Source organism: Kribbella soli, assembly GCF_004331345.1.
Classification (GTDB): Bacteria; Actinomycetota; Actinomycetes; order Propionibacteriales; family Kribbellaceae; genus Kribbella; species Kribbella soli.
Map to the genome: position 1 here is coordinate 572522 of NZ_SJJZ01000005.1, position 112412 is coordinate 684933.

Sequence of the window (112412 nt, forward strand, 5' to 3'; positions counted from 1 at the left end):
TGTGCTGGAACCTCTGCCGGATCTCGTCAACCTTCGAGTTGAGCGCCTGCCCGATCTCCTCCGCCACCTGCCGCCCAGCCTCAGGCGACCGCCGCGCCAACTCCTCCCACCGCGGATGCAGCATCGCCCCGATCAACTCCCCGCGAACCGCCCGCCGATCCGCACCCTCCGCAGGCACCACATCCTCGAGCCGATTCCGCACCACCCCCTCAGCCAACCGATCGAAGTGCAGAGCCGCCGGCCCTTGGCTCAGACGGTTGATCAGATCGCGCCTGTCGACACGTGGACCGGCGGCCTGCGCGATCAGGTTGGTCGTCGCCGCGCGCGAACCGGTGTGCTGCTGCTCGTCGAAGACCAGCCCCTCGTAGCCCGCCAGCTCGCTGAAAGTGGTGAAGTCGTTGGCGGCGCGGACTGCCGCAAACCCGTCGGCGATGCCCAGGGAATGATTGGTCCGAACTGCGTTCGCCTCGTGAGGTGCGTCCAGGTCCATCCCGGCCTGTGTAGCGCGGTGCAGGACCGTCGCCAGCGCGTGGGCCTGCCGCCGGTGATCCGGCGTCTGGGACAGGCCCTCACGCAGGATCGGCTCGTGGACTCCGATCGCACCGGTCCGTTGATCGAAGCCACCGAGCCCGCTCGTCGCATACAGCTCACCGTTCCAGCGGTCGATCCCCGTCGGGCGGAGACGCCGCGCGACGTCGTACAACCGGGCGAACTCCCGGTACGTCGCCGAGTCCTGGGGGACTCGTTGGGCGGACTCAGCCATCGGTCGACGGGAACGGCTCGTCGGTCAGCGGGAACGGTGGGTCGCGGAGGAAGCCCTCGAGCGACTCGAGGTCTTGGGTCATGGCCCGGATGTCGTCCTGCTCGTCCCGGGGTGCGCGCTCGGCGATCTCCCAGATCTGCCGGCGTGCGTCCGCCAGCATCGTGATCTGCTCCTCGGTGGTACCGGTGGGCGGGTACGCGACGGCGTGGATGCGGTCAGCCTCGTGGTACAGCTCGCTCCACTCACGGGGCGGCGCCGGAGGTTCACCGAGGCGTGCGATGACGCGAGCGGTCCAGTTGCGGTCCTCCTCCGAGGCGTCGGCGGGTACGAGCGCCCGCAACTTCTCCTGCTCCGCCGCGACGTCCGTCGGGTGTACGTCGTCGCGCACCCGATCGCGGGCACGCCCGAACGCGTCGTTGAAAGCGGGGATGTCGAGGGGCATCTCTCGGCTCCTTGGGGGACGGTGGGGATGGGAGCACGGTAGCGAGAAAGAGGACTGTGCCGGTGGAGTTATCCACAGGTTGGGGGGCCGGTAGACTCGGGGAGTTCATCGCTTCGAGGAAACGGACTGTTTCTCGTGTTCGACACGCTTTCCGATCGGCTCTCCACCGCGTTCAAGACTCTGCGGGGCAAGGGCAAGCTGACCGACGCCGACATCGACGCGACCGCCCGGGAGATCCGGGTCGCGTTGCTGGAGGCCGATGTCGCGCTGCCCGTCGTGCGGGAGTTCATCGCGGCGGTCAAGGAACGTGCCGCCGGGGCAGACGTGCGCGGCGGGCTGAACCCGGCGCAGCAGGTCATCAAGATCGTCAACGAGGAACTGGTCAACATCCTCGGCGGTGAGACCCGCGAGCTGCGGATGTCGAAGCGGCCGCCGACGGTGATCATGCTCGCCGGTCTGCAGGGTGCCGGTAAGACCACCCTGGCCGGCAAGCTCGCCAAGTGGCTGAAGGAGACCCAGCACCAGACCCCGATGCTGGTCGCCGCCGACCTCCAGCGCCCGAACGCGGTCACCCAGCTGCAGGTGGTCGGTGAGCGCGCCGGCGTACCGGTGTTCGCGCCCGAGCCGGGTAACGGCGTCGGCGACCCGGTCGAGGTCGCCCGGAAGGCGATGGACGAGGCGCGCACCAAGCAGCACAGCGTGGTCATCGTCGACACCGCCGGCCGGTTGGGTGTCGACGAAGTGCTGATGAAGCAGGCCGCCGACATCCGCGACGCGGTCAGCCCGGACGAGATCCTGTTCGTCGTCGACGCGATGATCGGCCAGGACGCGGTCACCACCGCGCAGGCCTTCCTGGACGGCGTCGGGTTCGACGGTGTCGTGCTGTCGAAGCTGGACGGTGACGCCCGTGGTGGTGCCGCGCTGTCGATCGCGCAGGTCACCGGCCGCCAGGTGATGTTCGCCAGCAACGGCGAGAAGCTCGAGGACTTCGACGTCTTCCACCCCGACCGGATGGCGTCGCGCATCCTCGGCATGGGCGACGTGATGAGCCTGATCGAGCAGGCCGAGCGCTCCTTCGACGCGGAGGAGGCCGCCAAGACCGCGGCCAAGCTGCAGAAGAAGGGTGGCAAGGACTTCACCCTGGACGACTTCCTCGCCCAGATGCAGTCGGTCCGGAAGATGGGCCCGCTGACCAAGATCTTCGGCATGCTGCCGGGCGCGAACCAGTTCAAGGACCAGCTGGAGAACTTCGACGAGCGCGAGATCGACCGGATCGAGGCGGTCATCCACTCGATGACGCCGGCCGAGCGGAACGACCCGAACATCATCAACGGCTCCCGCCGGGCCCGGATCGCGAAGGGTTCCGGGACCGAGGTGGCGACCGTCAGCGGCCTGGTCGAGCGGTTCTTCGAGGCCCGCAAAATGATGTCCGCGATGGCGTCCGGCAAGGGGATGCCGGGAATGCCCGGGATGCCGGGGATGCCGGGCATGGGGGCCGGCGGCCGGAAGGCCAAGCAGCAGCAGAAGAAGGGCAAGAAACGCGGCTCCGGCAACCCCGCCAAGCGGGCGAACCAGGGCAACCAGCAGCCGCAGGCCCCACAGCCGGGTCAGCTGCCGGCCGCGTTCGGCGGGCAGGACGGCGGCGACTTCGAGCTGCCGGACGACCTGAAGAAGATGCTCGGCGGCAACTGAACCTTTCCCGAAAGGGCAGACCCGTGTCGGCCGAACGGATGGCGAAATTGTCATCCGTTCACCCGGCGCGCCCGGTGCTGCCTGCGGCCTACCGTGGTCAGGCGTGGGGGAGTGAATATCCGGGGGCGAATACCTGAACTTGCCTGTTCGGTACTCGGTCACGGCGCACCGGCTCCGGTTGTAGCCGACCTTCCGGGGGCTAAGATCATCCCTACGCCCGAGTGACACACCAATTGCGGAATGCGTCGAGGACGGTTCGGATGAGGCAGCAGTTCAAGAACCTGGACACTTGGCGGGGAAAACTGACCGCTACCTGGGTCTGCCTGGCTCCGCCCACCGCCATGGTCGCCGTGTTCGTGGTCGGCGGAGTCACCTCGAACACGTTCATCGTCGACGCGCATGCGCTGGCCGCCCCGCGGCAGGACGCGGTGTTCGACGACCTGGCTGACGACGTACCGAACCAGCCGGGTGTCGACGGCAGCCTGCCGACGCAGGAGAAGTCCACGGTCCAGGTCCCGATCACCGGTACGACGGACGGCACCGTGAAGCCGATCCCCGGCGTGTTCGGGGACACTTCGGGGATCCCGGGCACCGTGCTGGCGGCGTACCAGAAGGCTGCGCGCGACCTCGCGATGTCGATGCCGGGCTGTCACATCACGTGGCCGCTGCTGGCCGGGATCGGCAAGGTCGAGTCCGGGCACGCGAGCGGCGGCAAGGTCGACGCGAACGGCAACACCCGCGGCAAGATCCTCGGCCCGGTCCTCGACGGCGGCCCCGGGATGGCGGCGATCGCCGACACCGACCAGGGCGTGTACGACGGGAACACGACGTGGGACCGTGCCGTCGGGCCGATGCAGTTCGTGCCGGGCACCTGGAACGCGTTCGGTGCCGACGGGAACGGTGACGGGCTCAAGGACCCGCACAACGTGTTCGACGCGTCGCGGGCGGCCGGCGACTACCTCTGCTCCGGCGGCGCGAACCTGGCGGATCCGCAGGGTCTGGTCCAGGCGGTGCTGCGCTACAACCACTCGATGGACTACGTGTCAACCGTGCTGCGGTGGATGCAGACCTACAGCAAGGACACCGTGACGATCCCGGACAAGCCGGGAATCATCGACACACCGGACGACGACGGCAACAACGACGAGCGGGATTCGACCCGTACGACGACGTCGCCGTCGACCACCGCGCCGACAACGGCGCCCACGACGGTCCCGACCACCGTGCCCACCACGGCGCCGGCGACCACGCGGCCGACGACCGTCCCGACGTCACCTCGCCCGAGCGCGACCGGTTCGACGACGGCGACCCCGTCCGTGACCAACAGCCCCGGCACGACGAACCCGACGACGAAGCCGACCAGGCCGCCGCTGAGCCCGCCGCCGTCGACACCGACCACGACACCGACGACGACCACGCCGACGACCACGCCGACGCCGACGCCGACTCCGACCGACCCGACCTGCACGCCGACGGCGACCCCGACCGGGACGCCGACGACCACGCCGACGGTGACGCCCACGCCGACCCCGAGCCCGTGCAGCTCCACCGCCCCGGAATCGAACCCGAGCGAGCCGGCCTCCAGCCCGAGCGACGCCCCGGCCGCCGGCTGAACCCCGCCTGCCGGCTAAGGCCCGACTGGGATCGGCCCGAGCGATTGGTGTCCGGTCGTTGACGTTCGGTAGTGTGAGGTAGCGGCGATCGTTACCTCGGTGCCGGTTTTCCGAGGGGTTTCTGGGCGGCGTAACTTTGCGTCGTCTTGATGTAACTTTCTGGCGCGTGGTTCGTTGAAGGGGCTATGCGCCTAACCCGTAGTGGTAACCGTCGGGTCAAAATCATCATCGCTTCATTGTGTACGGCCCCGCTCCTGGTCGGGGCCATCGTGACCGTCGCCTCGGGCGGAGCCGGTGCCTCCGGACCGCTCACGGCAGGCAACCCGGTCGCCCCATCGCCTGGGGCCGGGCTGAACAGCGGTGAGTTCGACGAGCTGACGATGATCGTGCCGCAGCGTCCCGGAGTGGACGGCCGGCTCGGGTCCGACAAACCTGCCCGTGACGACGTCCCCGTGCAGGGGGCCACCGACGGCCGGTCGGTCGTCCGTCCCGGGCGTCCGGGTGCCGTGAACGGCATCCCGCGCGGGGTGTTCCCCGCGTATCGCCGCGCCACCGCGAATCTCGCGGTCGTGCGGCCGAACTGTGGGCTGACCTGGCCGCTGCTGGCCGGTGTCGGCAAGGTCGAGTCCGACCACGCGAGCGGCGGTCGCGTCGACGTGGCCGGCACCACCCGCGGCCGGATCCTCGGCCCGGTGCTGAACGGCCGGCACGGCAACGGCCGGATCACCGACTCCGACAAGGGTAAGTACGACGCGGATTCGACCTGGGACCGCGCGGTCGGCCCGATGCAGATCATCCCGCAGGTCTGGGACGAGTACGGGGCCGACGGCAACGGCGACGGCTACCGCAACCCGAACAACGTGTACGACGCGGTCACCACGGTCGCCGTGGTGCTCTGCGCCGAGGGTGACGACCTCCGCAGCCCGCGCGACCTGGTCGCCGCCCTGCTCCGCTACCAGCACTCCAAGGACTTCGTCGCCACCGTGCTGAAGTGGATGCGCGTCTACAGCAAGAACGCGGTCCTGGTGCCGAACGCGAAGGGCAACATCGCGAGCGCCAAGACGAACGGCAACGCCGACCGCCGGGTCGACCCACGGGACGTCCCGGACGTGCCGGACGACACCAAGACGCCGACGCCGACCCCGACCGCGGTGCCGACGACCACGCTGCCGACCGCGGTCCCGCCGTCCACGCCGTGGGCGACGCCGACGCTGCCGAAGCCGGTCGACACGCCGACCAGGACGCCCACCAGGACGCCGACGACGACGCCGACCAAGACCCCCACCAAGACGCCGACGAAGACGCCGACCAAGACGCCGACGCCGACCCCGACTCCGACCCCCACGCCGACTCCGACCCCGACGCCCACACCGACCCCGACGGACACCCCGTCCGGATCACCGTGCGCCGGCAACGAGACCACCACCCCGACCTGCACGCCGGGCGGCGGCTCGCACGGATAAAGGTTCGCCGGATACGGTCGCTCCATGAGTGATTCCGGCGTACTCAGGCTGGTCGGCACGGTTCTGCCGGCCGGTGAGCAGCAGGAGCTTCACCTCAGCGGTGGGCTGGTCGTCGACCGGCCCACCGCTGCTGATGTGACGACCGTGCACACCGGGGGCTGGATCGTGCCCGGTCTGGTCGACGCGCACTGCCACATCGGCCTCGACCAGCACGGCGGTGTCGGCGAGGAGATCCAGGAGCAGCAGGCGATCGCCGACCGCGAGGCCGGTGCGCTGCTGGTCCGCGACGCCGGTTCGCCGGTCGACACCCGCTGGATCGACGACCGCGCGGACCTGCCGAAGATCATCCGCGCCGGCCGGCACATCGCCCGCTCGAAGCGGTACATCCGGAACTACGGCTGGGAGATCGAGCCCGACGAACTGGTCGCCTACGTCGAGCAGGAAGCTCGCCGTGGTGATGGCTGGGTGAAGCTCGTCGGCGACTGGATCGACCGCGACGCCGGCGACCTGACCCCGTGCTGGCCGGCCGAGGCGCTGAACGCCGCGATCGCCCGCGCCCATGAGCTCGGCGCCCGCGTGACCGCGCACGTCTTCGGTGAGCACGCACTCCCGGATCTGCTGGCCGCGGGCATCGACTGCCTCGAGCACGGCACCGGCATCGAGCCCGGCCTGCTCAGCGAGATGGCCGAGCGTCAGGTGGCCGTCGTACCCACCCTGATCCAGCTCGAGAACTTCCCGCAGTACGCCGAGCAGGCCGAGGCCAAGTTCCCGGTCTACTCGGCCCACATGCGCGACCTGTACGAGCGCCGCCTGCACCGGCTGCGGGACGCCTTCGAGGCCGGCGTGCCCGTGTATGCCGGGACCGACGCGGGCGGTGTCCTCGGACATGGTCTGGTCGCGCAGGAGGTCCAGGCCCTCACCGAGATCGGTATGTCGGGGGAGCAGGCGCTCGCCGCCGGATCGTGGGCGGCCCGCGCCTGGCTCGGCGCGCCCAGCGAGCTGCGCCCCGGCGATCCGGCCGACCTGGTCGTGTACGACGAGGACCCGCGCGCGAACCCCGCCGTACTGACGCACCCGCGGCTGATCGCACTGCGTGGAAACGTGGTCTTCTCCCGGTGACGGGAAGAAATTCACTCAAACACTGGATGTAACGGAAGATCTTCCCTTAGCGTGGCTTCCGGGACCGCCGACGCCCCTCGGCGGACCAGATACGGGAAGGAACCGCCCCATGTCCCGAGTACCCAAACTGGCCGCAGTCCTGGCCGTCGGCGCACTCGCGCTCACCGCGCTTCCGAGCAACGCCGCCGAGCCGGCACAACCCACTGGTGAACCCGACCTCGCGGCCGCGTTCAAGACCGCGTCCGCGAAGTACGACGTACCGCGGGAAGTGCTGGTCGGTGTCGGCTTCGCCGAGACGCATCTCGACGGCCACAACGGCACGCCGAGCCAGGCGAACGGCTACGGCGTGATGCACCTGGCCGGCAACAACGTGAACAAGACGATGTCCGAGGCAAGCAAACTGACCGGACTGCCGGTCGCCGAGCTGTCCAAGGACGACACGTCGAACATCCTCGGCGCCGCCGCTGTTCTGGACTCCTACGCCGACCAGGCCGGCCTGACGGATCGATCCGATCTCGGCAAGTGGTACGGCGTGATTGCGAAGTACTCGCACTCCGCCGACGCGCCGACCGCGCGGCTGTACACCGACGAGGTCTACCGCGTGATCGCCCGCGGCGTCCGTACCGCAGGCGTCTCGACCGACCCGAAGAAGGTCACGCCGGCGCTCGGCGCCTACGCGAAGGTCGCCCCGATCGGGTCCAAGGCGTCGGTCCAGGCCGTCGACTACCCGGGCGCGATCTGGAACCCGGCCAGCACCAGCAACTACCGCGTCGGCCGGACCGCGGCGATCACCACGATCGTGATCCACGTGACCCAGGGCTCGTACGCCGGCACCATCAGCTGGTTCAAGAACCCGTCCGCACAGGTCAGCGCGCACTACGTGGTCCGCTCCAGCGACGGCGAGGTCACCCAGATGGTGGCCGAGAAGGACACCGCCTGGCACGTCCGGACCGAGAACCCGTACACGATCGGCATCGAGCACGAAGGGTTCGTCGACGAGCCGTCCTGGTTCACCGACGCGATGTACCGCTCGTCGGCGGCGCTGACCCGCAACATCGCCGACCGGCGGGGCATCCCGAAGGACAGGGCCCACATCAAGGGCCACAGCGAGATGCCGAACAACGACCACACCGACCCGGGACCGAACTGGAACTGGGACTACTACATGCAGCTGGTGAACGGCGGCGACCCGAACCCGCCGGAGTACAACTTCACCACCTGGGGTGCCGGTGTGAACGTCCGCTCGGCGCCGAAGCTGTCCGCGTCGGTCGTGACCACGCTGCCCGGCCCGACCCGCGTGTTCGTCGAGTGCCAGGTCCAGGGCGACACGGTGACCGCCGGCGGCTACACCAACAACTGGTGGGCCAAGCTGCGTGACCAGAACGGCTACATGACCAACATCTACATCGACGACCCGAACGCGAAGCTGCCCGGCGTACCGGACTGCTAGAAGGCGAAAGGTAGAGCCTGCTGTACCGACTGCGGCGCCGCGGGTGCCGCAGGATGGGTACATGCTCTCGAAGATCATTTCCCGGGGTGGCCCGGCCGCTGGGTATCTGGTGATCCGGTACCTGAAGTCGGTCACGTTGCTGGCCGCGATACCGATCAGCCTGCTTCTCGGCTGGGTCATCCCCGGTGCCACCGCAGGTCTGGTGCGGCTCGCGAACAGCGAGCGGTACCGCGCAGCGAAGTACCTCGGCCTGCCGCAGGCCGAGGAGCTGCCGCCGGCACTGCCGCGCCAGCCCGGAGACGTGGTGACGCTGTTCCGGGACAAGTCGTTCAAGCGGAGCCTGCGCTGCCTGCTGATGCCGGTGGTGATGATCCCGGAGCTGCTCGTCGCAGTGATCGCTGTGGTCGGTGCGCCCTCCGCAGTGCTCGGCATGCTGCTGTGGAAGCTTGACCCGGGCAACTTCAGCCTGATGGGTCTTGGCGTCGACAGCTGGCTGGAGGCACTCACCCTCGGTCCGCTGCAGATCGGCGCCAGCCTGTGGTTTCTGGGACGAGTGGCGCCCGCTCTGGCCCGTGGCCACGCCCGGACGGTGTTGAGGGCACTCGCACCGAGCGAGGAGCAGCTGGAGACAGCGAAGCTGGAGCAGCGTGTGGAGGAGCTCACCAAGAGCAGGGCCGGTGCTGTCGACTCACACGGCGCAGAGCTGCGCCGTATCGAGCGAGACCTGCACGACGGCACGCAGGCGCAGCTGGTGTCGTTGGCGATGCGGATCGGGATTGCCAAGCAGACGATGGCTGACGACCCCGAGAAGGCGGCCAAACTGCTGGACGACGCCCGTGACGGCGCAGAGCAGGCCATGACCGAGCTGCGCGGCGTACTGCGGACCATGTACCCACCGATCCTTGCGGACCGCGGTCTGGCCGGGGCGGTCTCCGCACTGGCCGCCCGCTGCCCACTACCGGTGGAGCTCCGCATCGGTGAGCTGGGCGAGGTCCCAGCAGCAGTAGAGGCCGCTGCGTACTTCGTGGTCGCGGAGTCCCTGACCAACATCACCAAGCACAGTGCCGCTGGACATGTCGACATACAGCTCGAGCGGCGCGGTTCTGAGCTCTACCTGGCTGTGACGGACGACGGCATCGGTGGAGCGCGAGTCAGCGAGCAGTCCGATCTGCTGGGCCGGGGGAGTGGCCTGCATGGCATGCTCCATCGCGTGCAGGCGATCGACGGTCACATGGAGCTGAACAGTCCGATCGGCGGGCCGACCACCGTCGAGGTGATCCTTCCGTGCAGGTGATCATCCTCGAGGACAACCCGATCCTCGCCGAGGGCCTGAGCCTGCTGCTCGACAACTCCGGCTTCCAGGTCGCCGCCGTCGCCACCGACGCGGACGAGTTCGCCAAGGCGATCGACGAGCACCAGGTGGACATCGCGATCGTCGACGTACGGCTGCCACCGACCTTCACCGACGAGGGCCTGCGCGCCGCGATCGAGGCCCGCCGCGTCCGGCCGGGGCTGCCGGTGCTGGTGTTCTCGCAGTACGTCGAGGAGGTGTACGCCGCCGAACTCCTGGCAGCCGGCAGCGAAGGCGTCGGCTACCTCCTGAAGGACCGGGTGTCCCGCGTCGACGAGTTCTTGGAAGCGGTACGCCGGGTTGCGGGCGGAGGGACTGTGCTGGACCCGGAGGTGGTCAGCCAGCTCATGGTGAAGCGGAGCAGCCCGCTGGACCGGCTCACGCCGCGCGAACGCGAAGTACTCGCACTGATGGCCGAAGGCCTCGGCAACACGGCGATTGGGGAGAAGCTGGTCATCTCCGACGGTGCCGTGCACAAGCATGTCGGCAACGTGTTCCTGAAGCTCGACCTGCCGCCGACCGACTCCGGCCACCGCCGCGTCCTGGCCGTTCTCGCCTACCTCGGTCTGTGAGCTCTTGACGCGCCTGACAACGTAGGCCACTCTCATCCAGAGAGCGCTCTCACGCACCGAACCGCCCCTAGGTGAGGAGAGTTCCGATGAAGGTCCTACTGGTCGCCGTACTCACGGCGGCTGTCCTGACTGTGCCCGCGCAAGCGTTGGCAGCACCAGAGCCGCTGGCTGTGCCCGGCCAATCTGCCGCCATGCAACGTGACTTCGGGCTGACCGAGCAGCAGATGCAGCAGCGCCTGGCCGCCGAGACCTCGGCAGCCAAGCTGTTGCCCGCGGCCCAGAAAGCGGCCGGCGTCGCGTTCGGCGGAGCCTGGTACGACGCGGCCACCCAGAAGCTGGTCGTCGGTGTGGTCGGCTCTGCGCGCGCAGCCGCAGTACGTGCCACAGGTGCGCAAGTGGCCGCCGTACCGGTGCCGGCAAAGGCGTTGGACCAGCAGAAGGCAGTAGTCGACAAGCTGGCCGGCAAAGCGGTGCCGGCTGCGGTCAGCGGCTGGGCTGCTGACCCGCGGACCGGCAGCGTGGTGATCAACGTCCAAGCAGGCAAGCGTTCCCAGGCCGTCGACGCGTTCGTCGCCAAGGTCGCCAAGGCCGGCGCGGTCACGGTCAAGGAGGTCGCTGCGCAAGCGCCACGCACCTTCGCGGCCGGCACCGTCGGCGGTGACCCGTACTACGTCAGCAACATCCGCTGCTCGATCGGCTTCTCGGTGTACGGCGGGTACGTGACAGCCGGCCACTGCGGCCGGAGCGGCATCGTGCGCGGCTGGGACGGCACGGACCAGGGCTCGTTCCAGGGCTGGTCGTTCCCCGGCAACGACTACGCCTGGGTCGCCACGGGTTATGGCTGGTGGACCGTACCGGTCGTGCTGGGCTGGGGACAGGTGAGCGACCAGCTGGTCCGCGGGTCGTGGGAGGCGCCGATCGGTTCGTCGGTCTGCCGCAGCGGTTCGACGACGCACTGGCACTGCGGGGCGATCCTGGCCAAGAACGAGACGGTGAACTACGGCAACGGTCAACTGTTCTACGGAGCGACCAAGACCAGCGTCTGTGCCGAGGGTGGCGATTCTGGCGGGTCGTTCATCACCGGTGACCAGGCGCAGGGCGTCACGTCCGGCGGCTGGGGCAACTGCAGCAGCGGCGGCGAGACGTGGTTCCAGCCGGTCAACGAGATCCTGCAGGCGTACGGGCTGACGTTGCACACCGCTTGACGGCTTGTGGGATCCCCTTGCGCGCAAGGGGATCCCACAGGTTCAGCAGATCGGTACGCCGGGTAGCTGGGCGTTCGGATCGTCGATGTAGATGTTGCTGATGAAGCCGTTCTGGTCACGTAGCTTCGACCACCAGTTGTTGGTGTAGCCCTCGGCGTTCACGGTGTCGCCCTGCTTCTGGCAGAGCACCCACACCGAGGTCGGTCCGGCCAGCGTGGTCACGACCGGCGAGCTCAGGTGCGCGTCGGAGCGGACGTTCACGCCGGAGCCCCAGGTCATGTAGTTCTTGCCCGGGCCGGAGCAGCCGTTGTCGCTGGTGAGGAAGTAGGAGCCGTACGAGCCCGGGTAGGCCAGTCCGGACCCGTTGATCACGATGTTCTGACCGACGCCGTTGAGCAGCTGCTCGTAGTGGATGTGCGGACCGGTGGAGTTGCCGGTACTGCCGGTGACACCGATCTGCTGGCCCTGCGAGACCTGCTGGCCGTTGGCGACGGAGTAGGCGGACAGGTGGAAGTAGTAGGTCTTCCAGCCGCCGCCGTGCTCGATGGCGATGTAGTTGCCGGCGCCGCTCGGTTGCGAGAAGCGGTACGCCGTACCACCGGCGGATGCGAGCACCGGCGTACCGTTCGTCGTCCCGCCGTCGGCGCGGATGAAGTCGAGTGCGCGGCGGACCTCACCGGAGTGGTGGCTGTAGGTCCAGCGTTGGCCACACGGGAACGGGGCCTTGAAGTTCGGCGCGGCCTGCGCCTGCGTCGGCACCGCCACCAGGGTGGCGGCGCCGAGCAGGAGCGCGGCGAGTACTGCGAGAATCCTTCCGGGCGGCATGCTGCTCAGTGTCAGACGTCAAGCAGCAACCTTCAACGGTTTGCGCCTGTAGTTAATTGTCAGGCGGTTTCGTCCGGAACCGACTCCAGTTTCGGGGTCTCGTCCTTCTTCGTGGCCAGCGAGTCGATCAGCTGCTTGGCCAGCGCGAAACCGGAACCGCCCATCGTGATGGTCTTCACCAGGGTGTCCTCGATGCCCTGGGCACCGTTCAGCACGACCATGTTGCCGACCTTGTCGAACGAGCTCGCCGCGGCGGTGACGATCTCCGGGTAGGCCTCGGCCAGCTGCTGCGCGACGACCGCCTCGGTGTTGGTGGCCAGCGCCTCGGCGCGCGCCTTGATACCGGCCGCTTCCGCCATCGCCTTGGCCTGTACGGCGGACGCCTCGGCCTTACCGTTCAGCTCGGTGGCCTTCGCCTGCGCCTCACCGCGCAGCTGGACCTCCCGGGCGTTCGCCTCGGCGGCCGCGATCTGCGAGTCACGGGCGGCCTGGGCCAGCGTGCGCTGCCGGTACGCCTCGGCGTCGGCCGGCTTCAGCACCGTCGACTCCAGCTGCTTCTCGGCCAGCGACGCGTTCAGCTTGGCGGTCTCCGTCTCGGCGACCACGACCTCCTGGCGGGCCAGTGCCTCGGCCAGTGGACCGGACTGCGACGCCTTCGAGTTCGCCTGGTCGACCTCGGCCTGGTAGCCGGCCTGGGCGATCGAGCTCTCCCGGACCGCCGCGGCCTTCTGGGCGGCGGCGGCCTGCTCGCGCTCGGTCGCCTCCCGGTCCCGCTCGGCCTGCGCGATCCGCGCCGCGGCCTCGACCGCCGCGGCCTGCGGACGGCCGAGGTTCTTGATGTAGCCGGACTCGTCGTCGATCTCCTGGATCTGGAGCGAGTCCACGACCAGGCCGAGCTTCTCCATGTCCCCGGCCAGCGAGCCGCGGATGTTGGTGGTCAACGTCTCCCGGTCGTGCAGCATCTCCTCGACCGTGGTGGAGCCGACGATCGCCCGCAGGTGACCCGCGAACAGCTCGTGGATGGTGCCCATCACCTGCTCGTCGCTCTGCTCCAGGAACCGCCGGGCGGCGTTCGCGATCGAGCCGTAGTCGTCACCGACCTTGTACGCCGTGACGCCCTTGATGTGCAGCGGGATGCCCTGGCTGGACACGCACGTCACGGTCAGCGGCGTCGCGCGGATGTCCAGCGGCAACCGCCGGACAGTCTGAAAACCTGGGAGAACCGCGGTGCCGCGGCCGACGACGATCTTGAAACCGAGGGTCTCGTTGACCTGCTCGGTGCTCGAGTGTGCGCCGAGGCCCGAGATGATCAGCGCCTCGTTCGGCTCCGCCACCCGCCAGACCATCCGGAACAGGATCAGAAGGACGACCACCGCGACTGCCGCGGTGATCAGGTACGTCCAGAGCATTTCCCCTCCAAGGGAACGTCAGTTAGATGGCGCGAGCGACGTACACGGTGCGGGGTGGGTCGAAGTCGACGACGACAACCTGCGTCCCCACCTCGAGCACCTCGTCGGTCGCCGGGTAAGCGTAGAAGGCCTCGGTGGCACCCCGGACCGGCAACATCACTTCGCCGACGATCCCGGGTGCGATCCGGCCGATCACCCGCCCCCGCTTGCCTACCATGTTGCCCCTCCGACGCACTTCCGCCTGCTCCAGTTCCCCGAAGCCTAGACCACGGCCGGTGGCGTGATCGCGCCTTGTGATCGGCGGCTCGCGGGCGCATGGTTGTGATGTCCGCACGCACGGCCTGGGGGGATGGGGAGGGGCCATGGCCGAAGACGTTCGGCTCGAGGTCGTCGAAGCGGAGGCTGACGAGGACCAGCTCGAAGTCCTGGCGCTGCTGCTGCGACAGGAGCTGTTGATGCTCGACGTGGACTCGGTCGAGCCGTATCAGGAGGGCACCGCGCCGGAAGGCTCGAAGGGCGGTCCGGCGGCAGTCGCCGGGCTGCTGAGTGTTTCGGTGGCGCCGGGACTGCAGGCCCTCGGCTCGATCATCGTGGTGATCCGGGAATGGCTGCGCCGATCGGGATCCGTACGGACCGTGAAGGTCACCATCGACGGCGACGTGATCGAGTTGAGCGGCGCCACCGGCGAGCTGCAGCAGCAACTGGTCGACGCGTTCGTACGACGGCACGCCGGGGCGGACGTGTGAGATGGACGGCGCCCGGGTCGCGCTCGTCGTCGCGAACGATCAGTACGACGACCCCGGCCTGAGACAACTCGTCGCCCCGGCGCAGGACGCGGCGACCGCGTTCGTCGGCAACGCGCTCGTGATCGCCGCTGTGCTCAGCCGCGCACTGCGCCTTCCGTCGCGCCCTTGATGAACTGGCGGGCGAAGATCGCGAACACGATCACCAGCGGGATCATCGCCAGCAACGCGCCGGTCATCACCATGCTGTAGTCCACACCGTGCGAGCGGTTCAGTGTCGACAGAGCGACCTGCAGCGTCACGTGGTCCGGGTTGGTCAGCACGATCAGCGGCCACATGTAGTCGTTCCAGGAACCGACGAACGTGAAGATGCCGAGGAACGCCAGCGCGGGCCGCGCCGACGGCAGCGCGACGTGCCAGTACGTTCCGAAGAAGCCGCAGCCGTCCAGCGTCGCGGCCTCGATCAGCTCGTCGTGGATCGAGTTCTGGAAGTACTGCCGCATCCAGAAGATGCCGAACGCGTTCGCCGCGCCTGGGATGATCAGCGCCTTCAGTGAGCCGACCCAGCCGAGGATCGCCATCGTCTGGAACTGCGGTACGGCGGCCAGTTGCGCCGGCAGCAGCATCGTCGCCAGCAGGATCACGAACAACGCGTTCCGCCCCGGGAACCGGAACTTGGCGAACGTGAACGCCGCCAGCGAGTCGAAGAACAGCACCAGCAACGTGGTCGAGATCGCCACGACCGCGGTGTTCGCCATCGACTGGAAGAACGCGACGTTCTCCAGCACGTGCCGGACGTTGTCGCCGAAATGACCGCCGAAGCTGAACTTCGGCGGGAACCGGTAGATGTCCGCGGTCGTGTTGGACGCCATCACGATCGTCCAGAAGAACGGGAACATGAACACCAGCAGCGCCAGCCCGAGCGCCGCGTGCAGCGCGAGGCCGCGCAGCCGGTACCGCGTCATCGGTCCTCACTCCGTCCACGGAAGATCCGCCAGTTGATTGCCGTGAACAACAACACGAGCGCGAAGATGCTCAGCGCGATCGCCGCGGCGTACCCGTAGTCGTTGTCCAGGAACGCGGCCCGGTAGAAGAACAGCACCACGGTCATCCCGCTCTGCCCGGTGCCGCCGCTGTTGCCGACCATCACCTGCGGCTCGGTGAACGTCTGCAGTCCGCCGATCGTCGACATGATGACGGTGAACAGTACGACGGGACGCAGCTGCGGCAACGTGATCGAGAAGAACGTCCGTACCACTCCCGCCCCGTCCACCTTCGCGGCCTCGTACTGGTCCTTCGGGATCGCCTGCAGACCGGCCAGGTAGATCAGCGTGTTGTACCCGACCCACTGCCACACGATCATCGTGGAGATCGCGATCTTGATGCCCCACGGCTGCCCGAGCCAGTCCTGCTGCGGGATGCCGAGCGAGCGCAGCGCGGCGTTCACCAGACCGAAGTTCGTGCTGAAGATCGAGCTGAAGAAGATCGCCATCGCGACCAGCGACGTGACGTTCGGGATGAAGTACGCGATCCGGTAGACGTTCGTGAACCGGACCGCCGACTGCAGCATCACCGCCAGAATCAGCGCGAGCACCAGCGTCGGGACCGTCGACATCAGGAACAGTACGACGGTGTTCTCCAGCGACTGCCAGAACGTCGGGTCCTTGACCAGGAACGCGAAGTTGTCCAGCCCGGTGAACCGGCGCGCGCTCAGGCCGTCCCAGCGCTGGAACGCCAGCACGATCGTGGACAGCATCGGGTACAGCCCGAACACCGCGAACAGGACGTAGAACGGCGACAGCGCCAGGTAGAACCGCCAGTACGACCAGATCTGCCGCTTGACGGGTGTTTTCGTCAACGTGGGCGTGGACACAGTCGCCGTAGCTGTCACTGCACCCCCTGCCGCTTGGCGATCGCCTTCGCCTTCGAGACGGCGGCGGACCACGCCGCGTCCGAGGTCTTGGCGCCGGTCTGCACGGTCTTCAGCTCGTCGTGGAACGGCGCGGCGACCGCGTCGTCGAACGGGCTCTGGTACGCGACCGGGATCGCCTTCGCGGCCGGGCCGAAGACGTCGATCGGGACCTGGCCGCCGAAGAACGTGTCGGCCGCCTTGAGCTGCGGCTTGTCGTACGCCGCCGGCGTCGACGGGAAGATCTGGGCGTCGGCGAACGCCTTGGCCTCGTTGTCGGCGCTGAGCATGTACTTGATCACGTCGAACGCCTTCTGCGGATCGGCGGCGTTCTTGGTGATCGCGAGGAACGAGCCGCCGAAGTTCGCCGCACCGCTCGGTGTCGGTGCGAGCCGCCACTTGCCCGCGGTCTTCTTCACCGCGGACTTGATGTCCAGCGCGACCCAGGCCGCCCCGATATGCGCGGGCACCGTGCCCTGGTCAAGGCCGGCGTTCCAGTCCGGCGAGCCGCTCGGCGTCTTGCCGTCGATCTTCATTGTCATCGCCTTGACCGAGGTGTCCCAGGCCTTGCGGATGTGGTCCTGGTCGCCGATGAACTTGTTGTCCTTGGAGATGTACCGCTCGGTGCCCTGGCCGATGACCATGTCGTAGAGGTCGGTGGCGTCCCAGACCAGCAGCGCCTTCGGGTTCTTCGCCTTCAGCTGGACACCGGCGGCGAAGAAGTCGTCCCAGGTCTTGAGCTGCTCGGCCACCTTCGCAGGGTCGCTCGGCAGCCCGGCCGCCGCGAAGACGTCCTCGCGGTAGTACAGCGCGGTCGGGCCGACGTCGATCGGCAGACCGATGACCTTGCCGTCCAGCGTGGTGGCCTGCTTGACCTTCCACTCCAGGTAGTCGCCGAGGATCGAGTCGGCTCCGACGGTCTTCAGGTCCACGAACCGCTCGGCCTGGGGCAGGAGCGACGCGATGTCCTCACCCTTCAGGCCGGTGATGTCCGGGATCGACGTACCGCCGTTGAAGGTGGTGATCAGCTTCTGCTTGAAGTCGCCGCCGATCTCGGAGTACTTGATCTTCGGGTCCGGGAAGTGCGCGATCGTGTCGTCCAGCACCGACTTGCCGAGACCGCCCGGCCAGCACCACATGGTGAGCTCGGTGGCGACGTTCTTCTTGGCCGGCGTACCGGTGCTGTTCATTCCTGACGAGCAGCCGACCAGCGACCCGCCCGCTACGGCTGCGAAGCCCCCGAGCAATGTCCGACGTGAGAGCTCCATGGTTCTACCTTCCTGAGTGTGCACTGATCAGTGCCTGGAGGTGGTGGTCTTCGGGATGGGCTGCCTGCCAGGCCACGAGGTCGGCCCAGCGCGGTGCGGCGTCCGCACCGCCCAGCCGAGTGACGGAAAGCGCCGCGGTGAGTGCGGCGAACCGCACCCGCAGCGCCAGCGGCAGGTCCCAGAGCGTGGCGGCGATGAAGCCGGCGGCGAACACATCACCCGCCCCGGTGGTGTCCGCCGCCGGGACCGCATACGCAGGTACGGCGACTTGCTCGCCAGTACTCGCGTCGAGTGCAGTGGCGCCCGCAGCACCGTTGGACACGACCACCAGCGGCACCTGCTCCGCCAACCGGCGCATGGCCTGCTCTGGTGAGTCCGTCCGCGTGTAGTGCATGGCCTCGTCGGCGTTCGGCAGGAAAACGTCGCAGTGCTGGAGCTGGTCGAGCACTGCCGGGTCCCACTGCTCGGTCGGGTCCCAGCCGACGTCTGCGAACACCACGCTGCCGGCCGCCTTCGCCTTCGCCAGCCACTCGTTCGGCCAGGATCCGATGTGGGCGGCGACGGCTCGAGCAGCCGGCGGCGTGGTGATCAGCTCGTCGGCCGACAGCAGGGGAGGGGTACCCCGGGTGACCAGTGCCCTGTCGTTGTCGTAGGCAAGGGCCACGGTGAGGGGCGTCTGCCAGCCGGCGAGTCTGCGGGAGAGTGTCAGATCGATGCCCTCGGCGGTCAGGTACGTCCAGACCCGGTCACCGTCGGCGTCCGCCCCGAAGGCCGCGGCCATGCCGGTCCGCAGCCCGAGCCGGGCGAGGGCGACCGCGAAGTTCGCGATGCCGCCCGGGCTCTCGTGGGACTCGGTGGCCCAGACCTCGGTGCCGGGACGCGGCGCAGAAGGCAGGCCAAGCACCAGGTCCTGGAAGACCAGACCGGACACCACTACGTCCAGCTCATGCATGCTGCGCCACACTCCTGCACGCTCGATCAAACTCGTGCACGAATCTAAAGTCGAGTGCGCAAGATGCGCAATACCTGATCAGAAGATTGACTGAGAATGACGGAGTTTGCGTGATACGGTCTCTCTGTGTTGCCAAAGCAGCGTCAGGATCAGATCGTCCGCGCGCTCCGGGTCGACGGGGCCGGGGGCGTCAAGGTGCTCGCCGGGAAGCTCGGCGTCAGCGAGGCCACCATCCGGCGCGACCTCGAGCAGCTGCACGCCGAGGGTCGCCTGACCCGCGTGTACGGCGGTGCGCTCGCGGTCGACGGCGGTGACGAACCGTTCGCCGACGTGAACGCCGTCCATGCCGAGCAGAAGGACCGGATCGCGCGTCGTGCTGCCGAGCTGGTCGCCGACGGCGAGTCGGTGCTGCTGGACATCGGTACGACGGCACTCCGGGTCGCACAGCACCTGCACGGCCGGTCGTTGACCGTGGTGACCAGCAACCTCGCCGTACTGGAGGAGCTGCAGAACGACGAGCAGATCGAGCTGATCGTGCTGGGCGGGTTCGTGCGGCGCAGCTACCGGTCGCTGGTCGGCTACCTGACCGAGGAGAGTCTGCGGCAGATCCATGTCGACTGGCTGTTCCTGGGGACCAGTGGGGTCCGCCCGGACGGCCGTGTCATGGACAGCACGATGATCGAGGTGCCGGTCAAGCGGGCGATGATCAACGCCGCCGACCGGGTGGTCCTGCTCGCCGACCGGACGAAGTTCCCGGGCCACGGCGTCGCTCGGGTGTGCGAGCCGGGGGAGCTCTCCATGGTCGTCACCGAATCTGACTCCGACAAGGCAACCTGTGCCCAACTGACCGAAGCGGGAGTAGAGGTGGTTCTGGCGTGAAGCTGACGATCCTGGGTGGGGGCGGTTTCCGGGTTCCGCTCGTGTACCACGCGCTGCTCGGCGACCGTGGAGCTGGACGGATCACCGACGTTGTCCTCTATGACACCGACCGCACGCGGCTTGCGGCGATCGGAGCCGTGCTCCGCCAGCAGGCAGCCGGCCCCGAGCGGCCCCCGGTCGTGACCGAGACGACCGACCTCGATGCGGCGTTGCGCGGTGCCGACTTCATCTTCTCGGCCATCCGGGTGGGCGGCCTCGAGGGGCGCACCATCGACGAGCGGGTCGCCCTCGGCCTCGGCGTCCTGGGGCAGGAGACCGTCGGCGCCGGTGGGATCGCCTATGGGCTGCGGACGCTGCCGGTCGCCGTGCAGATCGCTCAGCGGATCGCGGCGGTCGCTCCGGAAGCGTGGACCATCAACTTCACGAACCCGGCCGGCATGGTGACGGAGGCGATGATTCCGTACCTGGGCGACCGGGTGATCGGCATCTGCGACTCCCCGTCGGGTCTGGGGCGGCGGGCGGCGCTGGCACTCGGTGTGGACCCGTCTACTGCGTTCTACGACTACGCCGGCCTGAACCACCTCGGCTGGCTGCGCGGGCTGCGGTCCGGCGGAGTGGACCGGTTGCCGGACCTGCTGCAGTCGGCCGATGCGTTGGCCTCCTTCGAGGAGGGCCGGCTGTTCGGTGTGGACTGGCTGCGGTCGCTGGGGTCGATTCCGAACGAGTACCTGCACTACTACTACTTCGCTCGCGAGACGCTGGCCGCCGTACAAGGGGTGCGGCAGACGCGGGGCACGTTCCTGCTGGAGCAGCAGTCCGCGTTCTACGCCGAGACCGGGGAGCATCCCGAGCAGGCGTTCGAGCTGTGGCAGAAGACCCGGGCCGAGCGCGAGTCGACGTACATGGTGGAGAGCCGTGAGGTCGCGGACGCGGGGGAGCGGGACGAGCGCGACATGGCGGCCGGTGGGTACGAGCAGGTCGCGCTGTCGCTGATGCGGGCGATCGCTCACAACGAGCGGGCCTCGCTGATCCTGAACGTCCGCAACCGCGGCGTACTGCGTCACCTCGACGACGACGCCGTGGTGGAGATCCCCTGCACCGTGGACGCCAACGGGGCACTGCCGGTGACCGTGTCACAACTGACCGACCACCAGGCCGGTCTGGTGAGCGCTGTGAAAGCCGTCGAGCGCGCGACCATCGAGGCCGCGACCACTGCCTCCCGGGACACGGCTGTGAAGGCGTTCGCCTACCATCCGCTCGTGGACTCGGTGACGGTCGCCCGCAGCCTCCTGGATACGTACGTCGACCATCTCCCGAACCTGGCGTACCTACGCCCCTGAGGCCAATTGGTTGGGCAGCCCTGTTTCTGGCACAATGGCCTGCTGAGTCCGTCCAGGTTCTGTGCAGCCCTCTAACTCCACTGCCCGGCCGGCCCATCGAGCTGTCACTGTGTTGTCCCCACGACGCGTCGTGCAGTTCATCAAGACAGTAATTTCCAAGGGAGACCCCACAAACGTGGCAGTCAAGATCCGTTTGAAGCGCATCGGCAAGAAGCGCACCCCGCACTACCGCATCGTCGTCATGGACGCCCGCACCAAGCGGGACGGCCGGGCGATCGAGGAGATCGGGATCTACAACCCGAAGACCGAGCCATCGTTCATCCGCGTTTCGTCGGAGCGGGCGCAGTACTGGCTGGGCGTCGGCGCGCAGCCGAGCGAGGCCGTCGAGGCGATCTTCAAGGCCTCCGGCGACTGGCAGAAGTTCAAGGGCCTGGACGCCCCGGCGCCGCTGCGGGTGGCCGAGCCGAAGCGGGACAAGCAGGAGATCTTCAACGAGGCGCTGGCCGAGGCCCACGGCTCGCTGAAGACCGAGGCGGTCACCGCCAAGAAGGCGGCGAAGAAGGCCCCGAAGTCCGACGACACCGCGAAGGACGAGGCTGCCGCCGAGGCGCCGAAGGCCGACGAGGCCAAGGCTGACAAGGCCGACGACGCGAAGGCTGAGGCCAAGGCCGACGAGCCGAAGGCCGAGGCTGCGGCCGAGACCACCGAGGCCTGACGATGATGGAGACCGAGGCGCTCGAGCACCTGGTCCGAGGCATCGTGGACAACCCCGACGACGTCAGCGTCCGGGCCCGGAACCTGCGGCGTGGCCGCACCCTCGAGGTGCACGTCCACCCCGACGACATCGGCAAGGTGATCGGCCGCAACGGCCGCACCGCCACCGCGATCCGCACCGTCGTCGGCGCCCTCAGTTCCGAGTCCTCGCTGCGCATCGACTTCGTCGACGAGTTCAACCGGCGCCCGCGCCGCTGACTCGGTAGTCCACAGCAGTCCTGTGAGGGGCCGCACCCGGTCTGGGGTGCGGCCCTTCATCTAAGAGGTCACGCGGACAGGTGGCGCCTGCTGCGCACCGCCCCGCGGGCACTGGGCGGCGTTGTCGTCGGTCGCCGGGACTCCGTCCCGTCTCCCTCCTCCGCCTTGCCCAGCACTCCGCGGGACGGCGCTCGCGACGGCGCCACCTGACCGCGTGACCTCTAGTACAAAGGAGTAATGCAGGTGTTGGTGACCGTCGGGCGGATCGGCCGCGCACACGGGATCAAGGGCGAGGTCGGCATCGAGGTGCGCACCGACGAGCCGGACCGCCGGTTCGCCGACGGCGCGACCGTCGTGACCGATGCCAAGGTGTCCCGGACCCTGACCATCGCCTCGAGCCGCTGGCACAGCGGGAAGCTGCTGGTGAAGTTCGCCGACGTGCCGGACCGGACCGCGGCGGAGCAGCTGCGCAACCTGTTCGTGCAGTGTGAGGTCCCCGAGGACGAACGCCCGGAGGACCCGGAGGAGTACTACGACCGCGACCTGGTCGGCCTCGCGGTCCGCACCACCGACGGCGCCGACGTGGGCGAGGTGACCGACGTCGTGCACCTGCCGTCGCAGGACCTCCTGGAGATCCGGCGTACCGCGGGCAACCTCGTGCTGGTCCCGATGGTCGAGGAACTCGTCCCGGAGATCGACATCGACAAGCGGTACGTCGTCGTGGCGGACCGCCCCGGCCTGCTCGACCCCGAGGGCGCAGAGGTGGTCCAGACCGAGCCGGGAGACTGACATGCGCCTGGACGTCGTCACGATCTTCCCGGAGTACCTGGCCGCCCTCGACGTCTCCCTGGTCGGGAAGGCGGCCAAGAGCGGCCTGCTGGACATCCACCTGCACGACCTGCGCGAGTGGACCCACGACCGCCACCGGACCGTCGACGACACCCCGTACGGCGGCGGAGCGGGCATGGTGATGAAGCCGGAGCCGTGGGGACAGGCGCTGGACGCGGTCGCCCCCGTGGACGGTCCCTCGCAGCCGCGGCTGATCGTGCCGACCCCGGCCGGGCGGCCCTTCACGCAGGAGCTCGCGTACGAGCTCGCCGCTGAGCCCTGGCTCGCGTTCGCGTGCGGCCGGTACGAAGGCATTGACGCGCGCGTCGCGTCGTACGCCGGCGAGCGGATGCGCGTCGACGAGGTGTCCATCGGCGACTACGTGCTGAACGGCGGTGAGGTCGCCGTACTCGTGATGGTCGAGGCAGTGGCTCGCCTGCTGCCCGGCGTGATCGGCAACCCGGAGTCCCTGGCGGAGGAGTCCCACTCGGGCGACGGCCTGCTCGAGTACCCGGTCTACACGAAGCCGCCGAGCTGGCGCGGGTACGACGTACCTGAGGTCCTGCTGTCCGGAAACCACGGCCTGATCGCCGACTGGCGCCACGACGAGTCGGTACGGCGTACTGCGGAACGTCGGCCGGACCTCCTGGCAGCGTGGGGCGATGTGGTCGCTCAGAAGGACGACGCCACCTCAGCGGTCCGCCTGCTGCCCGCTACGGCTGCTGACGCGGGCGAGATCCACGTACTGCAGCTGGCCGCCTTCCTGTCCGAAGCGCAGCTGTACGACGACTACACGATCCCGCCGCTGACCGACGACCCTGCCGCGACTGCCGCCCGCCTGGAGCGGGGGACCGTCCTGAAGGCCGTGGCCGGCACCCGCATCGTCGGATCGGTCCAGCTCCTCGTAGACGACACGGTCGGACAGATCGAACGGCTCATCGTCGCCCCGGACTGGCAGGGCCGCGGGCTCGGCGCTCGCCTGCTGCGTGCGGCCGAGCAGGTGGCTCCCGCCGAGGTCACGTCGTACGCGCTGAACACGGGCGCGCTGAGCGACCGGAACCTCGCCCTGTACCGGAAAGCGGGCTACCGGGAGCTCAGCCGGGAGCCCCAGACGCCCAAGGTCGACCTGGTTCGGCTGGGCAAACGCAGACGCCGTAAGTGATCACCCTGCGCGGTCGACGGCACCGGATTTCGTCGCCGTGCGGGGCGTGTGGCAAGATTGTCTGTTGCTGCCCTTCGGTGCTCCTGCCACAGGGGGTGACCACCGACCGGCAGCCTTTTGATGACTCTCACCATCGACATTTTCGTGGGTGACCTGTGGCACGCGCGAGGAAGAGACACCTGATGAGCAACATCCTGAACGAGCTCGACAACTCGAGCAAGCGCGACGACATCCCGGCCTTCCGCGCCGGTGACACCGTGAACGTGCACGTGAAGGTCGTCGAAGGAAACCGGTCCCGCGTCCAGGTGTTCAAGGGTGTCGTGATCCGCCGCCAGGGCGGTGGCCTGCAGGAGACCTTCACGGTCCGCAAGGTCAGCTTCGGCGTCGGCGTCGAGCGGACCTTCCCGCTGCACACCCCGATCGTCGACAAGATCGAGGTCGTGACCCGCGGCGATGTCCGCCGCGCCAAGCTGTACTACCTGCGCGAGCTGCGCGGTAAGGCGGCGAAGATCAAGGAGAAGCGCGAAGTTCCGGCCTCCTGACGCCGCGTAGCGACGACGGTCACCTATGGCGCCGAGCACTGCGACTCGCGCTCGCCCTCGACCGGTATCCAAGAGGGCACGTCGCAGCAAGGGACGTCACCGCAGGCTGAAGCAGCGGAATCCGCTGCTCAGCCTGCTCGTCGAGATGAGCACCGTCACGGTGCTCGCGCTCGTCATCACGGTGGTCCTGCGGCTGTTCGTCGCCGAGGCGTTCTACGTCCCGTCGGAGTCGATGTACGACACCCTGACGAAGGACGACCGGATCCTCGCCGAGAAGATCAGCTACCTGCACCGCGACGTCGACCGCGGTGACATCATCGTCTTCAAGGACCCGGACAACTGGCTGAACGAGGAAGAGGTCCAGCCGGGCACGGTGCGCCGGATCGGTGAGTTCGTCGGCATTCTGCCGCGCAGCGGCGAGGGTCACCTGGTGAAGCGGGTGATCGGCATCGGCGGCGACCGGGTGATCTGCTGCAACAAGCAGGGCCAGATCACCGTCAACGGCATCCCGCTCGACGAGCGGGAGTACCTTCTGAAGGACGCCAAGCCGTCCGAGCTGCCCTTCAACGTGCTGGTTCCGGCCGGTCATCTGTGGGTGATGGGTGACAACCGGGCCGAGTCCGCCGATTCCCGCGCCCACATGGGCGGCCCCGGCGGCGGATTCGTGCCGGTCGAGAACGTGGTTGGCCGGGCCTGTTGCGTAATCTGGCCGTCTGACCGGATGACGATGCTGCGTCCTCCGGAAACCTTCAAGAAGCCGGGGCTGAAGAAGTGACCGATATACCGACCAAGACGGACAGCAAACCTGCCCACCGCTCGGGCTTCGCGGCGGCCGCCCGCGAGTTCGTGCTGATCGTGGTCGGTGCCCTGATCGTTTCCTCGATCCTGCGGGCGTTCGTCGGGCAGATGTTCATCATCCCGAGCGAGTCGATGGAGAACACCCTGCTGGTCGGTGACCGGGTCGTGGTGGAGAAGCTCACCGACGTCAAGCGCGGTGACGTGGTCGTGTTCGAGGACCCGGGCGGCTGGCTCGGCGCCGAGGAGAGCGGCCAGAAGCGCGGCTCGATCGGCAGGTTCTTCGAGATCGTCGGTCTGCTGCCGGACTCCAGCCACGGCCACCTGATCAAGCGCCTCGTCGGTATGCCCGGCGACAAGGTCGCCTGCTGCGACGCGAAGGGCCGGCTGCTCGTGAACGGCCAGCCGCTCGACGAGACCAGCTACCTGTATCCGGGCGACGCGCCGTCCCAGATGGACTTCCAGGTCACCGTCCCGGCCGGCCGGATCTTCGTGATGGGCGACCACCGGTCCGCCTCGGGGGACTCCCGCGTGCACCTGCAGGACCTCGACGCGAACGGCGGCAACCAGGGCGACGCGGCATTCGTTCCGCTCGACAAGGTCACCGGGCGGGCGATCATGATCGTCTGGCCGGCGGGTCGCTGGGGCAAACTCGGCGTACCGGACACGTTCAAGGCGGTCCCGGCGGCCGGTCCGGCGCCGGACAAACCCTCGATATCCCTCACGCCACCACCCAAGTAACCGTTCTGTCGCCTCGGACGCCTAGGGTGAGTTGTGTGATGCGGAGGGCTGGATGAGCGCGTTGCCGCGCGGGAGCACGGTACGGCGGGACGCCGGGCTGTACGGGTACGAGCGAGCCCTGCGCCGCGTCGGCCTGGACCCGATCGCCGGTGTCGACGAGGCCGGTCGCGGACCGTGCGCGGGGCCGCTGGTGGCTGCCGCGGTGATCCTGCCGGAGGGCAAGCGCGGTCAGATCCCGGGACTGGCCGACTCGAAGCTGCTCACCGCGAAGGCGCGGGAGCGCTGCTACGAAGAGGTCCGCAAGCGTGCCCTGGCCTGGTCGGTGGTGTCCATCGAGGCGGACGAGTGCGACCGGCTCGGCATGCACGTCGCGAACGTGCAGGCGCTCCGCCGGGCGCTGTTCCGGCTCGACGTGCGGCCGTCGTACGTGCTGACCGACGGCTTCGGTGTCGACGGTCTCGGCGTACCGGGCCTGGCGATGTGGAAGGGCGACCGGGTGGCCGCCTGCATCTCTGCCGCGTCAGTGATCGCAAAGGTGACCCGGGATCGGGTGATGGAGCACTGGGACAAGGTGTACCCGCAGTACGGGTTCGGGATCCACAAGGGGTACTGCACCCCTGAACACCAGGCGGCACTGGACGAATACGGCCCGTGCCCACAACATCGACGGCGGTTTGAGAATGTCCGCCGCAGTCTGCGGCCCGTTATGGGACAGAATGTGACCAGTCCCACCGGAGTGGAGAGCCAGGCATGAGCGCTGACGACCTCGAGAAGTACGAGACCGATATGGAGCTGCAGCTCTATCGGGAGTACAAGGACGTCGTCGGGATCTTCAAGTACGTCGTGGAGACCGAGCGGCGCTTCTACCTGTGCAACGCGGTCGACCTCAAGGTCCGCACCGAGGGCGGCGACGTGTACTTCGAGGTGACGATGGCGGACGCCTGGGTCTGGGACGTGTACCGATCCGCCCGCTTCGTCAAGAACGCCAAGGTCGTCACCTTCCGCGACGTCAACATCGAGGAACTCGCCAAGTCCGACCTGGAAGTCCCGAAGGACTCCGACTTCGGCCGCTGACGCTGTCCACAGGCGGGCGGTTTTCCACATTCTGAAGGCGAGGTCCGTTTCCGAGGCCTGATCCCGGCATCTTCTCTGCCGGAGGTGGTCATCGATGCGGACCAGGAACACCGTCGGACGGTACGGCGAGGATCTCGCCGCGAGGTATCTCAGCACCCACGGTTTCGCCGTGCTCGAGCGCAACTGGCGCTGCGAGTTCGGCGAGATCGACATCGTCGCGCGCGAAGGCGACACACTCGTCGTCTGTGAGGTGAAGACCCGGCGCGGGCTGAACTACGGCACCCCGCTGGAGTCGATCACCTACCGGAAGCTCGCCACGCTCCGGAGGCTGGCCGGCCGCTGGCTGCAGACCCATCAGCTCAGACCGGCCGAGATCCGGATCGACGTCATCTCGATCCTGTTCGACCACAACACGCCACCGACCGTGGACCACGTGCGAGGTGCGATCTGATGGCCCTCGCACACACCTGGTCCGTTGCCCTGGTCGGTCTGGAGGGCCACCTCGTCGAGATCGAGGCCGACATCGCCCAGGGCCTGCCGAAGACGACCCTGATCGGCCTTCCCGACACGTCCCTGTCCGAAGCCCGCGACCGCGTCCGTGCCGCTGTCGTGAACAGCGGCGAGCGATTCCCCGATCGCAAGGTCACGATCGGCCTGTCACCCGCCACCCTGCCCAAGACCGGCTCGCACTACGACGTCGCCATCGCCCTCAGCCTGCTCACCGCGGCCGGCGCGGTCGATCCCGGCGCACTCCGCCGTACGGCGATCATCGGCGAACTGGGCCTCGACGGCCGCATCCGCGAGGTCCGCGGCGCACTCGCGATGACATTGGCCGCGTCCCGAGCCGGCTTCGACCGCATCGTCGTCCCCGACCTCAACGTCGGCGAGGCCCGCCTGGTCCCCGGCATCGAGGTGTACGGCGCTCGCTCGCTGCGCCAGGTTCTCGCCCTGCTTCGCGGCACCGAGATCCCCGACGAAGCACCACCGCGCGCCGAGCCGCGCCTGGTGTCCGAATCGCTGATCCGGGTGCCGGGGGTCGATCTCGACGACATCATCGGCCAGCACGAGGGCCGACGCGCGATCGAGGCCGCAGCCGCCGGCGGCCACCACCTGTTCCTGCACGGCCCACCGGGCTCCGGCAAGACCATGCTCGCCGAGCGCCTCGCGGGACTGATGCCGGACCTCGGCACGGATGACTCGCTGGAAGTCTCAGCCGTGCACTCACTCGCCGGATTGCTCACCAACGACGCCGAGCTGGTCCGCCGGCCGCCATTCATCGCTCCGCACCACACGGCGTCACTGGCCAGCCTGGTCGGCGGTGGCAGTGGCGTGCCGAGACCTGGCGCTATCAGCTGCGCGCACCGCGGCGTCCTCTTCATCGACGAGGCGCCCGAAATGCATCCGCTGACCCTCGACACCCTCCGGCAGCCGCTCGAGTCGGGATTCGTCGAGCTCCACCGGGCCGCAGCCGTTGCCAAGTTCCCCGCCCGCTTCATGCTCGTCCTCGCCGCCAACCCTTGTCCCTGCGGCCTGTCCGGCACGAACCAAGGCATCTGCAGCTGCACACCCCAGCACCTGGCGCGGTACCGCCAGCGGATCAGCGGCCCGATCAAGGACCGCCTGGACATCCAGCGCCAGATCCTGCCGGCCGCCCGTACCGTCACCGACGGCCAACCTGTGGAGTCGACCGCCGTCGTCGCCACTCGTGTCCGGGCCGCCCGCGATCGCCAGACGCACCGCTACCGCGAGACCGCCTGGACTCTTAACAGCCAGATCCCCGGCCCGGTGCTGCGCCGCGAACACCCGCTGGACGACGCCAGCCAACAACTCCTGGAAGACCACTACGCCGCCGGCCGCCTCACCGCCCGAGGTTTCGACCGCGTAGTCCGCCTCGCCTGGACCTTGACTGACCTAGCCGGCGCCACCATCCCCACAGTCGACCAAACCCACGAAGCCTTCCAGCTCCGCTCAGGCGAGCCCCTAACCCAACTAGCCGACCTCCGCCCCCTCAAAGGACCCACCCAATGACCCCCACCTACGCACTAACGACCGAAGGTTCTGGCTCCGGGAGAGGAACGGACGATTGCGAGTCGGTTGCTGGTGGCAACGGAGATGAGGAGCGTCTGGCTCGCGCGGGTCTGTCCCGGGTGGTCGAGCCGGGTGACCTCGCCGCGCTCAAGACGTTCGACGGCCTGCCCCCGTTGGAGATCTGGGACCGTCTCCAGCACAACGCCCCTGGCCTGGAGCGTTGGTCCACCCGACTCGCCACGGCCGACCCCCACCGAGATCTGGAGCGAGCCGCGGCCGCCGGCGCACGGTTCGTGATCCCCGGCGACGACGAATGGCCGGCCGAGGTCGAAGTCCTCGAAGAAGCCGGTCAGTTGACCCGCCGCGCCGGCGTACCGTTCGGCCTCTGGGTCCGCGGCCGCGCGAACCTCCGCGACGCCGTGACCCGAGCCGTCGCGATCGTCGGCGCCCGCGCCTGCTCGTCGTACGGCGAACACGTATCCGCCGAACTGTCCTCCGGCCTCTCCGACAACGGCCTGACCATCGTCTCCGGTGGCGCCTACGGCATCGACGCGGCCGCCCACCGCGGAGCCCTCGCAGCCGCCGGCGTAACGATCGCGGTCCTCGCCTGCGGCGTGGACGTCAGCTACCCGAAACGCAACTCCGCCTTGCTCAGCCGCATCGCCGAGGACGGCCTCGTCGTCGCCGAACTCCCGCCTAGCTGCGCCCCGACCAAGCTCCGGTTCCTCGCCCGCAACCGACTGATAGCCGCCATCACCCAAGGCACCGTCGTCATCGAAGCCGCAGTACGCAGCGGCGCCCTCAACACCGCCGGCTGGGCCGAACAATGCGGCCGCCCCGTCCTCGCCGTCCCCGGCCCGATCACCTCGCGCATGTCCGCCGGCAGCCACCTACTGGTCCGCGAACGCAACGCCGTCCTGGCCACCAACGTCGCCGACATCATCGAAGCAATCTCGCCCTTCGGCACGAACCTCACCCAGCCCCCGAGAGCCGCCCCAACCCTCACCGACACCCTCGACCCCGACCTCCAACGAACCCTGGACGCCGTCCCGGTCCACAACCCAGCCCCCGCCGACCGCATCGCCGGCACCGCAGGCCTGGACCTCCCCACCACCCAACAATGCCTACAAACCCTCGCCACCCTGACCCTCATAACCCAAACCCCCACCGGCTGGCGCCTACCACCCACCCCACCGCCGCGGTCCCCGTGACAACCACGGGCCCAACACAACGAAACCACCTTCAGCCGTTCGGATCTGGTCAGGAATCGAGAAGCAAGCCGCAGCCTGGCTCCCTAGGTTGGAGACATGACAACTCTTCACAGTGTGGTTCTGGAAGTCGCTGACCGTGCGTCGGCAGAGCGGTTTCTCACGGATGCCTTCGGGCTGAGTGGGCAGGTGCGGGTGCGTGAGTCGAGCGCGGAAACGACTGGTTTTCGTGACTTCACGTTGTCGTTGACGGTGGCTCAGCCGAGTACGGTGAGCAGCCTCTTCGAGACGGCGGTGGATGCCGGTGCGACGGTGGTGAAGCCGGTGACCAAGTCGCTGTGGGGGTACGGCGGTGTTGTCCAGGCGCCCGACGGCACGATCTGGAAGGTGGCGACCTCGGCGAAGAAGGACACCGGTCCGGCGACCCGCGCGATCGACTCCGTCGTGCTGCTGCTCGGATGCGCTGATGTTGCCGTGAGCAAGAAATTCTACGTGGACCACGGGGTGGCCGTGGCGAGGAGCTTCGGGCGCAAGTACGTCGAGTTCGCCACCACAGGCCCGATCAAACTGGGACTGTACGGGCGGAAGGCCCTGGCGAAGGACGCCGGCGTACCGATCGACGGCAGCGGGTCGCACCGGATCGCCCTGAGCGGGGACGCGGGCAACTTCGTCGACCCGGACGGATTCGTCTGGGAGCCCATGCCGGCAACGGTTGACGGAGATCTGACGAGCCGATGAGTCGGCGGTCCGGCTATGGGCGCAGGATCTTGGCCATTGGTTTGCCCTTGGCCAGTTCGTCGACGAGTTTGTCGAGGTAGCGGATCTTCTGCATCAGTGGGTCTTCGATGTCTTCGACGCGTACGCCGCAGATGACTCCGGTGATCGACGACGCCTGCGGGTTGATTTGTGCCTCGGCGAAGAAGTCCTCGAAGGTCGTACCCGCCGCCAGGTGATCCTTCAACGCCGCCGGGCCGAAACCGGTCAGCCATTCGATCACCAGATCGAGTTCGGCCTTCGTGCGTCCCTTCTTTTTCGACCTTGGTCACATACAGGGGATACACAGACGCGAAAGTGACGGTAAAGATTCGGCTCATCTGACAAACGTAAGCCTCGCCGGACCACGGCGCGTCAGAGGCCCGCTGGCTCCTGGCGGGTGCTGACGGCCGCGGCGGCAGCTGCGAACCAGCCCACCCGACTTGCCTTGACGATCGGTTCGCCGAGTGTTGAGCGGGTGGCCCGCCCGGTGTGAGACTGCGGAGATGCCTCGGGATCTCGTCGAAGTCGCATGCCGGTGGGTCGACGCGTTGGAACGGGCGGACGTACGGGCGGCGAACGCGGTCAGCGGTCTCGTCGGATGGGATCCAGGTCCGTGGATCGCCGAGGCGTGGCGGCCAAGAGTGGATGAGCTCGCGGGTTCGGACCGGACGGTGAGCAGTGCGCGGCAGGTCAACGACCAGATGGTCCACGTCGTCCTGGTCGGCAACCGTGGACAGGCGTTCGTGAGCGTGGTGCTCGACGAGGCCGCCAAGGTCGTCGGTACGTCGGTCGACGCCGACGAGCAGGACGGACGATTCTGGGTCGTCGTGGGCTGCCCCGAGGAGCGAGAGGACGAGTTGCGCGCGTTCTACTCGATGCTCACCGATGGACGGATCGGGACAGGCGAGGGCCGGATGCGCCCTCCACGCTGGCGCGACCCGGCAAACCCGACGCAGATCCACCTCGACGTGCACGTCGCCGACCTGGAGGCCGCCGAGCACGCGGTGCTGGAGCACGGGGCGACGAAGTTGGAGGACTTCCCCGGCTGGCGCGTGTACGCCGACCCGGTCGGTCATCCGTTCTGCCTGTACCCCGGCCTCACCAAACCCACGGACCGATTCGGCACACTCGCCCGTGTGGTGATCGACTGCGCCGATCCGCTACCGCTGGCCCGGTTCTGGGGCGGCGTGCTGGACATGCCCCGTACGGTCGAAGACTCACCCGACCGGATCGTGATCGCCCGCGACGACGACCGGCTACCGATGCTCGCCCTGCAGCGCGTCCCCGACTACCAACCACCACGCTGGCCCGACCCCGAATACCCGCCCCAGATGCACTTCGACATCGGCGTCGACGACCGGATCGAGAAGGAACGCCTCGCCCTCGGGCTCGGAGGAACACGGCTACCGCCGCAGGGCGGCAGCTGCCCCGTGTACGCCGACCCGGCCGGCCACCCGTTCTGCCTTTGTTACAAGGGCGAATGAGCCGAGCGACGGTCTTCGGCGTCGGCGGGGGTGTTAGTTGCGCATGTGTTTGCCGCGGGTGGGTTTTTGGGGTTGTTGCTGTTCGGGTGGGGTGCGGATGGCGCGGAGTTCGGTGGGGCGGTCGTGGTCGGGGCGGATGGCCTGGAGGCCGCCCGTGCCCGGGTCGGTGTCGCCGAGGTCGAAGTCCCAGCTGTCCTCGTTGGCGAGGCGGCTGTGCCAGCGGCCGTAGAGGCCGTAGATCGCGATGCCGATGACCATCCAGATGCCGAACTTCGTCCACGTGCTGGTCTTCAGGTTCAGCATCAGCCAAACCGTGGCGGCGAGCGACAGCAGCGGGATCAACGGGACCATCGGCACCCGGAAGCCGCGCTCCAGGTTGGGCTCCGAGCGACGCAGCGTGAGGACGCCGACCGCGCAGAACGCGAAGCAGAACAGGGCGCCGATCACCAGCAGCTCCTCGAGCTCGAGGACCTTTGGATAGAGCGTGAGCGCCACCGCGGCGAGGCCTGCGAAGCCGGCGGCGCGGGCGGGGGAGGAGTACACGCGGCTGACCCGACCGAGGCTCTTCGGGAGCAGGCCGTCACGGCCCATGTTGAACAGCACCCGGCTCTGCGCGATGAGGACCACCATGATCACCGTCATCAACGCGAGCAACGCACCCAGGTTGACCACCTTCGCGGCCCACCCGACCCCGACCGCGGCCATTGCTTCGGAGACCGGTGCGCCGCCGCCCAGCTTGCCGTACGGGCGCATGCCGACCAGGACGACCGCCATCGCGATGTAGAGGATCGTCACCGCGCCCACGCCGAGCAGCATGCCCTGCGGGACGGTCTTGCGCGGGCTGCGGGCGTCCTCGGACGCGGTCGCGATCAGGTCGAAGCCGATGTAGGCGAACACGATCGTGCTCGCGGCGGTGAAGATGCCCATGGTCCCGAACGAGCCGAACGACGAGTCCAGGATCCAGCCCAGCAACGTCGGGCTCGCGGTCGCGGGCGCGGCGCGGGCCGGCGGCACGAACGGGTGGTAGTTGTCCATGTTGATGTGGGCGGCACCGACGATCACCACCAGCAGGATCACCGCGACCTTCGCGATCACGACGACGGTCAGCACGCGGGAGGAGAGTTTGGTGCCGGTCACGATCAGCGCGGTCAGGATCAGCAGCAGCAGCGGGGCCACGAGGTTCAATTTGGCCGAGGGACCGAAGAACTGCGCCACTCCGTCAGGCAGTGTCACTCCGAAGCCGTCCAGCGTGGCCAGGAAGTACGCCGACCAGACCCGGGCGACGATCGCCGCCGCGGTGACGAGTTCGAGCACGAGCGCCCAGCCGACCAGCCACGCCCACGCTTCGCCGAAGGTGACGTAGCTGAACGTGTACGCGCTACCGGAAACCGGGATGGTGGACGACAGTTCGGCGTAACAGGCCGCGGCCAGCAGACAGACGATCGCGGCGATGACGAACGACAGGATCACTGCCGGTCCGGCGACATTTGCCGCCTGCACGCCGCTGATGCTGAAAATGCCGGAGCCGATCATCACGCCCAGGCCAAGTACAACCAGGTCGCGACGACCGAACAAACGCGGCAGACGGTGCCGCGCGTCCTCGACTCGAGTGAACGCCGACTCGACCGGCAGGCGCCGGCCTACGGTCTGTCCGTTCGCTGAGGGGGCCATGGTCAGGGGTGCCTCCGTTGCTACTAGGGCAATCGGGCCGAACAGTAGTCGACCGTTGGGCTATCGACCAGCCCTCCTCTCCTCGGTCTCCGCGCGGTGGCTTGCGATGCAGGGCCACCTCACGCATCGTCGAGGTATGACGCCGGACGAAGTCAGCGGAAACCGTTCCTGGCCGGAAGGTTTCGCTGTGTTACTGGCTGACTACGAAAGGCATCTGACGGCGGAAAGAGACCTCAGCACTCACTCGGTGAGAGCCTACATCGGAGATGTCGCGGATTTACTCGAACATTTGATTCGGCTTGGTCACGATGATCTCGGGCAGTTGGATATCCGGAGCCTGCGGTCATGGTTGGCCAAACAGCAAAGTCTCGGGAAATCCCGCAGCACGATGGCCCGCCGGGCGACGGCCGCAAGGGTGTTCACCGCCTGGGCGCAGCGGACCGGGCGGATCAGTACGGATCCCGGGGCGTTGCTGGCCAGTCCGAAGGCGCACAAGAGCCTCCCGGGCGTACTCGGTCAGGCCGATACCCGCGCGGTGCTCGACGCCGCAGCGGTCGCGGCGGACGACGGCAGTCCGGTCGGGCTGCGTGACCTCGCGATCATGGAACTGCTCTACGCGACCGGGATCCGGGTCGGCGAGCTGTGCGCTCTCGACGTCGACGACATCGACGACTCGCGCCGCGTCGTACGGGTCTTCGGCAAAGGGCGGAAGGAGCGGTCGGTCCCGTACGGAGTACCGGCTGGGCAGGCGGTCGAGCGGTGGCTGGTCGAGGCGCGGCCGAAGTTGGCGCGTGAAGGGAGTGGGCCTGCGGCCTTTCTCGGGGCGCGTGGCGGCCGGATCGATCAGCGGGCGGTACGGCGGATGGTGCATGAGCGGATCGCTGTCGTCGACGCACCGGATCTCGCGCCGCACGGTCTGCGCCACACGGCGGCCACGCATCTGCTGGAAGGTGGAGCGGACCTGAGGAGCGTGCAGGAGCTCCTGGGGCACGCGTCGCTCGCGACCACCCAGGTCTACACCCATGTCTCCACGGATCGTCTCCGTCAGGCCTACCAGCAGGCCCACCCCAGGGCATGACACTGGCAGGGGATGCGGCGCGTGGGTGCCAGGATGCGGCAGACTGCGGGACATGCGGGTTTCGGCGAAGTCTGACTATGCGTTGCGAGCTCTGATCGAGATCACCCAGCGGTGGGTGGCCGGCGATGCTGCTGTGGTGTCGGCCGAGGAGCTGAGCCGGGCGCAGGGCATTCCGCACGGCTTCCTGCAGGGCATCCTGGCCGATCTGCGGCGCGCCGGCGTCCTGTCCAGCCAGCGTGGACAGTCGGGTGGCTGGCGGCTGGCCGTCGACCCCAACGAGATCTCCGTCGCCGACGTGATGCGCGCGGTCGACGGCCCGATCGTGAGCATCTCGGGCGTCCGGCCGGAGAGCGTCTCGTACAACGAGCACGCGGTCGTCCTGCAGCGGGTCTGGATCGCCGCCCGCGCGAGCCTCCGGGACGTACTCGAGAACACCACGCTGATCGACCTCGCCAAGAACAAGCTCCCGGCCGGCGTCGAGCGCCGCTCGCGGGACGAGGACGCCTGGCAGGCCCGGGTTCCGGGCAGCTGAGCCCGTGTTACAGTCGTGACTTATATAAGTCGCGACTGTAGGAGATGAGTGATGCAGCAGATCAAGACGTTCCTCATGTTCGAGGGCGGCGCGGAGCAGGCGATGACCTTCTACCTGTCGCTGTTCAAGGACGCCGAGGTCGTGTCGATGGTCAAGTACGGCGCCGACGGGCCGGGTCCCGAGGGGTCTGTGACGGTGGCCGTGTTCCGGCTGGCCGGGCAGCAGTTCATGTGCAGCGACAGCTATCAGCACCATGGCTTCACCTTCACTCCTTCGATGTCGCTGTTCGTGGACTGTGCGGACGAGGCGGAACTCGACCGGCTGTACGGCGCGCTGGTCGAGGGCGGGGGCGCGTTGATGCCGCTGGGTGACTACGGGTTCAGCAAGAAGTTCGGGTGGGTCAACGACCGGTACGGGGTGTCGTGGCAGTTGAACCTGCCGCACGAGTAAGGCTCATTCGCGTCTGATCAGCAGGCCGGCGGTGAGTGTCAGGGCTGCGGTGGCGGCGATGACGAGCTTGGCCGCGCGCCGGTTGCTGTCCGGCGGGACCTCGGATGCCGGGTCAGGCGACAGATCAGGCGACGTGCCGCGTGGTGCTTGCCCGGCTGATCGGGTCCGTTCTTCGGTGAGTGGGAGCAGGCGGACGGGGCGGTTGGGGAGCAGGGTCAGGGGGTTGAGGTACTGCTTGCCCTGGAGCAGGCCCCAGTGCAGGCAGGATCTGGGCAGGCAGTGCGAGCCCGCGGCGGACAGGCGGCCGATGACGGTGCCGGTCTTGACGGTGGCTCCGACCGAGACCTCGGGGATGACCGGTTCATACGTCGTACGGAGGGGGCCGGTGGTGATCGTGATGACGCCACGGCCGGCGAGTGCACCGGCGTACGTGATCGTGCCTGGGGTGGCTGCGAGGACGGGTTGGCCGGGGTGGCCGGCGAGGTCGACGCCGCGATGGCCGGGCAGCCAGGGTTTCGCGGGCAGCTCGAAGCCGCGCACGACGTCCGGGCGGGGTTGGAGCGGCCAGGCCGCGATGGCCTGCAGCGGTGGGCTGGGTGTGGGTGGCGGGGGCGGGGCGGCGAGGGGGAGCAGGGCGAGGTTCATGCCAGGGAAGATGCCGGTTTCGGGGTGGCTGTGGACCGGCGATCGCGGAATTGTGGACAACCGGGGCCGGTTCGCGTCGGGTGCTGGTGGTCCCGTACACTTCCGGTGGCGCCCCATGTGAATGGGGCGACTACGCATGCCCGCACAAGTGCGGCGTTCCAGCGGTCCCGGAGCTGTCCGGGCGGACCGGCGCGACGGGCATCAGGAGCTGCGGATCACCCGATCCGACGCGAGACAACCGAGTAGACCCGGACGCATCAGCCGGGTCGCCAAAGGAGACCACCTCATGGCCGTCGTGACCATGAAGCAGCTGCTCGAGAGCGGCGTGCACTTCGGGCACCAGACCCGGCGCTGGAACCCCAAGATGAAGCGCTACATCCTCACCGAGCGCAACGGCATCTACATCATCGACCTGCAGCAGTCGCTGTCCTACATCGACCGCGCGTACGAGTTCGTGCGTAGCACCGTGGCGTCCGGCGGGGCGATCCTGTTCGTCGGCACCAAGAAGCAGGCCCAGGAAGCGATCGCCGAGCAGGCGACGCGCGTCGGGATGCCGTACGTGAACCAGCGCTGGCTGGGCGGCATGCTGACGAACTTCCAGACGGTGAACAAGCGGCTGCAGCGGCTCAAGGAGCTCGAGCTCATCGACTTCGACGACGTCGCCGCCTCCGGTGTCACCAAGAAGGAGCTGCTGCAGAAGCGTCGCGAGCACGACAAGCTGCTCAAGACCCTCGGCGGTATCCGCGACATGGCCCGGGTTCCGGCCGCCGTGTGGATCGTGGACACCAAGAAGGAGCACCTCGCCGTCGACGAGGCGCGCAAGCTGAAGCTGCCGATCATCGGCATCCTGGACACCAACTGCGACCCGGACGAGGTCGACTACCCGATTCCGGGGAACGACGACGCGATCCGCTCGGTCGGCCTGCTCACGCGGGTCGTCGCCGACGCCGTCGCCGACGGCCTGATGGGCCGCTCCGGCCAGGGCGCCGCCGCCGCCGGCGAGGAGCTGGGCCAGGAAGAGCCGATGGCCGCCTGGGAGCGCGAGCTGCTGGAGAGCCAGAACGGCACCGCCAAGGCCACCGAGACCGCCAAGGCCGCTGAGGCTGCCCCGGTGGCTGAGGCTGCCCCGGCTGCTGAGGTCACCGAGGCCGCTCCGGCCGCTGAGGTCACCGAGGCCGCTCCGGCCGCTGAGGTCACCGAGGCCGCTCCGGCTGCCGAGGAGGTCCTGACCGAGCCGGTCGCGACCGACGCCGAGGTCACCGAGGCGAAGAAGGACGACGACGCCCCGAAGGCCGACGAGGCCTGACAGCCCGCTGATGCCGCCCGGGTCGATCCCGGGCGGCACCAGCTGCCGCGGCCCGACCGCCGGCGCTGCCCGCCCACCCAGCCGCATCAGAACAAGACGAGAGATCGAGGAATGGCGAACTACACCGCCGCTGACGTGAAGAAGCTCCGCGACGCTACCGGCGCGGGCATGATGGACGCGAAGAAGGCGCTCGAGAGCACCGACGGCGACTTCGAGAAGGCGATCGAGGAGCTGCGCATCCACGGCGCGGCCAAGGCGGCCAAGCGCGGCGCCGAGCGGTCCGCCACCAACGGCCTGGTGGCCGCGGCGGAGAACGCTCTGGTCCAGCTGAACTGCGAGACTGACTTCGTCGCCAAGAACGAGCAGTTCCAGCAGCTGGCCGCCGACATCGTCGCGCACGCTTCGGCGAGCAAGGTCGGCGACGTCGAGGGTCTGCTCAGCGAGAAGCTGACCGACGGCAAGTCGGTCGCCGAGAACATCGAGGCGCTGGCCGCGGTCATCGGCGAGAAGCTGGAGCTCGGCAAGGTGGCCGTCTTCGACGGCAAGGTCACGGCGTACATGCACAAGCGCGCCGCGGACCTGCCGGCCCAGGTCGGCGTACTGGTCGAGTTCGAGGGCGACAACGTGGAGGCCGCCCGTGGCGCCGCCATGCAGGCCGCCGCGATGCGCCCGCTGTACACCACGCGCGACGAGGTCCCGGCCGAAACGGTCGAGAACGAGAAGCGGATCGCCGAGGCGACCGCGCGCGAGGAGGGCAAGCCGGAAGGCGCCCTGCCGAAGATCGTCGAGGGCCGGGTGAACGGCTTCTTCAAGGACGTCGTGCTGCTCGAGCAGCCGTCGGTCACGGAGAACAAGAAGAGCGTGAAGGCTGTGCTCGACGCCGCCGGTGTCACCGTGAAGCGGTTCGCCCGCTTCGAGGTCGGCGCCTGATCCCGCGAAGGATCTGAGCGCACGGGCATCGAAGCACAGGCAACGAACGAGGAGGCCGGAATCGTGACGGAAACCCTGGGTACCGAGACGAGTCCGGCCTCTTCGCCGTCCTCGCCCGCCTACCACCGCGTGCTGCTGAAGCTGTCGGGGGAGGTGTTCGGCGGCGGCAAGCTCGGCGTCGACCCCGATGTGGTGAACTCGATCGCCAAGCAGATCGCGGACGTGGCGCGGTCGGGCGTGCAGGTCGCCGTCGTGGTCGGCGGCGGCAACTTCTTCCGCGGCGCCGAGCTCCAGCAGCGCGGCATGGAGCGGAACCGCGCCGACTACATGGGCATGCTCGGCACCGTGATGAACTGCCTGGCGCTGCAGGACTTCCTGGAGAAGCTCGGTATCGAGACGCGGGTGCAGACCGCGATCACGATGGGCCAGGTCGCCGAGCCGTACATCCCGCGCAAGGCTGAGCGGCACCTGGAGAAGGGCCGCGTGGTCATCTTCGGCGCCGGCTCCGGTATGCCGTACTTCTCCACCGACACGGTCGCCGCCCAGCGCGCGCTGGAGGTCGGCGCCGAGGCGCTGCTGATGGGCAAGCAGGGCGTGGACGGTGTCTACGACTCCGACCCGAAGAAGAACCCGGACGCGGTGAAGTTCGACCAGTTGTCGTACGACGACTTCCTGGCCCGCGGGCTCCGGGTCGCCGACGCGACCGCGATCAGCCTGGCCCGCGACAACGCGCTGCCGATCGTGATCTTCGGTCTCGAGGAGGGCAACATCGCCCGGGTGATCCACGGCGAGAAGATCGGCACGGTCGTCTCCCAGGGGCAGTAACCCGGCGTACCCGGCGTATTCGGTACCGGCGTGTACGACTAGGATCGTCGAACACGGGTGGATGTCCGTTATCTGGTAGACCCGCGTTCGTAGGGTAGGAGTGTGGCCGCGCCGAGGTGGCCCAGAGGAAGCGAGGAATGTCGTGATCGACGAAGCTCTCCGCGATGCCGAGCAGAAGATGTCGAAGGCCGTGGAGGTTGCGAAGGACGACTTCGCCGCGATCCGCACCGGCCGGGCGCACCCGCAGATGTTCGCCGGCATTCTGGCCGACTACTACGGCAGCCCGACCCCGCTGCAGCAGCTGGCCGGTTTCCAGGTGCCGGAGCCCCGGACCGTGCTGATCTCGCCGTACGACAAGGGTGCGATGACGGCGATCGAGAAGGCGATCCGCGACTCGGACCTGGGTGTGAACCCGGGCAACGACGGCGCGGTGATCCGGGTCGTGATGCCGGCGCTGACCGAGGAGCGCCGCAAGGAGTACATCAAGGTCGCGAAGACCAAGGCCGAGGAGGCCAAGGTCTCGGTCCGCAACATCCGCCGGCACGCCATGGACCAGGTGCACAAGACCGTCAAGGACGGTGACGCCGGCGAGGACGAGGGCAAGAGTGCTGAGAAGCGGCTCGACGGGTTGACGAAGAAGTTCGTCGACTCCATCGACGACCTGCTCAAGCACAAGGAAGCCGAACTGCTCGAGGTGTGATGGGCGTCGACAGCACGCCCGCGCCGAGTCCCAGCCCGAGCCGTGCCGGGCGTAATTTGCCCGCGGCGATCGCGGTGGGAGTCGGGCTCGGCGCACTGATCCTCGGATCGCTGTACTGGCAGAAGGTCCTGTTCACCGTTCTGGTGCTGGCCGTCGTCCTGATTGCCGTCGACGAGATGATCAAGGCGCTGCGCACCGGCGGGGCGATGATCCCGCGGGTCCCGCTGTTCGTCGGTACGACGGCGATGCTGGTGGCGGCGTACTTCGGTGGACCGATGGCGCTGCTCGTCGCGCTCGGGATCACTGTGCTCGGGACGATCTTCTGGCGGATGCCGGGCGGGTCGATCGGGTTCGTCCGGGACGTGAGCGCCGGGGTGTTCCTGATCGGCTACGTGCCGCTGCTGGCCGGGTTCGCGATCCTGCTGGTCCAGCCGGATGCGGACGGCCCCGGGCGCGTGGTCACGTTCTTCGTGGTCGTAGTCGCCAGTGACGTCGGCGGTTACGCGGCCGGTGTGCTGTTCGGCAAGCACCCGATGGCGCCGACGATCAGCCCGAAGAAGTCCTGGGAGGGCTTCGCCGGTTCGACGCTCGCGTGCATCGGCGCCGGTATCGCCTCGGTCGTCTTCCTGCTGGACGGCGACTGGTGGGTCGGAGCGATCGTGGGCGCTGTCGCCGTCCTGACGGCGACGGTCGGTGACCTCGGCGAGTCGATGATCAAGCGCGACCTGGGGATCAAGGACATGTCGAACCTGCTGCCCGGTCACGGCGGCGTGATGGACCGGCTGGACTCGCTCCTCGCGACCGCGCCGGTCGTCTGGCTCCTCCTGCACCTGCTGGTGAAGGCATGACGGTCGCACCGGACGGACGCTCCCTGGTCGGCGACGTCGTACGCCTGGACCGGTTGCAGGAGTCCGACATCGACGAGTTGTACGCCGCGATCGCCAACGAGCAGGTGTACGTGGGCGGCTTCGGCGGCGGTCTCGCCGCGATGCCGGCCAGCGCTGAGGACATGCGCGCGAAGTGGATCCCGGCCGCGGCCAAGCGGTTCGCGTACATCGTCCGCTTGGTTGCCGATGGCACCGTCGTCGGTACGTCGAGCCTCGCCGACGTCGACGTGGCGAACGAGCGGATCCACCTCGGCTACACCGGCTACGCGCCGGCCGTCTGGGGGACCGCAGTCAACCCGGCGGCCAAGCTGCTGCTGCTCGAGCACGCCTTCGAGGACTGTGGATTCGGGCGCGTGAAGATCCAGACCGGCTCGAAGAACACTCGGTCGCAGGCGGCGATCGCGAAGCTCGGAGCGACCCGCGAGGGCGTGCTGCGGCGGCACATGCGCACGGCCGACGGCTCGTTCCGGGACACGGTGGTGTTCTCGATCCTGGCCGACGAGTGGCCGGATGTGCGGAAGCGGCTCGAGGACCGGATCAACCGGTGAGCTTCGCCAGCGCCGCGTAGGTCGCCAGCAGCGCGGCGCGGTCGTAGGTGTTCGTGGTGATCAGCAGTTCGTCGGCAGCGGTACGGCGTACCAGATCGTTCAGCGCCTCGTCGACGTCGGCGGGCGTGCCGTAGATCTGACCGCGGAGCGCGTTCTCGAAGAATTCCTGCTCGCGCGCGGTCATTTCGTCCGGTACGTCGGGCTGCAGCGGAGGGAACACGCCACGGGTACGTGAGTACGCGCTGGCCCATGCCTCCGGCAACAAGAGCTCTCGCGCTGCCTCGGTGGAGTCGGCTACCGCAGCGGTGACCGCGAGGATGACGTACGGCTCCGACGCCCAGGCGGACGGCCGGAAGGTCCTCCGGTAATCCTCGAGCAGGTCGGCCGAGTCCGAGCGAGCGGCCAGCACCACGGGGAGTCCCAGCGACGCCGCGATCGTCGCACCTTCGCCGACGGCGAGAACGAACGGCGGGATGCGCAGTCCCTCACCCGGTCGCGCATGAACCTGGTCATTCGACGTACCGGCGAGGTACCCGAGGAGCTCGCGGACCTGCGCGGTGAAGTCGTCCGCCGCGTCCTTCTCGACACCAAGAGCCCGCCGTACGCCGTTGGTGAAGCCGACCGAGCGGCCGAGGCCCATGTCGATCCGGCCCGGGTACAGCGACTCCAGTACGCCGAACTGCTCCGCCACGACCAGGGGCTTGTGGTTCGGCAGCATCACTCCGCCCGTGCCGACGCGGATCCGATCCGTGCGAGCGGCAACAGCCGCAGCGAGCACTGTCGGCGCAGAGCCGACCACCCCTGGCACGCTGTGGTGCTCCGACACCCAGAAACGCTTGTAGCCAAGCTCTTCCACCTGCTGCGCCATCTCCACGGTCGCGCGCAGTGTCTCCGCCTCTGACTCGCCTACTCGAGTCCGGGAGCGGTCCAGGACTGACAGCGGGACGGAAAGCATGCAGAGTCCAACCTGTCCGCCGGAGCGCTCATTCCCCGAGCAGCAACCTCAGGTCGTCGCGGAAACGGTCCGCGGAGGACAGGGGAGCGAGGAACTCCCGCTCCACCTCCAACCGGATCCGCTCCGCGGTCTCGAATGTGGACTCGCCCAGCGACGTCAGTACGACGACGTTCCGCCGCCGATCCTCCGGGCTGCGCCGGCGTTCGACGAAGCCGCGTTCCTCGAGCCCGTCCAGCAGATCGCCGATCGACGTCCGGTCCACCCGCAGCCGCGCGGCGACCTCGAGCTGCGACAGCGGCTCACCGGACACGATCGCCGCCAGCACCGCCAGGTCACGCCCGTTCAGGCCGTGCGGCGCCAACGCTGACGTCTGCGCTTCGGTGAGCTGCGCGAGGACGTGTTTGAGCAGGTACCCCAGCCGGTCGGACGCCATACCGTCAAATCTACCGGGCAACTGATCGTCAGGAATGCTGATCATCAGTTACCCTGACGATTATGGAACCGACCTTCGGTCTGAAGACCACCCCGATGCACGTCCCGTACGCCGATATCCGCCGTGTCTGGCTCGAGGCCGACGAGGTGCCGCAGATCCGCGACGCCTGGCTCTGGGACCACTTCCTCCCGCTCGCCGGTCCGAAGGTCGGCGACGTACTCGAGGGCTGGACCCTGCTGACCGCGCTCGCCGCGCAAACCACGAGGCTTCGTCTCGGCCTGCTCGTCACCAGCAACCGGATCCGCCCGCCGGCCGTGCTCGGCAAGATCGCCAGCACGCTGGACGTGATCTCCGGCGGCCGGCTGATCATGGGCCTCGGCGCCGGAGGCACCCACCAACCGGCCGGTCTGAGCGGCATCCCGGGCCCGAATCCGGCGATCGAGGAGTACGCCGCCTATGGGCTGACGCTCGTGCCGCCGGGTGAAGGGGTCGACCGCCTGCGCGAAACGATCGAGATCCTGCGCCGGATGTGGACGGAGGACGAGTTCGACTTCCACGGCCGGTACAACACGCTCGAGCGGACCCGCAATGCGCCGAAACCGGTTCAAAAAGGTGGCCCGCCGCTGCTGATCGGCGGCTGGGGCAACCGCATGCTGCGGCTCGTCGCGGAGCACGCCGACACCTGGAACATCAGCGGCCCGCCGCACGTCGACTTCGACACCCTCGCCGATCGGGTACGCCGCTTGGACGCGGAATGCGAGCGGCTCGGACGCGATCCGTCGACGCTCAGCCGCTCGCTGCAGCAGATCGTCTCGTACGACGACCCGGCCGAGACCCGGGCGATCGTACGAAAAGCCGTTGAACTCGGCTTCGACCACATCGTGCTCTCGCTGCCTCGCCCGTACCCGGAGCGGGCTGTGCGCTGGCTGGTCCGCGAAATCATCGACCCTTTCCACTGAGATGGAAACGAGTGGTGATTTTTTCACCGCAGAGCAACGCGTTGTGTCAGGATCAAACACAGGACGATCCGCCCCGGTCGTCCAGTGAGGAGCTGACATGACCCCCACGACGAAGTTCAAGGCCGCCCTCGGCGGTCTCGCCCTGATCGCTGCCGCGGCCGTGCCTCTGGCTGCCGCACCGACTGCCACCGGCGCCGCCGCGCCGGCCACACACACCGTCTCGGCTGAAGCGGTAGCGGCGGCCAAGCCGGTCCCGAAGCTCGGCTACTCGACGCAGACCGTCAAGACGCTGAACATCGACTTCCAGTACCAGCAGACCGGCTACTGGTGTGGCCCGGCCGCGACCCGGATCGCGCTCTCGGCCCGGATCTCGCCGCCGAGCCAGCAGCAACTGGCCAACGAGTTGCCGACCACAACCAACGGCACCGATTGGATCGGCCAGGTCACCCCGGTGCTCAACAACCACCTCGGCACCGGCTGGTACGAGACCAAGGAGATGCCGAACGACCCGCCCACCCAGGCGCAGCGCGATCTGCTCTGGCGGGACGTCGTCCTCGACATCGACAACAACTACCCGATCGTCGCCAACATCGTCGCCCCGGCCAGCAACCACCCGCCGGGCTACCCGAACTACACGATCTACCACTACTTCACGGTGATCGGGTACGACGACAGCGACCAGACCGTCCTGATCGCCGACCCGGCCGGCTTCGCCCCGACCGCGACGTACTGGCTGACCTTCAACCAACTAGCCACCCTCATCCCGCCGAAGGGCTACTCGGCCTGACCGCAGGACCTAGGAGGGTTTCTGGCGCGTATATGCAGCAAAAGCCTCCTAGGGCGGCTGGAGAACTCTCCCTGAACCGGTTCGGGGAGAGTTCTGCCGGACCGGGATACTGTGCACGTGGCCAGAGAACCGCGGTTGGAGATCGAGTACTGCACGCAGTGCCGGTGGTTGATGCGGGCGGCGTGGACCGCCCAGGAGCTGCTGACCACCTTCCCGAAGGAGCTGGGGGAGGTGGCACTCGTTCCCGGGACCGGGGGAGTGTTCGACGTCAGCCTGGACGGAGAGCTGTTGTGGTCACGGAAGGTGGAGGGCGGATTCGCCGAGATCCCGGTGCTGAAGCAGATGGTCCGCGACCGGATCGCGCCGGACCGCAAGCTCGGCCACTCGGACCGCAAGGAGAGTGATCCGCAGCACGCCGGGGATGTGAATTTGTGAACCGCCGTACCGGCGGGCGACAATAGGTCGGTTATGTCTACTTCCCTTCCCCTTGTGTTCGATGAGCCGCGCCGTGCCAAGAAGCCGCCGCGGCACCTGGCCGATCTCACCGGGGAGGAACGGCGTACGGCGGTCGAGGCGCTGGGCGAGCCCGCGTTCCGGGCCAAGCAGCTGTCCAACCACTACTTCTCCCGGCTGGTGTCCGACCCGGCCGAGATGACCGACCTGCCGGCCGCGACCCGCGACAAGCTCGTCGCGGACCTGATGCCGCCGCTGCTGACGCGCGTCCGCGACCTGGAGTGCGACAACGGCGAGACCCGCAAGACGCTGTGGAAGCTGCTCGACGGCTCGCTCGTCGAGTCGGTCCTGATGCGGTACCCGGGCCGCGTGACGATGTGCGTGTCCTCCCAGGCCGGCTGTGGGATGGCGTGCCCGTTCTGCGCGACCGGACAGGGCGGCCTGACGCGGAACATGACGACCGCGGAGATCGTCGAGCAGGTCGTCGACGGTGCGCGGGCGCTCGCGCGCGGCGAGGTCGCCGGCGGACCGGGCCGCGTCTCGAACATCGTGTTCATGGGCATGGGCGAGCCGATGGCGAACTACAAGGCCGTCATGGGCGCCGTCCGGCGGTTCACGGATCCGTCGCCGGAAGGTCTCGGGATCTCGGCGCGTGGTGTGACCGTGTCGACGGTCGGTCTCGTGCCGCGGATCAACCAGCTGGCGACCGAGGGGATCCCGGTCACGCTCGCGCTGTCGCTGCACGCACCGGACGACGAGCTGCGGGACGAACTGGTCCCGATCAACAACCGCTGGAAGGTCGACGAGGTACTGGACGCGGCCTGGGGCTACGCGCAGCAGACCAAGCGGCGGGTCTCGATCGAGTACGCGATGATCCGCGACATCAACGACCACGCGTGGCGGGCCGACCTGCTCGCCGAGAAGCTGAACGCGCGCGGCGACTGGGGCTGGGTGCACGTCAACCTGATCCCGCTGAACCCGACGCCGGGCTCGAAGTGGACGGCGTCCGACCCGGCCGACGAGCGCGAGTTCGTCCGCCGTCTCGAAGCCGGCGGGATCCCGGTCACGGTCCGCGACACCCGCGGTCAGGAGATCGACGGCGCCTGCGGGCAGCTGGCCGCCGCGAGCAAGTCCTGATGCTGAAGCCCGCGTTCAGCGTGCGCCGGCTTGGGCAGCGCTACGACCGTGGCGAGGTCGACGCGTTGGTCGACCGCATCATCGCCGCGGCCGAACACCGGCCGGTCGGTCCGGACGTCACCGTCGACGACCTCCGCAACGCCGCGTTCCGTACGCCGCTACTCGGCCCGGGGTACTCGGCCGAGGAGGTCGACAACTTCCTCGCGGAGGCAGAACGCTGGCTGCCCGGCGGTCAGGCCGCCCAAGGCGCCGGTACGTCGGCTGCCACGCCGGCTCCGGGAGTCCAGCCCGCGCCCCTGTTCAACACGGTCCGGCTGCGTGAGGGATACGCGACCGCGGAGGTGGACGAGTTCGTCGAACGGGTGATGGCGACGGTGAACGGGCTTCCCGTGAGTCGCCCGGTGACCGCCAAGGAGATCCGCGGCATCCAGTTCAGCTCCGTCCGCCTCACCGAGGGCTACGACATCGAAGACGTAGACCTGTTCCTCGACACCGCCGAGGGTTGGCTCAGCTAGCGAATGGGATGATCGGGTGGTGAAGATCCTCTCGATTCAGTCGGCGGTTGCGTTCGGGCATGTGGGTAACTCGGCAGCTGTGTTTCCGCTCCAGCGCATCGGTGTGGAGGTGCTGCCGGTGTACACGGTGAACTTCTCGAACCACACCGGCTACGGGGCGTGGCGTGGGCCCATGATCAGCCCGGACGACGTACGAGAGGTTCTGCTGGGGATCGAGGACCGCGGAGTCCTGCCGCAGATCGACGTGGTGCTCTCGGGCTACCAGGGCGGCGAGGGGATCGCTGACGTCATCCTGGAGACGGTGGAGCGGGTGAAGGCAGCCAATCCTGAGGCGGTCTACTCCTGCGACCCGGTGATGGGCAACGCGAAGTCCGGGTGCTTCGTCGCTCCCGCCATCCCGGTGCTGCTGCGCGATCGGGTGGTTCCGGCAGCCGACATCATCACGCCCAACCAGTTCGAGCTGGGCTTCCTGACCGGCACCGAGCCGGACACGCTCGAGTCCACGCTGGCTTCGGTGGAGCTGGTCCGCGTGACCGGACCGCGCACGGTGCTCGTCACCAGCGTCGAGCGCCCCGATCGCGAGGACGGCACGATCGAGATGCTGGCCGTCGACGACAGCGGCGCGTGGCTCGTGCAGACGCCGTACATCCCGATGAAGGCGAACGGCTCGGGTGACGTGACGGCCGCGCTCTTCACGGCGCACTACCGCCGTACGGGTGATCTCGCGGAGGCGCTCGCGCGCACGACCTCGAGCGTCTTCGATCTGCTCACGCGCACCCACGAGTCGGGAGAGCGCGAGTTGCAGCTCGTCGAATCACAGGACGCCTACGCCAACCCGTCGATGCAGTTCAAGCCACACCAGGTCGCCTGACGCTCACCCAGCAGCAGCGCTCAGGAGCTGCGCGAGTGCTGCGGGTTGGGAGAACATCGGCCAGTGGCCCGTCTTGAGCTCTACCAGCTCCCACGACGGGGACTTGAGCTGCTCGAGCACGTCGGTCGATGGCGTCGTACCGTCCATCAGGCATTTGAGGTACGTCGTGGGTAGTTCGCCGATCGGCTTGACCAGCTCGGCCGGCTCCGAGATCGAGCGCCCCGGATGCGGCGTACCGCGGGAGACGATCAGCTCGATCGCCTCGTCGGTGAGGTCCTGGTCGGCGTAGTCCTCGGCCGTCAGCGGCGGCCAGTACCCGTCGGACGTCGCCATCTGCTCCCGCACCCACGCCTGCCCTTCCTCGGACCAGCCGTCCACGAACGACTTCCCGTCGGTCGGGATGTTCGAGTCGACGTACACCACCCGCCGTAACCGGTCCCCGATCCGCCCCGCCGCCTGCCCGACCGGGATCCCGGAGTAGCTGTGCCCCACGAGTACGACGTCCTGCAGGTCCTGGGACTCGACCACAGCCACGATGTCGGCGACATGCTGCTGCTGACCCGCATCCACACCCCGCCGCTCAGCCAGCCCACTCAACGTGACCGGGTGAACGCCATGCCCCGCACCCCGCAGCGCCCCCGCGACCTCATCCCAGGCCCACGCCCCCAACCAAGCCCCCGGCACCAACACAAAATCCACCATGCCCCGCACCGTAAACCACCCCACCGACAAACTGAGGACCATGCACATTCGCCAGTACGAAGAGGCAGACCGCTCAGCCGTCCTCGCCCTCGCCCCACGCCTGACCGAAGGTGTCGCGCCCTGGCGCCCACCCAGCGGCGTGCTCGCAGCCGTCACCGGATGGGTCGCGGACGCGCTCCACCACGCCGGCGAACCCGACCGTTTCGTGTTTGTCGCCGAGGACGGCGGCGACATCGCAGGCTTCGTCTCTGGCGAGCAACGCGCCCACTGGTCCGGCGACCGGGAGCTGTACGTCGGTGAACTGGTGGTCTCCCCACAGCACGAGGGCCGTGGCGTCGGCCGCGCGCTGATGGATGCAGTCACCGACCACGCCAGGCAGCAGGGCCTGGTGACGATCACCCTCGACACCGGCGCCGCCAACACCAACGCCCGTACGTTCTACAGCCACCTCGGCTTCGCGGAGGAGGACGTCAAGCTGACGAAGACGCTCAGCTGACCAACGAAGCTGCTTCGTCGATGGTGTCTACCAGGTGGATGGAGTGGGTCATGGGGCGGTTGGTGGCCAGGGACTGGAGGAGGGGCCAGACCGGGAGCTGCGTCGTCCAGTGCGCTACGCCGACGAGGATGAGGGGGATCTGGGTGGCTGCGTCGCCGTAGTAGTTGGGGGTGACGGCCTGGAAGACCTCCTGGACGGTGCCGGCGGCGCCGGGGAGGTAGATGATGCCACCGCGGGCGCGACCGAGGAGGACGTCCTCGCGCTGGGCGTTCGAGAAGTACTTCGCGATCGAGCCGGCGAACACGTTGGGCGGCTCGTGACCGTAGAACCAGGTCGGAATCGACACCCCGCCGTTCCCGGGGAACCGGGCGCGCACGCTCAGCCCGGCGGCCGCCCACGCGCCGATCGACGGGCGGAACGACGGTACGGCGGCCAGCTCGGCCAGCGCGGCGTCGACCTCAGCCTCGTCGTACGACGCCAGGGACGCGCCGAGGTTGGCGGCCTCCATCGCGCCCGGACCGCCGCCGGTGACGACCAGGTGGTTGCGCCGCGCAAGCGTACGGCCGAGCAGTACGGCGGCGCGGTAGTTGCCGTCGCCACGCAGTACGCCGTGACCGCCCATCACCCCGACCCACGGCTCGTCGTCGGGCAGTTCCCCCAGCGCATCCGCGATCGCGTGGTCGTGGAGCGCGGCGGCGAGCGTACGGCTCGTGTCGCCCTTCTCGTCGTGCTGACGGGACCACGCGTAGATCCGGGCGTCCGGCGTGGCCTCGTACCCGTGCTCGAGGCCCGCGTACAGCTCGTCGGCGTCGTACAGCCGCCCGCGGTACGCGTCGAACGGCAGCTCCGGGATCGCCGGGAACACCAGCCCGCCGCCGTCCCGGATCCACCCGTCGACCTTGTCCTCCAGCGAGCAGCCGAGGAACACCGAGCCGGTCGGCTGCAGCCCGAGGAGTTCCGCCGTACGTCCGGTCAGATCCACCGACTGCACCCGCCACCCGGCCATCGCGGTGGCGCCCGCGGCCAGCAGCCGGTCGAACTGCTCCAACGACTCGATGTCCACATGCGGAATGCTCGGCAACGTCACGCAGAGCACATTAATAGACGGCTGCTGTCAGCTGAGGTAATGCTTAGGCATGACACATGCGGAGCTCTGGGAGCGTCACAAGGCCGTTATGCCGGCTTGGCTCGCGTTGTACTACGAGGAGCCGATCGAGATCGTGCGGGGGTCCGGGCGCCGGGTCACCGACGGTGAGGGGAACACGTACCTCGACTTCTTCGCCGGCATCCTGACCAACGCGATCGGGTACGACATCGCGGAGATCTCCGACGCGGTGCGCGAGCAGCTCGGGTCCGGGATCGCGCACACCTCGACGGTGTACCTGATCCGCAAGCAGATCGAGCTGGCCGAGCAGATCGCCGAGCTGTCCGGGATCCCGGACGCGAAGGTGTTCTTCGCGAACTCGGGCACCGAGGCGAACGAGACGGCCCTCCTGCTCGCCACCCAGAACCGCCGCTCCAACCAGGTGCTGGCGATGCGCAACTCGTACCACGGCCGCGCGTTCGGCACCGTCGCGATCACCGGCAACCGCGGCTGGTCCGCGAGCAGCCTGTCGCCGGTGAACGTGCAGTACGTGCAGGGCGCGTACCGGTACCGCAGCCCGTTCCGCGACCTGCCCGACGCGGAGTACATCAAGGTCTGCGTCGACGACCTGCGCAACGTCATCGAGACCACGACCGCGGGCGACGTCGCGTGCATGATCGCGGAGCCGATCCAGGGCGTCGGCGGGTTCTCGTCGCCGCCGGACGGTCTGTACGCCGCGTTCAAGGAGGTCCTGGACGAGTACGGGATCCTCTTCGTCTCCGACGAGGTGCAGACCGGATGGGGCCGCACCGGCGACCACTTCTGGGGGATCCAGGCGCACGGCGTCGTACCGGACGCGATGACGTTCGCGAAGGGTCTCGGGAACGGGTTCGCGATCGGCGGGGTTGTCGCAAAAGCTGAGTTGATGGACAGCGTCAAGGCGAACTCGCTGTCGACGTTCGGCGGCAACCCGATCTCGACCAGCGCGGCGAAGGCCACGATCGACTACCTGCTCGACAAGGACCTGCAGGCGAACGCGGCCAAGCGCGGCGCGCAGCTCGTCGACGGCCTGCGCGGCATCTCCGACGAGTTCCCCGAACTCGGCGACGTCCGCGGCAAGGGCCTGATGCTCGCCGCCGAGCTGGTCAAACCGGACGACAACAGCCCGGACGCGGCCGCGACCGCCAAGCTCCAGCAGGAAACCAAGAACCGCGGCCTGCTGGTCGGCAAGGGCGGCCTCTACGGCAACGTCCTGCGGATGGCGCCCCCGATGACTCTCACCGAAGCCGAAACCACCGAAGCCCTGGAGATCATCCGCGACGCCTTCAACACCCTGCGCTGACGCCGTTCCTCGTCTCGATCACCGGCGACCTGACGCCGTACGGCTTGCTGAGCCTCGACGGCTGCCTCTACGCCTTCTGGTGCGACGACTGCTGCGTCTCGAGCGTCACGTACCAGGAGGAGCAGCGACCGGCTCGGCCTCGCGGAGCGGAGACCAGTGTGACCGGTAGTGCTTGGCGAGGTAGCCGACGCCCCAGAGCGAGAGGAAGAGCCAGCCGATGAAGCCGAAGATCACCCACATGAGACCGATGCTGTCGGCGAGTTGGTCGGCGTGGCCGAGCCAGAGCGCGATCGGCCCCAGAACGATGCCGGGGGCAACGATCCAGTTGGCGAGGTAGGTCAGCAGGACTTCACCGCCCCGCAGCCGGGACCGGCCGGCGATCTGGTATTGGGTGACCGTCTTCTGGCTGACGCCGCGGTTCTGGAAGTCGCTCGACACCTCCGCCAGGTAGAACCGGTCCAGCGGAACGATCGGCAGATAGAGCACGGTGAAGTACCGCGTCCCGAAGTACCTGCCGTGTGCGTCCTTGCGGGTGAAGCCCTTGAGCCCGAATCCGATTCCGTTGAACGACGACAGTGGTACCTGCTCGTCCGGCTTCAACGGCCACACCTCGTCAGCCATGCGCGCAAGATTAAGTGGCAACACCTCGACGCGCCAGCAACTGACCGAAACGTGACAGTGCCCCCGGGATCGACATCCCAGGGGCACTGCGTCGGCCCTCGATCAGATCGGCGGTGCCGAGCCGGGATCGGTGGTCAGCGGGAGCGGCGGCGGGGCGCCGGTGATCTTGCGGCGACGCCTCGAGCGGCCCTCCAAGTAGCGGGCCAGCAGGGACAGCAGCGAGCACAGGCCGATGTAGATGACCGCGGTCACCATGTACGTCGGGATGTACGGGAAGCCGTACGTCAACCTGCCGCCCATCTGCTTCGCGACGTACAGCAACTCGCCGTACGTGATGATGAAGCCCAGCGCGGTGTCCTTCAGCAGGACGACCAGCTGGCTCACGATCGCCGGGAGCATCGCACTGATGGCCTGCGGCAACAGCACCAGGCGGACGACCTGGTTCTTCCGCAGACCGAGCGCGTACGCCGCCTCGCGCTGACCCTTCGGTACGGCCGCGATGCCGGCCCGGAAGATCTCCGCGAGGACCGACCCGTTGTACAGGGTCAGACCGAAGACGACCGCCCAGAACGGGCCGAGTCCGAGGCCGAACTGGATGTTGCCGAAGTAGAAGTAGAACATCAGGATCAGCAGCGGGACGGCGCGGAACAGTTCGACGATCAGCGTCGCCGGGGTCCGCAGCCACTTGTGGTCGCTGATCCGCGCCGCGGCGAACACCGCACCGAACAACAGCGCGAGAACAGCCGCCAGCCCTGCGGCCTTCAGCGTGTTGAGCAGACCGTCCAGCATCTGCCGTTGGATCGACGAGTACTGGAACTGCCGCCAGAGCCGGCCTTCGAACTGGCCGTAGTCGTACATCCGGAGGATCAGCCACGTGATCGCGCCGAGCAGCACCACCAGGACCACGATGTTGGAGATCCGGTTCCGGCGCTTCGCGCGCGGCCCGGGCGCCTCGTACAGAACTGCGCTCATCAGGCTACCGCCGTCCGTCGTTCGGCCCACCGTTGCAGGAAGATCAGCGGCACGATGAGGATCAGGAATCCGATCGTGATCCAAAACAGCGTGACCAGCTGGTTCTCACCGCGCTCGGACATCGCTGCCGGGATCGAGCCCGCCTCCACCACCGAGAAGCCGGCCGCGATCGTGGTGTTCTTCAGCAAGGCGATCAGCACACTCATCAACGGCGGGATGATCGCCCGGAAGGCCTGCGGCAGCACCACGATCGTGAGCACCTGCACGAACGACATGCCGACCGCGCGCGCCGCCTCGGCCTGGCCTGGGGCAATGGTGTTGACGCCCGACCGGACCACCTCGCAGATAAACGCCGACGTGTAGATCGTCAGCGCGCCGACCGCGGTCCAGAACGGGTTGGGCAGGGCGAGGTCCATCTTGGCGGCGCCGAAGAACAGGAACGCGAAAACCAGCGTGAGCGGCGTGTTCCGCAGGATGTTGACGTAGCCGGTGCCGAAGCCGCGCAGCGCGGGCACCGGGGAGACGCGGAACGCTCCGAGTGCGGTGCCGAAGACCAGGCTGAGTACGCCGGACACCAGGAACAGCCTGATGGTCAGCCAGAAGCCGTCCCGGAACAACGGCCAGTTGTCGGTGAGGACCGAGAACATCGCGACCTTCCTCTTACCTACCTGTGCCTACATGTACAAAGCCGAGCCGCGGCGCCCAGTCGAGGACACCGCGGCCGGCTGATGGATCAGTACTTCTCGAGCGGCGGCGGGGTCGAGTCCGAACCCGACTTGCCGAGCGTCTCGCCGTAGATTGCCTTCCAGGTGCCGTCGGAGGCCGACGTCTCCAGGATGGTGTTCACCTTGTCGCGCAGCGCCTTGTCGGCCAGCGGCAGGCCGATGCCGTACTTCTCGGTGCTGAACGGCTTGCCGACCACGCGCAGCTCGTCGGGCGCCGTGGCGGCGTACCCCTTGAGGATCGCGTCGTCGGTGGTGACCGTGTCGACCTTCTTGTCCAGCAGCTGGGAGACGCACTCCGAGTAGGTCTTGAACTCGGAGATGTTGCTGGCCTCGGTCAGCTGCTCGTCCTTGACCCGCTGGATCGGGGTCGAGCCGGTCGCCGAGCAGACCTTCTTGCCCTTCAGGGCGGTCTTTCCGGCGTCCATCGAGGTGTCGTCCTTGCGGACCAGCAGGTCCTGACCGGCGATGAAGTACGGGCCGGCGAACGAGACCTGCTTCTTGCGCTTGTCGGTGATCGAGTAGGTGCCGACGTAGTAGTCGATCTCACCACCGGCGATCGCGGTCTCGCGGTTCGCGGACGGGATCTCCTTGTACTCGATCTTGTCCGGGTCGATGCCGAGGCCGGCCGACACCATCCGGGCGACCTCGATGTCGAAGCCGCAGCGCTTGCCGTCGGCATCCTTGTAGCCGAGGTTCGGCTGGTCGGCCTTGACGCCGACGGTCACCTTGCCGGCGGACTTGATCTTGGTGAACGCCGTGCTGCCGGCCACGTCCACGCCGGTCGCGGTGGTGAACTTGTGCAGCTCGCCGCAGGAGTCGGTCGCGTTGCCGCCGCTGTTGCCGCCGCCGGCGCTCGGCTCGTCCTTGCCACAGGCGGCAGCGGTCAGCGCGAGCGCTGCGACGCCGCAGGCGGCGACGAGGGTGCGCATTCTCATGATCAGGTTCCCCTTCGTTTCGTTGCTGGGTACGGCTGCGGGCGGACGTCAGTGCTTGAGGATCTTGCCGAGGAAGTCCTGGGCCCGCCTCGAGGTCGGGTTGGTGAAGAAGGTCTCCGGGGTGGCCTCCTCGACGATCTCGCCGTCGGCCATGAACACCACCCGGTTCGCCGCGGTCCGGGCGAAGCCCATCTCGTGCGTGACCACGACCATCGTCATGCCCTGCTTGGCCAGGTCGATCATCACCTCGAGGACCTCCTGGATCATCTCCGGGTCGAGCGCCGACGTCGGCTCGTCGAACAGGATGACCTTCGGATCCATGGCCAGGGCCCGCGCGATCGCGACGCGCTGCTGCTGGCCACCGGACAGCTGAGCCGGGTACTTCGAGGCCTGGTTGGCCACCCCCACCCGTTCCAGCAGCTCCATCGCCCGCTGCTCGGCCTGCTTGGGGTCGGTCTTGCGGACCTTCAAGGGGCCGAGTGTGACGTTCTGCAGGATCGTCTTGTGCGCGAACAGGTTGAACGACTGGAAGACCATGCCGACGTCGGCACGCAGCTTGGCGAGGGCCTTGCCCTCGCTGGGCAGCGGCTGGCCGTCCAGCAGGATGTTGCCGGAGTCGATCGTCTCCAGCCGGTTGATCGCGCGGCAGAGCGTCGACTTACCGGACCCGGAGGGGCCGATCACCACGACGACCTCGCCCTGATCGATGGACAGGTTGATGTCCTTCAGGACGTGCAGTTCGCCGAAATGCTTGTTGACCCCGGTCAGCGCCACCAGACCAGTTTTCGTCAGCGTGTCGGAATCGCTCATGGCCAGAACCTAGCGGAGCCGGGGGTGCGGTCGCAGGCCCGGGTGGTTCCACGGTGGTAACGATCTGCAATGAACAACGCGGATCGTGATGCTCCGGTCACAGACTGCTCGGGTTTGCTCGTTTCTGATCGGGGCGCCGCGTCAGGTGACGATTCCGTACTCCCGGATCTTGCGGTAGATGGTTGCCCGGGACATCCCGAGCGCGGTGGCCGAGGCTTTCTTGTCCCCGTCGTACGTCGACAACGCGTCGACGATCGCGTCCCGCTCGAGCGCTTCGATCGCGGTCAGCTGCCGCCGGGTCGTGGCGCGGCACTCGGGCGGCAGGTCGGCCAGCTCGACCACGCCGGACCGGCGTCGCCTGGCCACGGCTGCGAGGACCGAGCGCAGATGAGTGATGTTGCCTGCCCATGGCAACCGCATCAGCTGGTTCATCGTGGCGGTAGAGAACGTCAGACCGTTGATGCCGGCCTTCGCGAGCAGCGACCGGACCAGTGCCGGAACGTCCTCGACGTGATGCCGTAGCGGCGGCACCTCGACGGTCCGCGGAAAGAAGGCCAGCAGCTGGTCGGCGATCTCGGCGCGGTCCGCCGGCAGCGTGAGCGCGACCCAGGCTTCCCCGGCCGTCGCGCCGTCCCGGACGCTCTGCAGGAGCTCGGTGAAGCCGTCAAGGGCCTCGCCGGTCAGCAGATGCGCCCGCCGGATGATCAGGTCGGCGCCGGACTCCAGCTCCGCGCGGGCCTCGGCCACCAGGTCTTCACCCGTCACCGCCGGATCGAGGACCGCAAGCCGTCGGTCAGGTGCCACGTGCCTGCGGACCGCGCGCAGCAGCGACAGCTTGCCCGCACCCGGCTCACCGTCGGCGATCAGCCACTCGGACCGGCTGCACGCATCCAGCATCTCCTGGATGATGTGCTGCCAGACCGCGCTGGTTCCGGTCGTCCCCGGAACCACCGGGAACCGCGTGACCTGGTGTCCGCGGGCCGGGAGACGTTGCTCCTTGATCTGGATCACCCCGCCGGCCAGGGTGTCGCCGACGAAGGTCGGGCGATAGGCCATCCGGGCGGTCGTCCCGCTGGGCAGATCGGTGAGGAAGATCTGTGGCTTCGTGCCGCCGCGGGCGTCGCGGGTGCGGTCGATCAGGGCCGCCTGGTCGATGGCGTCGAATCGTGCCTGCGCGTAGGCGTTCATCATGAAGACTTCGTCGCCGAGCGCGAGCACCGGTCCGCCGCTGTGCCGGCAGGCGGCGTAGTAGTCACTCAGCAAGGCGTGGTCGAGCGCGTTCGCCTCCTCGACGACCCGCTCGTGGATCCGCCGCGCCGCGAGTTTGGCGAACGACAACAGGATCGAGTTCGAGTTCCTGGCCTGGGTGGTGATGTCCAGTACGCCGAGCAGACCGCCGGTGACCGGATGCGTGATCGGTGCGCCGGCGCAGGAGAACATCCGCAGCTTGCCGTTGTAGTGCTCGGCGCCGTCGACCAGGATCGGCCCGCACACCTCGAGCGCCGTACCGATCCCGTTGGTCCCGACCGCGGACTCGGCGTACTGGAAGCCGGGCGCGAGGTCGACCGAGTCCAGCCGCCGGAGCAGGGCGGGGTCGCCGCCGCGACGGTCGAGGACGACGCCCTTCGCATCGGTCAGGATGATGCAGACCGGCTCGTTGTGGAGCTCCGCCGACAGTGCGTCGATGACCGGCCGGGCCGCCCGCATCAGCGTGGTCTCCCGGTCGATCCGGTCGAAGTACACCGGCGCCGGGCGGTCGACATCCACCTGGGAGGCGTGTGAACGCTCCCATGAGACCCGGATCGGATCCCGGACCGGATGTGCAGCGCCCATGGCCGTCTCCTTCACGTCCGTCACCAGCGGAACTGCTCCCACGGTAGCCGCCTGGCGCGGGACCGCCATCTCACATTGAGACACAGACACGTCCACTGGGCGGCTTTCATCACTGTTCAACCCCGATGATGGAGGCCCACATTGAGCAGGCAGAGTCTCACCAAGGCGCACGCCAAGATCACCGAGCTGTCGTGGGAACCGACCTTCGCGACCCCGGCGACCCGGTTCGGCACCGACTACACGTTCGAGAAGGCGCCGAAGAAGGACCCGCTGAAGCAGATCATGCGGTCCTACTTCCCGATGGAGGAGGAGAAGGACAACCGCGTGTACGGCGCCATGGACGGCGCCATCCGCGGCAACATGTTCCGCCAGGTGCAGCAGCGCTGGCTGGAGTGGCAGAAGCTGTTCTTGTCGATCATCCCGTTCCCGGAGATCTCCGCGGCCCGGGCGATGCCGATGGCGATCGACGCCGTGCCGAACCCGGAGATCCACAACGGGCTCGCCGTCCAGATGATCGACGAGGTCAGGCACTCGACGATCCAGATGAACCTCAAGCGCCTGTACATGAACAACTACATCGACCCGGCCGGGTTCGACATGACCGAGAAGGCGTTCGCGAACAACTACGCGGGCACCATCGGCCGGCAGTTCGGCGAAGGGTTCATCACCGGTGACGCGATCACCGCCGCGAACATCTACCTGACCGTGGTCGCCGAGACCGCGTTCACCAACACGCTCTTCGTCGCGATGCCCGACGAGGCGGCCGCGAACGGCGACTACCTGCTGCCGACGGTCTTCCACTCGGTGCAGTCCGACGAGTCGCGCCACATCAGCAACGGCTACTCGATCCTGCTGATGGCACTGGCCGACGAGCGCAACCGGCCGCTGCTGGAGCGCGACCTGCGCTACGCCTGGTGGAACAACCACTGCGTCGTGGACGCGGCGATCGGCACGTTCATCGAGTACGGCACCAAGGACCGCCGTAAGGACCGTGAGAGCTATGCGGAGATGTGGCGGCGGTGGATCTACGACGACTACTACCGCAGCTACCTGCTGCCGCTGGAGAAGTACGGGCTCACGATTCCGCACGACCTGGTCGAGGAGGCGTGGAACCGGATCACCAACAAGGGCTACGTGCACGAGGTGGCGCGGTTCTTCGCGACCGGCTGGCCGGTGAACTACTGGCGGATCGACGCGATGACCGACAAGGACTTCGAGTGGTTCGAGGGCAAGTACCCCGGCTGGTACTCGAAGTACGGCAAGTGGTGGGAGAACTACAACCGGCTCGCCTACCCGGGCCGGAACAAGCCGATCGCCTTCGAGGAGGTCGGGTACCAGTACCCGCACCGCTGCTGGACCTGCATGGTGCCCTGCCTGATCCGCGAGGACATGGTCACCGAGAAGGTCGACGACCAGTGGCGCACGTACTGCTCGGAGACCTGCTACTGGACGGACGCGGTCGCGTTCCGGGGCGAGTACGACGGCCGGCCGACGCCGAACATGGGCCGCCTGACCGGGTTCCGCGAGTGGGAGACCCTGCACCACAACAAGGACCTGGCCGACATCGTGCAGGACCTCGGGTACGTGCGTGACGACGGCAAGACGCTGATCGGCCAGCCGCACCTGGACCTGGACGACCCGAAGAAGCTGTGGACCCTCGACGACGTCCGCGGCAACACGTTCATGAGCCCGAACGTGCTGTTGAACGAGATGTCCGACGCCGAGCGCGAGGCCCACGTGGCGGCCTACCGCGCGAACGGCACGACGGCGGCCTGAATCCCACCGAGTATCAGGAGGAGGCTGACATGGCCGACACCCACCGGATCCGCTTCGAACCGGTCGACATCGAGATGGACGTCACCGAGGACGACAAGATCCTCGACGCGGCGTTCCGGCAGGGCATCCACCTGATGCACGGTTGCCGGGAGGGGCAGTGCTCCGCCTGCAAGTCGTACGTCCTGGACGGTGACCTGCAGATGGAGCGCTACTCCACCTTCGCGTGCAACGACGCCGAGGTCGCCGAGGGGTACGTGCTGCTGTGCCGGGCGCATGCCTTCAGCGACTGCACGATCGAGCTGCTCAACTTCGACGAGGACGAGCTGCTCGGCGGCATCCCGATCCAGACCGTCGGCGCCCGCGTCGAGGCGATCGATCCCGTCACCCGGGACATCGTCTCGCTCCGGCTGCGAACCGAGCGATCCTTCGAGTTCCGGCCGGGGCAGTACGCCGACATCACCATCCCCGGCACCGACGAGCACCGCTCGTTCTCGATGGCGACCACCCAGTCGACGCCGGACGAGATCGAGTTCCTGATCAAGAAGTACCCGGGCGGCAAGTTCTCCGCCCTGCTCGACGGCGAGCTCGCGGTCGGCGACGAGTTGTCGCTGACCGGGCCGTACGGCTCGTCGACGCTGAAGGACGGCCATGTGCTGCCGGTGATCTGCGTCGCCGGCGGGGCCGGGATGGCCCCGATCCTGTCGATCCTGCGACACCTGCGGGAGACCGGCAGCACCCGTCCGGTCCGGTTCTACTACGGCGCCCGGACCGCGGCCGACCTGTTCTACCTCGACGCGATCCAGGAGCTCGGTGCGGACCTGACCGGCTTCGAGTTCGTCGCCTGCCTGTCCGAGTCGGCTCAGGACGCGGACGGCCTGCGGTTCGAGGAAGGCAACGTCACCGACATCGTCCGGCGGCGCGAGCCCGAGCTGCACCGCAGCGAGGTCTACCTGTGCGGCCCGCCGCCGATGGTGGACGCCGCCTTGGCGTTGCTGGAGGCAAGCAACGTGCCGAACGACCAGGTCTTCTACGACAAGTTCACCAGCCCAGCGACTACCGATGGAGCCTGAGATGACAGAAACCAAGCAGCGCAGCTTCCCGACGATCGAGTTCACCGACTCCGAGGCCGGTGCGCTGGAGTTCCCGAGCTCGACCAGCCGCGCGTACAACTACTACAAGCCGGCCAAGCTGCGCGCGACGATGTACGAGGACGTCACCGTCGACGTACAGCCGGACCCGGAGCGGCACCTGAGCCAGGGCTGGATCTACGGCTTCGGCGACGGTCCCGGCGGCTATCCGAAGGAGTGGACGGCCGCGGAGTCGTCGAACTGGCACGCCTTCCTCGACCCGAACGAGGAGTGGGACCAGACGATCTACCGCAACAACTCGGCTGTCGTCCACCAAGTCGACCTGTGCCTGCAGAACGCGAAGCGGGCCCGTGCGTACGACAGCTGGAACCCGGCCTGGCTGAAGTTCATCGAGCGCAACCTGGGTGCCTGGATGCACGCCGAGAACGGCCTCGCCCTGCATGTCTTCACCAGCATCCAGCGATCCGGCCCGACGAACATGATCAACACCGCGGTCGCGGTCAACGCCGCCCACAAGATGCGGTTCGCCCAGGACCTCGCTCTGTTCAACCTGGATCTGTCGGAGGCCGACGTACCGTTCGACGGCGCCGCCCACAAGGAGGTCTGGCACAGCGCACCGGAGTGGCAGCCGACCCGTGAGGTGGTCGAGCGGCTGACGGCGGTGGGCGACTGGTGCGAGCTGTTGTTCGCCACCAACATCGTGTTCGAGCAGCTGGTCGGGTCACTGTTCCGGACCGAGCTGGTGATGCAGATCGCCGCTCGTAACGGCGACTACATCACGCCGACCATCGTCGGCACCGGCGAGTACGACTACGACCGCGACCTCGGCTACACCCGCAACCTGTTCCGGCTGCTGACCCGGGATGCCGAGTACGGCGAGAGCAACAAGGCGCTGTTCGGCGAGTGGCTCACGACCTGGGTGCCGCGCTGCCTGGACGCCGCGCACGCGTTGCAGCCGATCTGGTCGCAGCCGGCCGAGAAGTCCGTCACGTTCGCGTCCAGCCTGGACGCGGCCAAGCAGAAGTTCCGTTCGCTGCTCGAAGATCTCGGGCTCGACTCTCCGAAGGAGCTGGACCAGTGAGCATGCAGTTCGGATCGGCCACCGAGTTCTCCAACAAGTGCGGCGTGACCCTGATGAACACGCCGATCGGCCGGGTCGTGGCGGAGGTGATGGGCGCCAAGGACGGCGTCGAGCTCACCGAGTACCCCTCGATGATCCGGGTCGACGGCGTGGGCCTGCTGAACTTCGACTACGCCGAGCTGACCGACGCGCTCGGGTCGGAGTTCGACGGCTCCGTCTTCGAGGAGATCAGCTCGACCCACTACGGCCGGATGGTCCACCTGGACGACAAGACCATCCTGTTCGCCAGCCCCGAGGACGCCGCCGAGTACATCGGCTTCGACCTCACCACGAAGTGAGGCCGGGATGTACGAGAAGAACGGCGAGAAGTACTTCATCGTCGACGCGCACATCGCCCTGTGGGACGCCCGCGCGGCCAACCAGAAGAACATCCACGGCAAGCAGTTCATCGACTGCTTCTACGACTACCACCGCAACCTCAGCCCCGAAGAGGTCGTCTGGGACTACGACACCTACACCTACTACGGCGGGCAGCGGTTGCTGAAGGACCTCTTCGAGGACGGGTACGTCGACCACGCGATCTTCCAGCCGGCGATCTTGAGCGACTTCTACGTCAACGGTTTCGGTCAGACCGAGGACGCCCTCGCGCTGACCCGGGCCAACCCCGGCAAACTCACGTACAACCACGCCTGGGACCCGCGGCACGCGGAGGCCGGGCTCGAGCAGTTGCGCAAGGACGCCGCGCGGATGAACCTGCAGGGCGTCAAGCTCTACACCGCCGAGTGGTACGGCGACTCGCGCGGCTGGAAGCTGGACGACCCGTGGTCGCGGCGCTATCTCGAGGAGTGCCTCGAGCTCGGGATCAAGAACATCCACGTGCACAAGGGCCCGACGATCAGGCCGCTGGACCGGGACTCGTTCGACGTCGCCGACATCGACAAGGTGGCGACCGACTACACCGAGCTCAACTTCATCGTCGAGCACGTCGGCCTGCCCCGGCTCGAGGACTTCTGCTGGATCGCGACCCAGGAACCCAATGTGTACGGCGGTCTCGCGGTGGCGATGCCGTTCATCCACACCCGGCCGGGCTACTTCGCGCAGATCATCGGCGAGCTGCTCTACTGGATCGGCGAGGACCGGATCCTGTTCTCCAGCGACTACGCGCTGTGGACGCCGAAGTGGCTGGTCGAGGCGTTCGTCGACTTCCAGATCCCGGGGGAGCTGACCGAGTACGCGCCGATCACCGTTGCGCAGAAGAAGAAGATCCTCGGCCTGAACGCGGCAGCGCTGTACGGCCTCGACGTACCCGAGGAGCTCAGGCTGCCCGCGGGTGCCGGGTCCCGGGAAGAAGCCGTGGCGTCATGATCGCGGTCGCCACGTCGCTGCAGTCCGAGGTCGTCGCGGCCCTGGCGACCGTTGTCGACCCGGAGCTGGACCAGCCCATCACCGACCTCGGCTTCGTCCGGTCGATCCGGATCGACCGGACCGGTGTGACGGTCCACCTCCGGCTGCCGACCTCGTTCTGCGCACCGAACTTCGCCTACCTGATGGCATCCGACGCGGTCGACGCCCTTCGTCGGGTGCCTCAGGTAGGGAAGGTGACCGTCCTGCTCGACGATCACCACGACTCGGACAAGATCAACGCCGGACTGGCCGCGGACGCGGGCTACGTCGGCACCTTCGGATCCGAGGCCGAGCAGGACCTCGATGAGTTGCGCCGGATCTTCCAGCGCAAGGCGCACACGGCCGCGATGGAGCGCAGCGTGATGGCGCTGCTCAGATCCACCGGTACGACCGTCGAGCAGTTGCCCGGGCTCACGCTCGGGCAACTGCCCGGCGGGCCTCACAAGGAGGCTCTGCTGCGTCGCCGCGCTGCGATCGGGCTCGGCATCCGGCCGGACGACCTGGTGCTGGTCGACGACGACGGCGTACCGGTGCCGCCCGATGCCGTGCCGGCGCGGTTGCGCTTCGCCAAGGCAGTGCGGATCTCGGTCGAAGGCAACGCGCACTTCTGCCGCGGCCTGCTGGCCACCAGGTACGACAACGAGCCGGGCGCCCTCATCACCGATACGAGGAGGACCACATGAGAGCGGTGCAGGTGATCGGGTATCACACCAAGCTTCAGCTCACGGAGATCCCGGAACCGAAGATCACCGGACCGCTGGACGTCATCGTGCGGGTCGGTGGCGCGGGCGTCTGCCGGACCGATCTGCACATCCTCGAAGGCCAGTGGGCCGAGAAGAGCGGCGTACGGCTCCCGTACACGATCGGGCACGAGAACGCGGGTTGGGTGCACGCGGTCGGCGACGCCGTCACGCATGTCTCGGTCGGCGACAAGGTGATCCTGCACCCGCTGATCACCTGTGGTCTGTGCCGGGCCTGCCGCTCCGGCGACGACGTGCACTGTGAGGCGAGCAGCTTCCCGGGCATCGACACCGACGGCGGGTACGCCGACTATCTGCGGACCACCGCCCGTAGCGTCGTCCGGATCGACGACCGTCTGGAGCCGGCCGACGTGGCGGCGCTGGCCGATGCCGGGCTCACGGCGTACCATGCCGCGGCCAAGGCGGCGCGAACACTCCGGCCCGGCGCGGTCTGTGTACTGATCGGCGCCGGCGGGCTCGGGCACATCGGGATCCAGGTGCTGAAGGCGATCTCGGCGGCGACGCTGATCGTCGTCGACCGCAACCAGGCGGCGGTCGACCTGGCGGTGCAGATCGGCGCCGATCACGGAATCGTTGCCGATGGCACCCAGATCGAACAGGTCCGGGCGCTGACCGGCGGCGCCGGTGCGGAGGCGGTGATCGACTTCGTCGGTGAGGGCGGCGCGACCGCGGACGGCGTGGCGATGCTGCGGCGGGCCGGCAACTACTACGTCGTCGGGTACGGCGAGAACCTCGACGTACCGACCATCGACATCATCTCGACCGAGATCAACTTCATCGGGAACCTGGTCGGCTCCTACAACGACCTGCAGGACCTGATGGAGCTCGCGGCGCAGGGAAAGGTCGCGCTGCACACCACGAAGTACCCGCTGGAGGACTTCCAGCAGGCTCTCGACGATCTCGACCACGGCCGGGTCCGCGGCCGGGCGATCCTCATCCCGTGACAGCGAAGGTGGTCTGACCATGGCGAAGGAACTGCGATTCAACACGGACGCGCGACGGTTGCTCGAATCCGGGGTGAACGCGCTCGCGGACGCGATCAAGGTGACGCTCGGGCCGAAAGGCCGCAACGCGGTGCTGGAGAAGCTCACCGGCCCGCCGACCATCACCAACGACGGTGTCACGATCGCGCGGGAGATCCAGCTGCGCGAGCCGTTCGCCAACATGGGCGCCCAGTTGGTGAAGGAAGTCGCGATGAAGACCAACGGTGTGGTCGGCGACGGCACCACCACCGCGACCGTGCTCGCCCAGGCGATGGTCCGCGAAGGACTGCGCGAGGTCGACGCCGGCGCGAACCCGATGCGGGTACGGCGCGGCATCGAGCAGACCGTGCCGGTCGTGATCGAGACGCTGCGGAGCTGGGCCGTCGAGGTCGGCGGCCGGGACGAGCTGCGGCACATCGCGACCTTGGCGGCCAGCGACGACGAGACCATCGGCGCGGTGATCGCGGACGCGGTCGACTGGGTCGGGCGCAACGGCGTCGTCACCACCGAGGAGTCCGACACGCTCGGGATGTCGGTGGAGGTTGTCGACGGCATCGAGTTCGACCACGGGTACGTGTCGGCGTACATGGTCACCGACCGGGAGCGGATGGAGACCGTTTACGACAACCCGGTGATCCTGCTGACGAACAAGAAGATCACCCAGGTGCAGGACATCATGCCGACCGTCGAGCTCGCCAAGCGCGCGGATCGTCCGCTCGTCGTACTGGCCGAGGACGTCGACGGGCCGGCCTTGCAGTTGCTGGTCGGCGGCAACATGCACAACACGATGCGGTCCGTCGTCGTGCACGCTCCCGGCTTCGGGCACCGCCGGATCGCGGAGCTGGAGGACCTCGCCACCGCGCTGGGCGGCACCGTGATCGCGAAGGACACCGGCCTCGACCTGCACGAGGTCAGCAGGGACCACCTGGGCTCCTGCGACCGGATCACGATCACCGAGAACAGCACCACGATCGTCGGCGGTCACGGCGACGCGTCCCTGGTGGAGGCGCGGATCGCCCAGCTGGAGACGCAGTTCGAGCGGGCCAAGATCGACGCCGACCAGGACAGTCTGCAACTGCGGATGGCGCGGCTGGCCGGCAAGGTCGCGGTGATCCGGGTCGGCGGCGCGACGAGCGTCGAGCTGAAGGAACGGATGCTGCGGGTCGACGACTCGCTGGCCGCGACCCGCGCCGCACTCGAGGAGGGTGTCCTCGCCGGCGGCGGAACCGCCCTGGTCCAGGCACAGGCAGCGTTGTCGGAGCCGGAGCTGACCGGCGACGAGGCGATCGGCCGGGAGATCGTCCGGCGGGCGCTGCCGGAACCGCTGCGGTGGATCGCGATCAACGCCGGCTACGACGGCGACGAAGTGGTCGCCCAGGTCGCCGGACTACCGCGCGGCCACGGCTTCAACGCGCTCACCGGCCGGTACGGCGACATGGTCGCCGAGGCGGTCATCGACCCGCTGAAGGTCACCCGGGCAGCGCTCGAGAGCGCGGCCTCGATCGCGGCGCTGCTGATCACCACCGAGACCGCGGTCGTCGAGGAGATCCTCGGCAACCCCGGCGCGATCATGGCGCCCGGCTTCGGCGATCTCGCCGAGGGCATGGTCCGGCCGTCCAACATCTACTGAGCGGAGCGCACCATGGACGAGCGACGGCACCAGTTGCTGGAAACCTTTCTGCACCGGGTTCTCGGTGTCGGCCTCGACGAGGTGCACGACGAGGCCGTCGTACTCGCGCAGGGTCTGAGCGACCGGCTCGAGGACCTCATCGATGCCGCGCTCGGGTACCCGACCCGGGACCCGCACGGGACGCCGATCGAACCCAGGGCCCACGTGGACGCATGATCGAGCCGACCTCGCCACAGCTCGCCACCGCGGCCAGGACGTTCGGCCTGTTGCTGGCGCCGGTCCGACTGCACCTGGTCGCGTTGGCGAGTTGTGGCGAGTACGACGTCGGCACGCTGGCTGCCCGGGTGGGCGTCAGCGTGCCGACGGCGAGTCAGCACCTGGCCAAACTCCGCCTCGCCGGCCTGGTCACCGCCCGACGAGAGGGCCGCCGGCAGTTCTACACCGTCCAGGACCCCCACGTGATCGCACTGGTCGAGCAGATCTTTGCTCACGTGGCTCCCGACGGCTCCCTCGCGCCGGACCCGCCCAGGCTGGGAGCTGCAGGTTTTCCCTTGCCTGTTGCGGAGCGCGACCAATTACTTCCGTGGCCGATGCAACGGACGTATGGTCTCCGCGGCTCTGTGCGTTGACCCAGGGCTACGGGAGCGCCGCCTAGGGACGGCGACCCGCCAAGAAACATCCGGAGTACGTCATGCGAATCTCGCTGGCCACACGCACCCGCAAAGTTATAGCCGGCGGCCTGGGGGCCGTCCTGATCGCAGCCGGGATCGGCGGCTACGCCGGCCGCTATGAGCTGAAGGAAGAGTGGCTCAAGCACCAATGGGCCGGCCGGCACTACAACGCCGCCGTGATGGAGAAGGCCTTGATGATCGCCGGCGGCAACCCGTCGGAGATGCAGAGCGAGTCCAAGGAAGCCTTCACGATCGCCGACGAGTTCGAGCAGGCCAGGACCGCACCGGGCGGCATCGTCGCCCCGGGCGCGTACTCGGCCGCGTTCGCCCAGCTCACGGCGCTCCCGCACACCGCAGGGACCTGGCACGACGTCACCAGAGTCCCGTACGACGCCGATGACGCCCGCTACCGTGACTGGTACTCCAACTCCAGTGGCGGCGCCGGCTACGTCACCGGCCGCATCACCGGCCTGGCGGCCGACAACGCCGACCACGTGTACGCGGCCGGCGCGAACGGGGGTGTGTGGCGCTCCACCTCGGGCGGTGGCAACTGGACTCCGCTCAGCGATTCGCTGCCGTCTCTCAGCGGCGGCGACCTGCAGCTCGCAGGTGACGGCTCGCTCTGGTACGCGACGGGCGAGGCGAACACCGGCGGTACGTCGTATGTCGGATCAGGTGTCTACCGTCTCGCGAACCCGGTGACCGGCACCTATTCGCCGTCCGACCGGGTCGGCGGCAAGGAACTGGAGTCGACCACCGTCGGCCGGCTGCGGTGGGGTGGCGGGCAGGTGTTCGCTGCGACGAACCGCGGCGTCTGGTACCACGACGCGTCGACCACCGCGGGCGCCTGGAAGGTCGCCTACTACCCGAACCCGGACTTCATGCCGGAGATCAAGGACGACGCCGGCAACGTGCTGGTGCCGGCCGGCAGTCAGACCGGTGGCGCGACGAACGCGGCGTACAAGAACATCGTCAACGACATCGCGATCGATCCGAAGAACCCCAAGCACCTGATCGCTGCCATCGGCTGGCGCTCGGGCGACACCTACAACGGGTTCTACGAGACCAACGACTACACCGCCGGGCCGTCGAGCTGGAAGCGGCTGAGCGTGGTGCTGGGCGGCATCAAGAACAGCACCGATGTCGGCTACACGACGTTCGCGTTCAGCAAGACCGGTGACCGCCTGTACGCGCTCGTGCAGCAGCCGAGCAAGATCAACGGCAGCACGAGCCTGGCCGGCATCTTCGTCTCCAAGACCGGCAGCCCGTCCGGTCCGTGGAACAAGATCGCCGATCCGCAGATCCTGCACAACAGCGGCTCGGCACTGGACCGCAAGGGGTACGCCGTCGGCGTGCAGGCCTGGTACAACCAGTTCCTGACCGTTGATCCGGCCAACGCCGACCACGTGTGGGCGGGCCTGGAAGAAGTGTTCGAGACGACCGACGCGGGATCGCACTGGGCGACCGTCGGGCCGTACTGGAACTTCGGCTTCTCGTGCTGGAACATCGACGACACCAAGAACACCTGTCCGATGGCGCCGCACTCCGACCAGCACTCGGTCGCCGTGGGTACGTCGGGCGGCAAGCCGGTCGTCTTCGTCGGCAACGACGGCGGCATCTACAAGCGTCCGGTGAACGGGCAGGTCAACGCCAACCACAACGGCACCGACTGGTCCTCGCTGACGGCGGACGGCACCATGGACGCCCTGCAGTACTACTCGGTGTCGGTCGGCAAGGACACCAAGAACGGTGGCGTGGTGGTGTCCGGCGGCCTGCAGGACAACGGCGTCTCGAACCTGTTCGGAGTGCAGCCGAACGGCGGCGACACCGACACCAAGATGGGCTCGAACTTCGGCGGTGACGGCGGCGACGGCGCGGCCGATCCACAGAACGGCTGCAACCAGCTGCAGGAGTACGTCGCCCTGGCCGTCAAGATCACCAACAACTGCGCGCTGAACAAGGGCGCGTTGAGTGCGGCCGAGGCGAGCTCGTGGAGCCTGGACCCGGGTGACCCGAGCCCGCGGTTCATCGCCCCGATCGCGATCGACTCCGCGAACTCCAACGGCTTCATCGCGGGTGGGCAGTACGTCTACACGTCCACCAAGGGCTGGGGCATGCGGAGCGCCTCCGAGTGGACCAAGGCCTTCGACCTCGGCGCCGGACACTCGGCAACGGCGGTCGCGATGCGCGGCGGCGTCGGCTGGGTCAGCTGGTGCGGACCGTGCAACAACGACGGCTTCGCCCGCGGTCTGGCCACCAACTCGGGCGGCACCTGGCACCAGGTGAGCCTGCCGGCCGGCTTCCCGAACCGCTACCTCGCCGGCGTCGGGATCGATCCGGCCAACGGGCAGCACGCGTACGTCGCCGTGAACGGCTTCTCGCGCCGCTTCACCGAAGGCCCGGGTGCGGGCGTCGGCCACGTCTACGAGACCAAGGACGGCGGCACGACCTGGTCGGACATCTCGGCGAACCTGCCGGACATCCCGACCAGCGCGGTCAAGCAACTGGCCAACGGCGCGCTGGTGGTCGGGTCCGACCTAGCCACCTTCTACCGCGCGCCCGGCGCGACCAACTGGCAGGTCCTGGGCACCGGCCTGCCCACCACAACGGTCATGGACATCGAGTCCGGCCCCGACGGCAACATCTACGCGGCAACCCACGGCCGCGGCATCTGGAGCATCACCCCGCCCGCCTGATCACTTTGAGCACCCACCAACCATTGTTCGGCCAGGATTTTGGTTGGTGGGTGCACAAAGTGCGGTTCAGGTCGTGCGGTGGGTTCCGCAGCATCCGCCCGCCGCGAGGGTCGCGGTGGTTGGCGGCTCCTTCACTGCCGCCTCGACGTCGGAGAGGAGTTGCTCGCGCTGAGCGGGGCCGATCACGCGGCCTCGCGTGACGACGGTGTGGATGCGCCGGGTGTTGCGGATGTCGGTCAGCGGATCGGCGTCGAGTACGACGAGATCCGCGATCTTGCGTGGCTGCACTGCACCTGTCTCTGATCCGAGGAACTTGGCCGGCTCCACGGTCGCGGCGTACAGGGCCTGACGCGGCGTGGCCCCGGCGTCGACGAGGTGCGCGAGTTCTTCGTGCAGAGCGAATCCCGGCACCGAGTACGGCGTACCTGTATCGGTCCCGGCCAGGATCGGTACGTCGTGCGCGAGCAACTCACGGACGAACCGCTGCCGCCACGCCCACATCTGGCGCTGGTGCGAGATCTCCTCCGCGGTGCGGTTGGCCGCGTACAGGTTCTGGATCACGTAGTCGTAGGTGCCGATCGACTCCTCGCTCAGGTACTTCGCCAGCGACGGGTCGAGCTGGGTGTAGTCGATCTGGTCGAGCACGTTGTGCATGGTCAACGTCGGCGTGACCCGGGTCAGGTTGCGGCGGAGCGTCCCGAACACGTCGGCGGCCCGCGACGGGCTGTAGGTGTTGGCAGCGATCCACTCGATCGGGTGCAGTTGGCGGAACCACGAGTTGTAGTCGCCGGTCGGCACCGTGATCTCGAGCAGCATCCGCCGTACCTCGGCCTCTCGGGTCGATACCGCGAGCCCGAGCGAGTGGATGTGCTCGATGCTGCGCTGGCCCGCGTTGCTGACCTCCTTCGAGGAGACCTGGTCCGGGCCGTGGCCGTGCACGGTCAGACCCACCTTGCGGGCCTCGTCGATGATCGCGCGCCAGGACTCGCGGCTGAGGCGTGAGTACACCTTGACGAAGTCGGCACCCTCGGACTTCACCCGGCGTACGGCGGCCCGCGCGGAGTCGGCGTCGTCGACGACGATGACCTGGATCAGGTTCGGGTCCCACAGCGTCGGGTCGCCGTCGATGATGTTGCTCGCGACCACCATGCGCGGACCGAGCAAGGTGCCGGCCGCGATCCGGTCGCGCCAGTCGTACAGCATCGGGTTCTGGCCGGACATCTCGCGGACGGTGGTCAGGCCGTTCGCCAGATAGAGAGGTGGCGACACGCGTTCGTCACCGAGGCTGTGGACGTGCATGTCGGCGAGCCCGGGGATGACGTACTTCCCGGGCAGGTTGAGTTCGACTGCGCCGCGGGGGACCGGGATCCGGCCGACGCCAATGATCCGGTCGCCGCTGATCAGTACGGTCTGGTGCCGGTCCCGGTGGCCGGTGGCGACGTCGATGACGGTGACGTCGGTGAGCGCGGTGATCCGGGTGGGTTTCAGCGCGGCCACCGACAGGGACGTCGAGGCGAAGGTGCCGCCGCCGAGCACGGCGGCTCCGGCGGCGGTACGGGCGAGGAACTGACGGCGAGAACTGTTCATGCCCTCCACTGTTGTCGAGCCGGGGCATCGGCGCAGGGGCTGCAGGCAGCCGGTCCCAGGTAGGGAAATGTCTACCGCGGCACGTACTCTTGGTGGCTGTTATGCGTACTTATGAGGTCCGCACCTACGGGTGTCAGATGAATGTCCACGACTCCGAGCGCCTGCGCGGGCTGCTGGAGGACGCGGGCTATGTCCGCGCGCCCGAGGGTGACGAGGCCGATGTGGTCGTCTTCAACACGTGCGCGGTCCGGGAGAACGCCGACAACAAGCTGTACGGCAACCTCGGTCACCTGGCGCCGGTGAAGGCGCGCAAACCCGGCATGCAGATCGCCGTGGGCGGCTGCCTGGCGCAGAAGGACAAGGCGTCCATCACGAAGAAGGCGCCGTGGGTCGACGTCGTCTTCGGGACCCACAACATCGGCGCGCTGCCGGTGCTGCTGGAGCGGGCCCGGATCGAGCAGGAGTCGCAGGTCGAGATCCTCGAGTCGCTCGACGTGTTCCCGTCGACGCTGCCGACCCGCCGCGAATCGCCGTACTCCGCCTGGGTGTCGGTGAGCGTCGGCTGCAACAACACCTGCACGTTCTGCATCGTGCCGGCGCTGCGCGGCCGCGAGAAGGACCGCCGGCCGGGCGAGATCCTCGCCGAGGTCGAGGCGCTGGTCGGCGAGGGCGTGCTCGAGGTGACGCTGCTCGGCCAGAACGTGAACTCGTACGGCGTGGAGTTCGGCGACCGGTATGCGTTCTCGAAGCTGCTCCGCGCGTGCGGGGAGATCGACGGGCTGGAGCGGGTCCGGTTCACGTCGCCGCACCCTCGGGACTTCACCGCCGACGTGATCGAGGCGATGGCCGAGACGCCGAACGTGATGCCTTCGCTGCACATGCCGCTGCAGTCGGGTTCGGACGCCGTTCTGAAGGCGATGCGGCGGTCGTACCGTCGGGATCGCTATTTGAAGATCATCGAGGATGTTCGGGCGGCGATGCCCGATGCGGCGATCACCACCGACATCATCGTCGGGTTCCCGGGCGAGAGCGAGGAGGACTTCCAGGGCACGCTCGACGTGGTCCGGCAGGCGCGGTTCGCGGGGGCGTTCACCTTCCAGTACTCGAAGCGTCCCGGGACGCCGGCCGAGTCGATGGAGGACCAGATCCCGCGCGACGTCGTCCAGGATCGGTACGAGCGGCTGGTCGCGCTGCAGGACGACATGGCGTGGGCGGAGAACAAGCTGGTCGTCGGCCGGTCGGTCGAGGTGCTCGTGGCCGAGGGGGAGGGGCGGAAGGACGCCGCCACCCATCGGCTCAGCGGTCGTGCAGCGGACAACCGGCTCGTCCACTTCGCCGTACCGGAGGGTGTCGAGACGCCGCGACCGGGTGACGTGGCAACGGTCGAGGTCACGTACGCCGCTCCGCATCACCTGGTCGCGGACGTGTTCGGCGCCGTACGCCGGACGCGCGCCGGGGACGCGTGGCAGCGCACGCAGGATGCACCGGCCGGCCCGTCGGGCGTGATGCTCGGCATGCCGACCGTCGGCGCCACGCCCCTCGAGCCGGCAGTCGGCGGCTGCCAGGTCGGATGACGGACGAGTCCGCCGGATCGGATCGCGCGGCCCGCGGGGCAGCCTTCCTGCCGCCGGACGCCGAGCCGTTCGCGTTCGGCAGAGACGCGGACATCTACTCGATCGACGACGAGTGGGTGCTGCGGCGGTACCGCAACGGCCATCCGGTCCGTGACGAGGCCGACTTCATGCGGCACGTGAGGCAGTACGGCTACCCGGTGCCTGCGGTACGCGACGTCGAGGGTGCGGACATGGTCCTGCAGCGGCTCGACGGGCCGACGCTCGGCGACGCCGCGATCGCGGGCGATCTCAGCGCGACCGAGATCGGCCTCATCCACGCCGACCTGCACCGCCGGCTGCAGGCGATCCCGGCCCCGAGCGGTACGCCGGATCTCGTCGTCGTGCACGGCGACCTGCATCCGCTGAACGTGATGGCCACCGCCGACGGCCCGGTCGTCATCGACTGGCGGAACGCGGAGGAGGGCACCGCGGAGTTCGACGTCGCGATGACCGCGATCATCTTCGCCCAGGTCGCCCTCGACCCCGCCTACGAGAACCTCACCGACCTGTTGCGCGACGCGCTCGCGACGTACCTGGCCAACTCGATCGACCCGACACCAGGGCTTCCCGACGCACTGGAGCGGCGCGGCAACAACCGGACGCTGACGCCCGCCGAGCTCGCACTCCTCCCCGCCCAGGAAGCCCTGATCCGGTCCCACCTCTAAGCGTTCAGGAACTGCGACGGCTTCAGTGCGCGGGTGACGATGCGGAGTTCGCCGATGTTCCCCGCGAAGCCCTGGTCGATCGTGTTCGCGTAGTGCCCGGCGCCGACCAGCCAAGGCTTGCCGGCAGTCGACAGCCCGTTGGACGGGGTCGCCGGGTTGCGGAGCAGTTCGGACGAGTCGACGTACACCGTGCTGTGCCGGCCGTCGTTCACGATCGCCAGGTGGAACCAGCGGCCGGCGACCATCTCGTGGCCCCAGTTGGTGAACGTGTCGTTCTTGTCGACCGGGTACACGGCCCACTGCAGCTCGAGTCCACCGGAGAAGCCGAGCTTGACCGTCGGCTCGTCCGGGTCGCTGCCGGTCTTGCCCGCGTCGCGGCCCGTGCCGAGCCGGGAGAGCAGCCCCTCCCAGGAGTGGTCCTGCCCGTCGTCGGCCAGCTTCACGAACGCCTCGATCGTGTAGCCACTCTTGAACGTCATGGCGTTGAGCGGCGCATCGTCGGCCGTCTTCAGGTACCCGCCGCGGGCCGGGTTCTTGCCGCCCGGGAACAGCCAGCTCGCGTGCCCCGGCTGGTCCGGATGGAACTCGGCGCTCGCCGACGGCGCATCACCGGCGAGCAGCACGCGGGTCAGGTCGTTGCCCTTGCCCGACTGGTCGGCAACCTGGTCGGCGGCCGGCCCATCGAAACGCCAGTACGCCGCTGTGCCGGGAATCACCAGCTGCTTGGCCGGCCGGGCCGGACGAACCGGGACGGGCGCGAACTTGGCGAACCGCTCGGCGAAGTCGATCGGGATGCTGAACCGGTTGGTGTCGTCGGTCAGCTCGATCTCGGCCTCGGCCAGCTCGTTCCGCTTGGCCGGGTCCTGGTCCATGATCCACGGCGAGACGGTCTCCACGTCGATCGTGTTCCGGGCCAGATCGAAGTGGTAGAGCCGGACCATGCCCGATCCGCCGTAGAACCGGTCCTGGTAGTTGGTGATGTGCAGGTGCACGTCGTTGCCGGCGGCATTCTTCCGGGTCACCCGGCCGGGCGGCCAGTAGTGGCCGTTCAGCGTGAGGAAGATCTGGTCGCTGTCGTTCACCAGCTGCTCCCAGACCCGGCCGCCGTGGTCGCTGAAGTACGCGACCGGGTTGCCGTGGTCGGCGTTCACCAGCTCGTGGATGGTGAGGATGACGGGCAGCTTCGGGTGCTTGGCGATCACGTCCCGGGCCCAGGCGAAGCTCGCGTCCGACGGCCGCCAGTCCATTGCCAGCAGCAACCACTGCTGCCCGGCGGCGCGGAACACGTGGTAGGAGTTGTAGCCGTTCGACGTCGATCCGCCGTACGTCGCCATCCGGCGGAACCGCTGCGGCCCGAACGTGTGCAGGTACGGCGAGTCGCCGCGCGTGTCGTCCTTCGACCCGTCGATGTCGTGGTTGCCGGCCAGCACGGAGTACGGGAAGCGGGCCCGGTCCAGGATCTTGAAGACGGGGTCGGCCTGGGCGAACTCCATCGCCAGCGCGTTCTGCACCACGTCACCGAGGTGCGCGACGAAGACGATGTTCTCGGCCGACCGCTGCTCGATCAGCCACTCGAAGCTCGCGGTCAGCGGCGCCGGGTCGCCCCGGTCCTCGTCGTACTGGTACTGCGTATCCGGTACGACGGCCAGCGTGAAGCGCGCGTGCTCGGTATCGATCCGCCCCGCGTTCGCCGTGCTCACCGTGCCGCTCGTCGTCGACCCGGTGCTCGCCGACCCGCCGGTGCCGGTCGCTGCGGCCTCGCCGGCGCTGAGCACGCCCGGCATGACCACCGCACCGGCGCCGAGTGCGCCCGCCTGCAGGAGCCGCCGCCGGCTCGTCACGTCGTTCTGCTGATCCATTGCCGCCTCCACAAGGTCACTGACACCGCAGCGAACACTAGAGTGAGGCGACCCACGGAAGTGTGAACTCAGGCGAAACCCTGGGCGATCACCGCAGGAAGCGCATCACCGTCCGCCACCGCACCGAGCACCCGCGCCTCGTGCGGCACCAGCGGCTCGGGGAGCTTGTCCAGCGGATACCAGTCGAGGCCGGCTGCCTTCTCCGGCTCCCTCAACCTCGGCTCGCCGGTCCACTTCGATGCCATGAAGAAGAAGTCGACCCGCTCGTCGATCGGATCGCCGTTCCCGCCCGTCCGATGCATCGCCGTCACCGGCACGAGATCCGCCGCGTCGACGTCGAGCCCGACCTCCTCCTTGAGCTCCCGCACCGCCGCCGCAACCGCCGACTCACCCCGCTCCACATGCCCGGCCGGAACCGCCCAATGCCCGTCCATGTAACCGGTGTTGGCCCGCAGCAACAACAACACCTCGTCCCCGCGCCGAACAATCACATAAGCCGCCGGCACCACCCGAAACCGATCCATACCCGCACCCTAAACACCCCCACCGACACCCCTCCACGTCGGCGGCCTCATCGACGAGACGGCGGTCCCTAGTCGGCCGGTTTCCAGGGCTGTCTTGGGGCGTAGCCTTCGCGGCGGAGCCAGTGTTCTGTGTAGACGATTCGGTCGGGGGTGACGACTACCAGGGGTCCGAGTGGGGGTTCGGCGAGCGAGTTTCCGCGTTCGACGTGGTCTGACTGCCAGCGGAATGCTTCCCAGTAGTCAGCGAACGCATCGTCGTCAGGGGTCAGGACCTGCGCTTGACCGAAGAGTTGGGCGCCGCGACTGCTCGCCTGACCGACCAGGGGCGCGAAGATCCCGACCGAGACCCGCGGGTCCGCAGCCAGGTTCCGCATCTTCGGTGATCGCGCCGAAGCCGTGAACATCAGCGCGAAATCCAGGTGGTAGTACCGGACCGGCGTCGCCAACGGACCGTCCGGACCGACCGTCGCGAGCACGCACATGTTCTGGCTCGACAGCAGGTTCAGGATCCGTTCGGACAGCTGGTCATGCGGAAGCTTCGTCGTCGGAGCCGGACCGGACAACCACGGATTCGTCAGCGCCATGCCAGATCTTCGCACGGCGCGATCCGGCCGGGCCGGATATCCCCGGGAACTGGGGATGGGCCCCAGGGACTGGGAACAAGCAATAGCGTGTTCCCAGTCCCCGCCGCCTGTCCCGCATGCCCGGCCGGGCATGACGAAGGGCCGCAAGAACCTAAGTTCTCGCGGCCCTTCGGGGGTACGTCAGGCGGGCTTGGTCGGCCCGTCGGGGATGTCGTCGTTCTGGCCGTCCAGGTTGTCCAACCCGTCCTTGGCCTTGGCGACGCCCCCGTCGATCTTGTCGCCGTACTTGCCGCCCGTCTTCTCGTCGACGAAGTCGCCGGCCTTGTCCAGACCTTCACCGACCTTGTCGCCGTGGCCGTCGACCAGGTCGGTGGCCTTGTCCTTCAGATCCTCGGCCTTGCCCTTGAACTTGTCGAAGATGCCCATCTCGGGGCTCCCATTCCTGCGTAGTTAAGTGCTTACAGACAGCTAGCGGCGATCTTCGCACCTACAACGCCTGAACTGTGGGATCTCCGCGAGCGCCGTACCCAAAACGATGCCGGACGGGACTTACTCTACGTCGCCACCACTGTCCGAGCTGCCACCGCCGGATTCGACGTCGCCGCCGGACTCCACATCGCCACCCGACTCGACATCGCCACCCGACTCCACGTCGCCGCCGGAGTCTCCGCCCGGCTCCACGTCGCCGGCGTTGTCCCCCAGGCCGAGCGCGTCCTTGGTCGCGTCCTTGGCCGCGTCAGCCTCTTCCTCGAACGGATTCGTCACTTGCGTTCCTCCCGTAGAAATGTCTCGAACTCCAGAGTTCCTATCGCTCATCCCGGGTCATCCACAAGGCTGGTACAGACCTCTTGGCCAAGTCTTGAGCGGTGAGCTGCCAGACTGGAGCGATGCCTGCTGCACTCGTCGTCGCGGTCGTCGGCCCCACCGCGGCCGGGAAGTCCGACCTTGCCGTCGCCCTCTCGCAACGTCTGGGCGGCGAAGTGGTGAACGCGGACGCCATGCAGGTGTACCGCGGCATGGACATCGGTACGGCGAAGGTCAGTACGACGGAGCGCGCCGACGTACCGCACCATCTGCTGGACATCCTCGACGTCACCGAGACCGCGACCGTGGCCGAGTTCCAGGAGCTCGCCCGGCACGCGATCGACGACTGCATCGAGCGGACCAAGGTGCCGGTGCTCGCCGGCGGCTCGGCACTCTACGTGCGCGCGATCCTCGACGACTTCGTGTTCCCCGGCACCGACCCGGCCGTCCGCGCACGACTGGAGGCCGAGCTCGAGGCGAAGGGCTCCGGAGCACTCCATCAAGAGCTGGCCGCGAGCGACCCGAAGGCCGCCGAACAGATCCTCCCGAGCAACGGTCGGCGGATCGTCCGCGCGCTCGAGGTCATCGAGATCACCGGCGGCCCGTACGTCGCCACGCTGCCGGAGCACCGCTACGTCTATCCGGGCGCGATCCAGCTCGGTCTGGACGTACCGCGGCCGGTCCTCGACGAGCGGATCGACCGCCGGGTGGACCGGATGTTCGACGCCGGATTCGTCGCCGAGGTGCGAGGTCTGCTGAACAAGGGTTTGATTGAAGGGAGGACTGCCAACCGCGCACTCGGGTATTCGCAGGTGATCGCGTTGCTGAACGGTGAGATCGACGAAGAACAGGCCCGGGAGCGGACCGCCCAGGCCACCCGCAGGTTCGCGCGCCGGCAGGACTCGTGGTTCCGTAAGGACCAACGCATCACGTGGCTCCCGTACGACGCCCCCGATCTCGTGGAGAAGGCACTTCAAGTGATAGCCCAAGGCAACCGCGAAGGCGCCCCCGGCGTAGTCGAGGTGAACAGCGGCCCGGACACCAAAGCAGGGGCCGGAGATGCGAGGGGGTGACCGTGAGGCCGAGTTCCGTGAGTACCTGCTCGCGGACCGCACGCGGCTGATGCGCACGGCGTTGCTGCTCACCGCGGGGGATGTGTACACCGCCGAAGATCTGGTCCAGACCGCGTGCACCCGGGTGTACGTGCACTGGCACCGGATCAAGCACGAAGGCGCCGGACCGTACGCGCACCGCATCCTGGTCAACGCCTTCCTCGACGAACGCCGCCGGGCCGGCCGCCACCCGGAGGTGATGACCGCGGACGCGGTCGAGCCGCGGTTGACCGACGTACCGGACCAGGCGGACACGCTCGCCATCCGGGACGCGTTGCTGGATCTCGCGCCGCGGCAGCGCGCGGTCCTGGTACTGCGGTACTTCCAGGATCTCGATGTCGCCAGCTGCGCGCGGATCCTGGAATGCACTGAAGGCACGGTGAAGAGCCAGACAGCCAAGGCGCTCAAGCGCCTCAAGGAACTGATGACGGAAGAGACGGGGAGTAGCTGAGACCGCCGATGGACGAGGTCAAGAGGTTGTTGGAGGGGTTCGCGGACCAGGCCGCCGAAGGGCTGCCGGACGCGGATATCGACGCGGACGTCACGCGCGGACGGCTCGCCCTGCGCAGGATCAAGCGCCGGCGCCGGGTCACCGGGGTGCTGTGCGTCGCCGCCGCGTCGACGCTCGTGCTCGCGATCGGCAACCAGGTGAAGTGGTGGGGGAACGGCAACGAGGTGGCCGGCGGCCCTCCCGAGCAGAAGACGACCGCCGCGTCCGCGACCCCCACGACGGTGCCGCGCGCCGCGCCGTCGAGCGGTCAGACGATGTCGATGTTCGGCGCGTCCGTCGTCGAGCTGGTCGCGAACAAGCAGGCGTGGAGCGCGTTCGACTGCACCCTGGCGCCGAAGGGGTGGAGTCCCGAGACCCCGATGACGGCCAACCGCGTCGTGCTGTCCCAGCCGGAGATGCGGACCGCGGACAGCGCCGCCAAGGTGGTTCTGCAAGCCGCGCCGCAGGCCCGCAGCCTGTCGCAGGTCCGCGTCACCGACGCGAGCGGCAAGACCTTCCACATCGGCACCCTCGAAGGCCGCCTGACCGGCCAGGTGAAGCTGTCCGACCAGTGGTTGCTGGTCGAGCTCCCGACCGGCACGGTCGAGTGGCCCGACGACGTACTCCGCCGCTTCCTGGACTCCTGCACGGTCAGCTAGACGCGCTGCGACTAGCGCACAACCTCCAGGTGAGATAGGCAGGGGCTTGTCCCTGTCCCCGAGCCCGTCTGGGGGGAACTCGTGAAAAAGCTCGTCGCATCTCTATCTGCAGGCACCCTCGTTCTCACTGCCTTTACCGCCTCAACCACCGCAGAAGCGCAAGCTCCAACGCGGCAGCCGACCTCTGTCGGGTACGGCGGCGCGGTGTCCTCGGTCGACCCCGACGCGACGAACGTCGGCCTCGACGTACTGCGTCGTGGTGGTAACGCCGTCGATGCCGCGGTTGCAACGGCCGCGGCGCTCGGTGTCACCGAGCCGTACTCGGCCGGGATCGGCGGCGGCGGGTACTTCGTCTACTACAACGCCAGGTCCCGCAAGGTGTACACGATCGACGGCCGCGAGACCGCGCCCGCGACCATGCCGTCCGACGCGTTCGTGGATCCGGCCACCCATGCGGCGTACCCGTTCGCGCAGCTCGTGACGTCGGGGGTGTCGATCGGTGTACCGGGAACGCTCGCGACCTGGGACAAGGCCCTGAAGCAGTGGGGTTCACTGTCACTCGGAAAGGCGCTGAAGCCGGCCGCGGATCTGGCCGACCGCGGGTTCGTGGTGGACCCGACGTTCCGCCTGCAGACGCTGGAGAACAAGGACCGGTTCGCGCAGGTCGTGCCGACCGCGAAGCTGTTCCTGCCGAACGGCGACGCGCCGCAGGTCGGCACGCTGTTCAAGAACCCCGAGCTTGCCGCCACCTACAAGCTGCTCGGGCAGCAGGGCCCGTCGGCGTTCTACAGCGGCGCACTGGCCGGCGAGATGGCGGCCGTCGCCAAGAACCCGCCGAAGACCCCGGACGCGACGTTGCCGTTCTTCCCCGGCTACCTGGAGACCAGCGATCTCGCGTCGTACAAGGCGATCGACCGCACCCCGACGAAGGTCAGGTACGACGGCCTGGACGTCTACGGCATGCCGCCGTCGTCCTCGGGCGGCACCACCGTCGGCGAGGCGTTGAACATCCTGCAACCGCAGCACCTGCGGCAGCAGTCGACGACGCAGGCGCTGCACACCTACCTCGAGGCGACCGCACTGGCGTTCGCGGATCGCGGCGCGTACGTCGGTGACCCGGCGTACGTCGACGTACCGCTGAAGGAACTGCTGTCGCGAGGATTCGGGGCCGAGCGGTCCTGCCTGATCGACCCGCAGCACGCGGCGACCAAGCCGGTGGCCGCGGGCTCGCCGGACGGCCGATACTCGCGGTGTGCCAAGGGCAGCGCGGTCGAGCAGCGCCCCGACACCGAGGGACGGTCGACGACGCACATGGTCGCGGCCGACAAGTGGGGCAACGTGGTCTCGTACACGCTGACCATCGAGCAGACCGGCGGCAGCGGGATCACCGTGCCGGGTCGCGGGTTCCTGCTGAACAACGAGCTGACCGACTTCTCCGCCGTACCCGACCCCAAGGACCCGAACCGGGTCGAGGCCGGGAAGCGGCCGCGGTCGTCGATGTCGCCGACGATCGTGCTGCGCGGCGGCAAGCCGTATCTCGCGCTCGGTTCGCCGGGCGGCTCGACGATCATCACGACCGTCCTGCAGACCCTGACCAACCGGCTCGATCGCCGCATGACGCTGCCGGAGGCGATCGCGGCGCCGCGGGCGTCGCAGCGCAACACAGCGTCAGTGACAGCTGAGCAGGCGTTCATCGATCGGTACGGCGCATCGCTGGCGCCATACGGGCACACGTTCACGCCCGCGGGTGTGCCAGGGAGCTCGGCCGCCGAGATCGGAGCGGTCGCGGCGCTCGAATTCCTGCCGGGTGGTGCGATCCTCGCGGCGGCTGAGCCGAGCCGACGCGGCGGGGGAGCAGCTGGAACGGCCTGGCCCCTAAAGTGAAACGATGATCGCGGCGACCAGGTCGGCTCGTTCGGTCAGGGTCGCCGCGATCACCTGCTCGTGGACGGCGTGGGCGCCCTTGCCGATCGGGCCCAGGCCGTCCAGCGTTGGGATGCCCAACCATCCGGTCAGATTGGTGTCGGCCGCGCCTGTCGCGGCCGCACCGCCGACCTCCTGGCCGACGGACCGCCCGGCCGCAGCCACCTTCGCCAGCAACTCGTCAGTCGCAGCCGACGGTTGCCAGGCCGGTCGGTTCGACAACACGCGAACCGTCAACTGGGCGTCCCGCACCGGCTGCAATTCGCCAACGGCCTGCAGCACGGCCTCTTCGGTCGCCGGATCGACGAAGCGGAACCCGATGTCGGCCACCGCCGATCCCGGTACGACGTTGGTGCGCCCGCCACCCGTGATCGTGCCGACGTTGCACAGCACCTCGTCGTACTCGGCGACGATCCGCCGTACGGCGATCAACTGGTCGACGAGCTCGTCGATCGCGGAAACCCCGCTGGCCGGGTCGAGAGCGGCGTGCGCCTCGCGGCCGGTGACCTCGATACGGACCCTGGTGCTGCCCCAGCGCGACGTCTTCAGGTCGCCGTTCGGATGCGGCGGTTCGAACCCGAACGCGGCGTACGCACCCTTCACCTCGGCCGTCACCAGCGAACGTGCCGACGGGGAACCGACCTCCTCGTCGGCGACCACGATGATCTTCAGCGGTCGGTGATCACGATCGGCGATCTGCTCCAGGGCGGTCTCGAGGACGACGAGGCCGCCCTTCATGTCGAAGACGCCGGGTCCGTGGATCACGCCGTCCTGCTCGCACCAAGGCATCGCGCCGTTCAGTTGCCCGATCGGCCAGACGGTGTCGTGATGCGTGAGGAAGAGCAGAGGCGCATCCGTTGCCCTCGGGCCGCGACCGGGGAAGTCGGCCACCAGGTGGTCGCCGGTCGGCGTCGGCACTCGGCGGACGGTCGCGCCGAGCTCGGCGTACCGCGTCCCCAGCCGGTCGGCGAAGGCGTTCAGCGCGGCCGCGTCGCCGGTCGGGGTCTCCGCGCCGACGTACTCCTTGAGTCGCTCGATCATCATAGATAGCCAACGTATCATCATCCGATCAGCAATTGACCAGCATCGACTACGCGGGGCTAGGATGAAGATATGAATCGTATCTCTGAGGTGAGCTTCCGTGCGGTCTCGCTCACCACGGCGTCCCGGTTCGCCGAGGCCTCGGCGCTGTACCGCGAGGTCTTCGGCTACCTCGACCCGGCGTACGGGCTGAACCCGCGACTGCTCGGCGCGCTGGCGAGCAACGGCGGCTCGGTGGTCGGCATCCTCGACGAGAGCGACCGGCTGGTTGCGTTCGCGTACGGCTTCTGTGGGACCGACCGGCGCGGTTTCTACCACTACTCGCAGTCGGCCGTGGTGGCCGCCGGGCAGCAGGGCCGCGGTCTCGGCCGGATGCTCAAGCACGCCCAGCGAGAAGTTGCCCTCAGCCACGGTATGTCGCGGATGCGCTGGACCTACGACCCGGCGCAGATCCGCAACGCGCACTTCAACCTCGACGTGCTCGGCGCCCGCGGCCGCTGGTTCGCGCCGGACATGTACGGTCCGGGCACCGACCGCGTGGTCATCGAGTGGGATCTGACCCGCGACGAACCGGCCGCCCTGGATGAGGCCGAGCTCACCGAGCTGGTCGTGCCGACCGATCCCAAAGAGCTGCGCAAGGCGTTCGAGGGCCTGCTCGGCAAGGGACTCGTCGCCGTCTCGTGCCGGCGGCTCCCGGACGGCACCGACGCCTACTACTTCGGGCCGGCCGACCATGCCTGACGATCCCCTCAACCGCGAGCTCGCGAGCCCCCACGAGCGGTACGACGCTCGGCTGCAACGCCGCTCGTCGACGCTCCTGCAGCGCCGCGTGGTCGAGCAGGAACGCGCCTCGATCGACGAGGCCCTGGACCAGATCCTCACCGACGAGTCGATCGCGCAGGCAGCGGCCCGGATCGTCGCCGCCCGCCGGCGCTTCATCATCGGCTCCGCGAAGTCGTACTCGTACGCGTCGTTGCTCGCGTTCGACCTCGGCGTCGGCCTCTCGCAGGTGACGCTGATCGACGGCACCGTCGTCCGCGGTGTCGACGTCCTGTCCGACGTCCGGTCCAACGACCTGATGGTCGCGTTCTCGTTCCGCCGGTACCGCCGCGACACCGTCGACATCGCCCGCCGGTTCGTCGAGGCCGGTGGTGAGCTCGTCGCGGTCACGGACTTCGAGGACGCCCCGCTGGCGAAGCTCGCCGACCAAAGTATCTACGTCGCGACCGGGAGTGCGTCGTACGTCGACTCGCCGACCGTCGTCGCGTCGGTGCTGCACGTGCTCGCGACGCTGACCACGGCGAGCTCGAAGGGCGCGCGACGCCGACTGATGGAGCGGGATCGGTTGAACACGGAGCTGGGCTTGTATGTCAACTGAGCTGAAGATCGTCGCCGCCCGGCTGCATCGGGTGCGGATGCCGCTGGTGCACGAGTTCCAGACCAGCTCGCACCGCAAGACGTTCCTCGACCACATCCTGGTCGAACTGGAGGACGCGTCGGGAGCGGTCGGGTGGGGCGAGATCGCGTCGTCCTCCGACCCGTACTACGCGCCTGAAACGGTCGAGTCCTGCTGGCATGTCGCCTCGCAGTACCTGCTGCCCGCGGTGCTCGGCCAGTCGTGGCAGCACCCCGACCAGCTGGCCAAGGTGTGGTCCAAGGTCCGCGGCAACAACTTCGCCAAGGCCGGCGTGGACATGGCCGCCTGGGTCCTGTGGGCCGAGACGCAATCGGTGCCGCTGGCAACCGTCCTGGGCGGTACGCGGACCGAGGTGGTCGCGGGTGTCTCGCTGGGCATCGAGCCGACGATCGACGACCTGCTGACCGAGGTCGAGCGCCAGGTCGCCGCCGGGTATCCACGGGTCAAGCTGAAGATCGCTCCGGGCTGGGACGTAGAGCCGGTCCGTGCTGCGCGTACGGCGTACCCCGAGCTTGATCTACATGTGGATGCGAACGGGATCTACACGGCCGACGACCTGACGCAGGTGCGGAAGCTGGACGAGTTCGGGTTGACGATGATCGAGCAGCCGTTCGCGCCGCGAGACCTGCTGACCCACGCCGCGCTGCAACGCACGATCGGTACGCCGGTGTGTCTCGACGAGAGCATCGAGACCGTCGACGACCTGGAGACGGCCCTTGCGTTAGAGGCGCTGCAGGTCCTCAACATCAAGGTGTCGCGGATGGGCGGTCTCGGCGCGGCGCGCGCGGCGCACGATCGGGCGCAGCAGGCCGGGATCGGCGTCTGGTGCGGCGGCATGCACGAGTTCGGCATCGGCCGGCTCGCGAACGTCGCCCTGTCCAGTCTCCCCGGGTTCACCCTCCCATCGGATGTGTCCGCCTCGGAGAAGTACTACGCCCGGGACATCGTCGTACCCGCCGTGGTCGCGGTCCAGGGCGTCGTACAGGTGCCCGAGGCAACTGGTCTCGGCCATACCGTGGACCGCGAGCTGATCGCCGCCAACACGGTCTCCCAGCAGTCCTTCGGACCAGAATTCGCCTAGCTGTCCCTCGGGCCAGAACAGGAGTGACTCGATGCGCGTGGCACTGACCGGCGGTCTGATCGCGGATGGCACCGGCACCGACCTGGCACCCGGGACGGTGCTGGTCGAGGGGGAGCGCATCACCGCGGTGCTGCCACCCGGTGAGCCGGTCGCCGAAGCCGACGTCATCGATGCCACGGGCAACATTGTGGCACCGGGGTTCGTCGATCTGCACTCACACGCGGATTTCAGTCTCGGCTCGAGTCCGGCCGCCGAGTCGCAACTCGCCCAAGGCGTCACCACGCTGGTCGCGGGGAACTGCGGGTGGTCGCCGTTCCCGATCACCGACCTCGAGACCCTGCGCGCGGGTACGGCGTTCCTCGGACCGAAGCACGAGTGGTCGTGGAACGATCTCGCCGGGTTCGCTGCAACGTTGCAACCGGCGGTGAACCTGGCTCTGCAGGTCGGTCACTGCACGCTGCGGATCGCCGCGATGGGCAGTGCGAAGCGGCCGCCATCGCCCGAGGAGCTCCGGACGATGCAGGACCTGTTGAGGGCGGCCGCCGATCAGGGCGCGGTCGGCTTCTCGACCGGGTTGATCTACGCGCCGGGCGCGTACGCATCACCTGAAGAGGTGGCCGCGTTGGTCGCCACCGCTGCTGAGTGCGGGCTGTTGTACTCGACCCACATCCGCAACGAGGGCGCCGGTCTGCTGGCCGCGTTGGACGAGGCGATCGCGGCGGCGCGGGTGGGCGGCGCGCAGCTGGAGATCTCGCATCTCAAGGCCGTTGGCAAGGCCAACTACGGTCTCGTCGAGGCCGCGCTCGAACACCTGGACAAGGTCGATGACGTCGATCTCGGCTGGGACGCCTACCCGTACACCGCCACCAGTACGACGCTCACCACCAGGCTCCCGACCTGGGCACTGGCCGGTGGCGCCCTGCTCGACCGGCTCGCTGACCCGGCTGAACGCAAGCGGATCGCCGAAGCCCTCCGTGCCGATGCACTGCTCTCGCCGGACTCCGTCGTGATCGCGTCGCTGCCACCGGGCCGCTACGAGGACAGCCGCGGCCTCAGCCTCACCGAGATGGCGCAGCGCGACGGGGTCGACGCTGCGGAGATCGTGCTCCGCATCCTGGAGTCCCACCAGGCCGCGGTCAGCGTGGTGAACCATGCGATGAGCGAGGACGACGTGACGACCGTTCTCGAGCATCCGCGGACGGCGGTCGCCAGCGACGGCTGGATCATGGACGCAACCGGCCCGGGGCACCCGCATCCGCGCAACTTCGGCACGTTCCCCCGCGTCCTCGGCCACTACGCCCGCGACCGCGGCGTACTCACGCTCCCCGAAGCAATCCGCCGAATGACGTCACTCCCGGCATCCCGCCTAGGGCTCTCCGACCGCGGCGTCATCAAACCAGGCGCAGTCGCCGACCTGACAGTCCTGGACCCCCACAGGATCATCGACAACTCGACGTACGACGACCCTTGGCAACTGTCCACCGGCATAAACCACGTCCTTCTCGCCGGCCGACCAGCTCACATCGGCAGCGGTCGCGTCATTTCTTGAAGCGTTTGGGGGCGTTTGGGAGTGGGGGAGGGGGCGCGGGTGTGTCGTCGGTGTCGGTTTCCAGCCAGCCGTCGTGCTCGGTCAGTAAGGCGTCCAGGGCGGTGCGGTCCACCTCTTCCAGTACGACGAGCCACGGGTGGTCCTCGTCGTCGTCCTCGCCGTGGAAGCGGCCGCGCCGTACCTGCCCGCCGAGCCGTTCCGCGACTGCGACGGCGTCGTCCTGCTCCCAGAAGTACGCGATCATGAGGAAACGCTACTGCGTTCTAGCGAGCCAGCGTGGTCGAGATCGGTCGCTTGGCGTCCGGCTCGTCCTGTGTGGCCTCGGGAGTCCACTCCAGGCTGGTGTCCATCCTGAGTTTGCCGCCGGCAACGGTCCGGAGCAGCAGCCAGCCCTGGTCCGGATCGCCCTGACCGGCCTTGACGAATCCACCGCAGCGCTGGGTGCGGCCACTCTCCAGTACGACGTGCTTCAGCCGGATCCCGACGACAGGCTTCCCGTCCTCGCCGGTGAGCGGTCGGAACTTGGTTCCGACGTTTGCGAGGACGACGACTCCTGAACAGTTCCACGCGGGATAGCTGAACTCACCGACAGGCTGCCCGACCTCGCCGCCGAACAACCGCAGCCGGACCTGCGTCCGCGGCCAGTACTCGTTCGTCTTGTTCGTCCACACGTTGCGATTGCCGCCGCGCAGCGACCCGGACCAGGAGCCCGCCAGCCCGGCCGGCATCGCAACCGCCCCGGCATCGCGCACCGAGTACTCGCCGTCGCCGATCGGACTGATCCTGATCGTGTTCGCCTTCCCGGGCGGTACGACGATCAACGCGCGATGTCTGGCGAACTCCTCGACCAATTGCCCGCCGGACTCGATCCGCAACCCGCTCGCGGAGCTGAGCCGGTAGACGGTGTCCGTCACGACGGACTGCTGGGTGTGCCGTACGACGACGTACCAGTGATCGTCCGGCTGCCGGTCGATCACCGTGATCGCGGCCCCGACCTTGAAGTCGCCCATCGGGGTCGCGAACGACGGGCCGACGAACACCTCGACCGATCCAGCCTCGTCGACCGAGATCTCCACCGGACCGAACGAGATCGAGTCCTTCTGCACGCAACCCGCCAAGACCAGCAACACGGGGACAAGAAGCATCAGCCGCCGCATGTCAGCCCGCCCTCGTGAGCAGCGCGGCCTGCTCGAGTTGCGCGAGGTCGAGCTCGGACTGGGCATCGACGCTCTTGTACTGCTCGACGTACAACTTGCCGTTGGCAAGCACTGTAAGACTGAACGGCGACCCGCCGCCCTGATTCAGGCGGACATACACGCGGCTGATCGAGATTGGCCGGTCCGTGGTCGTGGCCAGGACGAGCGTGTTCCTCTGGGCCGGCCGGGACTCCTTCTGCTCCCGGTCGCCGAAATTGACGGTGAAGTCCGCCTTCGGCAGGTACGCCGTACCGACGACGCCCGAGGCGGGAAGTTTCCGGGCCGGGATCGTGATGGTGATCGGGCGATCGGGCCGGGTGTATCCCTTGCCCAGCGGGTTGCTGCGCTCGAAGAAGCTGAGCTTCCCGGTCCACCGGCCGACCAGCTCCTTCGGCAACAGCGGATCCGGCAAGGTGCCGCCCGGGCCGGACGTCGCGGCGGCGATCTGAGTGATCTCGGCGGTCGCGCCCGGGGTCAACTCGACCACCGTGATCCGCATCCGCAGCGACTGGACGACCTTCCCCGACAGCGAGACCTGCAGCAGCCCGTCCGGCGCGAACTCGAACACGGCCTCCTTCCCACCCTCGGACGCCAGGACGAACACGACGTACCAGCGGAGCTCGGCGGCCTCCTTCGAACGCTGCTCCTCGACGCGTTCCTCGGCGGTGGACACACCCTTGCCGGGGTGGAGGATGTCGAGCTCGAACTGCTCGGCGGCGCCGAAGTCGGCCTTGCCCGACGAGTCCACCGAGACCGACAACGGCCCCTTCTCGAGGGCGGCCTTGAGCTTCACCCGGTCGTCCTGGCCGGAGCATGCGGTGAGGAGTCCGACAAGGAGCAGTAGGCAGAGGGACAGACGGTCAGCGTTCATCGAGGAGGGCTGCTCCCAGTTCGGTGACGTGATGGCGGACGGCGCCGCCGTGGCGGACGGTGGTGATCAGGCCGGCTTCCCGCAGTACCGTCGCGTGCTTGCTGGCGCTGCCGACCGACGTACCGACCCGGGCCGCGAGACCGCTCGTGGTGAGGGTTGTAGCCAGCGCGGCCAGGCACTCGGCGCGGGTCCTGCCCAGCAGGGCCACGAGTTGTGCGGACGCCGTACGCGGACCGGACTGGATCCCGTCGGCTGCGGGGTAGACGAGGACCGGCGGGAGTTCGGGGTCGATGAGCGTGATCGGGCGCTCGGTGCAGAAATAGCTCGGCAGGATGGTGAGGCCACGGCCGCGCAGGTGCACGGTGTGATCCCGGAGGCCGTAGCCGATCTCCAGCACCTGCCCGTCCCAGCCGATCACCCCGGGGATGGACCCGAGCAACGCGTCAACGCCGCCGCGGGCGAGAGCGTCGGTCCGGGTCCTCCGGTCGGCGCCGACAGTTCCGGTCAGCTCGTGCCACACGGGTTCGAGGAGTACGTCGTACCCGGTATGCATCGCTCCAGCGACGTCGGTGAGGCGACGATGATCGCCCGCGGCGAGCTCGCGGACCCACTGCGGCGGGGTGCGGCCGGTGAAGACCGCTTCGAGGTCCGGACGCAGCAACGAGCGCCTCGTACGCGCGATGGTCTCGGAGCCGGCGTCGATGCTGTCGCCGGAGTACGCCGGGGTGAGGAAGTCGGGGAAGTTGCCCTCGAGCGGTACGAGGGTGAACAGGATGCCCAGCCACTTCCGGGCGTGGTCGTGGGCCGTGACACGGATCGAGGCCTGCTCTCGCCACCGGGCGAGATGCGCGGGCACCTGCGGCTCTCGGGCGGCATGCAGGCTCAGGACGAGCTCCCACAGCGGATCAGGCCCATCGGCGAGCCGGACCCGGTGGAGGTCGTCCCGGTCGAAGACCATCCGCAGCGTCACAGTTCGAAGTCTGACAGTGAGCGCGGTCCACGCGGATGATGGTTTTCGGCTCGGTGAAAAGGCTGGTCAACGTAGGCTTGGCGCCATGAGTACGTTTCCCTGGTTGAAGGGGCACGGGACCGAGAACGACTTCGTGATCCTGCCCGACCCCGACGGTTCCGTGCACGGCGAGCTGGACGCGTCGGTGGTCCGGTTCCTCTGCGACCGGCACGCGGGCCTCGGCGCCGACGGTGTGCTGCGAGTGATCCAGGGCGACAAGCAGTCGTACGTCGAGGACGGCGGCGACTGGTTCATGGACTACCGGAACGCGGACGGTTCGATCGCGGAGATGTGCGGGAACGGCATCCGGGTCTTCGTGAAGTACCTGGCAGAGGCGGGCCTGATCGACGGCAAGCCGGTCCGGGTCGGCACCCGCGCGGGCGTCAAGGAGGTCGCGCAGAACGACGACGGCACGCTGACCGCCGACATGGGCGAGCCGAAGATCCCCGACGCTGCCGGAATCGTGGTCGAGGCCAACGGTCACCAGTGGACCGCCGTCCACGTCGACATGGGCAACCCGCACGCGGTCGCGTTCGTCGACAACCTGAACGAGCCGGGCAACCTGTGCGATCAGCCCACCTGGTCGCCGACCGACGCGTTCCCGCACGGGGTGAACGTGGAGTTCGTCGTACGGCGTGGTCCGCGCGACGTCCAGATGCGGGTGCACGAGCGCGGGGCGGGGGAGACGAGGTCGTGCGGCACGGGTACCTGCGCCGTGACCGTGGCGGCCGCGCGGGCAGCCCGGGACGAGCGCCCGGTGACGTACCGCGTCGGCGTACCGGGTGGTGAGGTGAGCGTGACGTGGCGCGCCGACAACCACCTGGAACTGACCGGACCGGCCGTTCTGCACGCTCGCGGCGAGTTCGATCGGGCGTGGCTGGGAATCTGATTCCTGCGTGGGGCGTTGACTCCTGGTAAACGGGTCGCTTGTACTTGAGGCCCGTGCCACCATGGAAGGTATATGACGACCCATTCACAGGCATACGAAGAGACCACCGACGTCGAAACCGACCTGACTCAGGGCGATGACTCCGGCGATTCGTTGACGGGTCACGATGAGTATGACAACGAACTGACCACCGAGGGCCTCGAGCTCGAGGAGCGCCAAGCGCTCCGGCGCGTGGTCGGTATGTCGACCGAGCTGACGGACATCAGCGAGGTCGAGTACCGCAAACTGCTGCTCGAGCGGGTGCTGCTGGTCGGCGTCTGGACCGAGGGCAGCGCCGAGGACGCGGAGAACTCGCTGGCCGAGCTGAAGCTGCTCGCCGAGACCGCCGGTTCCGAAGTACTGGACGGCGTGATCCAGCGGCGCAAGAAGCCGGACGCGGCGACCTTCATCGGTTCCGGCAAGGTGACCGACCTCCGCAACCTGGTCGCGTCGCTCGGTGCGGACACCGTGATCGCCGACGGCGAGCTCGCGCCCGCGCAGCTGCGCAACCTGGAAGACCGGCTCAAGGTCAAGGTGGTCGACCGGACCGCGCTGATCCTGGACATCTTCGCGCAGCACGCGAAGAGCAAGGAAGGCAAGGCCCAGGTCGAGCTGGCCCAGCTGCAGTACATGAAGCAGCGCCTGCGTGGTTGGGGTGGAAACCTGTCCCGCCAGGCCGGTGGACGGGTCGGCGCGGCCGGCGGCGGTATCGGTGGCCGTGGTCCCGGTGAGACCAAGATCGAGACCGACCGGCGCCGGATCAACACCAAGATCGCGAAGCTCCGCCGGATGCTCAAGAACATGAAGAGCACCCGGTCGACGATGCGCCAGGAGCGTCGCCGGAACCTGGTTCCGTCGGTCGCGATCGCGGGGTACACCAACGCCGGCAAGTCCTCGCTGCTGAATCGGATCACCGGCGCGGGTGTGCTGGTCGAGGACGCGCTGTTCGCGACCCTGGACCCGACCACCCGCCGTACGACGACCGCGGACGGCCGCGTGTACACGCTGACCGACACCGTCGGGTTCGTCCGGCACCTGCCGCACGACATCGTCGAGGCGTTCCGTTCGACGCTGGAAGAGGTCGCGGACGCGGACCTGCTGCTGCACGTGGTCGACGGTTCGCACCCCGACCCGCTGGCACAGATCCAGGCGGTCCGTGAGGTGCTGGCCGAGATCGACGCGAGCGACGTGCCGGAGATCATCGTCATCAACAAGGCCGACGCCGCCGACCCGCTCGCGCTGGCGCCGATCCTGCACCGCGAGCCGACGGCGATCGTCGTGTCCGCCCGCACCGGCGAGGGCATCGACAAGCTCCGTGAACTGCTTGAGGGCGCCCTGCCCCAGCCGCACGTGGCCCTCGAGGTCCTGCTGCCGTACGACCGCGGCGACCTGGTCTCCCGGATCCACTCCGAAGGCTCGGTCGAGCACCTCGAACACACCGGCGAAGGCACCCACCTGACGGCTCGGGTCCACCCGGCCCTCGCCGGCGACCTCACGCCGTACCAGGTCACCAAGGCGAGCTAAACGTCCCGGCGGAGCAAGGCAATTGCCCCACCGCCGACGGCGAGCAGCACGTACGCAGCCACAACACAGGCACCGGCTCGAGAACAGAGCCGGTGCCTGTGCCTGCCATCTGGTCGACCGACCGTGAGCGCCTTGCCGAGCAGGACACGCAGCCGCCCCCTCTGCCCGTAGGCAGAGACACGGCGGCCCGGGAGCAGGACTCCCGGGCCGCCGGTACTACTTGTTGCTCACGGCATCACTTGCGCTTCGAGATCGAGATCTTCGTCGTGGTGCCGGTCTTGGAGACGACCTTGATGTTGACCCCGTTGTTCGGGACCTTCACGCTGCTGGTCGGCAGATCGGCCGACCAGTACTGCTTGCTGTCGTTGAAGGTCGGTACGGCGTTCTGGCCGCGGATGTAGCTCGCCTGCCCGTTGATGTGCAGGGTGAACGAATCCGCCTTCTCCAGACCGAACGTCGCGTCGTACGCGCTGACCCGCGGACGCCAGAGCTGGCCGTCGATGCGGTTGATCGGCACCGGGTGGCTGTCGACCGGCAGGATCAGACCCTCACCCGGGTGGGTGTTGGTGTTGTTGTTGCGCTGCGAGGTGTCCCAGTACCAGACCAGCAGGCCGTCCTGGTACGGGAAGTGCTCCACCTTGTCGCCCAACGTGCTCGCCCAGCCGAAGTTGTACGGCCCGGTCTTCAGGTACTGGTCGTACGACACGTAGTTGATGTTCGAGGCGATGTAGAAGTTGTCGTACGGCGTCGTGATGGTCGCACCGACCGAGCTGAAGCCGTTCAGGGTCCAGCCTTCCGGCGTGGCCTCGGCACCGGAGTCGACCAGCGTGGTCGAGCCCGAGATCACCTTGATGTCGTCGGCGAAGAACCCGTAGCCACCGGTGTTCGCGTCGGTCGAGTAGCGCAACTGCAGGCCGATCGTCTTGCCCTGGTAGGCGGACAGGTCGAACGACGCCGGGACCCAGCCGCCGCTCTGGCCGTCGATGCCGTTGCCCTCGGCCGCCTTGGTGATCGTGCCGGCGATCGGCTTGTAGCCGGTGCCGTCGTCGACCTCGACGTACGCGTAGTCGCAGGCGTCGGGGCCACAGTCCTCGATGTCCCAGTTGGCCTGGAACGTCAGAGTGGTGGTGCCTGCAGGTACGGCGACCTGCCGGTTCATCGTGTGGGTGAATTCGTCGCCCTCACCGCTCCACCAGGACTTGGTGCCGACCGGTGGCGTCTGCAGCGGCGTGGTGACCAGCTTCTTCGGCAACGTGACGACCGCCGCCTGCGCCTTGGACGAGTTGTACTCGTGTGGTCCGAGCTCGAGCGTTCTGTTCTGGCCCGCGTTCACGATCTCGTAGTCGAGCCAGCCGAGCTGCAGCTTGTCCCACGCGTTCATGTCGGCCGCGCGCTCGCCGAGTCCGCCGTCGGTGGCCGCGTTGACCCGGCTCTGCGCCATGATCGTCCACCAGTTCACGCCGTTCTCGACCGCCGCACCGGACGTGTCGTACTCGTCCGGCAGGCCCAGGTCGTGCGCGTACTCGTGAGCGAAGACGCTGATACCGCCGTTCTCCGGCTGGATCGTGTAGTCGCCGACGTACAGGCCGGTGTCGCCGATCTGCGTGCCGCCGATCGGGTTGTTCGCCGGGCCACCGGGGAAGCCGGCGTACCAGCGGTGCGACCAGATCGCGTCCTCGCCCTGCTGCGGGTCGCCGTCGGCCTGGTCGCCACCGGCGTGCACGATCTGGAAGTGGTCGATGTAGCCGTCCGGCTCGTTGAAGTTGCCGTCACCGTCGAAGTCGTAACGGTCCCACTGGTCGAACGTCTTCAGGTCCGCGGTGATCTGCGCCTTGGTGCGCCCGGCCGCTTGCTGGTCGACGACCCACTGGTTCACCGCGTCCTGGACCAGGTACCAGGTGTTGCTGCAGACGTTGCTGGCGCACGGGTAGCCGTTCGATCGGCCGTACCGGGCCTCGTTGTACTTGACCTTCACCCAGTCGGTGACCTCACCGGACACCGAGTACCGGCCCGACGACTGCTTCTCGTAGTACTTCTTCACCGAGTTGCCGTTGCCGAAGTACAGGTCCGCGAAGTGCTGCTGGTTGTAGTCGGCCTGCCAGACGGTGGAGTTGTCCACCGAGCGGTCCGGCTCCGGGATCGCGTTGTGCAGCGGGCCCTCGAAGGTGGCCGGGCCGGGGATGCTCGGTGCCTGGTCCTTGTCCGGGTAGCTCGGGTGCCGCTCGTTGCCGAACTCGGCCAGCACCACGAAGATCCGGTCGGTCTTCTCCCGGGAGAGCTCGACGTACTGGTCGACGCGGCTCGTGGCGCTCTTGGCGCTCTTCGCCCCCTTCGCGCCGGCGGTCTTGGTGCCGAGCTTGACGACCGTGCTGCCGTTGCGCTGCTCGGCCTTGGCCTGACCGTTGATGACCTTGGTCAGGGCCTCCTCCCGCAGCTCGCGGCGCTTGTCCTCGAGCGGGTTGGGCAGCTCGTCGGATGCCGGTGCGGGCTCACTCGCGCTCGGCGCCGACCCTTGCTTGGACGGTGTGGCGGCGTTCCCGGCCGTGGCCGCGGCGATGCCGAGCCCGGTCGTCGCCGCCAAAGCCAGGCTGAACAGCCCAGCGGGTAGCTTGCGCACGATTCCCCTCCGTGTCTGATAACGCAGTGTGTTCGTAGCTCCCCCGAGCGTGTTTTGCGCGAGAGTACGGGGAAATTAGCGTCAGCTGAAGTGGAACTGAGGAAATGCTGTGAACGAGCGGGGAAACCTGCGTTCTGAGCAACTGGGCATCTGAGTAGATGGGCTCACGCGTTCCAGCCCCGGCGCTTGGCAGACTGTTGCCCGTGGAGCCCAAGACCGTCGACCTGCTGCAGCCGCTGTGGCGTGCGCTGGTCGTGTTCCGCCTGCTGACCTGGGCGTTCGCGTGCTTCGGCGTGTGGACCCGCTGGGACGGCATCGTCCGCCCGTACGGCGCGGTGCTCCAGCTGGCCGTGATGGGAGTCTGGACGCTGATCTCGTCGTACGGCTACAGCCGCCGCTGGGGCCGCCGCAACACGCGGCTCGCGTTCGCGGACCTGATCGTCACGGTCGGCTGCATGTTCGCGACCTTGTGGGCGCAGCCGCTGCTCGACATCCGCGCCGGCGCCTCCGTGCTGACCTCGGTGTGGGCGGCCGGCCCGGTCCTCGCGCTCGCCATCTCCCGCGGCCGCGACGGCGGACTGCTCGGTGCCGCCACGATCAGCCTGGCGCTGCTGTCGCTGCGTGGGGTCGAGAACGTGTCGAAGATCCTCAGCAACGTTCAACTGTTGCTGGTGGCCGGTCTGGTCGTCGGGTACGCCGCCTCGACCCTGCGCCAGGCGGGGGTGCGGCTGCGGGAGGCGATCGCGGCGGAGAGCGCGACCGCGGAACGGCTGCGGCTCAGTCGCTCGATCCACGACGGCGTACTGCAGGTGCTGGCCCAGGTGCAACGTCGCGGTACGGCGATCGGTGGCGAAGCGACCGAACTGGCTCAGCTGGCCGCCGAACAGGAAGTTGCCCTCCGCACCTTGATGTCCACGCGCCCGACCGCCGCGGTGGCCGATCGCGTTGATCTGTGTGGATTGTTGTTGCCGCTGGCCACGACCCGGATCGACGTCGTCGTACCCGCCACGCAGGTCCTGCTGCCCGCGTCCACGGCCGGGGAACTGGTTGCCGTGGTCAAGGAAGCACTGAGTAACGTGTCGAAGCACGCCGGCGCCGACGCCCGGTCCTGGGTGGTGGTCGAGGACCTCGGCGGGGAGGTCGGGGTGTCGATCCGCGACGACGGAGTCGGTACGACGCCCGCCCGCCTCGAACAGGCCCGCGTGAACGGGCACCTCGGCGTCAGCCAGTCCATCCGCGGCCGGATCGCCGACCTGGGCGGCACCGTCAGCGTCCGGACCGCCCCCGGCGAAGGAACCGAATGGGAGTTGAAGGTGGAGGTCTCATGACCCGCATCATGATCGTCGACGATCACCCGATGTGGCGGGAGGGCGTGGCGCGGGACCTGGGGAGCCGCGGGTACGACGTCTGCGCGACCGCCTCGGACGTCGCGAGCGCCGTGAAGATCGCACTGGCGACCCGCCCGGACGTCGTGGTGATGGACCTGCAACTCGGCGACGGCTCCGGCGTCGACGCGACCCGCGAGATCACCACGGCCCTCCCCGACACGCGCGTCCTCGTGCTGTCGGCCAGCGCCGAGCAGGACGACGTACTCGCGGCCGTCAAGAACGGCGCTTCCGGGTATTTGGTGAAGTCGGCGTCCCTGGACGAGTTCGACGAGGCGGTACGCCGTACTGCCGAGGGCGACGCGATCTTCAGCGCAGGCCTGGCCGGACTGCTGCTGGGGGAGTACCGCCGCCTGGGGGCGACCGGCCCCGAGGTCCCGCACCTCACCGACCGCGAAACCGAAGTACTGCGCCTGGTGGCCCGCGGCCTCACCGCCAAACAGATCGCCACCCGCCTCGTGCTCTCGCACCGCACAGTCGAGAACCACGTCCAGAACACCCTCCGCAAACTCCAACTACACAACCGGGCCGAGCTCGTCCGCTACGCCATAGAAAACGGCCTCGACACAGACTGACCAGCCCACGCGTGGGTCAGAGGACCGTTGCGGTTGCGACACGGTCGCTTGTGGGTTTGTGCGGGGTGCCGGTTGAATGGCGTTCGTACACTGTGCGTTCCACGTCCGCGTGGGTGCTCTCTGTCACGACACCTGCACTGCGGGTGCCTATCTCCGGAGGATTCGGTGAACCGGTCGTCCCTTGTCCGCGCACTGCTCGCCTTTCTGGTCCTGGCGGCGTCGACGTACGTCACGCTGACCGCGAAACCACAGCTCGGTCTCGACCTGCGCGGCGGCACGCAGATCGTCCTGCAGGCGAAGGACTCGCCGACGGTCAAGGCGACCAAGGAGACCACCGACAAGGCCACCCAGGTGCTGCACCGGCGGATCGACGCGCTCGGCGTCAGCGAGCCGAACGTCACCCGCCAGGGCGAGAACCGGATCATCGTCGAGCTGCCCGGCGTCCAGGACCCGCGCGAGGCCGCCAAGGTGATCGGCAAGACCGCGCAGCTCACCTTCCACGAGGTGCTCGACCAGGTCGCGGCCAAACCGGCCAAACCCGCGGCGGGGGAGACCTACCTGCCGCCCGAGGGCGGCCAGGGCCTCCTGCGGCTCGCCAAACCCGCGATGACCGGTGAACTGGTCAGCGGTGCCGAGGGCCGGCTCGACCCGCAGCAGGTCGCGCAGGGCTGGTTCGTCGAGATGAACTTCAAGGGCGACGGCGGCAAGATCTGGGCGAACATCACCGGGAAGGCCGCCTGCAACCAGGTCGGCACCCCGCAGCGGCTGATCGCGATAGTGCTCGACAACGAGGTCATCAGCTCGCCGCAGGTCGACCCGAACGGCGGCAACCAGCTCTGCAAGGTCGGCATCGCCGGCGGCAGCACCACGATCTCCGGCTCCTTCACCGAGGAGGGTGCGAAGGACCTGGCCGCGCTGATCTCCGGCGGCGCGCTGCCAGTCCCGGTCGAGGTCATCGACCAGCGCACGGTCGGCCCGTCGCTCGGTCAGGACGCGATCCAGGCCAGCGCGCTCGCCGCCATCATCGGCCTCGCGCTGACCGCGCTCTTCATCATCGTGGTCTACCGCCTCGTCGGCCTGATGGCGGTCCTCGGCCTGCTCGGGTACGCCGCGATGTCGTACGCCACGCTGACCGTGATCGGAGCCACCCTCACCTTGCCCGGCCTGGCCGGGTTCGTGCTCGCGATCGGGATGGCGGTCGATGCGAACGTCCTTGTCTTCGAACGCGCCCGCGAGGACTTCATAGCGGGCCGCACCGACGGCCTCCGCCGATCGCTGCGCAGCGGCTTCCAGAACGCGCTGTCCGCGATCGCCGACTCCAACATCACCACGCTCCTGGCGGCCGGCCTGCTGTTCGTCCTGGCTGCCGGTCCCGTCCGCGGGTTCGGCGTCACGCTCTCGATCGGTGTGATCGCGTCGATGCTGTCGGCCCTCGTGGTGACCCGCGTGCTCGCCGAGTTCGTCGTGTCCCGTGGGTTCGTCCTGCGCCGCCCGGGCCTGAGCGGGATCGCCGGCCACGGCCGGGTCCGGACCTGGCTGGAAGCCCGGCAGCCGTCGCTGATGAAGCACAGCCGCCGTTGGCTCGTCATCACCGCCGTCGCGATCATCGTGAGCGCCGCGGGCGTCGCCGTCCGCGGCCTGAACCTCGGTATCGAGTTCACCGGCGGCCGGCTGATCGAGGTGAGCACGGCGCAGCGGATCACGCCGGACCAGGCGCGCGCCGCCGTCGCCGAGGCCGGGTACCCGACCGCGGTCGTGCAGGCGTCCGGGACCGACGACATCACCGTGCGGACCGGCACGATCAGCGACGACGAGGCGGTGAAGATCAAGGAGTCGCTGGCCCGGATCGGCGGCGACGCCGAGATGGTCCGCAACGAGAGCATCGGGCCGTCGCTCGGTGAGGAACTGCGGAACAAGGGCCTGATCGCCCTCGGTATCGCTCTGCTCGCCCAGTTGGCGTACCTCGCCGCGCGGTTCCGCTGGACGTTCGGCGCCGGCGCCGTCCTGGCGCTGCTGCAGAACGTCGCGGTCGTGGTCGGCGTCTTCGCCTGGACCGGGAGGCCGATCGACGGCATCTTCCTGGCCGCGATCCTGACCGTCATCGGCTACACGGTGAACGACTCGGTGGTCGTCTTCGACCGGATCCGCGAGACCCGCAGCGCGCGGGCCACCGACAACCTCGGCACGACCATCGACACCGCGATCGTGAACGTGCTGCCACGAACCATCAACACCGGTATCTCGACGCTCTTCATCCTCGCCGCCCTCCTGTTCCTCGGCGGCGACTCACTCGCCGACTTCGCCCTGGCGCTGCTGCTGGGCATCCTCGTCGGCACCTACTCCTCCAACCTCACCGCGGCCCCGCTCCTGCTCGAACTCGAACGCCGCTACCCGGCCCCACCACCGCGCCCCAAGCGCTCCCAGGTGGACCGCGACGCCCAACCCGACCGCGGCGCCGTCGTCTGACCCACCGTGGCGATCGGCCACCTTGTGCACCGGATCCGTACCGCGACGACCTCGCCCCACGGATCCGGTGCACAAAGATCAGCCCGATCCGGGGTCGCGCCCGCACCGTCGAGTCGTGGATCGGGGCTGCGTTTGGCCGCCGAAACCCACGACTCGAGGAGACGTGGATGCCTGCGGCACGGCGGTTGAGGGGTCGACGGATCAGGCCAACCCACCCACACATGCATCACAAGAGCCGGTTATCCACAGTGGCGCCTGGCGGAGCGGAAATCTGTCGGGGGCGCGGGCTAGGGTATGGCGGTGGGTGTTGATGTGCGGGATCTGCTGGAAGCTGCCGTGGCCGGGATCGCCGGTCAGACACGGCCGGGGCAGGTGGAGATGGCGCAAGCCGTCGACACCGCGATGCACGACGGATCGCATCTGCTCGTCCAAGCAGGCACCGGCACCGGAAAGTCCCTCGGGTACCTGGTGCCCGCGCTGCTGCACGCGATCGAGGACCGTCGCGTGGTCGTCTCTACGGCGACCCTCGCGCTGCAGTCCCAGCTCGTCGACCGCGACGTCCCGGCGTTGCTCGACGCGACCGAGAAGCTCCTCCCGCGCAGACCGAAGTACGCGATCCAGAAGGGTCGGAACAACTACGCCTGCCTGCACCGGATCCGGGAGGGCGCGCCGGACGACGACGGCATGCTCATCGACGTGCCGCCGTCGGGGGAGATCGGCCGGCAGGTCGTCGAGCTCCGCGACTGGGCCGAGCAGCAGCTCGCCGACGGCGAGGCCGGCGACCGGGATCACGCCCCGTCGCACCAGTACCAGGCCTGGCAGCAGGTCGCGATCAGTGCGCGCGAGTGCCTCGGCGCGCAGAAATGCCCGTACGGCGAGGAATGCTTCGCCGAGAAGTCCAAGGAACACGCCCGCAAGGCCGACATCGTCATCACCAATCACGCGCTGCTCTCGATCGACGCCTTCGAGAACCGGACCGTCCTGCCTGAGCACGACGTCGTCATCGTCGACGAGGCGCACGAGCTGCCCGCCCGGGTCACCGGCGCGGCCGGCGACGAGCTGTCACCGCAGATGGTCGAGCGCGCCGCCAAGCGCGCCCGCCGGTTCGTCGACGACGACAAGGCCGACGACCTGATCGACGCCTCCGACGCGCTCCGCGCCGCACTTGACGGCACCCGCGAAGGTCGCATCGAGGCGTCCAACGGGCCGGTGCTGGAGGCCGCCGCTCTGGTCCGCGACGCCGCCCGCGGCATGTATTCCGACCTGAACAAGAAGTCCGACGACAAGGACGACGACCCGGACGGCGCCAAGCGGCAGTCCAAGGGCGCGGTCAAGGAGATCTTCGACGTCGCCGAACGCGTCGCCGCGCTGAGCGATCTCGACGTCGTCTGGATGATCGACCGCGACCGCTTCGGCCGCGAGCTCCGGATCGCCCCGCTGACCGTGGCCGGCCTGCTGCGCGAACTGGTCCTCCGCGACCGCACCGCGATCCTCACCTCCGCGACGCTGACGCTGGGCGGTGACTTCGACGCGATCGCCCGTCAGGTCGGCCTCCGGCCCGCCGACAAGCTCGCCGACGACGACGAGATGCCGGAGCTGGATGACTCCGAGACGGCTCCGCTGCCGTGGCGCGGCCTCGACGTCGGCTCCCCGTTCGAGTACGAGAAGCAGGCGATCCTGTACGTCGCCAAGCACCTCCCGGCACCGCACCGCGACGGACTGGGCAAGAAGCAGTTCGAGGAGATCATCGACCTGATCACCGCGGCCGGCGGACGGACCCTCGGCCTGTTCTCGTCCCGCCGCGCGGCCGAGGCGGCGACCGCTGCGGTGCGCGAGGCCACCGACCTCAAGGTGCTCTGCCAGGGCGACGCGCAACTCGGCGAGCTGGCCCGGGAGTTCGTCGACGACCCCGAGACCTCGCTGTTCGGGACGCTGTCGCTGTGGCAGGGAATCGACGTACCGGGGTCGACCTGCAACCTGGTGATCATCGACCGGATCCCGTTCCCGCGCCCGGACGAGCCGCTGATGGCGGCCCGCCAGCGTGCCGTCGACGAAGCGGGCGGCAACGGGTTCATGTCCGTCGCCGCGACGCACGCCGGACTGCTGCTCGCGCAGGGGACCGGCCGGCTGATCCGCCGCAGCTCGGACCGCGGCGTCGTCGCGATCCTCGACCCCCGCATCGTCACCCAGCGGTACGGCGCCTTCCTGCGCGCCTCCTTGCCGCCGATGTGGCCGACCGCCGATCGTGAGAAGGTGCTCGGCGCTCTCAAGCGGTTGCAGTCAACATGAGTCCGGTGACCGGTCCGCCCGTGCTGCCGATGATGGCGGCGCTGGGGCAGATGCCGTCCGGAGCGGGCTGGTCGTACGAGATGAAGTGGGACGGCATCCGCGTCATCGCCGAGGTCGACGACGGGGTCTGCCGGCTGTGGTCGCGGAACAGCCACGACGTGTCCGGCGGCTACCCCGAGCTGATCGGTCTGGCGGAGGCGCCGGGGTTGCGGCTGCCCGCCGTGCTGGACGGGGAGATCGTCACGCTGGACGAGAACGGGGCACCGTCGTTCGGCCTGCTGCAGCGGCGGATGCATGTCCGCGACCCCCGCCAGCTGCGGCATCTGATCACCGAGGTGCCGGTGTCGGTGCGATTGTTCGACCTGCTCCGCTTCGACGGCGAGTGGTTGCTAGAGGCAACGTACGACGATCGTCGCGGGCTGCTCGAGTCGCTGGACATCGGCGACCCGTTCTGGGAGGTGCCGCCGGCGCTGCTGGACAGCGACCAGGCGCTCGAACAGTCTGCCGCGCAAGGGCTCGAAGGGGTGGTGGCGAAGCGGCGCAAGTCGCGGTACCTGCCGGGGCGGCGCAGCGCCGACTGGATCAAGATCAAGCCGGTGCTGACCAGAGACGTCGTGCTGTGCGGCTGGCATCCGGGGGAGGGGAACCGGGAAGGGAAGATCGGCTCGTTCTACTGCGGTGCGTACGCCGACGGCGAGCTGGTGCTGATCGGCAAGGTCGGGTCCGGACTCGACTTCGCGACACTGGATCTGCTGAGCGCCGAGCTGACCGGTCTCGAGGTCGACCGGCCGGCGTTCGACCCGTCGAGCATCCCGATGACGGACCGGCGCCGCGCGCACTGGCTCGATCCGGCGCTGGTCGCCGAGGTTACCTACTCCGGCTGGGGCGGCGACGGCCGGCTGCGACATCCGGTATGGCGCGGTCTGCGCCTCGACATCAACCCGGAGTCGGTTCTCGTAGAGCGCGCCTGAATGCATTTCGAGACATGCGGTCACCGACCGAATTGTTCGAAATGCGGAGAATGTTCTGCGGCGCTGAGACATTCGCTGTTCAACTGTCGCAGAAAATGACCGAATGTCAGTCGTTCGTTTCCCGGGTCGGCGCCGGCACCGCCAGTGCGGACTCGATCTTGTCGACCAGCTTCTCGGGTGAGTGAGTAGGCGCGTAGCGCGCGATCACCGCCCCGTCACGACCGAGCAGGAACTTGGTGAAGTTCCACTTGATCCGGCCGCCGAGCAGGCCGCCCTGCTCGCGTTTCAGCCAGTTGTACAACGGGATCGTCCGCGACCCGTTGACCTCGATCTTGGCGAACATCGGGAACGTGACGTGGTAGATCGTCGAGCAGAAGTTCGCGATCTCGTTCTCGTCACCAGGCTCCTGGTGACCGAACTGGTCGCAGGGAAAACCGAGCACCGAGAAACCCTGCCGACGGTACGTCTTGTAGAGCTTCTGCAGACCCGTGTACTGCGGGGTCTGGGCACACTGCGAGGCCGTGTTCACCACCAGGAGCACCTGGTCGCGGAAATCGGCAAGAGACTGTTCATTGCCTTCGATCCGCGTGGCGCTGAAGTCATAGACAGTCGTCATGACTCAATGCTGACACGACACGCCCGACTTCGCTCGCCGTCCGATATGTCAGACTCGCCGCAGAACTGTTACGACCTTTCCGAGAATGACCGCGTCCTTGCCGTCGATCGGCTCGAAAGCGGGGTTGTGTGGTAGCAGCAGGATCTCGGTCTTGGTCTTCTTGAACGTCTTCACGGTCGCCTCGCCGTCGATCATCGCGGCCACGATGTCGCCGTTCTCCGCGGTCTGCTCCTGCCGCACGACCACCCAGTCGCCGTCGCAGATGGCCGCGTCGATCATCGACTCACCCTTGACCTTCAGCATGAACAGCGTGCCCTCGCCGACCATTGCCTTGGGCAACGGGAAGACCTCTTCGATCTCCTGCTCGGCAAGGATCGGGTTACCGGCGGCGATCTGGCCGACCACCGGCACATACACCGCGTCCGGGTGTGCGTCGCCGGCCCCGGTCTCGTCGTACGTCGTCTGCCGCACCGAGCCGAGCGCCGACCGCCGGGCCGCCGCGTCGAGCTCGCCCGGATAGCGGACCTCGATCGCCCGCGGCCGGTTCGGGTCGCGGCGGAGCAGGCCCTTCTGCTCGAGCACACGCAGCTGGTGCGACACCGAGGAGGAGCTGGTCAGGCCGACCCGCTCACCGATCTCGCGCATCGACGGCGGGTAGCCGCGGCTGTCCACCGAGTCGCGGATCACGTCCAGCACGCGGCGCTGGCGCGGGGTCAGCCCGGTCGCGTCTGCCGGTCCGTCCGGCAGCTCCGCAACGGTGCGGTCCGCCTTGCCCGTGCTCTTGTCCACGGCCTTGTCCGCGCCGGTGCGCTCGTCCTTGCTGGAACCGCTCGGCGTCCTGGCCATCGGTGGCAACTCCTCGGGTCGGGCCGGCGATCGTCCCACCGGCCGAAACTTGCTCGACTGAGATGACCGTAGACCGAATCCTGAGATTCTTCAAACATCTGTTCGAAGGCGTGTCGGTTCGCATGTTTGTTCGGGTGTCAGGTTATAAGGCGCACGCGGGGTGCTGCGGCGGAAGGGAATTTCCTGGGCGTGTCCTGGTTGGAAGTGGTTGCGCGAGGGGCGGCTGTCGGTTAATCATTCGTACAGGCGTTCGATCGAACAGGTGTTCGGGTCGGTCGGACAGGCTGGTCTCCAGAAACTGTCGGAGGCAGCCGATAGACAGGACTCGACACCGCAGGACGCGCACCGAACAGAGGTCTGGAGGACCCGATGAGCACAGCAGCCGTAGCGGCCGACGCACTGGGCCGACACCGCTCGCCGGAGGCCACACCGCCACGCCGGCGGACAGCAACCGCTCACCTCAGGGCCGTCCCGGCCGCGCCCACCGAGTCGCCGGTCGCCCCGGCGCCGACGGTGGCGCCGCGTCGGCGTCCGCGGATCGAGGGTGCGACCACGGACCGGCTGCCGGTTCGCGGGTGCTCGGGTGAAGAGCTCGGGCGCCGGGCGTCTGTGCAGCCCGAGCCGGCCACCCTCCGGCTGACCCGACGTGGCCGGATGCTGCTGACCGCTGTCTCGGTCCTCGTGTTCGGCGCCGCGATCCTCGTCCTCGGCCTTCGGGTCGCCGGCGTCCTCGAGCCCGGCCCGCACTTCACCCACACCGTTCCGATGCAGATCGCCCCCGGGCAGACCCTCTGGTCCATCGCCGAGGACACCAACCCCGGCCAGGACCCCGCCGCGGTCGTGGAGAAGATCGCCAACCTCAACAACCTCGCCACGCCCGCGGACATCATCCCCGGCCAGACCCTGCAGATCCCCGTCGCCGGTTGATCAGCCCCGCCTGTTGATCAGCTCCGCCCGGCGCGCCATTCGTCGTCGAGCAGTGCGTACGCGTACTCGTTGGCCCACTCGCCCTTGAACTGCGAGGCATGCAGGTGATGCGCCTCGCGCCGCATCCCCAGCCGTTCGAGCAGCTGGGCCGAGGCGGCGTTCCGGTCGTCGAGAATCGCCACGATCCGATGCAGCCCGAGCTCCTCGAAGCCGACCCGCAGCATCTCCCGCGCAGCCTCCGCGGCGAGCCCCTTGCCCTGGTAGTCGGTGTGCAGCGCGAACCCGATCTCGCCCTGGCGGTCGGCCTCACTCGCCCACTTCAGCAGCACCTCGCCGATGACGGTCCCGGTCTCGCGCAGCTCGATCGCCAGCACCAGCCACTGACCGTCCGCGGTCACCTCACCCTGCGGGAGCTTCCGCTCCAGTGCGGCCCGTGTCTCCTCCCGGTTCCGCACCGGCCACGGCGTGTACCGCACGACCTCCGGCCGTGAGTGGAACGCGAACAGGTCGTCCAGGTCGTCCATCCGATGTGGCCGCAACTCCAGCCGCTCGGTCAGCAGCGGGTACGCGGGTCGGAATCCAGTCACGGCACCATCCTCGGTTAAGCTGTCTAATGACGTTAGACAGTACCTATCCTCCACGACCGCGGACAACAGATTTCGTGACCAGACGGACAACGGATTTCGTGACCAGGCGTGACCCTTCGTCGCATGCGGCGGCCGGTATCACCGTCGCCGCGATCGCCGACGCCGCCCTGGCGATCATCCACGCCGACGGTGTGGACGGTCTCACCATGCGCGCCGTCGCGGAGCGTCTCCAGGTCCGCGCCCCATCCCTGTACCACCACGTTCACAACAAGTCCGAGCTCCTCGACCTGGTCGCCCGTAACGCGTTCGACCAGTTCACGGCGGACAGCACGGCGTACGGGGAACTCACGACCGTCGACGAGTGGATCGAGCTCACGAGGTCCGGTTCACTCGAGCTCCGCGCTTTCTATGCCGATCATCCGGGCCTGGCCGGGCTGATGCAGTCGAAGGCCACGCCGGATCGCGACCAGGGCGCCGGATCGCGAGCCGAACTCATCCGCGCCCAGATCGACGCGCTCGTGCGGATCGGCGTGCCGGAGCCCGAGGCGCGTCACCTCTTCGAGGTCACCGCTCGATGGAGCCTGGCCGCCGTCGTCGCGGAGCATGCCGACGACACAGACCTGTTCGCGGACGGCCTCGACCTGTTCCTGTACGGCGTACGCGCCCGGCTTATCGAGTTAGGGGGTGTCTGATGGTTCCACCAGACACCCCTGCTCAGCTGACGGTTGCCAGCCACAGCTCGGCGTACCGCTTGCCGTCCACCGCTGTCGCGACCCGAATCGTCGCCGCCGGTCCCTGCAGATCGTTCGCGACGTCCGACGCGCCCCGTGTGTCGACGATCGTCCGCCCGCGCGACCAACTCCCGGACAGCTCGATGCGTACCGGGTACTGCTGCGTCGTCAGGCCCGACGGATCGATCACCGCGCACACCGCGCCGCCGTCGCCGATGCTGCCGCCGTCCGACTGGTACCGCTCGCTGCGCTTCTCGATCAGCTTGCACGCCAGCTCCGCCGAGGGCGATCCGCTCAACGCACGCGCCTGATCGAGCGTGACCACGACGTCGTAGAAGACATCCAGCCCGTACATGGTCACCGCGATGCCGAGATCCTTGGCCGCGGCCAGCACGATCGCGGCCGCCTCCGGATCGGTCCAGATGTTGAATTCCGCCGCGGCGGTCGCGTTCCCGATCCCGGCCGCGCCGCCCATGAACACGATCTCGCGCAGCCCGCGGGCCGCCTCCGGATAGGTCCGCAGCAACAGCGCGATGTTCGTCAACGGCGCCAACGGGATCAACGTGATGAGCTCACCGGTCGCCGCCGCATCCCGCAGTACGTCGTGGAGGAGCTCGACGGCATGCCGCGGGTCCGTCGGCCGCGTCGACCGCGGCCAGTCCAGATCCCCGAGCCCGTCCTCACCGTGAACATGCCGCGCCGACCGCACCGGCTGGATCAGCGGTACGGCGGCACCGCGGGCGACCGGGACGTCGGGCCGGCCCGCGGCGTCGAGGACCGTGAGCGTGTTGCGCACGACGTCGTCGATGCCGACATTCCCGCCGACACAGGTCACGGCCTTCAGGTCGAGCTCGGGATGCCGGGCGGCCAGCAGCAGCGCGCACGCATCGTCCAGGCCTGTGTCGACGTCGAGAATCACCGGCTTCATGCGGCCATCCTGCTGCACGCCGGTCAGGAGCGCACCAGCCGTGCGATTGCGGCGGACGCTTCCTTGATCTTCGCGTCGGCCTCCGGACCGCCGGCCGCGGCGGCGTCGACGACGCAGTGCGTGAGGTGGTCGTCGAGCAGACCGAGCGCGACGGATTCGAGCGCCTTCGTCATGGCCGAGATCTGGGTGAGGATGTCGATGCAGTACTTCTCGTCCTCGACCATGCGCTGCAGCCCGCGGGCCTGACCCTCGATCCGCTTCAGCCGCGCCAGGTACGCCTTCTTGTCGCCGATGTAACCGTGCTGCGCATGCTCGTCGACCGGTTCGGTCACGATCACCACATCCTCCCTGGGTCCCGCCGAACCCTATCGTCCGCCGGACCGCTCTTGTATTTCCAAGAATACCCCCCTAGGGTATCCGCGATCCTTCAGTTGTCGACTGAACCTGTTGCGGTCTGGGGATATACCCCATACCGGTAAGGAGTTAGATATGAGTGAGACGAAGTCGTCGCGACGGTGGTGGGCGCTCGCCGTCATCGCCGCGGCGCAGTTCGTGGTGATCATGGACACCTCGATCGTCGGCGTCGCGCTGCCGAAGATGCAGGCCGAACTCGGGTTCAGCCCGGGCAACCTGTCCTGGGTGTTCAACGCGTACGTCGTGGCGTTCGGTGGGCTGTTGCTGCTCGGCGGCCGGTTGTCGGACCTGCTCGGCGCCCGCCGCGTCTTCGCTGCCGGCTGGGGCGTCCTGCTGGTCGGCTCGCTGGTCGCAGGACTGGCAACCGGCGTCGGTTCGGAGCTCGCCGGCAGGGCTGTCCAGGGCGTCGGTGCCGCGCTGATCGCACCGTCTGCCCTGACCCTGCTGATGATGTTGTTCGGCGCCAACCCGCGTGAGTTGAACAAGGCGATCGCTCTGTACGGCGCAGCGGCGCCGGCCGGAGGCACGGCGGGTGTGTTCCTCGGTGGGGTGATCACCGAGTACTTGTCGTGGCCGTGGGTGTTCTACCTGAACGTCCCGATCGCGCTGGCTGCGCTGCTCGCCACACCTGCCTTGATGCCGCGGGCCGCTGCCCGCTCCGGATCGGTCGACGTGGTCGGCGCGCTGACTGTGACGGGCGGTCTCGCCGCGGGTGTCTACGCCATCGTCCGCGCGCCGCAGGTCGGCTGGGCGTCGGCGCCGACGCTGCTCGTCGGCGCGCTGGCCGTCGTGCTGCTCGGAGTGTTCGTCGCGGTCCAGGCGAAGCGGCGCGAGCCGTTGATGCGGCTCGGGATTTTCGCGACGCCGAACCTGGCTGCCGCCAACATCGCGCAGTTCCTGCTCGGCGCGGCCTGGGTGCCGATGTGGTTCTTCCTGAACCTGTACCTGCAGCAGGTCCTCGGGCTGAGCGCGTTCCCGAGCGGCTCGGCGTTGGTGCCGATGACCACGCTGACCATGGTCGGGATGATCGTCGTCGCGCCGCGCGTGATCGCCAAGGTGGGTCCGAAGAAGACGCTGGTGGGCGGTATGGCGGTCCTCGCCGCAGGCCTGTTCGGACTCTCCTTGATCCGCCCCACCGGCTCGTTCTGGGTCGACGTACTGCCGGGCTCGCTGGTCGCCGCCGCCGGGATGTCGCTGGCGTTCATCCCCAGCCTGGGTATCGCCTTGTCGTCCGCGCGGCCCGAGGAGGGCGGTCTGGCGTCCGGCATCGTGAACACCAGCTACGAGATCGGGTCGGCTCTCGGGCTGGCGGCGATGACCGCGGTGGCTGCTGCGAACGGGGCCGACCTGCTGGACGACGTCGTGGCGCTGACCGAGGGGTATTCGGCGGCCGTCGTCGGCGCGGCCGTGATCGCGGCGGTCGGCGCCGTACTGGCTGCTGTGTCGCTGCGTACTCCGCGTGCTCCGGCCGAACCTGAACGGCAGATCGTTTCGACGACCCGGTGATCTGTGGACAAGCTCCCCAGGGCGGCTTCGGCCGGTCCTGGGGAGTGGTCTGTGCGGGCCGTAGTTTGCGCCTCGAAAGGGTCGTCGCGGTGGCGCCACGCGGGAGTACACCGGGCCGCGCGGGTGTTGAAACCTGTGACACGCGCGGGCAATCGGGGCGTGCTTGCAAACTGTCGGAGCAGCGATCTAGGATCCCTAGATGTAGTGGTTACACGGGTGTAATTTTCCACAGGTAGTGGTTGGTTGCACACAGGTTCTACACAAGTTGTCCCCAGGCTGATCCACAACCCACCCGGTTCGGGTGGGCACGGGAGGAGTGATTCGTCGTGCACTGTCCGTATTGCCGGCATGCCGACTCCCGGGTCGTCGACAGCCGGGTGGCCGAGGACGGCGGAGCGATCCGCCGCCGCCGGCAGTGCCCGGTCTGCGAGAAGCGGTTCACCACCGTCGAGCAGATGCAGCTCACGGTTGTGAAGCGCTCCGGCGCGACCGAGCCGTTCAGCCGGGAGAAGGTCATCAACGGGGTCGGAAAGGCGTGCAAGGGCCGGCCGGTGAACGCCGACCAGCTCGCGCGCCTGGGTCAGAAGGTCGAGGACGCGCTGAAGGGCAGCGGCTCGCCGGAGGTGCCCGCGCACGAGGTCGGACTGGCGATCCTCGGGCCGCTGCGGGAGCTCGACGAGGTCGCGTACCTGCGGTTCGCGAGCGTGTACCGGCAGTTCGAGTCCGCCGACGACTTCGAGACGGAGATCGCGCTGCTGCGGGCCGAGAAGGAGCCGCAGGGCACCGAGCCGGACCCGCTGAAGCCGACCCAGCAGACATAAACCGGGGGAACGGTAGTTCCAGGTAGTTGCAGTAGCGGCGTTACGCAGTACTCCAACGGGGCGGTCCCGACAGACCGCGGTAGTAGACACAGGGCGAGGAGCAACCATGACAGAGACGGTGACCGGCCACTCGGGGTCGACCAAGCGGTCGGCGGCCGGGTTCCGAGGGCGCAAGAACGCGCCCACGGGACTCACCATCGAGCGCGTTTTCAGCACCGAAGGCGTCCACCCGTACGACGAGGTGACGTGGGAGCGTCGTGACGTCGTACAGCAGAACTGGAAGACGGGTGAGACGGTCTTCGAGCAGCGCGGGGTGGAGTTCCCCGACTTCTGGAGCGTCAACGCGTCGACCATCGTCACCACGAAGTACTTCCGTGGCGCGATCGGCCACGACAACCGTGAGTGGAGCCTCAAGCAGCTCCTCGACCGGGTCGTGAAGACCTACCGCAAGGCCGGCGAGGACCACGGCTACTTCACCACGCCGCAGGACGCGGAGGTGTTCGAGCACGAGCTCACCTGGATGCTCCTGCACCAGTACTTCAGCTTCAACTCGCCCGTCTGGTTCAACGTCGGCACGTCCTCGCCGCAGCAGGTGTCGGCCTGCTTCATCCTCGCCGTGGACGACTCGATGGACTCGATCCTGAACTGGTACAAGGAAGAGGGCCTGATCTTCAAGGGCGGCTCCGGCGCCGGCCTGAACCTGTCCCGGATCCGCTCCTCGAAGGAACTGCTCCAGTCCTCCGGCGGTACGGCGTCCGGCCCGGTGAGTTTCATGCGCGGCGCGGACGCGTCGGCCGGCACCATCAAGTCCGGCGGCGCCACCCGGCGCGCGGCGAAGATGGTCGTGCTGGACGTCGACCACCCCGACATCGAGGAGTTCGTCGACACCAAGATGCGCGAGGAGGAGAAGATCCGGGTCCTGCGGGACGCGGGCTTCGACATGGACCTCGGCGGTCGCGACATCACCTCCGTGCAGTACCAGAACGCGAACAACTCGGTCCGGGTCTCGGACGAGTTCATGCGTGCGGTCGAGGAGAAGGGCGAGTTCGGGCTGCGTGCGCGGCTGGACAACTCGGTGATCGAGACCGTCGACGCCCGCGAGCTGTTCGACAAGATCTCGCACGCGGCGTGGGCCTGCGCGGACCCGGGCCTGCAGTACGACGACACCATCAACGACTGGCACACGACGCCGGAGACGGGCCGGATCACCGCGTCCAACCCGTGCTCGGAGTACATGCACCTGGACAACTCGTCCTGCAACCTGGCCTCGCTGAACCTGATGAAGTTCCTCCGCGACGACGACCTCTTCGACTCGGAGAAGTTCGTCAAGGCGGTCGAGCTGATCATCACCGCGATGGACATCTCGATCTGCTTCGCGGACTTCCCGACCGAGGCGATCGGCGTCACCACCCGCGCGTACCGGCAGCTGGGCATCGGCTACGCGAACCTCGGCGCCCTGCTGATGGCGACGGGTCACGCGTACGACTCCGACGGTGGTCGCGCGCTGGCGGGCGCTATCACCTCGCTGATGACCGGTACGTCGTACAAGCGCTCCGCCGAGCTGGCCGGCATCGTCGGCGCGTACGACGGCTTCGAGCGGAACAAGGACGCGCACACCCGGGTGATGCGCAAGCACGCCGCGGCCAACGACGCGATCCGGACCATCCACGAGATCGACAAGGACGTCCAGAAGTACGCCACCGCGGCGTGGGAGGGCGTGCTGAAGATCGGCACGAAGAACGGCTGGCGGAACGCGCAGGCCTCGGTGCTCGCGCCGACCGGCACCATCGGCTTCATGATGGACTGCGACACCACCGGTATCGAGCCGGACTTCTCGCTGGTCAAGTTCAAGAAGCTGGTCGGCGGCGGCTCGATGCAGATCGTGAACCAGACGGTCCCGCGGGCGCTGCGCCAGTACAACTACACCGAAGAGACCATCGAGGCGATCATCGAGTACATCGCCGAGAACGGTCACGTGGTCGACGCCCCGGGCCTGAAGCCGGAGCACTACGAGATCTTCGACACCGCGATGGGTGAGCGGGCCATCAAGCCGATGGGCCACGTCCGGATGATGGCGGCGGCGCAGCCGTTCCTGTCCGGCGCGATCTCGAAGACGGTGAACCTGCCGGAGACCGCGACGGTCGAGGAGATCGCCGACGTCTACTTCCAGGGCTGGAAGCTCGGCCTGAAGGCGCTCGCGGTCTACCGCGACAACTGCAAGGTCGGTCAGCCGCTGGCGGACGCGAAGGCGAAGAAGGCCGCCGATGCCGCAGACGCGGAGACCGAGGCGGTCGCCGAGAAGATCATCGAGAAGGTCATCGAGTACCGGCCGACCCGGAAGCGTCTGCCGAAGTCGCGGCCGTCGCGGACCACGTCGTTCACGGTCGGTGGCGCCGAGGGGTACATGACCGCCGGCTCCT

Annotated in this window: 115 protein-coding genes (2 of these 115 running past the window's edge); 76 read left to right on the forward strand and 39 right to left on the reverse strand. The window is 68.2% G+C overall.

Going from position 1 to position 112412, the window contains the following annotated elements:
- Both E0H45_RS38430 and E0H45_RS38435 read right to left on the reverse strand, forming a co-directional pair.
- A protein-coding gene (locus tag E0H45_RS38430; RefSeq protein ID WP_131346999.1) for a hypothetical protein crosses the window boundary here: on the reverse strand, positions 1-763 show its 5' portion. It extends 251 nt beyond the left edge of the window; only the first 763 of its 1014 coding nucleotides appear in the window; the start codon lies at positions 761-763; its stop codon lies off the left edge, out of view.
- A complete protein-coding gene (locus E0H45_RS38435; protein ID WP_131347001.1) occupies positions 756-1205 on the reverse strand; it encodes a hypothetical protein in 450 nt (149 codons plus the stop codon). The genes E0H45_RS38430 and E0H45_RS38435 overlap by 8 nt, the downstream gene beginning before the upstream one ends.
- Before the next feature lie 135 nt (positions 1206-1340).
- Here E0H45_RS38435 and ffh point away from each other — a divergent pair, with 135 nt between their 5' ends.
- The 8 genes from ffh (at position 1341) to E0H45_RS38480 (ending at position 11670) form a co-directional block, all read left to right on the forward strand.
- Positions 1341-2897 carry a signal recognition particle protein gene (gene ffh / locus E0H45_RS38440; protein WP_131347003.1) on the forward strand — a complete coding sequence of 519 codons (1557 nt, stop codon included), beginning with the start codon at positions 1341-1343 and terminating at the stop codon, positions 2895-2897.
- A gap of 260 nt (positions 2898-3157) precedes the next feature.
- Positions 3158-4510 (forward strand): lytic transglycosylase domain-containing protein, encoded by a 1353-nt coding sequence (locus E0H45_RS42705; protein WP_238155633.1) that lies wholly within the window; start codon positions 3158-3160, stop codon positions 4508-4510.
- A 269-nt stretch (positions 4511-4779) separates the two neighbouring features.
- Entirely contained in the window at positions 4780-5973 is a 1194-nt protein-coding gene (locus tag E0H45_RS38455; RefSeq protein ID WP_238155634.1) for a lytic transglycosylase domain-containing protein, read from the forward strand.
- Between the two features lie 24 nt (positions 5974-5997).
- Positions 5998-7092 (forward strand): amidohydrolase family protein, encoded by a 1095-nt coding sequence (locus E0H45_RS38460; RefSeq protein WP_131347011.1) that lies wholly within the window; start codon positions 5998-6000, stop codon positions 7090-7092.
- A 109-nt stretch (positions 7093-7201) separates the two neighbouring features.
- On the forward strand, positions 7202-8542 hold the full coding sequence (locus tag E0H45_RS38465; protein ID WP_131347013.1) for an N-acetylmuramoyl-L-alanine amidase: 1341 nt from the start codon (positions 7202-7204) through the stop codon (positions 8540-8542).
- Between the two features lie 61 nt (positions 8543-8603).
- Positions 8604-9836 carry a sensor histidine kinase gene (locus E0H45_RS38470; RefSeq protein WP_131347015.1) on the forward strand — a complete coding sequence of 411 codons (1233 nt, stop codon included), beginning with the start codon at positions 8604-8606 and terminating at the stop codon, positions 9834-9836.
- A complete protein-coding gene (locus E0H45_RS38475; RefSeq protein WP_131347017.1) occupies positions 9827-10465 on the forward strand; it encodes a response regulator transcription factor in 639 nt (212 codons plus the stop codon). The genes E0H45_RS38470 and E0H45_RS38475 overlap by 10 nt, the downstream gene beginning before the upstream one ends.
- Positions 10466-10551: 86 nt before the next feature.
- Complete coding sequence (locus E0H45_RS38480; protein ID WP_131347019.1) at positions 10552-11670, forward strand: S1 family peptidase; 1119 nt, start codon at positions 10552-10554, stop codon at positions 11668-11670.
- Positions 11671-11712: 42 nt separating this feature from the next.
- Here the strand turns inward: E0H45_RS38480 and E0H45_RS38485 are convergent, their stop codons facing one another.
- Genes E0H45_RS38485 through E0H45_RS38495 form a run of 3 tightly spaced genes read right to left on the reverse strand, consistent with a single transcriptional unit; the run spans position 11713 to position 14121 of the window.
- Entirely contained in the window at positions 11713-12495 is a 783-nt protein-coding gene (locus E0H45_RS38485; protein ID WP_131347021.1) for a peptidoglycan DD-metalloendopeptidase family protein, read from the reverse strand.
- Positions 12496-12554: 59 nt separating this feature from the next.
- Entirely contained in the window at positions 12555-13904 is a 1350-nt protein-coding gene (locus E0H45_RS38490; protein ID WP_131347023.1) for a flotillin family protein, read from the reverse strand.
- 22 nt (positions 13905-13926) lie between these two features.
- Positions 13927-14121 carry a hypothetical protein gene (locus tag E0H45_RS38495; RefSeq protein ID WP_130387656.1) on the reverse strand — a complete coding sequence of 65 codons (195 nt, stop codon included), beginning with the start codon at positions 14119-14121 and terminating at the stop codon, positions 13927-13929.
- Positions 14122-14266: 145 nt separating this feature from the next.
- On the opposite strand from E0H45_RS38495, the gene E0H45_RS38500 reads away from it, so the two are divergent.
- Both E0H45_RS38500 and E0H45_RS42710 read left to right on the forward strand, forming a co-directional pair.
- The gene (locus E0H45_RS38500) at positions 14267-14650 is read left to right on the forward strand and encodes a hypothetical protein (protein WP_131347024.1); all 384 of its coding nucleotides are present in this window, start codon (positions 14267-14269) and stop codon (positions 14648-14650) included.
- Between the two features lies 1 nt (position 14651).
- The gene (locus E0H45_RS42710) at positions 14652-14819 is read left to right on the forward strand and encodes a hypothetical protein (RefSeq protein ID WP_165546750.1); all 168 of its coding nucleotides are present in this window, start codon (positions 14652-14654) and stop codon (positions 14817-14819) included.
- Here E0H45_RS42710 and E0H45_RS38505 read toward each other — a convergent pair.
- Genes E0H45_RS38505 through E0H45_RS38520 form a run of 4 tightly spaced genes read right to left on the reverse strand, consistent with a single transcriptional unit; the run spans position 14785 to position 18776 of the window.
- Positions 14785-15612 carry a carbohydrate ABC transporter permease gene (locus tag E0H45_RS38505; RefSeq protein WP_131347026.1) on the reverse strand — a complete coding sequence of 276 codons (828 nt, stop codon included), beginning with the start codon at positions 15610-15612 and terminating at the stop codon, positions 14785-14787. The two genes, E0H45_RS42710 and E0H45_RS38505, sit on opposite strands and share 35 nt — an antisense overlap.
- Positions 15609-16505, reverse strand: a complete 897-nt coding sequence (locus E0H45_RS38510) for a carbohydrate ABC transporter permease (RefSeq protein ID WP_238155635.1) — start codon at positions 16503-16505, stop codon at positions 15609-15611. The genes E0H45_RS38505 and E0H45_RS38510 overlap by 4 nt, the downstream gene beginning before the upstream one ends.
- 29 nt (positions 16506-16534) lie before the next feature.
- Positions 16535-17824, reverse strand: coding sequence for an ABC transporter substrate-binding protein (locus E0H45_RS38515; RefSeq protein WP_131347028.1), 1290 nt, complete (start codon positions 17822-17824; stop codon positions 16535-16537).
- A 4-nt stretch (positions 17825-17828) separates the two neighbouring features.
- Positions 17829-18776, reverse strand: a complete 948-nt coding sequence (locus E0H45_RS38520) for a carbohydrate kinase family protein (protein ID WP_131347030.1) — start codon at positions 18774-18776, stop codon at positions 17829-17831.
- A 126-nt stretch (positions 18777-18902) separates the two neighbouring features.
- Between E0H45_RS38520 and E0H45_RS38525 the strand changes: the two genes are divergently transcribed.
- The 15 genes from E0H45_RS38525 (at position 18903) to E0H45_RS38595 (ending at position 31083) form a co-directional block, all read left to right on the forward strand.
- Positions 18903-19655: a DeoR/GlpR family DNA-binding transcription regulator gene (locus tag E0H45_RS38525; protein ID WP_131347032.1), complete on the forward strand. Its 753-nt coding sequence runs from the start codon at positions 18903-18905 to the stop codon at positions 19653-19655.
- Positions 19652-20995 (forward strand): 6-phospho-beta-glucosidase, encoded by a 1344-nt coding sequence (locus E0H45_RS38530; protein WP_131347034.1) that lies wholly within the window; start codon positions 19652-19654, stop codon positions 20993-20995. Before E0H45_RS38525 ends, E0H45_RS38530 begins: the two co-directional genes overlap by 4 nt.
- Positions 20996-21170: 175 nt before the next feature.
- Positions 21171-21710 (forward strand): 30S ribosomal protein S16, encoded by a 540-nt coding sequence (gene rpsP, locus E0H45_RS38535; protein ID WP_131347035.1) that lies wholly within the window; start codon positions 21171-21173, stop codon positions 21708-21710.
- 5 nt (positions 21711-21715) lie between these two features.
- Positions 21716-21967 (forward strand): RNA-binding protein, encoded by a 252-nt coding sequence (locus E0H45_RS38540; protein WP_131292053.1) that lies wholly within the window; start codon positions 21716-21718, stop codon positions 21965-21967.
- A gap of 243 nt (positions 21968-22210) precedes the next feature.
- Positions 22211-22756 carry a ribosome maturation factor RimM gene (gene rimM, locus E0H45_RS38545; protein WP_131347301.1) on the forward strand — a complete coding sequence of 182 codons (546 nt, stop codon included), beginning with the start codon at positions 22211-22213 and terminating at the stop codon, positions 22754-22756.
- Position 22757: 1 nt separating this feature from the next.
- Positions 22758-23957, forward strand: coding sequence for a tRNA (guanosine(37)-N1)-methyltransferase TrmD (trmD, locus tag E0H45_RS38550; RefSeq protein WP_131347037.1), 1200 nt, complete (start codon positions 22758-22760; stop codon positions 23955-23957).
- 182 nt (positions 23958-24139) lie between these two features.
- Positions 24140-24499 (forward strand): 50S ribosomal protein L19, encoded by a 360-nt coding sequence (rplS, locus tag E0H45_RS38555; protein ID WP_131347039.1) that lies wholly within the window; start codon positions 24140-24142, stop codon positions 24497-24499.
- Positions 24500-24644: 145 nt separating this feature from the next.
- Positions 24645-25274 carry a signal peptidase I gene (gene lepB / locus E0H45_RS38560; RefSeq protein ID WP_238155636.1) on the forward strand — a complete coding sequence of 210 codons (630 nt, stop codon included), beginning with the start codon at positions 24645-24647 and terminating at the stop codon, positions 25272-25274.
- Positions 25271-26035 (forward strand): signal peptidase I, encoded by a 765-nt coding sequence (lepB, locus tag E0H45_RS38565; RefSeq protein WP_131347043.1) that lies wholly within the window; start codon positions 25271-25273, stop codon positions 26033-26035. Before lepB (E0H45_RS38560) ends, lepB (E0H45_RS38565) begins: the two co-directional genes overlap by 4 nt.
- Positions 26036-26087: 52 nt before the next feature.
- Positions 26088-26789: a ribonuclease HII gene (locus tag E0H45_RS38570; RefSeq protein WP_131347045.1), complete on the forward strand. Its 702-nt coding sequence runs from the start codon at positions 26088-26090 to the stop codon at positions 26787-26789.
- Positions 26786-27109 carry a DUF2469 domain-containing protein gene (locus E0H45_RS38575; protein WP_012922325.1) on the forward strand — a complete coding sequence of 108 codons (324 nt, stop codon included), beginning with the start codon at positions 26786-26788 and terminating at the stop codon, positions 27107-27109. The genes E0H45_RS38570 and E0H45_RS38575 overlap by 4 nt, the downstream gene beginning before the upstream one ends.
- Before the next feature lie 94 nt (positions 27110-27203).
- Positions 27204-27560, forward strand: coding sequence for a YraN family protein (locus E0H45_RS38580; RefSeq protein ID WP_131347047.1), 357 nt, complete (start codon positions 27204-27206; stop codon positions 27558-27560).
- Positions 27560-29137, forward strand: coding sequence for a YifB family Mg chelatase-like AAA ATPase (locus tag E0H45_RS38585; protein ID WP_131347049.1), 1578 nt, complete (start codon positions 27560-27562; stop codon positions 29135-29137). Before E0H45_RS38580 ends, E0H45_RS38585 begins: the two co-directional genes overlap by 1 nt.
- A 119-nt stretch (positions 29138-29256) precedes the next feature.
- A complete protein-coding gene (gene dprA, locus E0H45_RS38590; RefSeq protein WP_238155637.1) occupies positions 29257-30348 on the forward strand; it encodes a DNA-processing protein DprA in 1092 nt (363 codons plus the stop codon).
- 96 nt (positions 30349-30444) lie between these two features.
- Entirely contained in the window at positions 30445-31083 is a 639-nt protein-coding gene (locus E0H45_RS38595) for a VOC family protein (protein WP_131347053.1), read from the forward strand.
- Positions 31084-31096: 13 nt separating this feature from the next.
- On the opposite strand, the gene E0H45_RS38600 is transcribed toward E0H45_RS38595, so the two are convergent.
- Positions 31097-31342 (reverse strand): DUF2200 family protein, encoded by a 246-nt coding sequence (locus E0H45_RS38600; protein ID WP_238155638.1) that lies wholly within the window; start codon positions 31340-31342, stop codon positions 31097-31099.
- Positions 31343-31604: 262 nt separating this feature from the next.
- On the opposite strand from E0H45_RS38600, the gene E0H45_RS42715 reads away from it, so the two are divergent.
- On the forward strand, positions 31605-32585 hold the full coding sequence (locus E0H45_RS42715; RefSeq protein ID WP_165546751.1) for a VOC family protein: 981 nt from the start codon (positions 31605-31607) through the stop codon (positions 32583-32585).
- 33 nt (positions 32586-32618) lie between these two features.
- Here E0H45_RS42715 and E0H45_RS38610 read toward each other — a convergent pair whose 3' ends face one another.
- Entirely contained in the window at positions 32619-34256 is a 1638-nt protein-coding gene (locus E0H45_RS38610; RefSeq protein WP_131347055.1) for an APC family permease, read from the reverse strand.
- A gap of 136 nt (positions 34257-34392) precedes the next feature.
- Here E0H45_RS38610 and E0H45_RS38615 point away from each other — a divergent pair, with 136 nt between their 5' ends.
- The 3 genes from E0H45_RS38615 to E0H45_RS38625 are packed head-to-tail and all read left to right on the forward strand — an operon-like array spanning position 34393 to position 36316.
- Positions 34393-35334: a tyrosine recombinase XerC gene (locus E0H45_RS38615; protein ID WP_131347057.1), complete on the forward strand. Its 942-nt coding sequence runs from the start codon at positions 34393-34395 to the stop codon at positions 35332-35334.
- Positions 35335-35386: 52 nt separating this feature from the next.
- Positions 35387-35866 (forward strand): RrF2 family transcriptional regulator, encoded by a 480-nt coding sequence (locus E0H45_RS38620; RefSeq protein WP_131291929.1) that lies wholly within the window; start codon positions 35387-35389, stop codon positions 35864-35866.
- A gap of 51 nt (positions 35867-35917) precedes the next feature.
- Entirely contained in the window at positions 35918-36316 is a 399-nt protein-coding gene (locus E0H45_RS38625; protein WP_131347060.1) for a VOC family protein, read from the forward strand.
- Between the two features lie 3 nt (positions 36317-36319).
- On the opposite strand, the gene E0H45_RS38630 is transcribed toward E0H45_RS38625, so the two are convergent.
- A complete protein-coding gene (locus E0H45_RS38630; protein ID WP_131347062.1) occupies positions 36320-36961 on the reverse strand; it encodes a M23 family metallopeptidase in 642 nt (213 codons plus the stop codon).
- 286 nt (positions 36962-37247) lie between these two features.
- Between E0H45_RS38630 and rpsB the strand changes: the two genes are divergently transcribed.
- The 6 genes from rpsB to E0H45_RS38660 all read left to right on the forward strand — a co-directional run bounded on the left by rpsB (position 37248) and on the right by E0H45_RS38660 (position 42157).
- Positions 37248-38267 carry a 30S ribosomal protein S2 gene (rpsB, locus tag E0H45_RS38635; protein ID WP_131347064.1) on the forward strand — a complete coding sequence of 340 codons (1020 nt, stop codon included), beginning with the start codon at positions 37248-37250 and terminating at the stop codon, positions 38265-38267.
- A gap of 111 nt (positions 38268-38378) precedes the next feature.
- Complete coding sequence (tsf, locus tag E0H45_RS38640) at positions 38379-39197, forward strand: translation elongation factor Ts (protein ID WP_131347066.1); 819 nt, start codon at positions 38379-38381, stop codon at positions 39195-39197.
- Positions 39198-39260: 63 nt separating this feature from the next.
- Positions 39261-40022, forward strand: coding sequence for a UMP kinase (gene pyrH, locus E0H45_RS38645; protein ID WP_238155639.1), 762 nt, complete (start codon positions 39261-39263; stop codon positions 40020-40022).
- 145 nt (positions 40023-40167) lie between these two features.
- Positions 40168-40722, forward strand: coding sequence for a ribosome recycling factor (gene frr / locus E0H45_RS38650; protein WP_202872736.1), 555 nt, complete (start codon positions 40168-40170; stop codon positions 40720-40722).
- Entirely contained in the window at positions 40722-41570 is an 849-nt protein-coding gene (locus E0H45_RS38655) for a phosphatidate cytidylyltransferase (protein ID WP_131347070.1), read from the forward strand. The genes frr and E0H45_RS38655 overlap by 1 nt, the downstream gene beginning before the upstream one ends.
- Positions 41567-42157, forward strand: coding sequence for a GNAT family N-acetyltransferase (locus E0H45_RS38660; protein WP_131347072.1), 591 nt, complete (start codon positions 41567-41569; stop codon positions 42155-42157). The genes E0H45_RS38655 and E0H45_RS38660 overlap by 4 nt, the downstream gene beginning before the upstream one ends.
- On the opposite strand, the gene E0H45_RS38665 is transcribed toward E0H45_RS38660, so the two are convergent.
- Both E0H45_RS38665 and E0H45_RS38670 read right to left on the reverse strand, forming a co-directional pair.
- Positions 42147-43112 carry an LLM class flavin-dependent oxidoreductase gene (locus E0H45_RS38665; protein ID WP_131347074.1) on the reverse strand — a complete coding sequence of 322 codons (966 nt, stop codon included), beginning with the start codon at positions 43110-43112 and terminating at the stop codon, positions 42147-42149. The two genes, E0H45_RS38660 and E0H45_RS38665, sit on opposite strands and share 11 nt — an antisense overlap.
- Positions 43113-43140: 28 nt before the next feature.
- A complete protein-coding gene (locus tag E0H45_RS38670; protein WP_131347076.1) occupies positions 43141-43545 on the reverse strand; it encodes a MarR family winged helix-turn-helix transcriptional regulator in 405 nt (134 codons plus the stop codon).
- Between the two features lie 62 nt (positions 43546-43607).
- On the opposite strand from E0H45_RS38670, the gene E0H45_RS38675 reads away from it, so the two are divergent.
- The 6 genes from E0H45_RS38675 to pdxY all read left to right on the forward strand — a co-directional run bounded on the left by E0H45_RS38675 (position 43608) and on the right by pdxY (position 48267).
- A complete protein-coding gene (locus E0H45_RS38675) occupies positions 43608-44504 on the forward strand; it encodes an LLM class flavin-dependent oxidoreductase (protein WP_202872721.1) in 897 nt (298 codons plus the stop codon).
- A 97-nt stretch (positions 44505-44601) separates the two neighbouring features.
- Positions 44602-45291, forward strand: coding sequence for a C39 family peptidase (locus E0H45_RS38680; RefSeq protein WP_202872722.1), 690 nt, complete (start codon positions 44602-44604; stop codon positions 45289-45291).
- Positions 45292-45408: 117 nt separating this feature from the next.
- Positions 45409-45726 (forward strand): Rdx family protein, encoded by a 318-nt coding sequence (locus tag E0H45_RS38685; RefSeq protein WP_131347078.1) that lies wholly within the window; start codon positions 45409-45411, stop codon positions 45724-45726.
- 33 nt (positions 45727-45759) lie between these two features.
- Positions 45760-46881 (forward strand): dual-specificity RNA methyltransferase RlmN, encoded by a 1122-nt coding sequence (gene rlmN, locus E0H45_RS38690; protein ID WP_131347080.1) that lies wholly within the window; start codon positions 45760-45762, stop codon positions 46879-46881.
- Positions 46881-47396 carry a DivIVA domain-containing protein gene (locus tag E0H45_RS38695; protein ID WP_131347082.1) on the forward strand — a complete coding sequence of 172 codons (516 nt, stop codon included), beginning with the start codon at positions 46881-46883 and terminating at the stop codon, positions 47394-47396. The genes rlmN and E0H45_RS38695 overlap by 1 nt, the downstream gene beginning before the upstream one ends.
- 19 nt (positions 47397-47415) lie before the next feature.
- The gene (gene pdxY, locus E0H45_RS38700) at positions 47416-48267 is read left to right on the forward strand and encodes a pyridoxal kinase PdxY (protein WP_131347084.1); all 852 of its coding nucleotides are present in this window, start codon (positions 47416-47418) and stop codon (positions 48265-48267) included.
- 3 nt (positions 48268-48270) lie between these two features.
- On the opposite strand, the gene E0H45_RS38705 is transcribed toward pdxY, so the two are convergent.
- The gene (locus E0H45_RS38705) at positions 48271-48969 is read right to left on the reverse strand and encodes an alpha/beta fold hydrolase (protein WP_131347086.1); all 699 of its coding nucleotides are present in this window, start codon (positions 48967-48969) and stop codon (positions 48271-48273) included.
- A gap of 40 nt (positions 48970-49009) precedes the next feature.
- Here E0H45_RS38705 and E0H45_RS38710 point away from each other — a divergent pair, with 40 nt between their 5' ends.
- Positions 49010-49465, forward strand: coding sequence for a GNAT family N-acetyltransferase (locus tag E0H45_RS38710; RefSeq protein WP_165546752.1), 456 nt, complete (start codon positions 49010-49012; stop codon positions 49463-49465).
- On the opposite strand, the gene E0H45_RS38715 is transcribed toward E0H45_RS38710, so the two are convergent.
- The gene (locus tag E0H45_RS38715) at positions 49458-50552 is read right to left on the reverse strand and encodes an LOG family protein (protein WP_420323358.1); all 1095 of its coding nucleotides are present in this window, start codon (positions 50550-50552) and stop codon (positions 49458-49460) included. The two genes, E0H45_RS38710 and E0H45_RS38715, sit on opposite strands and share 8 nt — an antisense overlap.
- A 49-nt stretch (positions 50553-50601) precedes the next feature.
- Here E0H45_RS38715 and E0H45_RS38720 point away from each other — a divergent pair, with 49 nt between their 5' ends.
- Positions 50602-51891, forward strand: a complete 1290-nt coding sequence (locus E0H45_RS38720) for an aspartate aminotransferase family protein (protein WP_131347090.1) — start codon at positions 50602-50604, stop codon at positions 51889-51891.
- Between the two features lie 105 nt (positions 51892-51996).
- Here the strand turns inward: E0H45_RS38720 and E0H45_RS38725 are convergent, their stop codons facing one another.
- From E0H45_RS38725 to E0H45_RS38750, 6 genes are all read right to left on the reverse strand, one after another.
- Positions 51997-52512, reverse strand: a complete 516-nt coding sequence (locus E0H45_RS38725) for a hypothetical protein (protein WP_131347092.1) — start codon at positions 52510-52512, stop codon at positions 51997-51999.
- Positions 52513-52614: 102 nt separating this feature from the next.
- Positions 52615-53484: an amino acid ABC transporter permease gene (locus E0H45_RS38730; RefSeq protein ID WP_131347094.1), complete on the reverse strand. Its 870-nt coding sequence runs from the start codon at positions 53482-53484 to the stop codon at positions 52615-52617.
- Entirely contained in the window at positions 53484-54131 is a 648-nt protein-coding gene (locus E0H45_RS38735) for an amino acid ABC transporter permease (protein ID WP_131347096.1), read from the reverse strand. Before E0H45_RS38735 ends, E0H45_RS38730 begins: the two co-directional genes overlap by 1 nt.
- 86 nt (positions 54132-54217) lie before the next feature.
- Entirely contained in the window at positions 54218-55144 is a 927-nt protein-coding gene (locus E0H45_RS38740; protein ID WP_131347098.1) for a glutamate ABC transporter substrate-binding protein, read from the reverse strand.
- Between the two features lie 48 nt (positions 55145-55192).
- The gene (locus tag E0H45_RS38745; protein WP_238155651.1) at positions 55193-55921 is read right to left on the reverse strand and encodes an amino acid ABC transporter ATP-binding protein; all 729 of its coding nucleotides are present in this window, start codon (positions 55919-55921) and stop codon (positions 55193-55195) included.
- Positions 55922-56095: 174 nt separating this feature from the next.
- Complete coding sequence (locus tag E0H45_RS38750) at positions 56096-57787, reverse strand: sigma-54-dependent Fis family transcriptional regulator (RefSeq protein WP_131347100.1); 1692 nt, start codon at positions 57785-57787, stop codon at positions 56096-56098.
- Positions 57788-57928: 141 nt separating this feature from the next.
- On the opposite strand from E0H45_RS38750, the gene E0H45_RS38755 reads away from it, so the two are divergent.
- From E0H45_RS38755 to E0H45_RS38805, 11 genes are all read left to right on the forward strand, one after another.
- On the forward strand, positions 57929-59563 hold the full coding sequence (locus E0H45_RS38755) for a ferritin family protein (protein ID WP_131347102.1): 1635 nt from the start codon (positions 57929-57931) through the stop codon (positions 59561-59563).
- 29 nt (positions 59564-59592) lie between these two features.
- Entirely contained in the window at positions 59593-60633 is a 1041-nt protein-coding gene (locus E0H45_RS38760; protein WP_131347103.1) for a 2Fe-2S iron-sulfur cluster-binding protein, read from the forward strand.
- A gap of 1 nt (position 60634) precedes the next feature.
- Entirely contained in the window at positions 60635-61732 is a 1098-nt protein-coding gene (locus tag E0H45_RS38765; RefSeq protein WP_131347105.1) for an aromatic/alkene monooxygenase hydroxylase subunit beta, read from the forward strand.
- A 2-nt stretch (positions 61733-61734) separates the two neighbouring features.
- Positions 61735-62070 (forward strand): propane 2-monooxygenase effector subunit MimD, encoded by a 336-nt coding sequence (gene mimD / locus E0H45_RS38770; protein WP_131347313.1) that lies wholly within the window; start codon positions 61735-61737, stop codon positions 62068-62070.
- Between the two features lie 7 nt (positions 62071-62077).
- Complete coding sequence (locus E0H45_RS38775; protein WP_131347107.1) at positions 62078-63097, forward strand: amidohydrolase family protein; 1020 nt, start codon at positions 62078-62080, stop codon at positions 63095-63097.
- A complete protein-coding gene (locus E0H45_RS38780) occupies positions 63094-63819 on the forward strand; it encodes an iron-sulfur cluster assembly protein (RefSeq protein WP_131347109.1) in 726 nt (241 codons plus the stop codon). The genes E0H45_RS38775 and E0H45_RS38780 overlap by 4 nt, the downstream gene beginning before the upstream one ends.
- Positions 63816-64841 (forward strand): NAD(P)-dependent alcohol dehydrogenase, encoded by a 1026-nt coding sequence (locus E0H45_RS38785; RefSeq protein WP_131347111.1) that lies wholly within the window; start codon positions 63816-63818, stop codon positions 64839-64841. Before E0H45_RS38780 ends, E0H45_RS38785 begins: the two co-directional genes overlap by 4 nt.
- A gap of 19 nt (positions 64842-64860) precedes the next feature.
- A complete protein-coding gene (gene groL / locus E0H45_RS38790; protein WP_131347113.1) occupies positions 64861-66510 on the forward strand; it encodes a chaperonin GroEL in 1650 nt (549 codons plus the stop codon).
- Between the two features lie 12 nt (positions 66511-66522).
- Positions 66523-66726: an iron dependent repressor, metal binding and dimerization domain protein gene (locus E0H45_RS38795; protein WP_131347115.1), complete on the forward strand. Its 204-nt coding sequence runs from the start codon at positions 66523-66525 to the stop codon at positions 66724-66726.
- Positions 66723-67139 (forward strand): ArsR/SmtB family transcription factor, encoded by a 417-nt coding sequence (locus E0H45_RS38800; RefSeq protein ID WP_131347117.1) that lies wholly within the window; start codon positions 66723-66725, stop codon positions 67137-67139. Before E0H45_RS38795 ends, E0H45_RS38800 begins: the two co-directional genes overlap by 4 nt.
- Positions 67140-67201: 62 nt before the next feature.
- Positions 67202-69877, forward strand: a complete 2676-nt coding sequence (locus E0H45_RS38805) for a WD40/YVTN/BNR-like repeat-containing protein (RefSeq protein WP_131347119.1) — start codon at positions 67202-67204, stop codon at positions 69875-69877.
- A 66-nt stretch (positions 69878-69943) separates the two neighbouring features.
- Here E0H45_RS38805 and E0H45_RS38810 read toward each other — a convergent pair whose 3' ends face one another.
- Entirely contained in the window at positions 69944-71464 is a 1521-nt protein-coding gene (locus tag E0H45_RS38810; RefSeq protein ID WP_131347121.1) for an amidohydrolase family protein, read from the reverse strand.
- A 101-nt stretch (positions 71465-71565) separates the two neighbouring features.
- Here E0H45_RS38810 and miaB point away from each other — a divergent pair, with 101 nt between their 5' ends.
- On the forward strand, positions 71566-73038 hold the full coding sequence (miaB, locus tag E0H45_RS38815; RefSeq protein ID WP_131347123.1) for a tRNA (N6-isopentenyl adenosine(37)-C2)-methylthiotransferase MiaB: 1473 nt from the start codon (positions 71566-71568) through the stop codon (positions 73036-73038).
- Positions 73035-73742, forward strand: coding sequence for a phosphotransferase (locus E0H45_RS38820; protein WP_131347125.1), 708 nt, complete (start codon positions 73035-73037; stop codon positions 73740-73742). The genes miaB and E0H45_RS38820 overlap by 4 nt, the downstream gene beginning before the upstream one ends.
- Here the strand turns inward: E0H45_RS38820 and E0H45_RS38825 are convergent.
- From E0H45_RS38825 to E0H45_RS38845, 5 genes are all read right to left on the reverse strand, one after another.
- The gene (locus E0H45_RS38825; protein ID WP_165546755.1) at positions 73739-75601 is read right to left on the reverse strand and encodes a LamG-like jellyroll fold domain-containing protein; all 1863 of its coding nucleotides are present in this window, start codon (positions 75599-75601) and stop codon (positions 73739-73741) included. The two genes, E0H45_RS38820 and E0H45_RS38825, sit on opposite strands and share 4 nt — an antisense overlap.
- A 68-nt stretch (positions 75602-75669) precedes the next feature.
- The gene (locus tag E0H45_RS38830; protein WP_131347127.1) at positions 75670-76125 is read right to left on the reverse strand and encodes an NUDIX hydrolase; all 456 of its coding nucleotides are present in this window, start codon (positions 76123-76125) and stop codon (positions 75670-75672) included.
- Positions 76126-76193: 68 nt separating this feature from the next.
- Entirely contained in the window at positions 76194-76709 is a 516-nt protein-coding gene (locus E0H45_RS38835) for a pyridoxamine 5'-phosphate oxidase family protein (RefSeq protein WP_131347129.1), read from the reverse strand.
- 180 nt (positions 76710-76889) lie between these two features.
- Positions 76890-77135, reverse strand: a complete 246-nt coding sequence (locus tag E0H45_RS38840) for an antitoxin (protein ID WP_131347131.1) — start codon at positions 77133-77135, stop codon at positions 76890-76892.
- Between the two features lie 123 nt (positions 77136-77258).
- Entirely contained in the window at positions 77259-77474 is a 216-nt protein-coding gene (locus tag E0H45_RS38845) for a hypothetical protein (protein WP_131347133.1), read from the reverse strand.
- 122 nt (positions 77475-77596) lie between these two features.
- On the opposite strand from E0H45_RS38845, the gene miaA reads away from it, so the two are divergent.
- The 4 genes from miaA to ggt all read left to right on the forward strand — a co-directional run bounded on the left by miaA (position 77597) and on the right by ggt (position 81658).
- Entirely contained in the window at positions 77597-78586 is a 990-nt protein-coding gene (gene miaA, locus E0H45_RS38850) for a tRNA (adenosine(37)-N6)-dimethylallyltransferase MiaA (protein WP_131347135.1), read from the forward strand.
- Complete coding sequence (locus tag E0H45_RS38855; RefSeq protein WP_131347137.1) at positions 78573-79076, forward strand: SigE family RNA polymerase sigma factor; 504 nt, start codon at positions 78573-78575, stop codon at positions 79074-79076. Before miaA ends, E0H45_RS38855 begins: the two co-directional genes overlap by 14 nt.
- Before the next feature lie 8 nt (positions 79077-79084).
- Entirely contained in the window at positions 79085-79774 is a 690-nt protein-coding gene (locus tag E0H45_RS42720; protein ID WP_165546756.1) for a hypothetical protein, read from the forward strand.
- Positions 79775-79978: 204 nt separating this feature from the next.
- Positions 79979-81658, forward strand: coding sequence for a gamma-glutamyltransferase (ggt, locus tag E0H45_RS38865; protein ID WP_238155640.1), 1680 nt, complete (start codon positions 79979-79981; stop codon positions 81656-81658).
- Here ggt and E0H45_RS38870 read toward each other — a convergent pair.
- Positions 81650-82741, reverse strand: coding sequence for a M20/M25/M40 family metallo-hydrolase (locus E0H45_RS38870; protein ID WP_131347141.1), 1092 nt, complete (start codon positions 82739-82741; stop codon positions 81650-81652). The genes ggt and E0H45_RS38870 overlap by 9 nt on opposite strands.
- A gap of 69 nt (positions 82742-82810) precedes the next feature.
- Here E0H45_RS38870 and E0H45_RS38875 point away from each other — a divergent pair, with 69 nt between their 5' ends.
- The 4 genes from E0H45_RS38875 to E0H45_RS38890 are packed head-to-tail and all read left to right on the forward strand — an operon-like array spanning position 82811 to position 86785.
- Positions 82811-83479: a GNAT family N-acetyltransferase gene (locus E0H45_RS38875; protein WP_131347143.1), complete on the forward strand. Its 669-nt coding sequence runs from the start codon at positions 82811-82813 to the stop codon at positions 83477-83479.
- Positions 83472-84116: a MurR/RpiR family transcriptional regulator gene (locus E0H45_RS38880; protein WP_131347145.1), complete on the forward strand. Its 645-nt coding sequence runs from the start codon at positions 83472-83474 to the stop codon at positions 84114-84116. Before E0H45_RS38875 ends, E0H45_RS38880 begins: the two co-directional genes overlap by 8 nt.
- Positions 84106-85236 (forward strand): o-succinylbenzoate synthase, encoded by a 1131-nt coding sequence (menC, locus tag E0H45_RS38885; protein WP_165546758.1) that lies wholly within the window; start codon positions 84106-84108, stop codon positions 85234-85236. Before E0H45_RS38880 ends, menC begins: the two co-directional genes overlap by 11 nt.
- A 31-nt stretch (positions 85237-85267) precedes the next feature.
- On the forward strand, positions 85268-86785 hold the full coding sequence (locus E0H45_RS38890; protein ID WP_131347147.1) for an N-acyl-D-amino-acid deacylase family protein: 1518 nt from the start codon (positions 85268-85270) through the stop codon (positions 86783-86785).
- Here the strand turns inward: E0H45_RS38890 and E0H45_RS38895 are convergent.
- The 4 genes from E0H45_RS38895 to E0H45_RS38910 are packed head-to-tail and all read right to left on the reverse strand — an operon-like array spanning position 86775 to position 89822.
- Positions 86775-87029, reverse strand: a complete 255-nt coding sequence (locus E0H45_RS38895; protein ID WP_131347149.1) for a hypothetical protein — start codon at positions 87027-87029, stop codon at positions 86775-86777. The genes E0H45_RS38890 and E0H45_RS38895 overlap by 11 nt on opposite strands.
- A 19-nt stretch (positions 87030-87048) precedes the next feature.
- On the reverse strand, positions 87049-87915 hold the full coding sequence (locus E0H45_RS38900) for a hypothetical protein (RefSeq protein ID WP_131347151.1): 867 nt from the start codon (positions 87913-87915) through the stop codon (positions 87049-87051).
- Positions 87916-87943: 28 nt separating this feature from the next.
- Positions 87944-88852, reverse strand: coding sequence for a hypothetical protein (locus tag E0H45_RS38905; protein ID WP_131347153.1), 909 nt, complete (start codon positions 88850-88852; stop codon positions 87944-87946).
- Positions 88842-89822: a helix-turn-helix domain-containing protein gene (locus E0H45_RS38910; RefSeq protein WP_131347155.1), complete on the reverse strand. Its 981-nt coding sequence runs from the start codon at positions 89820-89822 to the stop codon at positions 88842-88844. The genes E0H45_RS38905 and E0H45_RS38910 overlap by 11 nt, the downstream gene beginning before the upstream one ends.
- Positions 89823-89907: 85 nt before the next feature.
- Here E0H45_RS38910 and dapF point away from each other — a divergent pair, with 85 nt between their 5' ends.
- Positions 89908-90750, forward strand: a complete 843-nt coding sequence (gene dapF, locus E0H45_RS38915; protein WP_131347157.1) for a diaminopimelate epimerase — start codon at positions 89908-89910, stop codon at positions 90748-90750.
- Between the two features lie 72 nt (positions 90751-90822).
- Entirely contained in the window at positions 90823-92313 is a 1491-nt protein-coding gene (hflX, locus tag E0H45_RS38920) for a GTPase HflX (protein ID WP_131347159.1), read from the forward strand.
- Positions 92314-92548: 235 nt separating this feature from the next.
- On the opposite strand, the gene E0H45_RS38925 is transcribed toward hflX, so the two are convergent.
- Positions 92549-94930: an immune inhibitor A domain-containing protein gene (locus E0H45_RS38925; RefSeq protein WP_131347161.1), complete on the reverse strand. Its 2382-nt coding sequence runs from the start codon at positions 94928-94930 to the stop codon at positions 92549-92551.
- A gap of 203 nt (positions 94931-95133) precedes the next feature.
- Here E0H45_RS38925 and macS point away from each other — a divergent pair, with 203 nt between their 5' ends.
- From macS to ligD, 5 genes are all read left to right on the forward strand, one after another.
- A complete protein-coding gene (macS, locus tag E0H45_RS38930) occupies positions 95134-96258 on the forward strand; it encodes a MacS family sensor histidine kinase (protein WP_238155641.1) in 1125 nt (374 codons plus the stop codon).
- On the forward strand, positions 96255-96890 hold the full coding sequence (locus E0H45_RS38935; RefSeq protein ID WP_131347165.1) for a response regulator: 636 nt from the start codon (positions 96255-96257) through the stop codon (positions 96888-96890). The genes macS and E0H45_RS38935 overlap by 4 nt, the downstream gene beginning before the upstream one ends.
- Before the next feature lie 165 nt (positions 96891-97055).
- Complete coding sequence (secD, locus tag E0H45_RS38940) at positions 97056-99356, forward strand: protein translocase subunit SecD (RefSeq protein ID WP_131347166.1); 2301 nt, start codon at positions 97056-97058, stop codon at positions 99354-99356.
- A 294-nt stretch (positions 99357-99650) separates the two neighbouring features.
- Positions 99651-101645, forward strand: a complete 1995-nt coding sequence (locus E0H45_RS38945) for an ATP-dependent DNA helicase (protein ID WP_131347168.1) — start codon at positions 99651-99653, stop codon at positions 101643-101645.
- A gap of 5 nt (positions 101646-101650) precedes the next feature.
- The gene (ligD, locus tag E0H45_RS38950) at positions 101651-102616 is read left to right on the forward strand and encodes a non-homologous end-joining DNA ligase (RefSeq protein WP_420323359.1); all 966 of its coding nucleotides are present in this window, start codon (positions 101651-101653) and stop codon (positions 102614-102616) included.
- A 106-nt stretch (positions 102617-102722) separates the two neighbouring features.
- Here the strand turns inward: ligD and E0H45_RS38955 are convergent, their stop codons facing one another.
- Both E0H45_RS38955 and lexA read right to left on the reverse strand, forming a co-directional pair.
- Entirely contained in the window at positions 102723-103232 is a 510-nt protein-coding gene (locus tag E0H45_RS38955) for a glutathione peroxidase (RefSeq protein WP_131347172.1), read from the reverse strand.
- Between the two features lie 48 nt (positions 103233-103280).
- Positions 103281-104078 (reverse strand): transcriptional repressor LexA, encoded by a 798-nt coding sequence (gene lexA / locus E0H45_RS38960; protein ID WP_131347175.1) that lies wholly within the window; start codon positions 104076-104078, stop codon positions 103281-103283.
- A 369-nt stretch (positions 104079-104447) separates the two neighbouring features.
- Here lexA and E0H45_RS38965 point away from each other — a divergent pair, with 369 nt between their 5' ends.
- On the forward strand, positions 104448-105005 hold the full coding sequence (locus tag E0H45_RS38965; protein ID WP_131347177.1) for a LysM peptidoglycan-binding domain-containing protein: 558 nt from the start codon (positions 104448-104450) through the stop codon (positions 105003-105005).
- A gap of 17 nt (positions 105006-105022) precedes the next feature.
- Here the strand turns inward: E0H45_RS38965 and E0H45_RS38970 are convergent, their stop codons facing one another.
- Positions 105023-105592 (reverse strand): GNAT family N-acetyltransferase, encoded by a 570-nt coding sequence (locus tag E0H45_RS38970; RefSeq protein ID WP_238155642.1) that lies wholly within the window; start codon positions 105590-105592, stop codon positions 105023-105025.
- A gap of 98 nt (positions 105593-105690) precedes the next feature.
- On the opposite strand from E0H45_RS38970, the gene E0H45_RS38975 reads away from it, so the two are divergent.
- Positions 105691-106284 (forward strand): TetR/AcrR family transcriptional regulator, encoded by a 594-nt coding sequence (locus E0H45_RS38975; protein WP_238155643.1) that lies wholly within the window; start codon positions 105691-105693, stop codon positions 106282-106284.
- Positions 106285-106306: 22 nt separating this feature from the next.
- Here the strand turns inward: E0H45_RS38975 and E0H45_RS38980 are convergent, their stop codons facing one another.
- Both E0H45_RS38980 and E0H45_RS38985 read right to left on the reverse strand, forming a co-directional pair.
- The gene (locus E0H45_RS38980; protein ID WP_131347181.1) at positions 106307-107251 is read right to left on the reverse strand and encodes a nucleoside hydrolase; all 945 of its coding nucleotides are present in this window, start codon (positions 107249-107251) and stop codon (positions 106307-106309) included.
- Between the two features lie 23 nt (positions 107252-107274).
- A complete protein-coding gene (locus E0H45_RS38985; protein ID WP_475009191.1) occupies positions 107275-107586 on the reverse strand; it encodes a metal-sensitive transcriptional regulator in 312 nt (103 codons plus the stop codon).
- Positions 107587-107740: 154 nt separating this feature from the next.
- On the opposite strand from E0H45_RS38985, the gene E0H45_RS38990 reads away from it, so the two are divergent.
- The 3 genes from E0H45_RS38990 to E0H45_RS39000 all read left to right on the forward strand — a co-directional run.
- Positions 107741-109171, forward strand: a complete 1431-nt coding sequence (locus tag E0H45_RS38990; RefSeq protein ID WP_131347183.1) for an MFS transporter — start codon at positions 107741-107743, stop codon at positions 109169-109171.
- Between the two features lie 326 nt (positions 109172-109497).
- Complete coding sequence (gene nrdR / locus E0H45_RS38995) at positions 109498-109992, forward strand: transcriptional regulator NrdR (RefSeq protein WP_130387741.1); 495 nt, start codon at positions 109498-109500, stop codon at positions 109990-109992.
- A 106-nt stretch (positions 109993-110098) separates the two neighbouring features.
- A protein-coding gene (locus E0H45_RS39000; RefSeq protein ID WP_131347185.1) for a vitamin B12-dependent ribonucleotide reductase crosses the window boundary here: on the forward strand, positions 110099-112412 show its 5' portion. The gene runs 599 nt beyond the window's last position; 2314 of the gene's 2913 nt are visible here — the first part of the coding sequence; the start codon lies at positions 110099-110101; its stop codon lies off the right edge, out of view.

Coding starts and splice junctions, on each gene's coding strand:
- E0H45_RS38435 (WP_131347001.1), bottom strand. CDS start 1,205: ATGCCCCTCGACATCCCCGCTTTCAACGACGCGTTCGGGCGTGCCCGC.
- E0H45_RS42705 (WP_238155633.1), top strand. CDS start 3,158: ATGAGGCAGCAGTTCAAGAACCTGGACACTTGGCGGGGAAAACTGACC.
- E0H45_RS38460 (WP_131347011.1), top strand. CDS start 5,998: ATGAGTGATTCCGGCGTACTCAGGCTGGTCGGCACGGTTCTGCCGGCC.
- E0H45_RS38465 (WP_131347013.1), top strand. CDS start 7,202: ATGTCCCGAGTACCCAAACTGGCCGCAGTCCTGGCCGTCGGCGCACTC.
- E0H45_RS38470 (WP_131347015.1), top strand. CDS start 8,604: ATGCTCTCGAAGATCATTTCCCGGGGTGGCCCGGCCGCTGGGTATCTG.
- E0H45_RS38480 (WP_131347019.1), top strand. CDS start 10,552: ATGAAGGTCCTACTGGTCGCCGTACTCACGGCGGCTGTCCTGACTGTG.
- E0H45_RS38485 (WP_131347021.1), bottom strand. CDS start 12,495: ATGCCGCCCGGAAGGATTCTCGCAGTACTCGCCGCGCTCCTGCTCGGC.
- E0H45_RS38490 (WP_131347023.1), bottom strand. CDS start 13,904: ATGCTCTGGACGTACCTGATCACCGCGGCAGTCGCGGTGGTCGTCCTT.
- E0H45_RS38495 (WP_130387656.1), bottom strand. CDS start 14,121: ATGGTAGGCAAGCGGGGGCGGGTGATCGGCCGGATCGCACCCGGGATC.
- E0H45_RS38500 (WP_131347024.1), top strand. CDS start 14,267: ATGGCCGAAGACGTTCGGCTCGAGGTCGTCGAAGCGGAGGCTGACGAG.
- E0H45_RS42710 (WP_165546750.1), top strand. CDS start 14,652: ATGGACGGCGCCCGGGTCGCGCTCGTCGTCGCGAACGATCAGTACGAC.
- E0H45_RS38505 (WP_131347026.1), bottom strand. CDS start 15,612: ATGACGCGGTACCGGCTGCGCGGCCTCGCGCTGCACGCGGCGCTCGGG.
- E0H45_RS38515 (WP_131347028.1), bottom strand. CDS start 17,824: ATGGAGCTCTCACGTCGGACATTGCTCGGGGGCTTCGCAGCCGTAGCG.
- E0H45_RS38520 (WP_131347030.1), bottom strand. CDS start 18,776: ATGCATGAGCTGGACGTAGTGGTGTCCGGTCTGGTCTTCCAGGACCTG.
- E0H45_RS38540 (WP_131292053.1), top strand. CDS start 21,716: ATGGAGACCGAGGCGCTCGAGCACCTGGTCCGAGGCATCGTGGACAAC.
- trmD (WP_131347037.1), top strand. CDS start 22,758: ATGCGCCTGGACGTCGTCACGATCTTCCCGGAGTACCTGGCCGCCCTC.
- rplS (WP_131347039.1), top strand. CDS start 24,140: ATGAGCAACATCCTGAACGAGCTCGACAACTCGAGCAAGCGCGACGAC.
- lepB (WP_238155636.1), top strand. CDS start 24,645: ATGAGCACCGTCACGGTGCTCGCGCTCGTCATCACGGTGGTCCTGCGG.
- E0H45_RS38570 (WP_131347045.1), top strand. CDS start 26,088: ATGAGCGCGTTGCCGCGCGGGAGCACGGTACGGCGGGACGCCGGGCTG.
- E0H45_RS38575 (WP_012922325.1), top strand. CDS start 26,786: ATGAGCGCTGACGACCTCGAGAAGTACGAGACCGATATGGAGCTGCAG.
- E0H45_RS38580 (WP_131347047.1), top strand. CDS start 27,204: ATGCGGACCAGGAACACCGTCGGACGGTACGGCGAGGATCTCGCCGCG.
- E0H45_RS38585 (WP_131347049.1), top strand. CDS start 27,560: ATGGCCCTCGCACACACCTGGTCCGTTGCCCTGGTCGGTCTGGAGGGC.
- E0H45_RS38595 (WP_131347053.1), top strand. CDS start 30,445: ATGACAACTCTTCACAGTGTGGTTCTGGAAGTCGCTGACCGTGCGTCG.
- E0H45_RS42715 (WP_165546751.1), top strand. CDS start 31,605: ATGCCTCGGGATCTCGTCGAAGTCGCATGCCGGTGGGTCGACGCGTTG.
- E0H45_RS38610 (WP_131347055.1), bottom strand. CDS start 34,256: ATGGCCCCCTCAGCGAACGGACAGACCGTAGGCCGGCGCCTGCCGGTC.
- E0H45_RS38615 (WP_131347057.1), top strand. CDS start 34,393: ATGACGCCGGACGAAGTCAGCGGAAACCGTTCCTGGCCGGAAGGTTTC.
- E0H45_RS38620 (WP_131291929.1), top strand. CDS start 35,387: ATGCGGGTTTCGGCGAAGTCTGACTATGCGTTGCGAGCTCTGATCGAG.
- E0H45_RS38625 (WP_131347060.1), top strand. CDS start 35,918: ATGCAGCAGATCAAGACGTTCCTCATGTTCGAGGGCGGCGCGGAGCAG.
- E0H45_RS38630 (WP_131347062.1), bottom strand. CDS start 36,961: ATGAACCTCGCCCTGCTCCCCCTCGCCGCCCCGCCCCCGCCACCCACA.
- rpsB (WP_131347064.1), top strand. CDS start 37,248: ATGGCCGTCGTGACCATGAAGCAGCTGCTCGAGAGCGGCGTGCACTTC.
- tsf (WP_131347066.1), top strand. CDS start 38,379: ATGGCGAACTACACCGCCGCTGACGTGAAGAAGCTCCGCGACGCTACC.
- E0H45_RS38655 (WP_131347070.1), top strand. CDS start 40,722: ATGGGCGTCGACAGCACGCCCGCGCCGAGTCCCAGCCCGAGCCGTGCC.
- E0H45_RS38660 (WP_131347072.1), top strand. CDS start 41,567: ATGACGGTCGCACCGGACGGACGCTCCCTGGTCGGCGACGTCGTACGC.
- E0H45_RS38665 (WP_131347074.1), bottom strand. CDS start 43,112: ATGCTTTCCGTCCCGCTGTCAGTCCTGGACCGCTCCCGGACTCGAGTA.
- E0H45_RS38670 (WP_131347076.1), bottom strand. CDS start 43,545: ATGGCGTCCGACCGGCTGGGGTACCTGCTCAAACACGTCCTCGCGCAG.
- E0H45_RS38675 (WP_202872721.1), top strand. CDS start 43,608: ATGGAACCGACCTTCGGTCTGAAGACCACCCCGATGCACGTCCCGTAC.
- E0H45_RS38680 (WP_202872722.1), top strand. CDS start 44,602: ATGACCCCCACGACGAAGTTCAAGGCCGCCCTCGGCGGTCTCGCCCTG.
- rlmN (WP_131347080.1), top strand. CDS start 45,760: ATGTCTACTTCCCTTCCCCTTGTGTTCGATGAGCCGCGCCGTGCCAAG.
- E0H45_RS38695 (WP_131347082.1), top strand. CDS start 46,881: ATGCTGAAGCCCGCGTTCAGCGTGCGCCGGCTTGGGCAGCGCTACGAC.
- E0H45_RS38705 (WP_131347086.1), bottom strand. CDS start 48,969: ATGGTGGATTTTGTGTTGGTGCCGGGGGCTTGGTTGGGGGCGTGGGCC.
- E0H45_RS38710 (WP_165546752.1), top strand. CDS start 49,010: ATGCACATTCGCCAGTACGAAGAGGCAGACCGCTCAGCCGTCCTCGCC.
- E0H45_RS38720 (WP_131347090.1), top strand. CDS start 50,602: ATGACACATGCGGAGCTCTGGGAGCGTCACAAGGCCGTTATGCCGGCT.
- E0H45_RS38725 (WP_131347092.1), bottom strand. CDS start 52,512: ATGGCTGACGAGGTGTGGCCGTTGAAGCCGGACGAGCAGGTACCACTG.
- E0H45_RS38730 (WP_131347094.1), bottom strand. CDS start 53,484: ATGAGCGCAGTTCTGTACGAGGCGCCCGGGCCGCGCGCGAAGCGCCGG.
- E0H45_RS38735 (WP_131347096.1), bottom strand. CDS start 54,131: ATGTTCTCGGTCCTCACCGACAACTGGCCGTTGTTCCGGGACGGCTTC.
- E0H45_RS38740 (WP_131347098.1), bottom strand. CDS start 55,144: ATGAGAATGCGCACCCTCGTCGCCGCCTGCGGCGTCGCAGCGCTCGCG.
- E0H45_RS38750 (WP_131347100.1), bottom strand. CDS start 57,787: ATGGGCGCTGCACATCCGGTCCGGGATCCGATCCGGGTCTCATGGGAG.
- E0H45_RS38760 (WP_131347103.1), top strand. CDS start 59,593: ATGGCCGACACCCACCGGATCCGCTTCGAACCGGTCGACATCGAGATG.
- E0H45_RS38765 (WP_131347105.1), top strand. CDS start 60,635: ATGACAGAAACCAAGCAGCGCAGCTTCCCGACGATCGAGTTCACCGAC.
- mimD (WP_131347313.1), top strand. CDS start 61,735: ATGCAGTTCGGATCGGCCACCGAGTTCTCCAACAAGTGCGGCGTGACC.
- E0H45_RS38775 (WP_131347107.1), top strand. CDS start 62,078: ATGTACGAGAAGAACGGCGAGAAGTACTTCATCGTCGACGCGCACATC.
- E0H45_RS38780 (WP_131347109.1), top strand. CDS start 63,094: ATGATCGCGGTCGCCACGTCGCTGCAGTCCGAGGTCGTCGCGGCCCTG.
- E0H45_RS38785 (WP_131347111.1), top strand. CDS start 63,816: ATGAGAGCGGTGCAGGTGATCGGGTATCACACCAAGCTTCAGCTCACG.
- groL (WP_131347113.1), top strand. CDS start 64,861: ATGGCGAAGGAACTGCGATTCAACACGGACGCGCGACGGTTGCTCGAA.
- E0H45_RS38795 (WP_131347115.1), top strand. CDS start 66,523: ATGGACGAGCGACGGCACCAGTTGCTGGAAACCTTTCTGCACCGGGTT.
- E0H45_RS38800 (WP_131347117.1), top strand. CDS start 66,723: ATGATCGAGCCGACCTCGCCACAGCTCGCCACCGCGGCCAGGACGTTC.
- E0H45_RS38805 (WP_131347119.1), top strand. CDS start 67,202: ATGCGAATCTCGCTGGCCACACGCACCCGCAAAGTTATAGCCGGCGGC.
- E0H45_RS38810 (WP_131347121.1), bottom strand. CDS start 71,464: ATGAACAGTTCTCGCCGTCAGTTCCTCGCCCGTACCGCCGCCGGAGCC.
- miaB (WP_131347123.1), top strand. CDS start 71,566: ATGCGTACTTATGAGGTCCGCACCTACGGGTGTCAGATGAATGTCCAC.
- E0H45_RS38820 (WP_131347125.1), top strand. CDS start 73,035: ATGACGGACGAGTCCGCCGGATCGGATCGCGCGGCCCGCGGGGCAGCC.
- E0H45_RS38825 (WP_165546755.1), bottom strand. CDS start 75,601: ATGGATCAGCAGAACGACGTGACGAGCCGGCGGCGGCTCCTGCAGGCG.
- E0H45_RS38830 (WP_131347127.1), bottom strand. CDS start 76,125: ATGGATCGGTTTCGGGTGGTGCCGGCGGCTTATGTGATTGTTCGGCGC.
- E0H45_RS38835 (WP_131347129.1), bottom strand. CDS start 76,709: ATGGCGCTGACGAATCCGTGGTTGTCCGGTCCGGCTCCGACGACGAAG.
- E0H45_RS38840 (WP_131347131.1), bottom strand. CDS start 77,135: ATGGGCATCTTCGACAAGTTCAAGGGCAAGGCCGAGGATCTGAAGGAC.
- miaA (WP_131347135.1), top strand. CDS start 77,597: ATGCCTGCTGCACTCGTCGTCGCGGTCGTCGGCCCCACCGCGGCCGGG.
- E0H45_RS38855 (WP_131347137.1), top strand. CDS start 78,573: ATGCGAGGGGGTGACCGTGAGGCCGAGTTCCGTGAGTACCTGCTCGCG.
- E0H45_RS42720 (WP_165546756.1), top strand. CDS start 79,085: ATGGACGAGGTCAAGAGGTTGTTGGAGGGGTTCGCGGACCAGGCCGCC.
- E0H45_RS38870 (WP_131347141.1), bottom strand. CDS start 82,741: ATGATGATCGAGCGACTCAAGGAGTACGTCGGCGCGGAGACCCCGACC.
- E0H45_RS38875 (WP_131347143.1), top strand. CDS start 82,811: ATGAATCGTATCTCTGAGGTGAGCTTCCGTGCGGTCTCGCTCACCACG.
- E0H45_RS38880 (WP_131347145.1), top strand. CDS start 83,472: ATGCCTGACGATCCCCTCAACCGCGAGCTCGCGAGCCCCCACGAGCGG.
- menC (WP_165546758.1), top strand. CDS start 84,106: ATGTCAACTGAGCTGAAGATCGTCGCCGCCCGGCTGCATCGGGTGCGG.
- E0H45_RS38890 (WP_131347147.1), top strand. CDS start 85,268: ATGCGCGTGGCACTGACCGGCGGTCTGATCGCGGATGGCACCGGCACC.
- E0H45_RS38895 (WP_131347149.1), bottom strand. CDS start 87,029: ATGATCGCGTACTTCTGGGAGCAGGACGACGCCGTCGCAGTCGCGGAA.
- E0H45_RS38905 (WP_131347153.1), bottom strand. CDS start 88,852: ATGAACGCTGACCGTCTGTCCCTCTGCCTACTGCTCCTTGTCGGACTC.
- dapF (WP_131347157.1), top strand. CDS start 89,908: ATGAGTACGTTTCCCTGGTTGAAGGGGCACGGGACCGAGAACGACTTC.
- hflX (WP_131347159.1), top strand. CDS start 90,823: ATGACGACCCATTCACAGGCATACGAAGAGACCACCGACGTCGAAACC.
- E0H45_RS38935 (WP_131347165.1), top strand. CDS start 96,255: ATGACCCGCATCATGATCGTCGACGATCACCCGATGTGGCGGGAGGGC.
- E0H45_RS38945 (WP_131347168.1), top strand. CDS start 99,651: ATGGCGGTGGGTGTTGATGTGCGGGATCTGCTGGAAGCTGCCGTGGCC.
- E0H45_RS38955 (WP_131347172.1), bottom strand. CDS start 103,232: ATGACGACTGTCTATGACTTCAGCGCCACGCGGATCGAAGGCAATGAA.
- lexA (WP_131347175.1), bottom strand. CDS start 104,078: ATGGCCAGGACGCCGAGCGGTTCCAGCAAGGACGAGCGCACCGGCGCG.
- E0H45_RS38965 (WP_131347177.1), top strand. CDS start 104,448: ATGAGCACAGCAGCCGTAGCGGCCGACGCACTGGGCCGACACCGCTCG.
- E0H45_RS38980 (WP_131347181.1), bottom strand. CDS start 107,251: ATGAAGCCGGTGATTCTCGACGTCGACACAGGCCTGGACGATGCGTGC.
- E0H45_RS38990 (WP_131347183.1), top strand. CDS start 107,741: ATGAGTGAGACGAAGTCGTCGCGACGGTGGTGGGCGCTCGCCGTCATC.